The 115,343-nt window shown below is 69.3% G+C and carries 90 protein-coding genes and 1 pseudogene; 56 read left to right on the top strand and 35 right to left on the bottom strand.

The features are described 5' to 3' along the window. Positions 1-246 precede the first annotated feature (246 nt). On the top strand, positions 247-909 hold the full coding sequence (locus AB0L56_RS11320) for a class F sortase (protein WP_361028516.1): 663 nt from the start codon (positions 247-249) through the stop codon (positions 907-909). Positions 910-939: 30 nt separating this feature from the next. Here AB0L56_RS11320 and AB0L56_RS11315 read toward each other — a convergent pair whose 3' ends face one another. Next, positions 940-1,779 carry a polysaccharide deacetylase family protein gene (locus tag AB0L56_RS11315; RefSeq protein WP_365421647.1) on the bottom strand — a complete coding sequence of 280 codons (840 nt, stop codon included), beginning with the start codon at positions 1,777-1,779 and terminating at the stop codon, positions 940-942. Between the two features lie 332 nt (positions 1,780-2,111). Here AB0L56_RS11315 and AB0L56_RS11310 point away from each other — a divergent pair, with 332 nt between their 5' ends. Then, complete coding sequence (locus AB0L56_RS11310; protein WP_365421644.1) at positions 2,112-3,524, top strand: amino acid permease; 1,413 nt, start codon at positions 2,112-2,114, stop codon at positions 3,522-3,524. A 23-nt stretch (positions 3,525-3,547) separates the two neighbouring features. Here AB0L56_RS11310 and AB0L56_RS11305 read toward each other — a convergent pair whose 3' ends face one another. Then, positions 3,548-4,702, bottom strand: coding sequence for a CapA family protein (locus AB0L56_RS11305; RefSeq protein ID WP_365421641.1), 1,155 nt, complete (start codon positions 4,700-4,702; stop codon positions 3,548-3,550). Positions 4,703-4,943: 241 nt separating this feature from the next. Between AB0L56_RS11305 and AB0L56_RS11300 the strand changes: the two genes are divergently transcribed. From AB0L56_RS11300 to AB0L56_RS11290, 3 genes are all read left to right on the top strand, one after another. Then, the gene (locus AB0L56_RS11300; protein WP_361028504.1) at positions 4,944-5,489 is read left to right on the top strand and encodes a sigma-70 family RNA polymerase sigma factor; all 546 of its coding nucleotides are present in this window, start codon (positions 4,944-4,946) and stop codon (positions 5,487-5,489) included. A gap of 140 nt (positions 5,490-5,629) precedes the next feature. Then, complete coding sequence (locus AB0L56_RS11295) at positions 5,630-6,151, top strand: hypothetical protein (RefSeq protein ID WP_361028501.1); 522 nt, start codon at positions 5,630-5,632, stop codon at positions 6,149-6,151. A 151-nt stretch (positions 6,152-6,302) separates the two neighbouring features. Beyond that, positions 6,303-6,956 carry a zf-HC2 domain-containing protein gene (locus AB0L56_RS11290; RefSeq protein WP_361028498.1) on the top strand — a complete coding sequence of 218 codons (654 nt, stop codon included), beginning with the start codon at positions 6,303-6,305 and terminating at the stop codon, positions 6,954-6,956. 18 nt (positions 6,957-6,974) lie between these two features. Here AB0L56_RS11290 and AB0L56_RS11285 read toward each other — a convergent pair whose 3' ends face one another. Further along, a complete protein-coding gene (locus AB0L56_RS11285) occupies positions 6,975-7,838 on the bottom strand; it encodes a DNA-formamidopyrimidine glycosylase family protein (RefSeq protein WP_361028495.1) in 864 nt (287 codons plus the stop codon). A 46-nt stretch (positions 7,839-7,884) separates the two neighbouring features. Next, positions 7,885-9,990 (bottom strand): SpoIIE family protein phosphatase, encoded by a 2,106-nt coding sequence (locus tag AB0L56_RS11280; RefSeq protein WP_365421635.1) that lies wholly within the window; start codon positions 9,988-9,990, stop codon positions 7,885-7,887. Between the two features lie 143 nt (positions 9,991-10,133). Between AB0L56_RS11280 and AB0L56_RS11275 the strand changes: the two genes are divergently transcribed. Next, on the top strand, positions 10,134-11,558 hold the full coding sequence (locus tag AB0L56_RS11275; RefSeq protein WP_365422084.1) for a lipase maturation factor family protein: 1,425 nt from the start codon (positions 10,134-10,136) through the stop codon (positions 11,556-11,558). Positions 11,559-11,635: 77 nt separating this feature from the next. Here AB0L56_RS11275 and AB0L56_RS11270 read toward each other — a convergent pair whose 3' ends face one another. Further along, positions 11,636-14,662, bottom strand: a complete 3,027-nt coding sequence (locus AB0L56_RS11270; protein ID WP_365421632.1) for a glycoside hydrolase family 38 C-terminal domain-containing protein — start codon at positions 14,660-14,662, stop codon at positions 11,636-11,638. A gap of 82 nt (positions 14,663-14,744) precedes the next feature. After that, the gene (locus AB0L56_RS11265; RefSeq protein WP_365421629.1) at positions 14,745-15,176 is read right to left on the bottom strand and encodes a DUF3291 domain-containing protein; all 432 of its coding nucleotides are present in this window, start codon (positions 15,174-15,176) and stop codon (positions 14,745-14,747) included. Positions 15,177-15,263: 87 nt separating this feature from the next. Between AB0L56_RS11265 and AB0L56_RS11260 the strand changes: the two genes are divergently transcribed. Both AB0L56_RS11260 and AB0L56_RS11255 read left to right on the top strand, forming a co-directional pair. Then, the gene (locus AB0L56_RS11260) at positions 15,264-15,899 is read left to right on the top strand and encodes a MerR family transcriptional regulator (RefSeq protein WP_365421626.1); all 636 of its coding nucleotides are present in this window, start codon (positions 15,264-15,266) and stop codon (positions 15,897-15,899) included. Positions 15,900-16,154: 255 nt separating this feature from the next. Beyond that, positions 16,155-16,550, top strand: a complete 396-nt coding sequence (locus AB0L56_RS11255; RefSeq protein ID WP_361028480.1) for a VOC family protein — start codon at positions 16,155-16,157, stop codon at positions 16,548-16,550. A 231-nt stretch (positions 16,551-16,781) separates the two neighbouring features. On the opposite strand, the gene AB0L56_RS11250 is transcribed toward AB0L56_RS11255, so the two are convergent. The 7 genes from AB0L56_RS11250 to AB0L56_RS11220 form a co-directional block, all read right to left on the bottom strand. Next, positions 16,782-17,264, bottom strand: coding sequence for a GNAT family N-acetyltransferase (locus tag AB0L56_RS11250; RefSeq protein ID WP_365421623.1), 483 nt, complete (start codon positions 17,262-17,264; stop codon positions 16,782-16,784). A gap of 47 nt (positions 17,265-17,311) precedes the next feature. Further along, positions 17,312-17,485, bottom strand: coding sequence for a hypothetical protein (locus AB0L56_RS11245; protein ID WP_361028477.1), 174 nt, complete (start codon positions 17,483-17,485; stop codon positions 17,312-17,314). A 391-nt stretch (positions 17,486-17,876) separates the two neighbouring features. After that, positions 17,877-19,370, bottom strand: a complete 1,494-nt coding sequence (locus AB0L56_RS11240) for an SDR family NAD(P)-dependent oxidoreductase (protein ID WP_361028474.1) — start codon at positions 19,368-19,370, stop codon at positions 17,877-17,879. Between the two features lie 104 nt (positions 19,371-19,474). Further along, positions 19,475-20,902: a wax ester/triacylglycerol synthase family O-acyltransferase gene (locus AB0L56_RS11235; RefSeq protein ID WP_361028471.1), complete on the bottom strand. Its 1,428-nt coding sequence runs from the start codon at positions 20,900-20,902 to the stop codon at positions 19,475-19,477. A 265-nt stretch (positions 20,903-21,167) separates the two neighbouring features. Beyond that, positions 21,168-22,388: a glucose-1-phosphate adenylyltransferase gene (gene glgC / locus AB0L56_RS11230; protein ID WP_361028468.1), complete on the bottom strand. Its 1,221-nt coding sequence runs from the start codon at positions 22,386-22,388 to the stop codon at positions 21,168-21,170. Positions 22,389-22,438: 50 nt separating this feature from the next. Next, positions 22,439-23,590: a glycogen synthase gene (gene glgA / locus AB0L56_RS11225; protein WP_365421617.1), complete on the bottom strand. Its 1,152-nt coding sequence runs from the start codon at positions 23,588-23,590 to the stop codon at positions 22,439-22,441. 50 nt (positions 23,591-23,640) lie between these two features. Continuing rightward, positions 23,641-24,372 carry a (2Fe-2S)-binding protein gene (locus tag AB0L56_RS11220; protein ID WP_361028462.1) on the bottom strand — a complete coding sequence of 244 codons (732 nt, stop codon included), beginning with the start codon at positions 24,370-24,372 and terminating at the stop codon, positions 23,641-23,643. A 228-nt stretch (positions 24,373-24,600) separates the two neighbouring features. On the opposite strand from AB0L56_RS11220, the gene AB0L56_RS11215 reads away from it, so the two are divergent. Next, positions 24,601-25,680, top strand: coding sequence for a DMT family transporter (locus tag AB0L56_RS11215; protein ID WP_365421614.1), 1,080 nt, complete (start codon positions 24,601-24,603; stop codon positions 25,678-25,680). On the opposite strand, the gene AB0L56_RS11210 is transcribed toward AB0L56_RS11215, so the two are convergent. Then, positions 25,670-26,902, bottom strand: coding sequence for a transglycosylase family protein (locus tag AB0L56_RS11210; RefSeq protein WP_365421611.1), 1,233 nt, complete (start codon positions 26,900-26,902; stop codon positions 25,670-25,672). The genes AB0L56_RS11215 and AB0L56_RS11210 overlap by 11 nt on opposite strands. Positions 26,903-27,328: 426 nt before the next feature. On the opposite strand from AB0L56_RS11210, the gene gndA reads away from it, so the two are divergent. Continuing rightward, on the top strand, positions 27,329-28,768 hold the full coding sequence (gene gndA / locus AB0L56_RS11205; RefSeq protein ID WP_365421609.1) for an NADP-dependent phosphogluconate dehydrogenase: 1,440 nt from the start codon (positions 27,329-27,331) through the stop codon (positions 28,766-28,768). A 654-nt stretch (positions 28,769-29,422) separates the two neighbouring features. Here the strand turns inward: gndA and AB0L56_RS11200 are convergent. The 3 genes from AB0L56_RS11200 to panD are packed head-to-tail and all read right to left on the bottom strand — an operon-like array spanning position 29,423 to position 30,874. After that, positions 29,423-30,052 carry an aspartate/glutamate racemase family protein gene (locus AB0L56_RS11200; RefSeq protein WP_365421606.1) on the bottom strand — a complete coding sequence of 210 codons (630 nt, stop codon included), beginning with the start codon at positions 30,050-30,052 and terminating at the stop codon, positions 29,423-29,425. A 20-nt stretch (positions 30,053-30,072) separates the two neighbouring features. Then, on the bottom strand, positions 30,073-30,423 hold the full coding sequence (locus AB0L56_RS11195; protein WP_365421603.1) for a GNAT family N-acetyltransferase: 351 nt from the start codon (positions 30,421-30,423) through the stop codon (positions 30,073-30,075). Between the two features lie 28 nt (positions 30,424-30,451). Then, complete coding sequence (panD, locus tag AB0L56_RS11190; RefSeq protein WP_365421600.1) at positions 30,452-30,874, bottom strand: aspartate 1-decarboxylase; 423 nt, start codon at positions 30,872-30,874, stop codon at positions 30,452-30,454. Between the two features lie 666 nt (positions 30,875-31,540). On the opposite strand from panD, the gene AB0L56_RS11185 reads away from it, so the two are divergent. The 7 genes from AB0L56_RS11185 to AB0L56_RS11155 all read left to right on the top strand — a co-directional run bounded on the left by AB0L56_RS11185 (position 31,541) and on the right by AB0L56_RS11155 (position 50,641). Then, positions 31,541-31,711, top strand: a complete 171-nt coding sequence (locus AB0L56_RS11185; RefSeq protein WP_365422081.1) for a helix-turn-helix domain-containing protein — start codon at positions 31,541-31,543, stop codon at positions 31,709-31,711. Positions 31,712-31,943: 232 nt separating this feature from the next. Beyond that, complete coding sequence (locus AB0L56_RS11180; protein ID WP_365421597.1) at positions 31,944-33,119, top strand: serine/threonine-protein kinase; 1,176 nt, start codon at positions 31,944-31,946, stop codon at positions 33,117-33,119. Positions 33,120-33,433: 314 nt separating this feature from the next. Beyond that, complete coding sequence (locus AB0L56_RS11175) at positions 33,434-36,307, top strand: SNF2-related protein (protein WP_365421594.1); 2,874 nt, start codon at positions 33,434-33,436, stop codon at positions 36,305-36,307. After that, the gene (locus tag AB0L56_RS11170) at positions 36,304-40,113 is read left to right on the top strand and encodes a hypothetical protein (protein ID WP_365421591.1); all 3,810 of its coding nucleotides are present in this window, start codon (positions 36,304-36,306) and stop codon (positions 40,111-40,113) included. Before AB0L56_RS11175 ends, AB0L56_RS11170 begins: the two co-directional genes overlap by 4 nt. A gap of 24 nt (positions 40,114-40,137) precedes the next feature. Continuing rightward, entirely contained in the window at positions 40,138-41,586 is a 1,449-nt protein-coding gene (locus AB0L56_RS11165; protein ID WP_365421588.1) for a hypothetical protein, read from the top strand. Further along, on the top strand, positions 41,583-48,320 hold the full coding sequence (locus tag AB0L56_RS11160; protein ID WP_365421585.1) for a DEAD/DEAH box helicase: 6,738 nt from the start codon (positions 41,583-41,585) through the stop codon (positions 48,318-48,320). Before AB0L56_RS11165 ends, AB0L56_RS11160 begins: the two co-directional genes overlap by 4 nt. Continuing rightward, positions 48,317-50,641: a UvrD-helicase domain-containing protein gene (locus AB0L56_RS11155; protein ID WP_365421582.1), complete on the top strand. Its 2,325-nt coding sequence runs from the start codon at positions 48,317-48,319 to the stop codon at positions 50,639-50,641. The genes AB0L56_RS11160 and AB0L56_RS11155 overlap by 4 nt, the downstream gene beginning before the upstream one ends. 57 nt (positions 50,642-50,698) lie before the next feature. Here AB0L56_RS11155 and AB0L56_RS11150 read toward each other — a convergent pair whose 3' ends face one another. The 4 genes from AB0L56_RS11150 to AB0L56_RS11135 all read right to left on the bottom strand — a co-directional run bounded on the left by AB0L56_RS11150 (position 50,699) and on the right by AB0L56_RS11135 (position 59,689). Beyond that, a complete protein-coding gene (locus AB0L56_RS11150) occupies positions 50,699-51,757 on the bottom strand; it encodes a hypothetical protein (protein ID WP_365421579.1) in 1,059 nt (352 codons plus the stop codon). A gap of 63 nt (positions 51,758-51,820) precedes the next feature. Next, a complete protein-coding gene (locus AB0L56_RS11145; protein WP_365421577.1) occupies positions 51,821-56,824 on the bottom strand; it encodes a hypothetical protein in 5,004 nt (1,667 codons plus the stop codon). A gap of 511 nt (positions 56,825-57,335) precedes the next feature. Continuing rightward, positions 57,336-58,262 carry a phosphotransferase gene (locus AB0L56_RS11140; RefSeq protein WP_365421574.1) on the bottom strand — a complete coding sequence of 309 codons (927 nt, stop codon included), beginning with the start codon at positions 58,260-58,262 and terminating at the stop codon, positions 57,336-57,338. 11 nt (positions 58,263-58,273) lie between these two features. Further along, the gene (locus AB0L56_RS11135; RefSeq protein WP_365421572.1) at positions 58,274-59,689 is read right to left on the bottom strand and encodes an XRE family transcriptional regulator; all 1,416 of its coding nucleotides are present in this window, start codon (positions 59,687-59,689) and stop codon (positions 58,274-58,276) included. Positions 59,690-60,009: 320 nt separating this feature from the next. Here AB0L56_RS11135 and AB0L56_RS11130 point away from each other — a divergent pair, with 320 nt between their 5' ends. Further along, entirely contained in the window at positions 60,010-60,516 is a 507-nt protein-coding gene (locus AB0L56_RS11130; RefSeq protein WP_365421569.1) for an ATP-binding protein, read from the top strand. 123 nt (positions 60,517-60,639) lie between these two features. Here AB0L56_RS11130 and AB0L56_RS11125 read toward each other — a convergent pair whose 3' ends face one another. Together AB0L56_RS11125 and AB0L56_RS11120 are read right to left on the bottom strand one after the other, a co-directional pair. Then, on the bottom strand, positions 60,640-61,125 hold the full coding sequence (locus tag AB0L56_RS11125) for an SAM-dependent methyltransferase (protein ID WP_251099169.1): 486 nt from the start codon (positions 61,123-61,125) through the stop codon (positions 60,640-60,642). A gap of 75 nt (positions 61,126-61,200) precedes the next feature. Further along, positions 61,201-62,589 carry a Tat pathway signal protein gene (locus tag AB0L56_RS11120; protein ID WP_365421565.1) on the bottom strand — a complete coding sequence of 463 codons (1,389 nt, stop codon included), beginning with the start codon at positions 62,587-62,589 and terminating at the stop codon, positions 61,201-61,203. Between the two features lie 189 nt (positions 62,590-62,778). On the opposite strand from AB0L56_RS11120, the gene AB0L56_RS11115 reads away from it, so the two are divergent. The 23 genes and pseudogenes from AB0L56_RS11115 (at position 62,779) to AB0L56_RS11005 (ending at position 86,919) form a co-directional block, all read left to right on the top strand. After that, a complete protein-coding gene (locus AB0L56_RS11115; RefSeq protein WP_251099171.1) occupies positions 62,779-63,273 on the top strand; it encodes a DUF6415 family natural product biosynthesis protein in 495 nt (164 codons plus the stop codon). 221 nt (positions 63,274-63,494) lie between these two features. Further along, entirely contained in the window at positions 63,495-65,396 is a 1,902-nt protein-coding gene (locus AB0L56_RS11110) for a glycoside hydrolase family 15 protein (RefSeq protein ID WP_365421561.1), read from the top strand. A gap of 28 nt (positions 65,397-65,424) precedes the next feature. Continuing rightward, a complete protein-coding gene (locus tag AB0L56_RS11105) occupies positions 65,425-66,945 on the top strand; it encodes an ATP-binding protein (protein WP_365421558.1) in 1,521 nt (506 codons plus the stop codon). A gap of 68 nt (positions 66,946-67,013) precedes the next feature. Then, positions 67,014-67,529 carry a roadblock/LC7 domain-containing protein gene (locus AB0L56_RS11100; protein ID WP_030862031.1) on the top strand — a complete coding sequence of 172 codons (516 nt, stop codon included), beginning with the start codon at positions 67,014-67,016 and terminating at the stop codon, positions 67,527-67,529. Further along, entirely contained in the window at positions 67,526-67,933 is a 408-nt protein-coding gene (locus AB0L56_RS11095) for a DUF742 domain-containing protein (protein WP_365421555.1), read from the top strand. Before AB0L56_RS11100 ends, AB0L56_RS11095 begins: the two co-directional genes overlap by 4 nt. 52 nt (positions 67,934-67,985) lie before the next feature. Next, positions 67,986-68,573, top strand: a complete 588-nt coding sequence (locus AB0L56_RS11090; RefSeq protein WP_365421552.1) for an ATP/GTP-binding protein — start codon at positions 67,986-67,988, stop codon at positions 68,571-68,573. Then, positions 68,573-69,211, top strand: coding sequence for a GAF domain-containing protein (locus tag AB0L56_RS11085; RefSeq protein ID WP_365421549.1), 639 nt, complete (start codon positions 68,573-68,575; stop codon positions 69,209-69,211). Before AB0L56_RS11090 ends, AB0L56_RS11085 begins: the two co-directional genes overlap by 1 nt. Positions 69,212-69,294: 83 nt before the next feature. Beyond that, positions 69,295-70,539, top strand: a complete 1,245-nt coding sequence (locus AB0L56_RS11080; RefSeq protein WP_365421546.1) for an acyl-CoA dehydrogenase family protein — start codon at positions 69,295-69,297, stop codon at positions 70,537-70,539. A 130-nt stretch (positions 70,540-70,669) separates the two neighbouring features. Continuing rightward, entirely contained in the window at positions 70,670-71,161 is a 492-nt protein-coding gene (locus AB0L56_RS11075; RefSeq protein WP_365421543.1) for a LuxR C-terminal-related transcriptional regulator, read from the top strand. 17 nt (positions 71,162-71,178) lie between these two features. Then, positions 71,179-71,808, top strand: coding sequence for a hypothetical protein (locus tag AB0L56_RS11070; protein ID WP_365422078.1), 630 nt, complete (start codon positions 71,179-71,181; stop codon positions 71,806-71,808). Beyond that, complete coding sequence (locus AB0L56_RS11065; RefSeq protein WP_365421540.1) at positions 71,805-72,380, top strand: DUF6624 domain-containing protein; 576 nt, start codon at positions 71,805-71,807, stop codon at positions 72,378-72,380. Before AB0L56_RS11070 ends, AB0L56_RS11065 begins: the two co-directional genes overlap by 4 nt. Before the next feature lie 72 nt (positions 72,381-72,452). Beyond that, positions 72,453-72,920 carry a DUF6082 family protein gene (locus AB0L56_RS11060; protein WP_365421537.1) on the top strand — a complete coding sequence of 156 codons (468 nt, stop codon included), beginning with the start codon at positions 72,453-72,455 and terminating at the stop codon, positions 72,918-72,920. A 130-nt stretch (positions 72,921-73,050) separates the two neighbouring features. After that, a complete protein-coding gene (locus AB0L56_RS11055) occupies positions 73,051-73,239 on the top strand; it encodes an FxLD family lanthipeptide (protein ID WP_030862011.1) in 189 nt (62 codons plus the stop codon). A gap of 87 nt (positions 73,240-73,326) precedes the next feature. Further along, positions 73,327-75,366 (top strand): lantibiotic dehydratase family protein, encoded by a 2,040-nt coding sequence (locus tag AB0L56_RS11050; RefSeq protein ID WP_365421534.1) that lies wholly within the window; start codon positions 73,327-73,329, stop codon positions 75,364-75,366. Further along, complete coding sequence (locus tag AB0L56_RS11045) at positions 75,363-76,433, top strand: lanthionine synthetase LanC family protein (RefSeq protein ID WP_365421531.1); 1,071 nt, start codon at positions 75,363-75,365, stop codon at positions 76,431-76,433. Before AB0L56_RS11050 ends, AB0L56_RS11045 begins: the two co-directional genes overlap by 4 nt. 30 nt (positions 76,434-76,463) lie before the next feature. After that, a complete protein-coding gene (gene fxlM / locus AB0L56_RS11040; RefSeq protein ID WP_365421528.1) occupies positions 76,464-78,509 on the top strand; it encodes a methyltransferase, FxLD system in 2,046 nt (681 codons plus the stop codon). A 4-nt stretch (positions 78,510-78,513) separates the two neighbouring features. Beyond that, the gene (locus tag AB0L56_RS11035; protein WP_365421525.1) at positions 78,514-79,626 is read left to right on the top strand and encodes a hypothetical protein; all 1,113 of its coding nucleotides are present in this window, start codon (positions 78,514-78,516) and stop codon (positions 79,624-79,626) included. Positions 79,627-79,860: 234 nt separating this feature from the next. Beyond that, complete coding sequence (locus AB0L56_RS11030) at positions 79,861-81,801, top strand: ABC transporter ATP-binding protein (protein ID WP_365421522.1); 1,941 nt, start codon at positions 79,861-79,863, stop codon at positions 81,799-81,801. Between the two features lie 468 nt (positions 81,802-82,269). Further along, entirely contained in the window at positions 82,270-83,751 is a 1,482-nt protein-coding gene (locus AB0L56_RS11025) for an NUDIX domain-containing protein (protein ID WP_365421519.1), read from the top strand. Then, complete coding sequence (locus AB0L56_RS11020) at positions 83,748-85,013, top strand: M15 family metallopeptidase (protein ID WP_365421516.1); 1,266 nt, start codon at positions 83,748-83,750, stop codon at positions 85,011-85,013. Before AB0L56_RS11025 ends, AB0L56_RS11020 begins: the two co-directional genes overlap by 4 nt. Before the next feature lie 208 nt (positions 85,014-85,221). Then, positions 85,222-85,671 (top strand): ASCH domain-containing protein, encoded by a 450-nt coding sequence (locus AB0L56_RS11015; protein ID WP_365421513.1) that lies wholly within the window; start codon positions 85,222-85,224, stop codon positions 85,669-85,671. A 21-nt stretch (positions 85,672-85,692) separates the two neighbouring features. Next, a pseudogene (locus tag AB0L56_RS11010) lies at positions 85,693-86,049 on the top strand (NUDIX hydrolase); the annotation flags it as partial. Between the two features lie 30 nt (positions 86,050-86,079). After that, positions 86,080-86,919 carry a methyltransferase domain-containing protein gene (locus AB0L56_RS11005; protein ID WP_365421510.1) on the top strand — a complete coding sequence of 280 codons (840 nt, stop codon included), beginning with the start codon at positions 86,080-86,082 and terminating at the stop codon, positions 86,917-86,919. Between the two features lie 60 nt (positions 86,920-86,979). Here AB0L56_RS11005 and AB0L56_RS11000 read toward each other — a convergent pair whose 3' ends face one another. The 4 genes from AB0L56_RS11000 to AB0L56_RS10985 all read right to left on the bottom strand — a co-directional run bounded on the left by AB0L56_RS11000 (position 86,980) and on the right by AB0L56_RS10985 (position 92,600). Further along, entirely contained in the window at positions 86,980-90,462 is a 3,483-nt protein-coding gene (locus AB0L56_RS11000; RefSeq protein ID WP_365421507.1) for a hypothetical protein, read from the bottom strand. Between the two features lie 80 nt (positions 90,463-90,542). Next, positions 90,543-91,001, bottom strand: a complete 459-nt coding sequence (locus AB0L56_RS10995; protein WP_365421504.1) for a hypothetical protein — start codon at positions 90,999-91,001, stop codon at positions 90,543-90,545. Positions 91,002-91,456: 455 nt separating this feature from the next. Continuing rightward, on the bottom strand, positions 91,457-92,026 hold the full coding sequence (locus AB0L56_RS10990) for a hypothetical protein (protein WP_365421501.1): 570 nt from the start codon (positions 92,024-92,026) through the stop codon (positions 91,457-91,459). A gap of 232 nt (positions 92,027-92,258) precedes the next feature. After that, entirely contained in the window at positions 92,259-92,600 is a 342-nt protein-coding gene (locus tag AB0L56_RS10985) for an ATP-binding protein (RefSeq protein ID WP_365421498.1), read from the bottom strand. Positions 92,601-92,936: 336 nt separating this feature from the next. Here AB0L56_RS10985 and AB0L56_RS10980 point away from each other — a divergent pair, with 336 nt between their 5' ends. The 3 genes from AB0L56_RS10980 (at position 92,937) to AB0L56_RS10970 (ending at position 96,242) form a co-directional block, all read left to right on the top strand. After that, entirely contained in the window at positions 92,937-94,121 is a 1,185-nt protein-coding gene (locus AB0L56_RS10980; protein ID WP_365421496.1) for a hypothetical protein, read from the top strand. 154 nt (positions 94,122-94,275) lie between these two features. Beyond that, complete coding sequence (locus tag AB0L56_RS10975) at positions 94,276-94,833, top strand: GNAT family N-acetyltransferase (protein WP_365421493.1); 558 nt, start codon at positions 94,276-94,278, stop codon at positions 94,831-94,833. Positions 94,834-95,228: 395 nt separating this feature from the next. Next, complete coding sequence (locus AB0L56_RS10970; RefSeq protein WP_365421490.1) at positions 95,229-96,242, top strand: NAD(P)H-dependent glycerol-3-phosphate dehydrogenase; 1,014 nt, start codon at positions 95,229-95,231, stop codon at positions 96,240-96,242. 138 nt (positions 96,243-96,380) lie between these two features. On the opposite strand, the gene AB0L56_RS10965 is transcribed toward AB0L56_RS10970, so the two are convergent. The 4 genes from AB0L56_RS10965 to AB0L56_RS10950 all read right to left on the bottom strand — a co-directional run bounded on the left by AB0L56_RS10965 (position 96,381) and on the right by AB0L56_RS10950 (position 99,347). Continuing rightward, positions 96,381-96,974 carry a hypothetical protein gene (locus AB0L56_RS10965; RefSeq protein ID WP_365421488.1) on the bottom strand — a complete coding sequence of 198 codons (594 nt, stop codon included), beginning with the start codon at positions 96,972-96,974 and terminating at the stop codon, positions 96,381-96,383. Then, complete coding sequence (locus AB0L56_RS10960; protein WP_365421485.1) at positions 96,964-98,163, bottom strand: MAB_1171c family putative transporter; 1,200 nt, start codon at positions 98,161-98,163, stop codon at positions 96,964-96,966. Before AB0L56_RS10960 ends, AB0L56_RS10965 begins: the two co-directional genes overlap by 11 nt. Next, positions 98,160-98,714 carry a secondary metabolite protein gene (locus tag AB0L56_RS10955; protein ID WP_365421483.1) on the bottom strand — a complete coding sequence of 185 codons (555 nt, stop codon included), beginning with the start codon at positions 98,712-98,714 and terminating at the stop codon, positions 98,160-98,162. Before AB0L56_RS10955 ends, AB0L56_RS10960 begins: the two co-directional genes overlap by 4 nt. Positions 98,715-98,894: 180 nt before the next feature. Then, positions 98,895-99,347, bottom strand: coding sequence for a helix-turn-helix domain-containing protein (locus tag AB0L56_RS10950; protein WP_365421481.1), 453 nt, complete (start codon positions 99,345-99,347; stop codon positions 98,895-98,897). A 686-nt stretch (positions 99,348-100,033) separates the two neighbouring features. Between AB0L56_RS10950 and AB0L56_RS10945 the strand changes: the two genes are divergently transcribed. The 8 genes from AB0L56_RS10945 to AB0L56_RS10910 all read left to right on the top strand — a co-directional run bounded on the left by AB0L56_RS10945 (position 100,034) and on the right by AB0L56_RS10910 (position 106,985). Then, positions 100,034-100,930: a helix-turn-helix domain-containing protein gene (locus AB0L56_RS10945; RefSeq protein ID WP_365421478.1), complete on the top strand. Its 897-nt coding sequence runs from the start codon at positions 100,034-100,036 to the stop codon at positions 100,928-100,930. Between the two features lie 2 nt (positions 100,931-100,932). After that, positions 100,933-101,646, top strand: a complete 714-nt coding sequence (locus AB0L56_RS10940; RefSeq protein ID WP_365421475.1) for a hypothetical protein — start codon at positions 100,933-100,935, stop codon at positions 101,644-101,646. Positions 101,647-101,806: 160 nt separating this feature from the next. After that, positions 101,807-102,448 carry a WhiB family transcriptional regulator gene (locus tag AB0L56_RS10935; RefSeq protein WP_365421473.1) on the top strand — a complete coding sequence of 214 codons (642 nt, stop codon included), beginning with the start codon at positions 101,807-101,809 and terminating at the stop codon, positions 102,446-102,448. Continuing rightward, positions 102,445-104,085 carry a hypothetical protein gene (locus tag AB0L56_RS10930; protein ID WP_365421470.1) on the top strand — a complete coding sequence of 547 codons (1,641 nt, stop codon included), beginning with the start codon at positions 102,445-102,447 and terminating at the stop codon, positions 104,083-104,085. Before AB0L56_RS10935 ends, AB0L56_RS10930 begins: the two co-directional genes overlap by 4 nt. Further along, positions 104,082-104,273, top strand: a complete 192-nt coding sequence (locus AB0L56_RS10925) for a hypothetical protein (RefSeq protein ID WP_365421467.1) — start codon at positions 104,082-104,084, stop codon at positions 104,271-104,273. Before AB0L56_RS10930 ends, AB0L56_RS10925 begins: the two co-directional genes overlap by 4 nt. Before the next feature lie 86 nt (positions 104,274-104,359). After that, the gene (locus AB0L56_RS10920; protein WP_365421464.1) at positions 104,360-104,596 is read left to right on the top strand and encodes a hypothetical protein; all 237 of its coding nucleotides are present in this window, start codon (positions 104,360-104,362) and stop codon (positions 104,594-104,596) included. Positions 104,597-104,859: 263 nt separating this feature from the next. Then, positions 104,860-105,255, top strand: a complete 396-nt coding sequence (gene mobC / locus AB0L56_RS10915; protein ID WP_078661960.1) for a plasmid mobilization relaxosome protein MobC — start codon at positions 104,860-104,862, stop codon at positions 105,253-105,255. Beyond that, positions 105,252-106,985, top strand: a complete 1,734-nt coding sequence (locus AB0L56_RS10910) for a relaxase/mobilization nuclease domain-containing protein (protein ID WP_365421461.1) — start codon at positions 105,252-105,254, stop codon at positions 106,983-106,985. Before mobC ends, AB0L56_RS10910 begins: the two co-directional genes overlap by 4 nt. Before the next feature lie 26 nt (positions 106,986-107,011). On the opposite strand, the gene AB0L56_RS10905 is transcribed toward AB0L56_RS10910, so the two are convergent. Then, positions 107,012-107,827 (bottom strand): sugar nucleotide-binding protein, encoded by an 816-nt coding sequence (locus tag AB0L56_RS10905; RefSeq protein WP_365422074.1) that lies wholly within the window; start codon positions 107,825-107,827, stop codon positions 107,012-107,014. A 185-nt stretch (positions 107,828-108,012) separates the two neighbouring features. On the opposite strand from AB0L56_RS10905, the gene AB0L56_RS10900 reads away from it, so the two are divergent. The 3 genes from AB0L56_RS10900 to AB0L56_RS10890 all read left to right on the top strand — a co-directional run bounded on the left by AB0L56_RS10900 (position 108,013) and on the right by AB0L56_RS10890 (position 111,082). Beyond that, entirely contained in the window at positions 108,013-108,456 is a 444-nt protein-coding gene (locus AB0L56_RS10900; RefSeq protein ID WP_365421458.1) for a hypothetical protein, read from the top strand. A 79-nt stretch (positions 108,457-108,535) separates the two neighbouring features. Continuing rightward, positions 108,536-109,228, top strand: a complete 693-nt coding sequence (locus AB0L56_RS10895) for a hypothetical protein (protein ID WP_365421455.1) — start codon at positions 108,536-108,538, stop codon at positions 109,226-109,228. A 594-nt stretch (positions 109,229-109,822) separates the two neighbouring features. Beyond that, positions 109,823-111,082 carry a hypothetical protein gene (locus AB0L56_RS10890; RefSeq protein WP_365421453.1) on the top strand — a complete coding sequence of 420 codons (1,260 nt, stop codon included), beginning with the start codon at positions 109,823-109,825 and terminating at the stop codon, positions 111,080-111,082. 361 nt (positions 111,083-111,443) lie between these two features. Here AB0L56_RS10890 and AB0L56_RS10885 read toward each other — a convergent pair whose 3' ends face one another. From AB0L56_RS10885 to AB0L56_RS10875, 3 genes are all read right to left on the bottom strand, one after another. Next, positions 111,444-112,265 (bottom strand): DUF317 domain-containing protein, encoded by an 822-nt coding sequence (locus tag AB0L56_RS10885; RefSeq protein ID WP_365421450.1) that lies wholly within the window; start codon positions 112,263-112,265, stop codon positions 111,444-111,446. Positions 112,266-112,280: 15 nt separating this feature from the next. Next, positions 112,281-112,571 (bottom strand): hypothetical protein, encoded by a 291-nt coding sequence (locus tag AB0L56_RS10880; protein WP_365421448.1) that lies wholly within the window; start codon positions 112,569-112,571, stop codon positions 112,281-112,283. 104 nt (positions 112,572-112,675) lie between these two features. Further along, on the bottom strand, positions 112,676-113,029 hold the full coding sequence (locus AB0L56_RS10875) for a DUF317 domain-containing protein (RefSeq protein ID WP_277312424.1): 354 nt from the start codon (positions 113,027-113,029) through the stop codon (positions 112,676-112,678). Between the two features lie 427 nt (positions 113,030-113,456). Here AB0L56_RS10875 and AB0L56_RS10870 point away from each other — a divergent pair, with 427 nt between their 5' ends. Next, positions 113,457-115,322, top strand: a complete 1,866-nt coding sequence (locus AB0L56_RS10870) for an AAA family ATPase (RefSeq protein ID WP_365421445.1) — start codon at positions 113,457-113,459, stop codon at positions 115,320-115,322. Positions 115,323-115,343: the final 21 nt, after the last annotated feature.

The following is a 115,343-nucleotide window of genomic DNA, read 5'->3' as shown; positions in this document are numbered from 1 at the left end:
CGGCCCCGCATTTCGGGAATGGTCCGTACCGGTGAGGAACGCCCCTCGGGGACCACCGCGCCAGGGACATCGCCGCAGGTCACGGACCGTCAGAAAATCTTCGTCGCCCCGCACCCCGGATGGCGCACCTCACCCCGCCGGCGCCACCCGTTCGCCGCCGCCCCGTCGCCGGTCGCGCTCGCTCCGCCTAGCGTTTTCGTCATGCGCGAGTGGTACGGCGACGGCCGTGTCGAGAGGGGAAGGCGAATGTCTGCTTTCGAGCCGGACGAAGCCGAATGGGAGGCGCGGCGGAAGAGACGCGCCCCGTGGGGCGTGATAGCGCTGGTCCTGCTGACCGGCCTGGCGCTCATCCGCAACGGCTCGGGGGAGTTCGACGTGGGCCCGCCGCAGCCGGCCGGCGCGGCCGCCGCGGACAGCACCCCCGCCATCGTGACCGAGGCGGTGACGGCGCTCCCGCACGCGGTTCCGGACCGGGTGCGGATCCCGGCGATCCAGGTGGACGCGCCGGTCATGCCGGTGGGTCTGGACGTGGAGGGCTGGGTGGACGCGCCTCCGCCCCAGGACCCGAACCTGGCGGGCTGGTTCACCGGTGCCGTCTCTCCGGGTGAGAAGGGCACGGCGGTGGTCGTCGGCCATGTCGACAACGCGCAGGGGCCGGCCGTGTTCTACGGGCTCGGGGCGCTGAAGAAGGGGAGCCAGGTCGAGATCGCGCGGAGGGACGGCAGGACCGCCGTGTTCGAGATCTACGGCATCGAGGTCTTCGCGAAGAACGACTTCCCCGGCGACCGGGTCTACGCCTCCAAGGGGACCGCGGAACTCCGGGTCATCACCTGCGGCGGCGGTTTCTCCCAGCAGAACGGCTACGACGGGAACGTCGTCGTCTTCGCCCGCCTGGCCGAGGTCCGCTGAGCGGCCCCCGTCCGGGCGGGCGGGGAGCGCTCAGAGGTACTGCCGCCGAGGCACGGTGATGTGATAACCGGAGTCCAGCAGTTCGGGCAGATAGTCGCGGAGGGCCCGGACGCTTTGGGAGCGGTCGCCCCCGGCATCGTGTGAGAGCACCACGACGCCGGGGGCGGCGCCGTTCTCGACCCGCTCGATGATGGTGTCGGTGCCCGGGGTGGCCCAGTCGAGGGTGTCGACCGTCCAGGCCATCGGCTCCATGCCCAGTTCGGCGCCGAGTTGGAAGACGGCGCGGTTCCATGCGCCGTAGGGTGCGCGGAACCACTCGGGGCGTTCACCGTAGGCGTTGTCGATGATGTCGCTGGTGCGTTCCATCTCGGAGCGGATCCGGCGGCGGCTGAGGCGGGTGAGCAGGGGGTGGCTCCAGGTGTGGTTGCCGACCACATGCCCCTCGTCGGCCATCCGGGCCAGCAGGTCCCGGTGCGCGGTGGCCATCTCGCCGCACACGAAGAACATCGCGCGCACGTCGTAGCGGGCCAGGGTGTCCAGGATGTCCGGAGTGTAGCGGGGGTCGGGTCCGTCGTCGAAGGTCAGCACCATGGTGCGACCGCGTCCGGACACCCGCAGCAGGGGTTCCCTGCGCACCGGCGTCCTGGCGGGTGTACCGCGCGGCGGGCCATAGCCGGTCAGGGGCCTCAGCCGGTACTCGGAGGGGCTGAGCGGACGGCGGGCGGCCTGGGCGCCGGCGGCGGGCGGCGCGGCAGGTTCGGCCCGGTTTCCAATGCCCGGCGCGAGCGCCGCGGCGACACCTGCCGCGCCCAGGGTGGCGGCGCCGGTGAGCAACGCCCGCCGCCTGGTGAGCAACTGATCCTTCTTCATGACTCATCAGTCGCCCGAAGAAGGGCCGACGCACCTCAGCGACACCGGTGCGGCGGCATGATTTCACCCGTCCGGCGCAGTGCGGGGCGGTGGAACGGCGGGGGCGTCGCGGGCGGCCCGGCTGCGGGCGTCGGCGTACGCCTCCGGTCTGGCGCGGCGTCAGGTGGCGCTGCTCGCCCTCCTGTACGTGCAGCCGGTACCGGCCGGTGAGGGTCGTGCCGTGGTTCCGTAAAGGTGCTGCCGGGGTGACGCGTGGTGGCTTCCGTCGGCGGTGCGGCGGCGGCATCATGATCGGCCGTCAGCCGTTTGCCGATCGTGAAGAGGTGAGGCGCGTGGGCCGACTCCGTATGGGCGAGGGGATTCTTCGCCGCAAGCCCATCGAACACATCGAGGGGACGGAGGTCGGCGAGGGCACGCGGCTGGAGCGCACCCTCGGCCTGTGGCAGCTCACCGCGATCGGTGTGGGCGGCATCATCGGTGCCGGCATCTTCACGCTCGCGGGAACGGTCGCCAACGGCACGGCGGGGCCCGCGGTGCTCCTCTCGTTCCTCATCGCCGGTGTCGCGAGCGCCGCCGCCGCGCTGTCGTACGCCGAGTTCGCGGGCCTGATCCCGAAGGCCGGTTCGGCCTACACCTACGGGTACGCGGTGCTCGGCGAATTCGCCGGCTGGTTCATCGGCTGGGATCTGCTGCTGGAGTACACGGCGATCGTGGCGGTGGTCGCGATCGGCATCTCCGGCTACTTCAGCTTCCTCATCGACGAGCTGGGCGCCAATGTCCCGGCCTGGATGCTCGGCGCGCCCGGTACCGGTGACGGTCATCGCGTCGATCTGTTCGCGCTGCTGCTGTGCCTGCTGATCGCCTTTCTGCTCAACCTCGGCATCAAGAACGCGGCCCGGTTCGAGACGGTGGTCGTGGCGCTGAAGGTGCTGGTCGTGCTGCTGGTGATCGCGGTGGGGGTGTTCCACATCGAGACGGCCAACTACAGCCCGTTCTTCCCGTTCGGCGTGGGCGGGGCGTTCACCGGTGCGGCGACGGTGTTCTTCGCGGTGTTCGGCTACGACGCGATGTCGACGGCGGCCGAGGAGTCCAAGGACGCGCAGCGGCACATGCCGAAGGCCATCATCTACTCGCTGATCATCTCGATGGTCCTGTACGTGGCGGCCTGTCTGGTGCTGACGGGCATGCAGAACTACAAGGACATCGACCCGGAGAGCGGCTTCTCCACCGCCTTCAAGTCGGTGGGTCTGGGCGGGCTGGCGGACCTGATCGCGGTGGGCGCCATCATCGGCATCCTTACGGTGATGTTCACGTTCATGCTGGGTGTCACCCGGGTGTGGTTCGCCATGTCGCGGGACGGTCTGCTGCCCCGCTGGTTCGCCAGGACCCACCCGACCCGCCATGTGCCCACGCGGGTCACCTGGATCGTCGGGGTGGCGTCGGCCGCCATCGCGGGGTTCCTGCCCATCGGCGAGGCGGCCGAACTCACCAACATCGGGATCCTGCTGGCGTTCACGGTGGTGTGCACGGCGGTGATCGTGCTGCGTTACCGGCAGCCGGAGCTGCCGCGCACCTTCCGTACGCCGTGGATGCCGGTGGTCCCGGCGGTGGGCGTGGTCTTCTCCATCTGGCTGATCACCTTCCTGCAGTGGCAGACCTGGGCCCGGTTCGCGGTCTGGTTCCTGCTGGGCCTGGTGATCTACTTCGGCTACTCCTACCGGCGCTCGGAACTGGCGCGGCGGTGACGCGAGCCGGGCGGACCTCGCACCTACTCCCCCATCACCAGGCCGTCCTGCGCCGCGCCCCGGCTCAGCACCACCGTCCGGATCCGGTCGCGTACCGACTGGACCTCGGCACCCCGGGCGAGCGCCTGGCTGAGGTTGATGACCCGTCCGGCGTCCACGTCGAAGAACTGCGGGACGAACTCGGCCCGGGTCACCTCCCAGCGCCCGCCGGGACGCTTGGGCGGGGCGAAGGTGAAGCGGCCCAGGGTGGACTGGTTGCCGCGCGAGTCCTGGATGCCGTCGTGGTTGGTCATCTCGCCGGCGATCTGGTCGCCCATGCCGTAGATCACCCAGGTGCCGTTGACCTTCTCGTAGGCCTGCGGGACATGGGCGTGGGTGCCGAGGATGAGATCGATGTCGGGGCGGCCCTGGGTGTTCGACGCGGTGAGCGAGCGGGCCAGCTCGGTCTGCCGCTGGTCGGGGGCATCCTGCCATTCGGTGCCCCAGTGCAGGGAGACCACGACGACATCGGCTCCGGCCTGCCGGGCGGCCCGCGCGTCGGCGATGATCCGCGCCTCGTCGACGAGGTTGACGGCCCACGGCTGGTCCGGCGGCAGCGGGAGGCCGTTGGTGTCCTGGGTGTAGGCGAGGTGGGCGACGCGCGCGGCACCCGCGCGCAGCACGGTCGCCGTACGGGACTCCTCCTCGCTGCGCGCCGACCCCGCGTGGCGTACGCCGGCCCGGTCGAGGGCGTCCAGGGTGCGGCGGATGCCGGCCGCGCCGTCGTCGAGGGTGTGGTTGGAGGCGGTGGAGCAGCCGTCGTAACCGGTCGCGGCCAGGCCCTGGGCCACTTCGGGAGGGGACTTGAAGAGGGGGTATCCGGTGTAGTCGCCGTCGGCTCCGTAGATGGTCTCCATGTGGCACAGGGCGACGTCCGCGGGGGCGACCACGGAGCGGATACCGGAGAGCATCGGCCGGAAGTCGTATCCGGTGCCGCCGGCGTCGTACTGGGCGCGTTCGATGATCGAGGCGTGGGGCAGCACATCGCCCGAGGCGACCAGGGTGAAACCGGGCTGCGCCGTGGCGGAGGGGGCCGGATGCCCAGGTTCCGGTGGTCGGTGGTCACGTGCCTGGCAGGCGGCGCCCGCGGTGAGGACGACGGTCAGGGCCAGGGCCACCTGCCGGCTGCGTGTGATCATCACTTCACCCCGCGCTGTAGTCGCATGTGCGGTAAGTCGTATTTGTGGATAAACAGGTAAGAAGCCGCATCTGGCCCTGGGCTGTTCCGACACGCTCTTTAGGCCGTCCGGCGTGCGCGAACGGCCTCCTCGACCCTTCCTCGACCGTTCGTCGAACCGTTCGTCGACGCGATCGACCGTCCGTCGCACGCTCCTGTGCACGCCCTGTCCCCCGGGGGACGCCGTGCGCTGCCATACGGCCATGACGGCCGGAATCACACTCACGAACGGGACGACCGCCGAGCACGAGCTCGCCGCACTGCAGCGCGAGCACGGCCGGCCCCTCTTCGCGCTGCTGCTCCGGCTCTGCGACGGGGACCGGCAGCGTGCGGAGGATCTGGTCCAGGAGACGCTGGTACGCGCCTGGCAGCACCCCGAGGCCCTGCGCGCGCAGGACTTCGACTCGGTGCGGCCCTGGCTGCTCACCGTGGCCCGGCGGCTCGCGATCGACGCGCGACGCGCCCGGCAGGCCCGTCCGCCCGAGGTCGGGGACGCCGTACTGGAGAACGCGCGGGTGATCTCCGACCACGCCGAGCGGGCCGCGGCGACGCTCGATGTCCGCGAGGCTGTGAAGACACTCACTCCGGAGCACCGTGACGTCCTGGTGCTGGTGTATTTCCAGGGGGCGAGTGTGGCGGAAGCCGCGGCGGCCCTCGGAATTCCGCCCGGTACCGTGAAGTCCCGCGCGTATTACGCGCTGCGCGCCCTGCGCCGGGTGCTTCCCGGATACGCCTCCGACATGCGGTGAAACCGACCGCCGAGTCAAACCTCCGTAAAGCGCCTTGCCGATGACCCCGGTTGAGTAATCGGCTGTCCTCATCCGTGTTCCGGACCGGGGGCCCGGATTCGGGCGACGTCGCGCATTGCACCGGAGGAAGGCAGGAAGGGATGCTGCACAGAGGTCGAGAGAGCAGGGACGGCGCCGGAGACGGTGAACTGACCGTCCCCATGGCCTGGTTGTACGCCGAGTACATCGCCGACGAGCTGCTGCGCAGCGGCGATCTCATGCCGCCGACGTCCTTCGAGTTCCGGGCCGGCCGGGACGCGCTGGCGCTGACCGTCTTCCTGTCCGACACCGACGGCGAGCTGTCCGGCATCCGGGTGGTCACCCAGCTGGAGACCTGGCTGTCGCTGACCGCCTACGACCAGCCGTGGCAGGAATGGGTGCAGGGGCGGCTGGCCGACCTTGGCGCGAACGCCGCCGCGTCCGGCAGCTCCACGCCGGATCCGGACCTGGAACTGGCCCGGGAGGCCTGGCGCTGGCTGTGCGAGACGGAGCTGCTCGCACCCGATCTCAACGCGGTGCCCGGCGGCGGCGCAGTGGCCGGTGAGGACGAGGGACCCAAGGTGTGGACGCCGGCCTGGCAGCTCGGGCTGCCGCTCGGCCACCTCGCGATCCACCTTTTTTAAGATCCCGGGAAATCCGACCAATCCACGGGCCCGAGGGCTCCGAATCCTTTGGTCACGATTCGGCATGCGACTTGAGTGATTCGGTCACCCGGTCCGTACCGGTGGGAGCAAGGAGTAACCCCACCCGCACCCAACGGCACGAGGATTCGGCATGAGGTCCCTGGAGAGGCATCGCGACGTCGGCGCCTACGCGCTCGGCGTGCTGGACGAGGCGGAGGCGTTCCGCTTCGAGGACCACCTCATGGAGTGCCCCAGCTGCGCTGTCCAGGTGACCGAATTCGGCCCTGCCGCACGCCAGTTGCTGTTGTACCGGAGCGCCACCCCGCGGATGGTGAGCCCGATGGCCAAGCCGGGCCCGAGGATGCTGGACCGGCTGCTGTCCCAGGTCGCGGCCCGCAGGCGCGCGGGGCGCCGCCGGATGCTGCTCGCACTGGCCGCCTCGGTGGTCCTGGCGGTCTCCGGACCGGCGATCGCGGTGATGGCCGAGGACGGCGGTGAGGACGCGGTGAGCATCGAGGCGACCGACGAACGGTCCGGGGTGTGGGCGGAGGTGACCACGGAGGACAAGGCCTGGGGCAGCCTTCTGGAACTGAAGGTCAAGGACGGCGCGGGGCCGCGCGCCTGCCATCTGGTGGTGATCGGCCGGGACGGCTCCGAGGAGATGGTGACCAGCTGGAACGTGCCGCATCACGACGCCCGCCCCAACACGATGCCCGGCGGCTCGGCCATGCACCCCGAGGAGATCGCCCGCTACGAGGTACGGACGTCGGACGGCGAGCACCTGGTCACGCTGAAGCCCCGGTGAGCGTTCCGGCCCGGTGGCTCACTTCAGCAGGCGGGAGAGCCTGCGGTCGGCCAGCGGCTTCCCACCGGTCTGGCAGGTCGGGCAGTACTGCAGCGAGGAGTCGCTGAAGGAGACCTCGCGGATGGTGTCCCCGCACACCGGGCACGCCTCTCCGGTACGCCCATGGACCCGCAGACCGCTCTTCTTCTCGGCCTTCAGCCGTCCGGCCGCGATCCCGCGCGAGCGTTCCACCGCCTCGGTGAGGGTGGTGCGCAGGGCCGCGTACAGGCGGGAGGTCTCCTCCGGCGTGAGGGAGCCGGCCAGTTTGTACGGGGACATGCGGGCCGCGTGCAGGATCTCGTCGCTGTAGGCGTTGCCGACGCCCGCGATCAGGCTCTGGTCCCGCAGCGCGCCCTTGAGCCGGCGGCGTTCCCCGGACAGCAGGTCCGCCAGGCGCCGCTCGTCGAAGTCGTCGGCCAGCGGGTCCGGGCCCAGCCGGGCGATGCCCGGGACCTCCCCGGGGTCCGTCACGACGTACACCGCGAGCCGCTTCTGGGTGCCCGCCTCCGTCAGGTCGAAGCCGGCCCCGGTCTCCAGCGCGACGCGCAGCGCGAGGGGCCCCTTGCCGGGGCGGGGCGGCCCGCTGGGCAGGCTGTCCTTCCAGTGCAGCCAGCCCGCGCGGGCCAGATGGGTGACGAAGTACGGCCCGCCGTCCGTCTCCAGGGCGAGGAACTTGCCGTACCGGTGCACGGCGGTGACCTCGCGGCCCTCGAGGGCCGTGAGCGGAGGGTCGTAGGTCTTCAGGACGCTGATCGCCACGGGCAGCGCCCGGACGATCTCATGACCGGCCAGGTGCTCGGAGAGGAAGTCCTTGAGCGCCTCGACCTCGGGGAGTTCCGGCATACGTCAAGAGTGCCACCGTCGAGAGTGCCACCGGTGGCCGCCGGGATCAGGCGGGATCGGTGCCCTTGCCCACCACGAACTCGCTCCACACGCACTTGCCGCCGCCCCGCGCCTCCACGCCCCAGGCGTCGGCGAGCATCTCGACCAGGAGCAGGCCCCGGCCGGAGACGCCCGACTCCCCCGCCTCGCGGCGCCGCGGCAGGGCGCTGGAGGAGTCCTCGACCTCCACGCGCACCCGCCGGTCGGTGCCGGTGAGGAGCCTGAGGGTGACGACCGCCGTGCCCTCGGTGTGCATCAGGACGTTGGTGATCATCTCGTCGGCGACCAGTTCGATCTCGTCGGCCCGGTCCTGGGCGCCCCATGCGCTCGCCGCCGCGCGGATCATGCGCCGGGTCTCCGAGAGCGCCCTCGGGTCGCCGGGCGGCACATGCTGCTTGATCCGGCCGCCGGAGCGGGGGCTGTCCAGGGGGCGGCGGCGCAGCAGGAGCAGCGCCACGTCGTCCTCGCCGCCGCGTTCGTCGGCGACGTCGATGAGCCGGTCGGCGAGCTCGCGTACGTCGTCGGGACCCACGGTGATCAGGTCGCACAGGGTCCGCATGCCGTCGTCGAGGTCGGCGCCCGGCTCTTCGACGAGGCCGTCGGTGCACAGCAGCAGGGTGTCGCCCACGTCGAGTTCTATCGTGCCGACCGGGTAGTCGAGCCCGCCGAACTCCGCCGACAGGCCGAGCGGCAGCCCGCCGGGGACGGCGACGCGGTGGCAGGAGCCGTCGGTGCGGCGCACCAGTGGGTCGATGTGCCCGGCCCGCACCATCTGGACGACGCCCGTGGACAGGTCGGCCTCGGCGTAGAGGCAGGTCGCGGAGCGGTCGGTGTCGAGCTCGTCGAGGAAGACGGAGGCACGGGCCATCACCGTGCTCGGCGTATGGCCCTCCGCGGCGTAGGCGCGCAGCACGATGCGCAGCTGGCCCATGACGGCCGCGGCGTGCGTGTCGTGGCCCTGGACGTCGCCGATGACGGCGCCGACCTTGCCTCCGGGCAGCGGGATCAGGTCGTACCAGTCGCCCCCGATGTCCCGCCCGAAGCTGCCGCCGACGGAGGCGGCCCGGTAGCGCACGGCGAGGTCGGCGCCCGGCACGCTGGGGATGGTGCGCGGGAGCATGGCCTGCTGCAGGCTCTGCGCGAGGTCCATCTCCTGCTCGTAGAACATCGCGCGTTGCAGGCTCTGCGCGATGCTGCTGCCCAGGGCGACGAGGATGTTGCGCTCCTCGGCGGAGAAGCCGCGCCGGTCGCTGTAGAGCAGGCCCATGGCTCCGATCGGGCGGCCCTGGACGATGAGCGGCAGATAGGCGGCCGAGGTGATGTTCAGACCGGCGAGGCCCTGCCAGAGCTTCGGGTAGCGCTCGGCGAACTCCTCCGGTGACTCGATGAAGCGCGGACCGAGGGTCCGCACCGCCTCGCTCATCGGGTAGGGCTCGTCGATCCCGGTGATCCGGGTGCCCTCGACGAAACTGCCGTCGGGTCCCTCGGCGATGAGCCGGATCCGTCCCGCCTCGACCAACCCCATCACCAGGCTGGTCGCCCCCAGATGGGTGAGTCCGTGGGTGTCCTTGAGGGCGTCGATGACCTCGCGCACGGTACGGGCGTGGGCGAGGGCCGCGGTGGTCAGCTGGACGATGTTGGTCTGCCGGCGGCGGGCGTCCTCCTGCTCGGCCTCGGCGCGCCGGGCCTCCGTGTCGCTGAGCTCCTCGGTGGCGTCCCGGACGATGCCGATGATGCCGATGATGCGGCGGGGCCGGCCCGTATCGTCCCGGCGGATGTAGCCCTGGGTGTGGGCCCAGCGCAGCGTGCCGTCGCGGCGCCGGATGCGGAAGTAGGCGCCGTAGTTCTCGCTCCCGTCCTTCAGCGCCTGCGAGACGACGGCGTCCAGCCGTCGGGCCTCCCCGGGCGGCACCCGCTTCGCCAGGGTCTCGGGATGGTCGTCGTATTCGTCCGGGCGCAGGTCGAAGATCTCGTGCGCCTGGGCGTCCATCTGCATCAGCCCGGAGTCCAGGTCCCAGTCGAAGCTACCCATGCGGTTGAGCACCAGGATCGGATCCGGGTGGGCCGGCCAGTCGTCCGGGAGTGACAGGGGGCTCGCTCCCCGATCAGCCATGGGCCCACCTTTTCAGGATTCGTCCGATTCTTCGACCGCAGAAGGCGTGCCGCCCGCTTCTCTCAGCGTGTTGCTCACGCCGTCCGGTGATATACGGAGAGTCACAGATGTTCGGGGTGACGAAGCGGAAGGGGCGGGCGCCCGTGGACTGGTTCACCGCATCCGAGTACTGGGTCAGCCGGCTGGTCTTCCAGCGGGCGCTGGCCGCGCTGTACCTCGTCGCGTTCCTGACGGCGGCACTGCAGTTCCGGGCGCTCATGGGGGAGCGGGGCATGCTGCCGGTGCCGCGTTTCGTGGCGCAGGTGCCGTTCAAGAAGTCGCCGAGCCTGTTCCATCTGCACTATTCGGACCGGTTCTTCGCGGGGTGCGCCTGGGCGGGGTGCGCGGTGTCGGCGGCGCTGATCGCGGGGGTGGACTCGCTGCTTCCGCTGTGGGGCGGGATGCTGCTGTGGCTGGTGCCGTGGGTGCTGTATCTGTCGATCGTCAATGTCGGCCAGACCTGGTACTCGTTCGGCTGGGAGTCACTGCTGCTGGAGGTCGGGTTCCTGGCCGTGTTCCTCGGCAACGACGAGGTGGCACCGCCCATCGTGGTGCTGTTCCTGCTGCGGTGGATCCTCTTCCGGGTGGAGTTCGGCGCGGGACTGATCAAGCTGCGCGGCGACGAGTGCTGGCGCAAGCTCACCTGTCTGGACTACCACCACGAGACGCAGCCGATGCCAGGTCCGCTGAGCTGGTTCTTCCACCATCTGCCGAAGCCGCTGCACCGGGTCGAGGTGGCGGCGAACCACTTCACCCAGCTGGTGGTGCCCTTCCTGCTGTTCACCCCGCAGCCGATCGCGTCGGCCGCCGCCGCCGTGATGATCGTCACCCAGCTGTGGCTGGTGCTGTCCGGCAACTTCGCGTGGCTGAACTGGATCACGATCGTGCTGGCCCTGCCGGCGATCGAGTTCCCCGCCGATCCGCCCGCGGTGTCCGACCCGCCCCTGTGGTACGTGGTGATCGTCCTCGCGGTGTCCGCGCTGCTGCTCGGCCTCAGCTACCAGCCCGTCCTCAACATGGTCTCCCGCCGTCAGGTGATGAACCGCTCCTTCGACCCGCTGCACCTGGTCAACACCTACGGCGCGTTCGGCAGCGTCACCCGGGTCCGCTACGAGGTGATCGTGGAGGGCACGGCGGACGAGGTGCCCCGGGAGGACTCCGAGTGGCGGGAGTACGAGTTCAAGGGCAAGCCGGGCAACCCACGACGCTGGCCGCGCCAGTACGCGCCGTACCATCTGCGGCTCGACTGGCTGATGTGGTTCGCCGCGCTGTCACCCATGTACGCCGCCCCGTGGTTCGGGGGGCTGGTGGAGCGCCTGCTGACGAACGACCGGGACACGCTGAAGCTGCTGCGCCACTCCCCGTTCCCCGCCGACGCGCCCCCCCGGCACATCCGCGCCCGCCTCTTCCGCTACCGCTTCACGACGTGGCGGGAGCTGCGGGAGACGGGCGCGTGCTGGGACCGGACGTATGTGCGGGAGTTCCTGCCGCCGACCCGGCTGACGGGGCCGGCGGCTGAGCGGACGTAGACACCGGTGGCGGTGGCGTCGGGGCGAACGGTCACGGCCGTTCGCGGGGGCATCGAGCCGGCGCCGGTTTACACCGCTCATGCCGTCCGCTTCAGCCGTAGCGTCATCAGCTCGAAGGGGCGCAGGCGCACGGTGATCCGCTCGCCGTCGAGCGGGGGCGCCGGTGTGCCGGCCAGCGGTCGTTCCAGCAGGTCGGTCACCTCCACGCCGGTGACGGCGAACCCGGTGGTGAGCGTGGCGCGGGCGCGGGCGCCGTGGGCCTCGTGGAAGCGGACGACGACGTCGCCGCTGCCGTCGTCGGCCAGCTTGACCGCCGTGATCACCACCGCGTCCCGGTCGGCCGTCACCAGCGGCGCCACCTCGCCCGCCCCGGTGCGCCGCCGCTCGGGGAGATTGATCCGCCACCCTTCGCGCACGGCGTCGCCGATGGACGCGCCCGGCAGCAGCGCGTGCCGGAAGCGGTGCACCCCCTGGTCGGTCTCGGGATCGGGGAAGCGCGGGGCGCGCAGCAGGGAGACGCGGACCGTCGTGGTGGTGCCGTGGTCGCCGTCGGTGCGGACCGTACGGGTCAGATCGTGGCCGTAGGTCGAGTCGTTGACGACCGCGACACCCCAGTCCGGTTCCTGGAGGTGGACGAAGCGGTGGTTGCACGCCTCGAACTTGGCCGCCTCCCAGGAGGTGTTGGTGTGGGTGGGCCGGAAGAAGTGACCGAACTGCGTCTCGGACGCGTACCGTTCGGCGTGCAGGTCGAGCGGGAAGGCGAGCTTGAGGAACTTCTCCGTCTCGTGCCAGTCGACCTCGGTGTCCACCACCAGCCGCCGCTCCCCCGGAGGCAGCGTCAGCACCTGGCTCACCCGGGAGCCGCCGAAAGAGCGGACGATCCGCACCGAGGCGCCGTCGTCGCCGGCCGTCACCTCGTCGGCGTCGGTCAGGTCGGTGACCGTGTTCCGGTAGAACTCGTCGACGTCCCAGGCGTCCCACATGTTCGGCAGATCCGGGTGGAGTTGGAGGAGGTTGCCGGCGCGTCCTGGGGCGACGGTCTCGCGCTCGGCTTCGATGTCGTAAGCGGAGACCAGCAGGCCGCGGGCGTCGATCCCGATCCGGAGCAGCCCGTTGTCGAGGACGTTCCCGCCGCCGGGGCGCGGTGCGAGGGTCGTACGCCCTTCGCTGTCCGCCGCCGGACGGGCGCCGCCCGCGGGGACGCCGACCCGGGGGTGCGGGGCCGCGTTGAAGACGAGGGGGACCGTCCCCTCACCGGCGAGGGCGCGCTGGGCGGTGTCGATGATGTCGTTCAGCTCCCGGGCGATCCGGGCGTAGGTGGCGCGGGCCTCGCGGTGCACCCAGGCGATGGAGGTGCCGGGCAGGATGTCGTGGAACTGGTGCAGCAACACCGTCTTCCAGATCCGGTCCAGTTCCTCGTAGGGGTAGGGGGCACCGGTCCGTACGGCCGCCGTGGCCGCCCACAGTTCGGCCTCGCGCAGCAGATGTTCGCTGCGGCGGTTGCCCTGTTTGGTGCCGGCCTGGCTGGTGAGGGTGGCGCGGTGCAGTTCCAGGTAGAGCTCGCCGACCCAGACCGGCGGTTCGGCGTACTCGGCCTCCGCCTTGACGAAGAAGGCGGACGGTGTCTCCCAGGTCACGGTCGCGGAGCCCTCCAGGTTCCGCAGCCGGGCCGCCTTGGCCACCATCTCGCGGGTGGTGCCGCCGCCCCCGTCGCCCCATCCGGTGGGTGCGAGGGAGTGGCGGGCGGCGCCCTTGTCCTTGAAGTTGCGGACCGCGTGGGCGATTTCGGCGCCCCGCATGGAGCAGTTGTAGGTGTCGACGGGCGGGAAGTGGGTGAAGACCCGGGTGCCGTCGATGCCCTCCCAGCGGAAGGTGTGGTGCGGGAACTTGTTCGTCCGCGACCAGGAGATCTTCTGCGTCAGCAGGTACTTGGAGCCCGCGGCCTTGATGATCTGGGGCAGTCCGGCGGCGAAGCCGAAGGTGTCCGGCAGCCAGACCTCGTCGTTCTCGATGCCGAACTCCTCGAGGAAGAACCGCTTGCCGTGCACGAACTGCCGGGCCATCGCCTCCGAGCCGGGCATGTTGGTGTCCGACTCCACCCACATGCCGCCGGCCGGCACGAACCCTCCGTCGGCGACGGCCTTCTTCACCCGTGCCCAGACCTCGGGCCGGTGTTCCTTCACCCAGGCCCACTGCTGGGCCTGCGACATGGCGAAGACGAACTCGGGCTCGTCGTCGAGCAGTGCGGTCATGTTGGTGGCCGTACGGGCGACCTTGCGCACGGTCTCGCGCAGCGGCCACAGCCACGCCGAGTCGATATGGGCGTGCCCGACGGCGCTGATGCGGTGCGCGGAGGGGACGGCGGGGGCGGACAGCACCTCGGTGAGGCAGGCACGGGCCCGCTCCGCGGTGCCGTTCACGTCCTGGAGGTCCACGGCGTCCAGGGCCCGCTCCACCGCGCGCAGGATCTCCCACCGGCGGGGCGCGTCGGCCGGCAGCTCGGCCATCAGCTCACCGAGCACTTCGAGGTCGACCACCAGTTGCCACACCGTCTCGTCGAGGACGGCGAGGTCCATGCGGGCCAGCGTGTACTGCGGTGCGCTGCCGGCGGTGTCCTGGTCGCCGAGCGGGGTCGGCATGAAGGGGTGGTAGCCCATGATGACCGGGTTGGAGGCGGCCTCGATGTGCAGGCGCACCTCCTCCCCGCCCTCGACGGGCGCGCCGATGCGCACCCACTGGTTGCGCGGGTTGAGGCCCTTCATGGGGGTGCCGTCGGGCCGGTAGACCAGGCCCTCGCACTGGAAGCCGGGCATGTTCTCGTCGAAGCCGAGGTCCAGGACCGCCTCCACGGTCCTCCCGGACCAGGCCTCGGGGACCGTCCCGGTGACCCGGAACCAGCTGGTGCCCCAGGGCGCGCCCCAGCGGGCGCCCACCTTAACGGGCTCGGGTTCGGCGGCGAGTCCCTCGGCGACGGGGACGGGTTCTCCCGGTGCGTGCCACACCGCGACCTCGAGGGGAACGGACTCGGGATACACCGCGGGGCGGATGCGCTCGTCGAGGACGCGCTTGAGGCGGGCTTCGACCAGGGTGCGGTCGTCATGCATGCGGGGCGCTCCATGGTTGAGGGCGGGCGGTCACCAGGTGTACCACTCCCCCGGTGCGCACCCGCCCGAACCAGGGAGCGGGTCAGCGCCCGCCGCCGTGCCCGTCCGGGGCGCCGCCTTGTGTCCGCGCCTGCTCCTCGATGCGGCGCTTGGCGTGGGCCCAGTCGATCGGCAGCCGGTCGGCGGGCACCTCCCAGAAGGCGAACGTCGAGTCGCGCATCGTGGCGCGCAGGCCGGTCATGACGCTCTTGTGCGGGTCGGTCCGGGCGTAGGTGTACAGCGCGTCCCGGCTCTCCCACGCGGACAGCGTGTAGAAGACCTTGCCGAACGGTTTGGCCTCCAGGGAGGCGCCGAGCGCCCCGGGTGCCTTGCGGACCTGGCCCCAGGCGGACAGCGACTTCCAGAAGAAGCGGGGGACGTCCTTCAGCGACCGGACCTCGAAGCGGGAGGCCATGACCAAGGCCTGGATGCCGGGGCGGGGCGGATTCGGGGTGACCCAGGGAAGAGTAGGCACGATAGTCTCGCCTCCATGGCTGGTGAGTGACACTATCCAGATTAGACAGTGGCGCTACCCAATTGCCGGAGGAGAGCGGAGAAGCACGTGAGAATCTCGGAACTCAGCCGCCGCAGCGGGGTGCCCAACGCGACGATCAAGTACTACCTGCGGGAAGGGCTGCTGCCACCCGGCCGTGCCACCGCGGCGACTCAGGCCGAGTACGACGAGACCCACCTCAGGCGGCTGCGGCTGATCCGCGCACTCGTCGGCGTGCGCGGCCTGTCCGTGGCGTCGGCCAAGCAGGTCCTGGACGCCATGACCGAGCACCGCGGCGACATCCACGAGGTGCTCGGCATCGCCTTCGGCATCCGGCCGCCCGGCGCCGGGGCTCCGGACACGGCCGGGGAGGAGACGAACCCGGAGGCCGCGGCCCTGGTCGACGCGATGGGCTGGTCGGTCTCCGAGTCCAACCCGGCACGGCGGACCATCGACGAGACGCTGCGGGCCCTGCGCTCCCTGGACATCGACTACGACTGGCAGGCCCTGCTCCCCTACGCCGAACTCGCCGAGCGCACGGCCCGGCACGACCTGGACCGGATCGAAACGATCACGGACCCGCTGGAGAAGGCCGAGCAGGCGGTGCTGCTGACCTTCCTGCTGGAACCGGCCCTGATGGCCCTGCGCCGGCTGGCACAGGAGAACGAGTCGACGGCACGTCACGGCGGGGACGGGCACACGTAGTTTTGGGGCCTGTCTTTTGATCTTGCCGTGACCGGCGGGGAGGGCCTAGGGTCGGGTGGGTGACTGCCGGGTCGGCCGTAGGCCATACACGAAGGGCGTTCCCGGCCTCGGTGTGAGGCCGATGCGGGGCGCTCCCCCGCCCGTGCGGGACCGGGCCCAGGCCCGTGGCCCGCCGCTTCTCTCCGCGTTCCGTTCCCTCGCGCGCCCCGGCGCGCGGACCCACCCAGGAAACCGAAACCGGAGACTCATCCCGACATGCCCGAAGCACAGCACATCGAGCTCAACCACACCGCCGTCTACGCGAGCGACCGCCAGGCCTCCGCCGACTTCCTCGCCGGGATACTGGGGCTGGAAGTAGGCGCCCCGTTCGGCCCGTTCCTCCCTGTCGACCTGGGCAACGGCGTGACCCTCGACTACTACGAGATGCGCGGCGAGCCGATCCAATCCCAGCACTACGCCTTCCTGGTACCGGAGGAAGGGTTCGACGCCATGATCGCGCGCCTGGAGGCGGCCGGGGTCACCTACTACGCGGACCCCGGCCACACGGAGCCCGGCCGGGTCAACGGCCTCTTCGGCGGACGCGGCGCCTACTTCGACGACCCCGACGGCCACAACATGGAAATCATGACCCGTCCCTACGCACGACCCTGAGTCCACCCCGGCGCCCGGCTGCCGCCTGCCGCGCCCCGCGGGCAGCCGTGCCGCGCTCCGCTGCCGCCTGCCGCGATCCGCGGGCAGTCGTGCCTCCCCCAGTGCCTTAAGGGCCTGGGAGGTACCCCCAGGGCGATGGGGGTCCCCCCGCTCGAGCGAAGTCGAGAGTGGGGGAGGGTGGGCGCGGCGGCACCCCGCAAGCGCCGGGCTGCGCAACCCAGGCCGGGTCCGTCACAGCGCCCGGTACATGATGTGCAGCCCGACCGTGCCGTGCCGGGGGTGGTCGAACGCCCCGGGCACCGTCCCGAGGATGGTGAAACCGAGTGAAGTCCACAGTGTCACCGCCGGGTTGGTCTCGACGACCGCGTTGAAGACCATGCCCCGGTAGCCCGCGTCCCGCGCCTCGGCCAGGACGTGCTCGGCGAGCAGGCGGCCCACGCCCCGCCCGGCCCGGTCGGGGTCGACCATGAAGCCCGCGTTGGCGATGCGCGCGGCGGGGCCGCCGTAGTTGGGGGTGACATAGGCCGAGGCGACGACGGCTCCGGTGTCGTCCTCCACGACGTACACCTGCTTCCCCGGACCGGTCCACAGGACCCGGGCAGCCTCCTCGGAGGTGCCCGGGTCCCAGGCGTATGTCTCGCCGGCGGCGACGATGCAGTGCCAGAACGGCCAGATGCCTGGCCAGTCCTCGGGGGTCGCTTCCCTGATCAGCATGGGCGCGAGTCCGGCACGCCCCCGGACCGGGCGGCGCGGGACGGGTGTCAGTCGACGCTGGGCAGGATGTGCGGTTCGGCGAGGTCGTCCTCGTAACCCGCCAGGCGGATCGGGGCCGAACGGGCCCACACCTCGAGACTCCCGAGCTCCCCTGGCCTGCGGCCGGTACGTTCCGTGCGTTCCTTGGGGCGCTCTTCGCGTTTCGTCTGCTCCGGTGTCACCGCGCACTCCTTATGTGTCGGTCACCCTAGGGACGTACTGCGTCGGCCCTGTGCCTGGCGCCTGACGTCCGCTCGGGTCTGGTTGAAAGCCGTTCCGACGCGGTGGCGCCTGGTAACTCGGGTGAGAGCAGGCCGTGATGAACCGGCTTGTCCCAGACGGACCGTGGGTGCGGGTAGGACCCTAAGTGCTGTCCGTCCGCATCAGACTAACCAAATGAGCGGCCCCCCGCTCGATGGGGCTCGAAACGGCCGGTAACAATCATGCGACAGGGCGGTTTCCATCAACCGCCATATGCTGCTATTTCGCCATGCATACGGCGTTCCCGTTCACCCATTCGGCGTACAGGGGCGTCGACAGTTTCGACAAGCTCGCATGGACGGGGCGTCCCCGTCACCACCGGCCGGGCGCGTAGTCCTTCAGGAAGACGCCGTACAGGTCCTCGCCCGCCTCGCCGCGCACGATCGGGTCGTAGACCCGGGCCGCGCCGTCCACCAGGTCGAGCGGGGCGTGGAAGCCCTCATCGGCGAGGCGCAGCTTGTCGAAGTGGGGACGCTCGTCGGTGATCCAGCCGGTGTCGACCGAGGTCATCAGAATGCGGTCGGTGTCGAACATCTCCTGCGCACTGGTCCGCGTCACCATGTTCATGGCGGCCTTGGCCGCATTGGTGTTGGGGTGCCCGGCACCCTTGTAACCGCGGGCGAACACGCCTTCCATCGCCGAGACGTTGACTACGTACGCACGCCCGGTGGAGGCACGGCGCGCCGCCTCCGCCATCACCGGACGCAACGCGCTGATCAGGATGAACGGTGCCGTGTAATTGCACAGCTGGGTCTCCAGCAGCTCCACCGGGGAGATCTGCTCGATGGTCTGGACCCAGGTGTTGGACTCGACGACGTCGGGCACCAGGCCGCCCGCGTCGATGGCGGTGCCCTCACGGTGCCGTTCCACGCTGGCGTTGCCCGCGACCAGGGCGAGGTCGGCCACCTTCTGCGCGTCCAGTCCGCCGGCCCCGACGGGCAGCGCGCTCAGTCCGCCGACCGCGCCGGAGTTGAAGGCGCCGATGACGTGGTGGGCGGGCAGCTCACCGGCCGGCAGCGGGGCGCTCTCGCCCTCCACGAGCGCGGCGTACGCCGACGGCAGACGGCGGACCGTCTGGGTGGCGTTGTTGATCAGGATGTCCAACGGGCCCTGCTCCGCGACCTGGTCGGCCAGGGCGACCACCTGGCCGGGGTCGCGCAGGTCGATACCGACGACCTCCAGGCGGTGCATCCAGTCCGCGGAGTCGTCCATGGCCTTGAAACGGCGGATGGCGTCCTTGGGGAACCGCGTGGTGATTGTCGTGTGGGCGCCGTCGCGCAGCAGCCGCAGCGCGATGTACATGCCGATCTTGGCGCGGCCGCCGGTGAGCAGCGCCCGCTTGCCGGTGAGGTCGGTCCGGGCGTCGCGCCGGGCCCGGTTCTCGGCGGCGCACTTCTGGCAGAGCTGGTGGTAGAAGTAGTCGACCTCGACGTAGCGGGTCTTGCAGACGTAGCACGAGCGGGGGCGCTGGAGTATTCCCGCGATCCGGCCGGGCTCGACCCGGGAGGAGGGCAGGATGCCCTCGGTCTCGTCGTCGATGCGCTCGGCGGAGCCGGTGGCGGTGGCCTCGGTGACCGCCTTGTCGTGGGCGGTCTTGGCGGCCCGGCGTTCCTGGCGGCGGCGCTGCTTGACCGTGCGGTAGATGTGCGAGGTGGCCCTGCGGACCAGGATCGCGTCCGGGTGGTCGACGTCGAGCTTGTCCAGTTCCTCGAGCACGCTGAGGCAGACGGCCAGCCGCTCCGGGTCGATGCCGGGCCCGTATGCCGCCGCGTCCGCGGCCTCGGGGCCGTTCTGTGTCACCGTCATCGCCGCTGCCGTTTCCCGCTCTGCCGTCGCGGCGCTCCGTTCGCATCCGCTGTCGAACGGGGGATTTTACGGAGCGCCGGGCGGCAGTACCAAACCGCGGTCCTTCAGTGATCGCAGACGGCGGTCAGCGTCGTCACCTCCTCGGTCAGCGCGTGGGCCAGGCGGTCGAGGTCCACTACGGCCGCGCCGTCGGCGACCAGGCCGTAGTGGACGCGCCCGCGGTAGGTGGAGATCGCGACCGCGAGGGAGTGCCCCGGGGCCAGCGGCGCGAGCGGGAAGACGGCACCGAGCGGGTCGCCGCCGAGCCGCAGGCCGAAGCCGGGCAGCGGCACGCTGGTGACCAGGACGTCGAACCAGAGCCGGGCCGCCTGGCCCAGCAGTGGTCCGCCGAGCCGGTGGCCGAGCGGCGGCACATGGTCGGCGAGCAGGGCGACGGCGCCCGCGCCACGGTGGGGGCCGGCGTCCTTGTTGCGGTCCATGGCGGTACGCACCCGGGTGAGCCGGGTGAGCGGGTCCCGCTCGTCGACGGGGAGCCGTATCAAGTACCCGGAGAGCCGGTTGCCCTGTGGGTGGGCGGTGCGCGGCCGGCGACGGGAGACGGGGATGAGGGCGCGCGGGGCGACGCCCTCGCTGCCGTCGCCGCGCTCGTCGAGCCAGCGGCGCAGGGCGCCGGCGACGACCGCGATCGTGACGTCGTTGACGGTGCCGCCGGCGCTCTTGCGGATCCGGTGCACCTCGTCGAGGTCGACGACCGCTCCGGCGGTGCGGCGGGTGCCGCTGGGCGCGCAGGTCAGCGCGGGCGAGGAGCGCATGTCCAGGGTGGAGCGGGCGACGGCGGCGCCGATGTCCAGGGCCCGGCCCGCCTCGGACAGGGCGTCCCGCACCAGGCCGGGCACCTCGCGCACGTCCGGGAGCAGTCCGCGCGGGGGCTCCGCGGGACGGGGCCGGGGTGCGGGCAGGTCCATGGGGTCCATCAGGGCGGCGGCCAGGGTCAGGGCGCGCAGTCCGTCGGCGAGGGCGTGATGGAACTTGAACAGGACGGCGAAGGAGACCCCGTCCTCCCCCGGCAGCACATGGGCCTCCCAGGGCGGCCGGGTGCGTTCCAGCGGGCGGCCCATGAGCGGTCCGGCCGCCGCGTGGAAGTCGTCGGCCGGGGGGTGCAGCCGGACGTGGTCGAGGGGGTCGAAGCCGGGGTCGGGTTCCCGGCTGGCGCCGCCGAAGGCGAGCGACCCGCGCACCGCCGAGGCGAGCGGCTGCCGCAGCGCGGCCGTGAGGGCGTTGCCGGGGCCCGGCCATGGGGGGCGCAGCGCCGACAGGGACGGCCGCAGGCGGAGCGGCTGCCAGGTGTCGCGGATGCGCATCCGCAGGCCCGGCACGGCGGCGGCACGGGCGGCCAGCAGATCGGCCGCGTGCGCGGCCGCGGAGGGCGAGCCGGCGGAGAAGATTCCGAGCGCGGCGAGATGCATCGGGTGACCGGCGGACTCGATGTTCCAGAACGCCAGGTCGAGAGGGGCGAGCGGGTCTGCGGTCATGGTCGGGCCTCGCGTCGACGACGGGAACGGAACGGAACGGATCAGCAGTCAATCGCTCCCGGCCGATTACGGTCAAGTACGATCTGGCTACACAAAGTTAACAGCATGTGACGTCTGCGTACGCCCTCCGGGTGCGGCCGAAAGGGCGGGGCGTGTGTGCGGCACGGGGCCATTGCGGCGCGTTCACGGTCCCACCGGGTGACGGACGCCACCCGGACGGGCGCGGGCCGCCGGAGGAGGGTGACGGCTGACCGGCCCACACCCCTTACGGCACCAGCTGTCCCTTGCCGAGGGCGATCACGCCGCCCTCGGAGACCGTGTACAGCTCCGCGTCGCGGTCCGGGTTGACGCCGATCGTCGCGCCCGGCGGCACCTCGACGTTCTTGTCGAGCACCGCCCCGCGCACCACCGCGCCCCGCCCGATGTGGACGTTGTCGTGCAGCACCGAGCCCTGCACCACCGCCCCCGGGTCGACCAGCACACCCGGCGACAGCACGGATTGCGTGACCTGCCCCCGGATCAGAGAGCCGGCGCTGATGATCGACTCGCTCGCCATGCCACCGGCGTTGAAGCGGGCCGGGGAGAGCTGGCCGGAGTGGGTGTAGATGGGCCACTGCCGGTTGTAGAGGTTGAACGCGGGGCGCTCGGCGATCAGGTCCATGTGCGACTCGTAGTACGCGTCCAGGGTGCCGACGTCCCGCCAGTACCCCTGGTCCCGGCTGGTCTCGCCGGGCACATGGTTGGAGCTGAAGTCGTACAGGTGTGCCTCGACCCGGTCGGTGAGCTGGGGCAGGATCGAACCGCCCATGTCGTGCACCGAGTTCTCGTCCTCGGCGTCGCGCTGCAGGGCCTCGATGAGCGCCTTGGTGGTGAAGATGTAGTTGCCCATCGAGGCGAATACGCGCTCGGGGTCGTCGGCCAGTCCGGGCGGGTCGGCGGGCTTCTCCAGGAAGCGGTCCACGGTCAGGCCGTCCGAGCCGGGGGTGATCACGCCGAAGGCGGAGGACTGCGAGCGCGGCACCCGGATGGCCGCCACCGTGACCCCCGCGCCGCTCTCGATGTGCTGGGCCAGCATCTGGCGCGGGTCCATGCGGTAGACGTGGTCGGCGCCGAACACCGCCACGTACTCCGGCTGTTCGTCGTAGATCAGGTTCAGCGACTGCAGGATCGCGTCGGCGCTGCCCAGGTACCAGTGCGGGCCGAGACGCTGCTGGGCGGGGACGGGGGTGATGTAGTTGCCGAGCAGGCTCGACATGCGCCAGGTGGTGGTGACGTGCCGGTCCAGCGAGTGCGACTTGTACTGGGTGAGCACGCAGATGCGCAGGATGTCGCCGTTCACGAGGTTGGACAGCACGAAGTCGACCAGTCGGTAGGTGCCGCCGAAGGTGACCGCGGGTTTGGCGCGGTCCGCCGTGAGGGGCATCAGGCGCTTGCCCTCGCCGCCCGCCAGCACGATTCCCAGGACCGAAGGACCACCACGACGCATGGCCGCTCCCCTCACGCCGATTTTCCCAAGACTGCCCCGGACGGACCGGGCTAAGCCTGTTTGAGGATCTCCTCGTAGAGCAGGACCGTGCGCCGGGCCACCGCCTCCCAGCCGAACTCCGTGACCGCGCGTTCCCGTCCCGCCTCGCCCATCCGCCGTGCCATGGCCGGGTCGCCGAGGACGGAGTCGAGGGCCCGCGCGAGGCCCGCCTCGAAGCCGTCGTCCGCCTCCACGAGTACCCCCGTCGAGCCGTCCGCCACCACCTCGGGGATACCGCCGACCCGGGAGGCGACCACCGCGGTGCCGCAGGCCATGGCCTCCAGGTTGACGATGCCGAGCGGCTCGTACACCGAGGGGCACACGAACACGGCGGCGTGGGTGAGCAGCTGGATCACCTCCGGACGCGGCAGCATCTGCGGGATCCAGTGCACCCCCTCGCGGACCCGGCTCAGCTCCTTGTACAGCTCGCGGAACTCCCGGTCGATCTCGGGCGTGTCCGGGGCGCCGGCGCACAGCACGACCTGCGCGGACGGGTCGATGCCGCGCACGGCACGCAGCAGCTGCGGCACGCCCTTCTGCCGGGTGATCCGGCCGACGAACAGCACATAGGGGCGGGACCGGTCCAGGCCGATCCGGTCGAGGGCGTCGGTGCCGGGGTCGGGGCGGTACAGGCGGGTGTCGATGCCGTTGTGCACCACGTGCACCCGGCCGGGGTCGAGGGCCGGGTAGCAGCCGAGGATGTCCTCGCGCATGGCGGCGGACACGGCGATCACGGCGTCGGCGGTCTCGACGGCGGTGCGCTCGGCCCAGCCCGACAGCGCGTAGCCACCACCGAGCTGCTCGGTCTTCCAGGGGCGCAGCGGCTCCAGGGAGTGGGCGGTCATCACGTGCGGGATGCCGTACAGCAGCTTCGCGAGGTGACCGCCGAGGTTGGCGTACCAGGTGTGGGAGTGGACCAGGTGGCGGCCCTCCAGGGCGGCGGCCATGGCGAGATCCACGGAGAAGGTGCGCAGCGCGTCGTTGGCGCCGTCGAGCGTGGACCAGGGCCGATGGCGCAGGACGCCGTCCGCCCTGCCCTCACCCCAGCAGTGCACCTCGAGGTCCACCAGGGGGCGCAGCTCCCGGGCCAGGAACTCGACATGGACTCCCGCGCCGCCATACACGTCCGGGGGGTACTCCCTGCTCAGCAGTCCCACGCGCACCCGCGAACCCCCTGTCCGAGCAGACGTTTGAGCAGACGTTCCCCTCATGGTCACCCAGTTGGGGCGCGTGGGGAAGAGCCGGGCGGCCGTGCGAAGCAGCAGTCGCCGCAGACTCCCCCGCCGGGCACCCGGTAGTACAGACAGCAGCTGCGGCGCCGGAAGGCGGTGCCGGTGAGGGTTCCGGCGCCGGCGAGCAGCGGGTCCGCGAGAAGTGCGCGGGTCAGGGAGGCGGCGCGCGCGGCGACGTCCGTACGGCCGTGGCGGCGCGCCCAATGGTTCAGCTCCCGGGCGGCACCCGCGAGCGCGGAGGCGGCGTTGCCGCGCAGCAGTCCCGGGGCGACGCGGTGGCGGGAGCGCAGGGCCTCGGCCAGGGGTTCGAGGTGGCCGCGCAGCACCAGGTCGGCGAGGATGGGCGCGTCGCCGGGCAGCGGACGTACCTCGGTCAGCCACAGGTCGTCGGGGGCTCCGGCCTCCGGGTCCCAGCGCAGCAGGTGCGGGCCGAGGTCGGGGACGGCGCCGTAGAGCGCGGCGGAGCCCAGGGCGACGGACCACAGGCGGGCGGCGAGTCCCTGGTGGGCCACCGACGCGGCGACCCGCGCCTCGGGCGTACGGAGGGCGGCGGCGACCCGGCGCACCCGCGAGGTCAGGAAGTCGCCGTGAACATCCGGGGGTCCGGGGACGTATGCCTGGGCGAGCGTGGGAAGGGAGCGGACTCCTGTCGTGCGCAGTACGAAGAAGCCACCGAGCCGGTGAAGGGCGGTGAGGCGGGGGTCGAGGTCCACGACGTGCAGTAGTACCAAGTCCCCTAGGGGCAGCAACCAGGGGCCCTCCGTCTTGGGGCGCCCACCCAGGGGATGACGGGGTCGTCGTCGTACTCCATCGGCAGTAGGACTCATTGAGTGCTCAGGGACGACGACGGGAAGAGCCTGACACGGCATCGTGTTGCTCATGAGAGCCGACCGTTCGCCGCGCCGGGCCCGCCGCCCCGGCCTCACGCAGAGGAACAGCCGATGAGCGCCCTCGCGTTGTCCGTGGTGCTGTCGTTCGTGTCCGCCGTGGCGTACGCCGCCGGCGCGATCGTGCAGGAGCAGGTCGCGGTGTCCTCACCCGGCGCGCAGCAGTACGCACCGCTGCGCCGGCCGGGCTGGTGGGCGGCGGTCGCGCTCAACGGTCTGGGCGCGCTGCTCCACGTGGTGGCGCTCGCCTACGGCCCGCTGAGTCTTGTCCAGCCGCTGGGGGCGCTGACCATCGTGTTCGCGCTGCCCATGGCCGCCCTGTTCGTCGGCCGCAAGGCGGGGGCGACCGCATGGCGCGGCGCCATCATGGCGACCGTCGGCCTGGCGGGCCTGCTGTCCCTGGTCGGCGCGGCCGAAGCGCAGTCGCTCAGCAGCGCGCAGCGGGTGGCGGCGGCGCTGGGGACGGCGGGTGCGGTCGTGGCGCTGATGGTCGCGGCCCGGGCCGTGCATCGGCATCCCGCGGTGCGCAGCATCCTGCTGGCCATGGCGTCCGGTGTCGCGTTCGGCATGTCCTCCGTCTTCACCAAGACCGTCGCGGTGGACTGGACCGGCGGGGTGTCGGCCGGCGATCTGCCGTCCATGGCGGTGATCGGCGTCCTGGCCACCGCCGGCATGCTTCTCTCCCAGGCCTCCTACCGGGGTGCCGGCCTGGCGGCCCCGCTGGCCACGCTGACGGTGATGAACCCGGTGGTGGCGGCCGTGGTCGGCATCACGATGTTCGGCGAGACCTTCCGCTACGGCAGCACGGGCACGGCGCTCGCACTGAGCTGTGGGGTGGTGGCGGCCGGCGGGTTGATCCTCCTCACGACGGAGCGGCTGGCCCGTGAGCACCAGGAGGCGCGGGCGGGCGGTGCCAAGAGCGCCGTACCGGCGTCCGTGCCCGCGGCGGACGCCGCCGAGCGGCTGCTGGCCCAGCTGACGCTGCCCGATGACGTGCCGGTGCCGGCGCCGCTCGGGGCTCCGGACGACGCGGATCCCGCGGCGGCGCCGCTGATGGCGTACGCGCCCTTCTGCGGCGGACCGTACGTGCCGGTCGGGGTGGTGGACCGGCACAGGACGCGCATCACATCGTGACGCCGCCCGCCCTCAGATAGGCGACCGGGTCGACGTCCGAGCCAAAACCGGGCCCCGTCCGCACTTCGAAGTGCAGATGCGGGCCCGAGCTGTTGCCGGTCGAACCGGACCGGCCGATGCGCTGCCCCGCGCCGACGGACTGCCCGCTCTTCACGGAGATCGCCGACAGATGGGCGTACTGGCTGTAGCGGCCGTCGGTGTGCCGGACCACCACCTGGTAGCCGAACGACCCCTCCCAGCCGGCGCTCACCACGGTGCCCGCCGCGACCGACTTCACGGACGTGCCGGTGGGGACGGGGAAGTCGATCCCCGTGTGATAGCCCTTCGACCAGGCGGATCCGGCCTTGTGGTAGGGCGTGCCGAGGGCGGCGCTGACGGGGGCGACCAGCTTCCCGCCGGTCGCGGCAGCACGGTCGGCACGGTCCTCGGTGCGCCGGGAAGAAGTCTTCTTTTCTGACTTCTTCTCGGTCTTCTTTTCGGTCTTCTCGGCCTTCTTTTCGGGCTTCCTCCCGTCCGGCTTCGACGGGGTGGTGGAGGGCTTGGCCGTCCCGTCGGGCAGGGCGAGGCGCTGGCCGGGCACGATCAGGTCGGGGTCGGCGCCGATGGTCGAGCGGTTGGCGTCGTACAGCCCTTTCCAGCCGCCGCGGATCCGCTCCTCCGCCGCGATGCCCGAGAGGGTGTCGCCGCGGACCACGGTGTACATCTCGGCACGGCCCGCGCGCGACTGGGGTGTGGTGTGCGGTTTGACGTCCTCGACGGTGGGCCGGCTCTTCTTCTTCGCGTCGGCCTTCGCAGCCTTCCCGCCGGATGTGCCGGCGACGGGCTGGATCCGGGGTGTGTCACCGCCCCGCGTCAGTCCGGCCCGTACCGAGCAGACCGGCCAGGCGCCGGGGCCCTGTCCGTCGAGTACCTTCTCGGCGACGGCGATCTGCTGGTCCTTGGTGGCCAGATCCGCACGGGGCGCGTACCGGGTGCCGCCGAACGCCTCCCAGGTGGACTGGGTGAACTGAAGTCCGCCGTAGTACCCGTTGCCGGTGTTGATGTCCCAGTCGTTGGTCGACTCGCAGGCGGCGACCTTGTCCCAGGTCTCCACGTCGGCGGCCTGGGCGGCGCCCGTACCCATGAGCGGGAGCGCCATTCCGGCCCCGCCCGCGGTGACGGTGAGCGAGGCCCGGTTGATCCTGTTCGGCTGATACCGGCGGTGCCGGCCGCGGACGGCCATGGAATCCCCCTCGACAGTGCGTCAGGAGGGGCAAAAGTAAGCGGGGCGAACTAGCCGTGACAAGGCGGCTATCGGCCGCACGGATGCGCCAAGTGGCCGGGAGTTTTCGCCCGTTGCGCCCCCGTTGATGCCTCGGGGCGCGTGTGCGCGGGCGGGTGTGACCGTCCGCGGGGGCACGCGGGAGCGCGCGCCGGGCGGGCGCACGGGCCGAGGGGGGGTGCGGTGGGCGGGAGTGCCGGGCGCCGGGTGCGGCGGCTGAGTACGTCGGGTGTCTTCGCGCGTATGTGCCTGCGCGGTGTTCGACCACCCGCGCATGCGCACCCAAGTGCGGCACGTCAGGATGGTCGATGGCAGGACTGGCGGGCGTCGACCGGCAGCACCCGGCGCACCGGCAGTACCGATACCAGGTCACTAGGAGCCACCTCAATGAGCAGTTCAGCGCAGATCGGCGTCACCGGGCTCGCGGTCATGGGCCGGAACCTCGCGCGCAACTTCGCCCGCAACGGCTACACGGTCGCCGTGCACAACCGGACCGCGGCGCGCACGCACACGCTGGTGGAGGAGTTCGGACACGAGGGCAGCTTCGTGGCGACCGAGACGGCCAAGGAGTTCGTGGCGGCGCTGGAGCGGCCGCGGCGGCTGATCATCATGGTGAAGGCCGGCGGGCCGACGGACGCGGTCATCGAGGAGTTCGCCCCGCTGCTGGAGCCCGGCGACATGATCATCGACGGTGGCAACGCCCACTTCGCGGACACCCGGCGCCGGGAGCGGGCGCTGCGCGAGCAGGGCATCCACTTCGTGGGCATGGGCGTCTCCGGCGGCGAGGAGGGCGCGCTGCACGGACCGAGCATCATGCCGGGCGGGCCGAAGGAGTCGTACGACTCCCTGGGTCCGATGCTGGAGAAGATCGCCGCCAAGGCGAAGGACGGCTCCCCCTGCGTCACGCATGTCGGCCCGGACGGCGCCGGGCACTTCGTCAAGATGGTGCACAACGGCATCGAGTACGCCGACATGCAGCTGATCGGCGAGGCGTACCAGCTGCTGCGCGATGTCGCCGGGTACGCCCCCGCGCAGATCGCCGAGATCTTCCGCACCTGGAACACCGGGCGTCTGGACTCGTATCTGATCGAGATCACGGCCGAGGTGCTGTCGCACGTGGACGCGGCGACGGGCAAGCCGTTCGTGGACGTGGTGGTGGACCAGGCGGAGCAGAAGGGCACCGGCCGCTGGACCGTGCAGATCGCGCTCGACCTGGGTGTGCCGGTGTCCGGCATCGCCGAAGCGGTGTTCGCGCGCTCCCTCTCCGGCCACGCGGCGCTGCGTGAGGCCTCGCGCGGGCTGGCCGGCCCGAAGCCCACGCCGATGAGCGAGGCGGAGGCGGCGGCGTTCGCGGACCGGGTGGAGCAGGCCCTGTACGCGTCGAAGATCGTGTCGTACACACAGGGCTTCCACGAGATCGCCGCGGGCAGCGAGGAGTACGACTGGGACATCGACCTCGGCGCGGTCGCCGCCATCTGGCGCGGCGGCTGCATCATCCGGGCGGCGTTCCTGGACCGGATCCGCGCCGCCTACGACGCGCGCCCGGACCTGCCGAGCCTGCTGTCCGACAAGACGTTCGCGCAGGAGATCGCCGAGGCGCAGGACGACTGGCGTGAGGTCCTGATCGCGGCGACCCGCCAGGGCGTACCGACCCCCGGTTTCGCGGCGGCCCTCGCCTACTACGACGCCCTGCGCGCGGAGCGTCTGCCGGCCGCGCTGACCCAGGGCCAGCGGGACTACTTCGGTGCGCACACCTATCGGCGTACGGACCGCGAGGGCTCGTTCCACACGCTGTGGGGCGGGGACCGGTCGGAGGTGTCCGCGTAGAGCACCGCGCGGGAGGGCGGCGGACGGCCAGGTGGCGGTCCGCCGCCCTCCCGCGCTCCGTGCTGCCCTTCAGGTCAGCGGCGGTCCGGGTTCCGGGTTCGGTGGCGGCTCGGGGCCCGGCGGGATCGGTGACGGTGACGGCTCGGGCGGACCCGGATGCGGCGGGGGCGGCTGCGGAACCGGACCGGGCGGCTGGGGGACCGGCCCGGGACCGGGTCCCGGCGGCGGGCTGGGCGGTCCCGGGGGCGGTTCGGGGGGCGGGGTGGGGGTCGGTCCGGGCGGCGGTTCGGGGGGCGGAGTTGGGGGTGGTCCCGGCGGCGGGGTGGGGGTTGGTCCCGGGGGAGGTTCGGGGGGCGGGGTGGGGGTGGGTCCCGGCGGCGGTTCGGGGGGCGGCACCGGGGCGGGGTGAGGGTCGGGGGGCGAGGGATCCGGGCCCGGTGGCGGTCCCAGGGTGGGGCCCGGCGGGAAGGGGTCCGCGTGCGTGTTCGTCATGGCGTGTGTCCTCCGCCTGTCGGTCGACATCGGCTCTGGACTACTCCCCGCCTACCCGTGGGCCGCCTCGCCACTCACCCGCCCGCGTGACGGCAGGGGGCCGGTTGGCGCCTCCGGCTCGGCGATGCACCGCGCCCCCATGGCCGCGCCGGGGGTGGTGGTTCAGTGCAGGCGGGCTGCCGCCGCGAGTCCCGGACGGGGGCTGGACAGCACGGGCAGGGACGTCGTGACAAGCGCCTCCGCCGGGGCCATGGAGGCCTGGGCCAGAACGATCGCATCGGCGCCGGTGATCGCGTCGGCGGCCCGCGCGACCCGGTGGACGTACTCCGCCGCATCGCCCGCCTCGAAGCGCTCCCAGGCTCCCGGGACCAGCACGGTCCGCGCCTCGACGGACCGGCCTGCCCGGCGGGCCTCCTCCTCGATCAGGGCGACCGTGGGACCGAGCGTGCTCTCCAGGGCGGCGAGGACGACGACACGCCGCCCCGCGGCCACGGCGGCAGCGGCCATGGGCCGATCGACACGCAGCACCGCGACACCGGCCCCGGCCCCGGCCGCCTCAGCGACGCCACCGATGGTCGAGCAGGTGCACAGCACGGCCCGGGCGCCCTTGCCGACGGCCTCCCGCACCCTCGCCCGTACGTCGTCGGCGACCGCCGCGGGCCCGTCGGCGCGGGCGCGTTCCAGCAGGTCCTCGGCGACGAGGTGCAGCAACTCCAGCCCCGGATGGGCCTGGTCGCGCCGCGCGTCGAAGACGGGGACGTGCACGGGCGAGGTGTGCAGCAGCGCGAGCACGGGCGCCTCCACCGGGGCCGTCAGAACCGCTCGGGGTGCGCCGCCAGCCACGCCTTCGCCGCCCGCATCAGCTCGAGCCCGGCCGCCGGAGCCTGGTCGGGGTGGCGCTCGGCCCACCTGGCGACGTACGGGCAGAGCGGCGCCACGGCGCTGTCCTCACGGGCGGCGATGGCGTAGAGCTCGCGCGCGAGGGAGCCCGCGATGCCCTTCCCCTGGTGGGCGGGCTCCACGACGGTGTGCACCGGGACGAGCGCGCGCTGAGGCGTGTCGAGGACGAAGTGCTCGATACGCCCGACGACCTCACCATCGGCCACGGCTTCGAGCCGGCCCGCCGCCCGGTCGTCGCGGATCTCGATGTCACCCACGGCCATGTCACGCTCCCGCCTTGGTCTGCGCCGCTCAGGCCGTGGCAACGGCCCCCGGGCCGCGCTCCTGGTCCGACCCCGGCACCGGCTCGGACGGGTCGGCGCCCAGGGCCACGATGCGATTGCCGGCGTCCACATGCACCACCCGGGGTTCCATCGCCCGCGCCTCGGCGTCGGTCACCTGAGCGTAACTGATGATGATCACCAGATCACCGGGGTGGACGAGATGGGCGGCGGCCCCGTTGATCCCGATCACCCCGGACCCGCGCTCCCCCTCGATGACGTACGTCTCCAGCCGGGCCCCGTTGGTGATGTCGACGATGTGCACGAGCTCACCGGGCAACAGATCGGCGGCGTCGAGCAGTTCGGCATCGATCGTCACGGATCCCACGTAGTGCAGGTCGGCCTGGGTGACGGTGGCGCGGTGGATCTTGGACTTGAACATTGTACGCAACATCGGGGCACTCCCACAAGTAGGCTCCCTGCCTGCGTTTTTGCAGGTCAAGGGCTGTTTCGACACCCTACAACGAGTCGCATGTTCGGGCAGCTGTCCCCAGGTTTTTCAGGACTCATGCTGACCACTTGCTGACTTTTCTGACGCCTCGTCAGGTAGCAGAGAAGGGCTTCACCCGCTCTCGCAAACCCCACCGTGGCGACGGCCCAAGCCTACGCAGCACCCCCTGGAGGACGTCCGTGACCACCGTCACGCGGACGGTCCGGACGGCAGGCAGGAGCGAAGGCGCTCGACCGGAAGTCGGATCACGCGCCGCCATGGGTCAGCTGGCCCAGCCCCTCGTTTCCCGACTCGAAGAAGGAGGCACCCACAGTTCCATGAATCTGAGTGGCCGAAGCAGCGCGGCAACATAGCGGCAGATCGCCGGTTAGCCAAACCGGCGATTCTCACGACCATGACTGTGGCTCGTCCGGTGACTCTTGGCGGTGGCACAGGGCGGGCGTCAAGGACGTTTGCAATTCGACCAGAGCGGAGCGCGAACCGCTGCCGCGATCAAGCTCAGGCCACCCTCAAGGAGTCATCTTGCCCGTGGGACCGCAGTCGCACCCCGACGAGACCCGCACCGATATCGACTCGTCGCGCAGACGCCGTAGCGTCGAGCCTGTCCTTATGGACACCTTTGAGGTCGCTGCGATGCTCAATATGTCCACGAGCTGGGTCTATAGGGAGGCATCGAAACTGGGCTTGAAGGGCTACAAGCTCGGCCGAGGCAGGAACGCCAAGGTCCTGTACAAGAGGGCCGAGGTCTTCAAGTGGCTGGAGCAGCAGAAGATCCATTAGAAGCGGGCAGTTTCCTGCCGGCCCCGGACTCACAGACACCCAGCAGCCGTCGACACAGCGGCTGCTGGAGATCCCGCTGCCCCGACTTCCTCAGGCCGGTTTCGACTTGCATCGCGTTGCTCGGTGTCCTGATCAGGACGAAAGCACCTCAGGCCGACCTCTTGGCCGATTAGAGTGTGGCAGGCAAGAGCGCCGATCGGGTGAGGCGCGGTGGAAAGGTGAGTCGGTGCGGATGAGCGGGGTGCCCACGCGGATCGGCCGGTACACGGTGGCGCGGGAGCTCGGCTCGGGCGGAATGGGTGAGGTCTATCTCGCTTACACGCCCGCTGGTGATCCGGTCGCGGTGAAGGTGATCCGCAACGACAAGCTCGATCCGCTGACGCGTGCGCGCTTCGAGAAGGAGGCGTTGATCGCCCGCACGGTGATCGGCACGAACCGGGTGGCCCGCTTCCTGGACGCGGATCCTTACGCAGACCGGCCTTGGCTGGCCATGGAGTACGTGGCCGGTCGCACGCTACTGGCCTGCGTGGACAGCGACGGTGTACTTCCGCTGCCGCTGGCGGCCAGCCTCGGGGCGTTGCTCGCCGAAGGCTTGTCGGCAGTCCACGCCGCAGGGTTGCTCCATCGAGACCTGAAGCCGCAGAACGTCATCCTGGGCGATGACGGCCCGATGATCATCGACTTCGGGCTGGGCGCGTTCATGGACGCCTCTCAGGAGACGCTGTCACACAGTGGCATGATCATCGGCACCGTCCGGTGCATGCCTCCGGAGCAGGCCGGCGGCCATCCACAGGTGTCACCCGCGGCAGATGTGTACGCGCTGGGCACGGTCCTGCTGTACGCGGCGGCCGGACACTATCCGTACGACGGATCACGCTGGGAAGCCATCGCGGCACAGGTCACCAATCCCGAGATCACTCCCGATCTCTCTGGTGTACCTGCGCCGCTGGTACCCCTGCTGGAGTCGATGCTCGCCCACACGCCGGAGGAGCGGCCGACTCTGCCAGCGGTCTCCGAAACGTGCGCGAGGGTCCTCTCCGACTCCGGGGTGGCACCGGCGGCTGCCCGGCTCGCGCTGATCGCCCACACCAAGGGCGGCGAGGCTCCGGCGACCCTTGGTGAGCCGCCGACGGTGCCGTTCGAGAAGCTCATCCACGAGCAGGCTGATCTTGTCGAGAACAGTGAACTGGTGAGCCCGCTCGACGACCCGCCGCGGGCTTCACTGGCCGAGGCCGACGAACCGGAGCGGGAGCCGGAAGAGCCTGAGGTTCTCCTGCCCAAGCCGACGCCGGAGTCCGGAAGGCGGAGCGACCCTCCTAAGGCCGACGCGGCCAAGGGACGCCCTCTGGCGTCGAAGCGGATCGCGGACGAGCTGCGCGCGTTGTATGCCGCCGATCCCGTTCTGTGACTCCTGCGCTGACAGTGCTGGGTGAGAGTCTTTGTCGGAATGGCGCTCGGACGGCGTAGTCCGTCGTTTACAGGCGTGTGGGGTGTGTGCGGCCGTCGATGGCCGCTGATGATGGATCGGAGTGGACGTTGAGCGTCGAGGCGGAAGCCGTGGGCGGCCAGGGCGATGAGGTGTGGGACGCCTGGGCGCCGGAGGATGCTCCGGCCTCACGGCGGACCAACGGGTCCTCTGGCTATGCCCCGGGATCCCAGGTATTGATCCGCGACGAGCTGTGGCTCGTCCGGAACTCCAAGGACGTCGGTAAAGACGGGTGGATGGTAGAGGTCACCGGCATCTCGTCCTTCGTGCGCGGTACGGACGCGGTCTTCTACAGCCGACTCGACGCGATCCAGGTACTGGACCCGAGGGAGACGCGGCTCGTCCCGGACGACTCACCCAATCACCGGCGGGGCCGTCTGTTCCTTGAAGCGGTGATGCTCAAGACGTTCCTGCCGCAGACCGAGCATGGGCTCGCGCTGGCCGACGGGTTCCTCATGGACCAGCAGGTGCACCAGTTGCGGCCCGCCGAATTGGCGCTGTCCTTGGAGAAGAACCCGCAACCGCGGATTCTGATCGCCGACGTGGTGGGCCTGGGCAAGACCCTGGAGATCGGGGTACTGCTGGCCGAGCTGATCCGGCGCGGGCGCGGCGAGCGGATCCTGGTCGTGACCCCCCAGCACGTGCTGGAGCAGTTCCAGCGGGAGTTGTGGACCCGCTTCGCCATTCCGCTCGTCCGACTGGACTCCACCGGTATCCAGCGCATCCAGCAGGACATCCCGGCCGGCCGGAACCCGTTCGCGTACTTCAAGCGCGCGATCATCTCCGTGGACACGCTCAAGAGCGACGTCTACGCGCACCACCTCGAGCACACCAACTGGGACGCCGTCGTCATCGACGAGTCCCACAATCTGGTCAACCGGGGCACCAAGAACAACGAACTCGCCCGTTTGCTGGCTCGAAAGACCGACGCGCTGGTGCTGGCGTCGGCCACGCCCCACAACGGTCGTGCCGAGTCGTTCGCCGAGCTGATCAAGATGCTGGACGAGGCGGCCATCGCCAACCCGTCGAAGTACGAAGTGAAGGACCTTGAGCACCTCTACATTCGGCGTACGAAGACGACGGCGGAGGTCCGCGACTCGTTGAAGGGCGCCTGGGCGGACCGTGGACCATCCCAGCCGATCCATGTAACGGCCGGTGAGAAGGAACTCGCCGTCTTCCAGGAGCTCGCCACGCGTTGGATTCCGGCCGATCCCGACCAGCCGTCGGTCAGCCGACACCAGCTGGTGCCCTACCAGCTGCTGAAGTCCTTCCTGTCCTCGCACAAGGCGCTGCTGGAGACCGTGAAGACGCGACTGGCGACGCTGGACAAGCAGTCGGCCTCCGAATCGGCACGAGGCGGGCAGCGGACGGCCCGCCCGGTCGACCCGGCGGCTCGGGAGGCTGCCAGGCAGGCAGAGCGCGCGGCTTTGCTGGATCTCCGGGACGTGGCCGAGCGGATCCAAGACGAGGACTCGGCGAAGCTGGCGGCCCTCTTGAACGAGCTGCGCACCATGGGTGTCGGCCCCGGCTCAGAAACCCGCGTGGTGGTGTTCTCCGAGCGCATCCCTACGCTGAAGTGGCTTGCGGAGGCTGTCCCGGCCGCGCTCGGTTTCCGTCGCGGCGCCGACCCCGACGAGAACAAGCCCTGGCTGGCCTTCGGCGGCGCGGTCCAGGTCATGCACGGCGATGCCACCAGCGACGAGGAGCAGCAGGCCATCGTCGAGAAGTTCGGGCTGCGTGACGACCCCGTACGCATCCTGTTCACCGGCGACGTCGCCTCCGAAGGCGTCAACCTCCACCAGCAGTGCCACCGGCTGATCCACTTCGACCTGCCGTGGTCCCTGATCCGTATCGAGCAGCGCAACGGCCGCATCGACCGCTACGGCCAGCAGCACCGGCCTGAGTTCCGTGCTCTGATTCTCACCAGCGACATCCCCTGGCGGACGGATGAGACAACCGGGGAGGCCCGAACGCTGGACGACCGTCTCGTGGGCGAGAAGCTACTGAAACGCGAGGAGGAAGCGCACAAGATCGAGGGCTCAGTGGAGGCGGTCACCGGCCTATATCGGGCCAAGGAGGAGGAGAACCGCCTCACCCAGGACCTGATCGCCGGCCGGACCGTCGAGGAGTCGATCAAGCAGTCCCAGCAGGGGGGTGCTGCATTCCTCTCAGGACTGCTCGGCCAGGTGGGTGCCGTCCCGGAACATCCCGAGGTGCGGCGGGCGTACGTGCCACGTCTGTTCTCGTCCACCGCTGACTACTTCGACGAGGCATTGCGTCAGGTCTGCCGTCCGAACCCCGAGGACCAGCTCTCTATGCGTCGCGACGACGACGGCACGATCGCCTTCGAACCCCCGCGTGACCTGCTGTACCGGCTGAAGGCACTGCCGAAGTCGTACCTCGACGAACAGCGGATCATGCCTCGGAAAACTGAGCCGGGACGGATGCGCATCACCTTCTCCAAGGACCTCGCGGACCGGCGTCTGAAGGCGGCCCGGGAGTCGTCCAAGTCACAGTGGCCGAACGTCTCCTACGTCACCGACGTCCACCCCGTCCTGGACTGGTTGACCGACAAGGTGCTCGTCGAGGTCGGCCGCCACCAGGCCCCCGTGCTCGCCGCCTCCGTGAACTCTCCGACGTTCCTGGTGCAGGGCATCTGTTCCAATGCGCTGGGTCGGCCCACCATCGTCGAGTGGATGGCCGTCCACGGTGAACCGCACGACCTTCAGGTGACGCCTCTGACCCCGGAGGTTCTGGAGGACTACGGCGTGGGTCCGACGATGCCCGGCCGCGCCGCACCGCGCGACCTCGGCGGCCTGACGGAGCTCGTGCCTGCAGCCATCAACAGGGCCGAACAGCACGTCCGGAACCTTAAAGAGGCTTACGGCGAGGAGATCGAGGCGATCCTGTCCCCGTCCCGCAAACGCGTCGTGCACTGGCAACAGGAAGCCATGTTCTCTTCTGATGGGACGGGAAAGCGCGGAGTGAACCTCAGCGCCAGCAGGCGGCTGAGCCTTCTCAACTCCCTGCAGACTACAGGCGAGCCGATGCTGCGCCTGCTCGCCGTCCTGGAACCGCTCAACGCCGCTGAGGGAGGCACCGACCGATGAGCACCAATTTCGACTCCTTCAGTAACCGCGGCGAATACTTCGCCGCGCACTACTTCGCCGAACAGCTCGGATCCGATCTGAAGAAGGGCCTGTTCGCCACCTGGGCCCTACGCGAAGGCGATGAGTACGACCCGCGGAAGACTCCTCGGGAGCTCCTCCGCTCGCTACGCGGCGCCTACCTCTCCGAAGACCTACGCGGCTACTTCGCCGAGGCCGCTGAGCGCGACGCAGGAGATGAGGTCCGACCGAACACCCACAACAACTCCGAGTGGCGTAAGCGCCTCGCCGAGTGGCATCAGACGATCCTGCAAGCCCTCGGCTTCGAGGCTACTCCTACCGAGGTCACCGTCCACCGCGCCGGACGCGACCACTCCCTGACCGTGGCCTACCACGGCCACGGGATTGTCGCCCTGGACTGCGGCTGGGCCGCCGACAACGACGCCGCTCTGAACGCGACAGGCCCCGGTCGGCTGCTGCACCCGCTGCGTGTCAGCGCAAGCGAGACGTACGAGACCGGCCCGGCCCTGGCATCCTGGCTTTTCCAGAGCGAGCTCGGCGAGGCCGGTGGGCCTCGCTCGCGCTTCGTCCTGCTGTTGTGCGGAGGCGTGCTCGTCCTCGCGGATCGCCAGTCCTGGAACGAGGGCCGCTACCTCGCCGTCAACCTCGACGCAGCCCTCGAACGTAACGACCGCAGCCAGCAGGGCGAACTCGCCACCGTGGCGGCGCTGTTCAGCCTGGACATGCTCCGGCCCGGCGAGAACGACCAGAGCCGGACCATCGACGCCCTGCTGAAGTCCTCCAACGCCAACGCCGCCGGCGTCTCCGGCAAACTGCGCCACGGCATCCAGCGCTCGGTCGAGATCATCGCCAACGAGGTCCTCGCGCGGATGGCTGCGCCGGACAACAACGTCACCCCAGCCGACATCGAGAGCCCCAAGATCCCCTTCGCCCGGGAACTCACTCGCGAATCCCTCCGATACCTCTACCGCATCCTGTTCCTCCTCTACGCCGAGGCCCGCCCCGAACTCGGCATCCTCCCCGCCGACGACGGCAGCTACGCGTCCGGCTACTCGATGGCCCGCCTGCGCGAGCTCGTCGAACGCGACGAGGAACTCGTCGAGGAGGAGGCCCGCAACGGCTTCCACCTGCATGAATCCCTGGACGTCCTCTTCAACAAGGTCAACTTCGGCCACCGCCCGTACGGCACCGAGGCCGACGACGACCAGCCCGGCGACGACGAGGAAACCCGCAGGGCCAAGGCCGCCCGCCGCAGCGAGGACCGTGGCCTGCGCTTCGAGCCCCTGCGGAGCGAGCTCTTCGAGCCCGGTTCGGTACGCCTCATCGGCAGGGGCGTCCTCGACCCTCGCAGCGACGAGGACAGCGACCCGCGTTGGCTCGACCTGCGCCTGCGCAACGCCGCCCTGCACGAAGTACTGCGCCTGCTTACCATGAAGAAAGGCAAGCGCGGTGAGCGGGGCGGTTTCATCTCCTACCGCAACCTCGGCATCAACCAGCTCGGCGCCGTCTACGAGGGCCTGATGTCGTACACCGGCATCGTCGCTGAGGAGGAGCTGTGCGAGGTCGCCAAGGGCGGCGAGCCGGAGAAGGGCTCCTGGCTCATCCCCTTGAAGAAGCAGGACCAGTACTCCGACAAGACCCTCGTCCACTACGACGAGGACGACGCCCGCAAGGGCCTGCGCGGCGTCAAGAAGTACGAGAAGGGCTCCTTCGTCTACCGCCTCGCCGGCCGCGACCGCGAGACCTCCGCCTCGTACTACACCCCGGAGTCGCTGACCCAGGTCACGGTCGAGCTCACTCTCAAGCACCGCCTTGACCAGGAGCACGACGCCGACGGCAACATCATCAAGACCCGGGCGTCGGAACTGCTCAAGTACAAGATCTGCGAGCCGGCCCTCGGGTCCGGCGCCTTCCTCAACGAGGCGATCAACCAGGTCGCCGAGGAATACCTGCGCCGTCGGCAGGACGAGCTGGGCGTCACCATCCCGACCGCGGACGCCCTCACCGAGAAGCAGAAGGCCAAGGCGTACATCGCCCTGCACAACGCGTACGGCGTCGACCTCAACGCCACCGGCGTCGAGCTCGCCGAGGTATCCCTCTGGCTCAACACCATGCACCCGGGCATGCGAGCCCCCTGGTTCGGCCTCCACCTCCGCCGCGGCAACAGCCTCATCGGCGCCCGTCGCGCCGTCTACGCGGCCGACGACATCACCGGCAAGGAATGGCTCAAGACCAAGGGCGCCCTGGCCCCTACCCCTCTGCCCTTCCTCAGGGACGGCGAGCCCCAGTCACTCCCCCAGGACGCGGTACACCAGTTCCTTCTGCCGAGCCCCGGCTGGGCAGCGGTCGCGGGCTCGAAGGAAGCCAAGGAATTTGCGAAGGAAAGCGTCGAACAGCTCGCCACCTGGAGAAAGAGCATCCTCCAGCGCCCCAAGCGCAGCAAGGCCGGGAAGTCAGGGAAGGAGCCGGTGTCCCAGTTCACCCGCCTCCGGGACGCTGCCCGTCGCGTCGAATTCCTTTGGTCGCTCGTGGTCAAGCGCATCGAGCTTTCTGAACAGGCAATCGCCCGCCGGATCGACGTTTGGGGCACTGACCCCATTGACCCGGAGTACGCCTTCCTCCGCCGCCCTGACCAGGCCGTTACAAAGGAACAGGTCCTCGAAGACCTCTTCAACGCCGCTGACACTCCGTACTGGCGCCTCAAGAAGATCATGGATGCCTGGTGCGCCCTGTGGTTCTGGCCCGTCGACAAGGCCGGGCTGCTCGACGGCACCACTGGGGAGTACACGGCGGTGCCCCAAGTAACGGGGGTAGACAGCCTCAGCCGCCTCCTCGACGGCGCGCCGCTGGCGATGGAGTCACTCACTGCCTCGACTGAACCGGAACCGCTGGCTTCTCCTAGGCCCGTGCCCAGGCCGCGGTACGTCGAGGCAACGGCCCTGTTCGCGCTCGGCCCGGAGCAAACCAGCTTCGAGGACCTCGAACTGAGCGCGGACGACGCAGTCGTAGAGTTCAAGCAGGTGACACCGCGAGGCAGGGTCCAAGCAACAGCACCGAAGCCGAAAGCCCCAGAGCGTCGACCGATCGTTCCGCTTAGGGACCTCGATGACTGGCTAGAGTTCTTGGAGGCCATGCTCGGCACTGCCGACGTGCCCGAGGGCACCCTCATCGACAGCTTCAACGACCTCGACGCACTCAAGAGCTTCGAGGAGACGCTGCCCGGCTTCATGGGGATGGATGCCGGCAACCCCGAGGACCGCTTCCCATGGCTCCGGGAGGTGCACGACATCACGGAGGATCAGGGCTTCCTCCATTGGGAGCTGGAGTTCGCCCTCGTCTTCGCTCGGAACGGTGGCTTCGACCTCCAAGTGGGCAACCCCCCCTGGGTGCGCCCCAAGTGGGACGAACCCGCCACCCTCGGGGAGCAAGACCCGTGGTTCGCCCTGGAAGAGAAGCCAAATCAGTCGCAATGGGTCGTCCGCAAGTCTGCATTGTTGAATGATCCCAAGGCTAGAGATTTCATACTGAGTGAACTTGGCAGAAATGCCGGAGTCCTGGAATTTGTGGGATCACCTACAACGTATACTTTGCTGGCTGGAACACAGCCTGACCTGTACCGCGCTTTCATGATCCGCTCCTGGTCGAACAATTCCAGGGATGGGATCATCGGGCTGATCCACCCCGACACCCACCTAGGTGGAGTCAAAGAGGCCAGTCTACGTTCCGCCTCGTACCAGAGGCTCAGATTCCATGCCCATTTCTCCAACCGCAGAAGACTCTTCTCTTAAATCGAGTGGACGCGCCAATATGGTGTGCACATCTACGGAAGCGTCCAAGAAATCGGATTCACGCACGCAAGCTGGATCTTTACACCGGATACATTGCTGGCATCCTTGAAGGACTCCGGCCGTGGAGAGTTGCCAGGGATCCGCGTGAACGGTGAGTGGGACACTCGCCCTCACGCAACACGACTCATCTGGGTGAACAAAGGAGTTCTTGAACTCTGGAATCAGATTATGGATGGCCGCATCGAGGATGCATATTGCGCACCCATCCTTTACCCAGTGACAAGTCATGAGCAGACCGCAATCGCAGCTCTGACGGCTGCCCCACTTCGCGTCGAATCATTCGACTTCCGCGCCAGTTCGGGTTTTCATGAGAAGGGCGCAAAAAATTCCGGACTCATTCGCTGGAACACGGGCACCGCACAGGACCCGACCGACGTCATCATCCAGGGACCCAACTTCGGAATTTCCACGCCCTTTCACAAAGAGCCACGAATTCCCTGCAATAGCGTTCAAGATTGGTACCTAGTCAACCCAGGCGACATCGCGGATGACCACACTCCGAGGACCAATTATGAACGATCGGCATCAAAGCCCGACTTCACATCCGCCCAGGATCGCTGGGACGGGGCGCCCTATTCAGAGTTCTTCCGAACTGCATGGCGCAAGATGATCTCCTTTGATGGGGACCGAAGCCTCTTTGTGGCACTAATCGCTCCAGGCGTCACACACGTGGACGCTGTGCACACGTTGCATCTCGGAAGCAATGAAGCGACGCTCCTACTGACCGGCTTTTGGTCCAGCCTCCCAATGGACTATCTTCTCCGGATCATCGGCCGGCCACATCTGCAGATTGGTGACGTATCCAAGATGCCAGCCCCTCGCATTGACCACCCCCTCGCGAGGGCATTGGCCATTCGTACTCTACGACTAAACTGCATGACGAACGCCTATGCAGATATCTGGTCTGAGCTAACCCCTCACTACTCTGGCGAGAAATGGGCAGCTTCATGGCCAGGCGCGCAACCTCTAACTCCCGAATCTCCGCATGAATGGCGGAGCAATTCCCCGTTGAGAACGGAGTTCGAGCGGCGCGCAGCGCTGGTAGAGATCGACGCGCTGGTATCTGTCTGGCTGGGCATCGACGCTGATAGACTGGCCGCCCTTTATAGATCACGGTATCCGGTCCTATCCGACTACGAGCGGACCACTTGGTTTGACTCGGCCGGGCGCAAGATTGCAGGAAACCCTCGCACCCACGGTCATGGACAGACTCGGGAGCATTACAACCAACTCCTCGCTTACCTAGCAAATCCTGCCGACGTGTCGGAACCGGATGGGTACAGGGCTCCCTTTTATAAGGCCGACCGCGAGAAGGAGATGCGGGCAGCACACGCCGTCTTTAAAAAGCGGCTCGACGAGGCCGTCGCCCGTGGCGAGTGGGATCCGGAGAAGCAGGAGGTGCCGAAGCCGTGAGGCCGACGCTTCAGGCACGCGGGCTCAAGGAAAGCCTGCTGCAGTATCTGTCCACGACCTACGCACTCACCGACGAGGGTGCGCGTGAAGCACTGCACCGGTTCCTCGGGGACGAGACGTCGGGGATGTTCCGGGGTCCATATCTGCGGATCCGGACACCATTTACCGTGGCCGGCCAGGAGTGGCGCACCCATCTGGAGTGGCAGCGGGAGGGCTTCAAGCCGTATGCGCATCAGGCGGCCGCGTTCGCGCGGCTATCCTCAGCGCACGGCCACACCCCGCAACCGACGCTGGTCACCACCGGTACCGGGTCCGGTAAGACGGAGTCGTTCCTCTACCCGGTGCTGGACCACTGCCGTCGGGAGCGGGCCGTCGGCAAGACCGGGGTGAAGGCGGTCTTCCTTTACCCCATGAACGCCCTGGCCACCGACCAGGCGCAGCGCATCAACGATCTACTCACGGAGAACGCCGAGCTCGGGAAGCTGTCGGCCGGCCTCTACATCGGAGAGCGCGCGGCGACGCAGTACGAGAAGGTGCGGACCCGCCGTTCGGACATGCAGTTGTCCCCGCCCGACATCCTGATAACGAACTACAAGATGCTGGACCTCCTCCTCCAGCGTGCGGACGACGCGCCCCTGTGGCGGGAGTCGGATATCCGCTACGTCGTCGTAGACGAGTTCCACACGTACGACGGCGCACAGGGCACAGACGTCGGGATGCTGCTGCGTCGACTCGCCGCCTCCGTCGGGGCAGTCGAGGAAGGCCGTCCGCTGGGGAAGATCTGTCCGGTCGCGACATCGGCGACGCTCGCTTCCGGTACGGACGAGGACGGCACGGCGCAGCTGCTGGAGGTGGCCACCCACGTCTTCGGCACGGAGTTCACTGCGGACTCCATCGTCGGGGAGAACCGGCTCACGGTCGAGGAATTCATCCCGCTCGGTGACGTGACCATGCAGCCGATGCCGACACCCGACGAGTTGCTGGCGCTGCCCGATCCGGCGACCGGCGACGAGGCGTTGCTGGATCTGATCGAGAAGGTGACGGACGTCCGTGACCTCGATCCGTTCCTCCTCGGTGGAAACCTCAAGCGGCATCTGTTCACTCGTGCGGTGATGCAGGCGCTCGGCGGCGAAGTGAAGACCAGTGCCGAAGTGCTGGATGTGATGTGGCGTGCGGGCGCCGCCGGCTGGTCCGAGGCGGTGGCGCGGCAGCCGGAGAAGGCGGCCGAGGCCCTGGCGCGGTTCGTCGCGCTGCTGTCGTACGCCCGCGATCCGGAGTCCTCGCCCGCCGAGCCCCGGCCCTTCGTGCACGTCGAGGTGCATCAGTGGGCGCGTTCGGTGTCTCGGCTGCTGCGCGGGGTGCTGCCGTGGCCGAAGGCGGAGTTCCGCTGGGATGTGGCCGGCACGGCCGATGCCGGCGCGGCCGACAGCGGCCGTATGGCGCCGGTGACGACGGCGACGTCGGGGCAGAGCGCGAACCTGTTCCTGCCGGCGATCTACTGCCGTGATTGCGGGCGGTCGGGGTGGGCGGTGTTCTCGCCGGAGAGCGATGACCACGACGTCCAATTCGACACGTACAAGATCCGGCGGGCGTCGCTGGGCCAGGACAAGGCCCGGGTGCGGAACCTGATCGCCGCGACGGACCGGGAGGCCCGGGAGGGTTCCGGGGCCGCACTGCTCACGGCGGCCGGCGGCAAGGGGGGCTCGGCTGCGTCGCAGGGTGCCGGCGGGGTGCTGATGGTGCTGGACGGCACCCGTAAGCGGCTGCGCTTGCCTGATCCGCTGAACGATTACGACCGGGAGACCAAGGAGCCCCGGCTGACGGCCCGTGACTCGGCGTTCGTGCTCGTGAGCTTCGGGGAGACGGCGAACACCGCGGCCAAGGAGGACTGGTGTCCGGCGTGCGGTGAGCGCAATGCGATCCGCTACCTCGGTACGGGTGCCGCCGCGATGGCGGCCGCGTCCATCACCCAGCTTTTCACCGGTGGGGAGCTCGACAAGAAGCTTCACGAGAAAAAGACGCTGATGTTCAACGACTCGGTGCAGGATGCCGCGCACCGGGCCGGGTTCGTCGCCAACCGCTCGTACACCTTCTCGCTCCGTGCTCTCCTCGCCGACCACCTGCGGCACGACGAGCCGACCGCGCTGAACGACCTGATCGCGAACGTCGTCGACGCCACGACGGACAAGGACACCCTCTCGGCGGTGGTGCCGCCGGACCTGCACGGCTTCAAGGGCGTGAACCGGTTGCTGTCCGGCCAGGGTCGCGGTGGGGACCTGAAGACGTGGCGGCTGATCGGTCAGCGGCTGGCGTTCGAGGCGTTGATGGAGTTCGGCTTCCGGTCCCGGAACGGCCGTACGTTGGAGCTGACCCGCACCGCCGCCGCGCAGGTCCGTATCGGCGACCCGGCGGCAGTGATCGCGCTGGTCAAGCGGCTGCACGAGGAGTGCGTGCGGGACGGCCTGCCCCTGGTGGCGCAGGACGACGCCCGCTATCTGGCGTTCGTGCGCATTTTCCTGGAGCGGCTCCGTACCCGGGGTGCGGTCGCCCATCAGTGGCTGAACAAGTTCATCGACGAGGCAGGCACCAGCCGGTACTACATCTGGGGCAAGCGGGCTCCGGGCATGCGGGCCTTTCCGAAGGGGATCGCCGCCCCGGTGTTCCTGCTCGGGCAACCCAAGAACGGCAGCGAGTTCGACTTCGCGACCGGGCGGCTCTCCTGGTACGAGCGGTGGGCGGGGCGGTGTCTGGAGCTGCCGCGTGAGCTGGCACCCGAGCTGTGGAGCCGGCTGCTGCCCGAACTCGCCTCGATGGGGCTGCTGTCGGTGCGCACCCCGAACGACACCTCGGTGCGGGTGTACGGGCTCAAGCCCGGCAACATCGAGGCCCGGCTGCTGGACGACGAGCAGGTGCGGGTCTCGTACGTGCGGTGCCCGGTGTGCTTCTGGGAGCAGACGGTGCACCCGTCGCTGCTGGACCAGTGGCACGACCAGCCCTGTCCCTCCTACCGGTGCCGACGGGGCCGCCTTGTGGCCGGTGACCGGCCCGAGGGGCTGGGGGTACACCACCGCGACCGCGACTACAGGGACGACTACTACCGGCGGCTCTACCTCGGCGCGGGCACCTATCAGGTGGTCACCGTCGAGCACACGGGCATGCTGACGCGGCACCAGCGCGAGAAGGTCGAGGAGGCGTTCAAGCGCGGCAGCGGGTTCAAGGACCCCAATGTGCTCTCCTGCACGCCGACGCTGGAGATGGGCATCGACATCGGCGACCTGTCCGCCGTCGTGCTGGCCGCGCTGCCGCGCCGCCCCGCCTCCTACGCTCAGCAGGTTGGCCGGGCCGGCCGCCGCACCGGCAATGCCTTCCTGCTGACCATTCCCGACCGGCGGCGCCGTGACCTGTACTTCCTCGAGCGTCCGAAGGACCTGATCGCGGGCACGATTGTGCCGCCCGGGTCCTACCTGTCGGCCGTCGAGATCCTTCGTCGTCAGTACCTGGCGCATCTGCTGGACCTCGCCGCGGCCGGCCGTCTCGTCCGTGCGGACGGCATCGTGCTGCGCGCGCTGCCGCACAAGGCGCCGCGCCTGTTCGGCCCGTCCGGCTATCTGACCGATCTGGTGGAGCTGGCCCTCGACCAGGGCGAGGAGCTGGTCAAGGGGTTCCTGCGGCTGTTCCCGGTCGGCGTCAGCGAGCAGGCCGGGGCCCACCTGGAGGCGTATGCGACGCACGGTCTGCGCAGCGCCGTAGAGCGGGCGGAAGGCGAGTGGCGGCGCGCCGAGGACGCGCTGCGGGCGCGGCTGCGGGAGATCGACGAGGCCCACGGCGAGCTGCACGACAGCGACCCTGACCAGGCCCGCCAGAAGGCGGAGCTGGACGCCGAACGGCGCGGGGTGGGCAGGCAGCTGCTCCACCTGGGCGACACCACGGCGCAGACCGCGCTGTGTGACCTGGGTCTGCTGCCGAACTACGCCCTCATCGACTCGTCGACGACATTGTCGGCGACCCTGTATGGCGAGGACGGCATCGACCCGAAGACTGGCAAGGTGGTGTACACGTCCGAGACGGTCTCCTATGAGCGGCCCCGCCGCTTCGCGATCCAGGAGCTGGCGCCGGGCAACACCTTCTACGTCAACGGCTACCGGCACGAGATCACCGGCCTGGAGCTGGCGACGGGCGGGCGCCAGGAGTGGCGGACCTGGCGGGTGTGCCCAGGGTGCGGGTACGTACGTACCGAGGACGCCACCGACGATCGCTCTCCGTGCCCTCGGTGCCGGACGAGCCAGATCGCTGACGACGGCTCCTGCTTGTTCCAGGTCGTGGAGCCGGCCACCGTGACGTCGCGGGACAAGCGTGAGGACGCACGGATCCGGGACGACAAGGACGACCGTGATCGCCGCTCTTACACCGTTGTGGACGCGGTGGACATCCCCGTCGAGAAGATCGAGCGGGGGAAGTCCTGGCGGCACGACCGCGAGACGTTCGGCGTGGACTTCTGCCGCACGGCAATGATCCGCCGGATCAACGTCGGCCCGGTCCGCTACGACGCTCCTGCCCGAGATGACTTCGCCGGCCACCTGGTCCGGCTGAACCCCTTCCACGTGTGCACCGCTTGCGGGGCCGCGAGCGCGGACGGCCGTCCGGTCTTCGACCACGACACCGACGCCCTGGAATCGGCAGCAGCCCGCGCCCCGCAGCTCAAGCACCACCGCCCGTGGTGCCCGCTGCGCCGTGGCAAGAAGGACGGCGTCACGCAGGAGCAGGTGCTGCTGGCCCACCAGCTGCAGACCGAAGCCCTGCGGATCCTCATCCCGGCCGCGACAGCCGACGTCGACGCGCGGGTGCACTCCTTCCGGGCCGCCCTGCGACTCGGTGTCGACCTGCACTTCGGCGGCGACCCGCAGCACCTGGACACCACGGTGGCCTCCATGCCGGACATGGACAGCGGCGAGCGCCGCTGGTTCCTGGTGCTCTTCGACTCTCTCCCGGGCGGCACCGGATACCTGGACCGGCTCACCGACCGCCGTGCCTTCCGGGACACCCTCGCTCGGGCGTACGAACAGCTCAAGGCATGTCCGTGCGCCGAGGAGCAGCGGCGTGCCTGCCACCGCTGTCTGCACCGCTACACCCCCGAGCAGTTCCAGGACGTCGTCTCGCGCCAGGCGGCGCTCAGCATGCTGGAGTCGCTGTTGTTCAAGGGGGACGGCGAGGACGGCTGGGACATCAGCGATGTGGAACACACCGGGCTGGTCGGGCTGGACGCTCAGGTCGAATCCGACCTGGAGGCCCGCTTCCTGACCGCGCTGCGGGACTGGGTGAAGGTCACCGACGACGCAGCTTTGGACGAGGAGGGCCACGCCAGCGGGCATCTGCGATTCACCGACGGCTCGGACGTGATTCACTGGAGGCTGACGGCCCAGAGGCAGCTCGAAGGCACCCGAACGGACTTCACCTTCACCCGCGTCGGCGGTCCGGTGCAGAGCGTGCACGTCTATCTGGAAGGTTTCCGGTTCCACGCCAGCCGGGAGCACAACCTCATCGCCAAGAACGCGGCCCAGCGCACCCGGCTCCGTGCCGACGGAAAGATCGTCTTCCAGATCACCTGGGCCGACATCGACCTGTTCGAGCGGCGGCCGGGGCGCACCAAACCGGTCTGGCCGCCGTACCGGGGCACCGCCCAGGAGCAGGCCAAGGCCGCCTACGAGCAGTACGGCGGCAACCGTGCCCACTTCGGCGAAGCCGTCTTCGCCAACCCGATCGACACGCTCATCGCCTATCTGCGGGATCCTGACGCCACCCGTTGGGCCCGCCGGGCCCGCGCCCTGGTCACCGGCCTCACCGCTGTTTCCGCCACGACCGCCGTCGCCGCGACCGGCAAGCGCAGCGAGCTTGTCACCGCACTGCGCGAACAGCTCGCCTCCTTCGGAGCCGGCCGACGGCACGGCAAGCCGGTGGTACCCGACGCCGGCAGCCTCGGTCCCGTTCATGTGTTCCGCACCCAGGACGAGCACGGTTTGCCGATCGTGTTCGCGCTGGACGCGGCCGACCCTGACAACCTGCGGTGGACCGCCCTGACGGTCCTCGACGACAGCGACGCTGTCCTCGACACCGACGAGCACAAGCTGCGGTGGCGGTCCTGGCTGTACTGGACCAACATCACCCAGTTCCTGTCACTCGTGGGCGGGGATGGTGTCCAGCTCGCCGTCAGCAGCGCTGCGGACTTCAAGGTAGAGGTTCTCGCCGTGTGCGGTGGCCTGGGTGAACTCGACTCGCTCGCCGCAGCACTCGCCCCCGCGCCCACCGTCGTGCCCGAGCCCGCAGTCCGGCCCGCCGCCTCGGAGCCGAGCACGGACTCGCCGGCGGAAGCCGCCCTTCGGAAGATCATCCGGGACGCCGTCTGGGACGACGACATCCTGGAGATCCTGCGCGAGGACCCCGACGAAACACCTGCCCTGCTCCGCCTCGCCGAGACGCTTGCCGAGCACGGAAAGCAGGCCCCCGTTTTCGGGTTCGAACTCGGAAGCAGCCGCTGGCAGGCGGACTTCGCCTGGCGGACTCCCGACCTCAAGATCGCCGTTGTGGCCACCCACCAGGGCGACGAGGACATCGAGGCCCAACGACGCGACGCCGCCTACGCCGAGGACGGCTGGACGGTCCGGACCGCCGCCGCATGGCTCGACCATCTCGACACCCTGCTCGTACAGCTCCCCAATACGGAAGGCACCACCCGATGACCGCCCGGCTCAGCCTGTACCGCAAGGCCGAACAGGAGCTGTACAAGCTCGACCGCTCGGTCAAGGCCCAGTTCTACGATTTCTGCCACGTCTTCCGGAACAACCCCAACCAGCCGGGCCTGAAGCTGAAGAAGCTCAAAGGCGACTCGCGCATCTGGTCCGCGCGGGTTAACGACTCCTACCGCGCGCTGCTGACCCCGACCGGAGTAGACGCGGACGGCACCGAGAGCTGGCTGGTCATCGCCGTCCGCCACCGCAAGGACGTCTACGAAGAGCTCCAGGTCGCGGTCAACCGTGTCACCGGTGAGATCGAGTTCGTCGACCTCTCGGTCGTCGGCGGCAGCGCACTGCGCCGCGCCGGGATCACCCTGACCCCGGCCGAACCTGACCGGACCGCGCCGTCGGCCGAGCCCGAACCACAACCGCAGCCGCAGCCGCAGCCGACGGTGGAAACCCCTCCCCTGCTCGCCGCGTACAGCGCCGACCAGCTGCGGGAGCTGGGTGTCGCCGACCAGTTGATCGAGCTGGCCCTCGCCGTCACCGACAGCACCGAGCTGGACCAGCTCGTCGAGGGCGCCCCTCTGTTGTCCAAGGACGTCCTCTACGGTCTCGCCGCCGGTATGCCCATCGACGAGGTCCGCAAGGAAATCACCCAGCCCGTCGAGCTCGGTCACGAGCCCGATCTCGGTGACTTCGCCGCGGCCCTGAGCCGTACCAAGGTCACCGCCGTTGACGATGCCGTTCAGGCGGCCATCGACGAAGGGGACTTCCGAGCCTGGAAGGTCTTTCTTCACCCCACGCAGGAACGCATCGTCCACCGCCACTACAACGGACCTGCCCGCGTCTCCGGCGGGCCCGGCACCGGAAAGACCATCGTCGCCCTGCACCGGGTCAAGCACCTGGCTGAGCAACTGCCCCCCGGTAGCAACAAGACGATCCTGCTGACCACGTTCACCAAGAACCTCACCACGGACCTCCGCCTGCGTCTCGCGTCCCTCGTCGAGCCCGAACTCCTCGACCGTGTCGAGATCGCTCACATCGACCAGCTCGCCGCCCGCGTCCTGGGTGAGAACACCGCACCTGGCCGGGGCCGGCAGCGTGTCTACGACCACGTGGCGCTGAATGAGATGCGCCAACTCCTCGCCGAACTCGACGACCGCCGCTGGGAGGCCGAGTTTCTCCTGGAGGAGTGGGAGCAGGTCATTCTCGGCCAGTCCGTCGCCACCCGCTCCGCCTACTTCCAGGCCCGCCGTGCAGGACGGGGCCGTTCCTTGACCCGGCCCGAGCGCAACCACATCTGGAAGCTCGTCGAGCAGTTCACCGCCCGCCTGGACAAGCTCGGCGTGGAAACCTGGGGCCAGGCATCCGAGCGCGCTGCCCGCTTCGAGATCGAGCGTGCCGCGAAGATCAGGGCCCGGCGGGAGTACAAAGAGGAGGTCGGCGGCAAGGACCTCATCCACCGCGACAACAGCTCCGGCATGCGCTACCTGAACTACCGCTACCGGCACATCGTCGTCGACGAGGCCCAGGACCTCAGCCCCGCGCACTGGAAGATGCTCCGGGCCATGGCCGACCCCGACCTGCCCAACGACATGTTCATCGCCGGCGACACCCACCAGCGCATTTACGACCACCAGGTGGCCCTCGGCAGCCTCGGCATCAACATCCGCGGCCGTTCTTCTCGCCTCACCCTCAGCTACCGCACCACCAAGGAGATCCTCACCGAGGCCCTCCGTGTGGTCGACCCCGTGAAGCCCTGGCAGCAGGTGAACTACGACGACCTGGACGACGGCACCGACAACCTCGCCGGATACCGTTCCGTCCTCCACGGCCCCGCCCCGGCCTTCACGCCGTACGAAACTTGGGAGGACGAGCTCGCCGGTCTTGCCACCACCCTGGCCACGTGGCGCGAGGAGCTTTCCACGGACGAGAACGGCTCACCCATAGACCCGAGCGGCCATATCGCCGTCTGCGTCGCCGACCGCGACATGGTCAGCCAGACCATGTACTACCTGGTCACCAAGGCCGGCATCACCTGCGCGGAACTCACCAAGGACGGTCCCAAGGGCGACGGCGAGGTCCACGTGGGCACGATGCATCGCTTCAAGGGTCTCGAGTACCAACGCCTCGCCATCGTGGGTGCCAGTGACGGCATCATCCCCCGCACGCACGTCATCGACCGCTACCGCATCGAGGATCCGCCCCGCTACGAGCGCGAACAGCGCAAGGCCCGTTCCCTGCTCTTCGTGGCGACAACGCGAGCCCGAGACGCGCTGAACATCAGCTGGCACGGCAAGCACAGCCCCTACCTGCCGGTCTGACACGGACGTGGGCCTCCCCGGCCTCAGGGAGGCCCACACTCTCCTCCTCGCTGGGAATCAGAAGTGCGAGAGGGAACTCGCCTCGTAGCGCAGTTGATACGCCCGCACGCCACCGCCGTTCATCCGGTAGATCGTGATCGCGGAAAGGAACTGCTCCTTGACCTCCAGAGCGCGCCGCCGCTCCTTCCCCTCGACGTCACTGATCCAATCCTCCACCTGCTTCGGCAGCTTGAAGGCAAGCTCGTACGCGCCTTCCTCCCCCAGCGGCGACAGCGTCCACTCCGCCGAACCGCCATTGCCACGTCGCCGAATGCGCACCGCATGGTCCGGATGGGTATCCGCGTACGTGGTGAACGCCAGGTGATCGCTGGCGGCCAGCGGCAGGATGAACGGTGCCGACGGGAAACCCAACAGCAACTCGGCACCGCTGTTCTGCTGGAGCGCGGCTGCGAAGCCGGCGATCGCCGCCTCAGCCTCGTCCCGGAATCTGCCGTCCGCCGGCGCCGGGGTCGGCTGCAGCTCCGCAGACGCGGTCCAGGTCCCCAACTCCTTCCGCAGCTCCGTACGCATCCACGTCACCGGGAACGTCCCGGACGCCCCGAGGTGGAACTGCGCCTGCTCCAAAGTCCACGCGGTGGTACCGATCGTCCCGAGCAACCACGCGAACGAGGCGCCCGACAGATCCACCAGCGAGATCTGGTGCGCCAAGGCGTACTTCTGGGCGTCCGACGTGAACCCGCTCGTCGAGAACAGGGCGTACGCGTACTGATACCGCTGCCGCGGCCTTCTACCCGCGTGCATCACGAAGTTCTCGTTCACGTCGTGCAGCACTCCGTGGGCGTTGCGCACGATCTCCAGTCCGCAGCGCTCCTGGTAGAACTTCGCCTCCAGGAACAGCCGCACCGGCATCGAGAACGCCGGTGTGAACGCGAACTCCCCCAGTGCGTCCACCTGATGCAGTGCTCCCCTGCCCCGCACCCGAAGCGTGTTCCCTTCGGTCGCCAGCTCCTCGGGGTCCTGGCTCTCGTGCACCAGCAGGCGGTAGCCGGAGGAGCGCAGAAGCCAGGCAAGCGCCTCCTCCAATAAATACCCCCGCAGTGCGGCACCCTTGATCATGGTCAACCCCCTACACGGGCCGTGCTCTGCGGTCGTGCCCGGGCCAAGCGCGGCAACAGCCTGCTACCGGATGCTTTTCTTGATTTCGGTGACGATGGTCCCAGGCTCGCTTTGTCCCTGTGCCGTGCGGCCGACGCTCTGGCTGAACTCTCTCCAGACACGGGGGTGCTCGGCGGTCACAGGCTGCCGTTCGCCGATCATGCCCTGGACCAGGCAGTGGCCGCTGCGCTCGAGGTGGTGCTCGAGCCACTCTCTGGACGCGAGGAGACTGTAGGCCCTGCCGCTCGGGCGGTCCCATGTCAGGTACTGCACCTGCAGTTGCCCGTCGGTGTCGTACCAGAAAGGGCGGTCCGGGTCGCGCCGCAGCCTGCTGTTTCTCAGGAGTGGGTCACTGAGCAGCGTCACGGAGACGGATGCGTCGAGGGAGCAGTCCAGGCTCTGACCACTCCAGTTGTATGTCTGGTCGGTCGGAATAGCGGTGACGGGTTCCCCAACGGGATCTGTGGCGAACACCATCTGGCCCTGCGGCTGTGCGGCGAGGGTGCGCTCCAGCCAGTCGTCCTCGTCGTCTTCCATCGGACCGTCCGCCCACTGGTCTGCGAGCTCCAGGAGCAGCTCTTCCCGGCGCTTTTCCCTGCGCTCCCGCCAGATGGCGATGGCGACGCTCTCCTCCGAGGCCGGCGGTCTAGGGGTTGGCTCCGGAGTGGAGAGATCGTCGTCCCCTGGGACAGGGGAGTCGTCCTCACCGTGATCGGGTTCGTCGTACTGAAAGGTACTCACATGCCAGGAGTCGGGTTCCGGATCGGTCCAGGGACCGGGGACGGTGGGGAAGTCGGCCAGGAGAAGGCTGTGGCGATCGGCTCCTTCGGGCATCAGCCGGTTTGTGAGCGCACGGCCTTCAAGCCACGTCAGCAGGCTGGTGAGTTGGGGGGCGGGCACGAGCCAGCTGTGGATGCGGTGCCATTGCTCTGCCTGGCCGCGGGTGACGTTCCATCCTCGGCCGTCGTGGTCGTCCATGGCCTGTTCGTAGAGGACGATCCACTGCCTGTCCTGGCTGTCGGTGCGGATGCCCAGTTCGCCGAGGTCGGGCAGGTTGTCCGGACGGCTGATCCATTCGTCGACGCCCTCGTCGTCGGGCAGGTCGGGGACAGGTGGTGCCAGCGGGTGTGCGGGGTCTGCGGTCGGGAAGGTGGCGTGGTCGGCTTCGTCTGGACTGTTGTCGTCGTCGGTGTCGGAGAAGGGGTGTCGGGCCGGGGGGAGGGAGGGGTCGATGTCGAGCAGCGACAGTTGTGCCGCTCCCGGGTATTCGGCGGCGTCGTGCTCGGTCTGCCGGTGGGGGTGCCGGTGGTTCGCCAGGCGTTCCACGAGCTCGTGGAGGGCCATCCACTGGTACTTCTTGCCGATCCGTTCGCCCTTGTGTGACTGGCGGGAGCCAGAGTGGCGGGAACGCATGTTGTCGAATTCGGCGAAGAGTTCAGGTGTCCAGCCCAGGTCGGCGACGCGGGCGAGGATCCAGCGTGCGGCCCACTCGGCGTCGACGTGGGCAGTGGCGAGGCGTTCGTCGTCGGGCGGGGGCACTCGGCATGCTCGCAGCAGCGCGTACTGGTCCGCGTCGAGGACGTCCCTCGCCTTCCTCCCGGTGAGGAGTTGTTCAACGGCAGCCGGTGTGCTCAAGGCGGGCCGGACGGACTCCGGAAGGCTTTGCGTGAAGGCCGGGATACGGGCGGGGTCGACTAGGACAGGATCGTCGGCGCGCTGCCACGCCGGCCGGCGGGGATAGTCGGTCGACAGCGGCAGCAAACTGAAATGGCGCACCGCTGGCCGGACCTGGTAGTCCGCAAAGTCTCCGAGCGGTGCAAGGGACGAGCGGAGCGATCCCCACAGCGACTCCTTCTGTTCCCGCCAAGGGAAGAGGACGTCAAGGTCCTCCTCCGCAGGAGCTTGCCCGATCTGAGGGGAGGCGTGTGGGTGCCTGACCGCGTCTGCTTCCTCGCTGGTGACGGCTCCAGCACCGTGCGCCAGGGTGACAACGCGTGTAGCCGCTTCGCACAGCAGTGCGTTCCGTGAAGCGTGCGCGGGCGAATCAACGGCGCCGTAGGAGTACGTGAGGAGCCGCCGGGCGATTGTCCGGAGGAGGTCGTGCTGGCCGTCGTCCTCGCCGCGACGGGCCAGGACTCCGTAGCTGACCCACGCCAGACGCTCGAAAAGGTAGGGATCGTCGATCTTCTCCGCGTCCTCGTGGAGGAATCTGTCCAGGAGGGAGACGAGAACGTCTCCGTGCCCCAGGAGCAGCTGCACCAGGGCCTTGGTGGCCCGGTCCCGCAGGAACCGGTTGGAGGACGTGAGGGTCCACACCAGTGTCGTGGCGGCCAGCCGGACGACTTCCTCGTGGTCGGCTCCGGCCGTCTGCTCCGGCCGGCGGGTCCGGTCCCCGAGCCGAGGCCGGACCGTGAGGGACGCAGGGTGGAGATGGCGCGGGGTGGGGTACTGCTCGGCCCAGCGCAGCAGCCGGTGCAGTGCCGTGACGTCCCACAACAAGGAGTAGGTCTCGACGCCCCACCACGCGTCGCGCTCGGGCCGCGGCTTTCGCAGCAGCACCCGGTGGAGACGATCGGCGTTCAGCAGATGGCCCGGCTCGGCGGTGACCGCTACCGCGGCCTCCAGCACGTCGGAATTACGTCCGTGCCGTGCAGCGGTCTCGTTGAGAAGTTGGATGGTGCGTTCGTTGACGCTGCGTGTGCTGCGCAGCGGAAGCGTTTCCAGAAAGCTGCGGGCCAGCCGGTAGCCTCGTACGTCCGCGCGACTGCCGAGGCCGGCTGTGGCCTCTGCAGATGTGGGAGAGGCGGCCAGCAGGTCGATGAGCTCCGTCCCTGTTTGCTCGGGCAGGAGAATCGACGCTGCTTCCTGGTAGTTCGGGGCTGCCTGCCCCAGCCAGCCCTGCAGCGCGGAATCGGCGGTCAGTGGGCGTCCCTCGCCCAGCACGTCGATCTCGTCCTGGTGGGCAGCGAAGACCGACCGTACAACGCGGTCGTCACCGAACGCCTGGTAGGGGAAACCGATACCGGTTGCCTGGTCGGCCTTGTAGGTCCGCTCGTTGGACACCAAGCCCTGGGCGAGGAGCTGCCCGAGCATCGTGTCCGGCCACGCCGTGGCCGCCGGAGCGTACGCGTCGACAAGAGCGCGGGCTTCCTCACGCGGCAGCACGGAACGCCGTGCGGCGGCCATGCGCGACGCCAGGGCGTCCACCGCACGGTGCACGGGCCGCTCCAGGGGATCGAGTCCGAGCCGGGAGCAGATGGCCTCCGCACGGTGGTCGACATAGGCATCGAACACCGCGCTCCGGTCACGCGGATGGCCGCCCGAACCGCCACGCTCCAGGCTCTTGCTCAGACTGTCCGCGTACAGCTTTACGAACAAAGGGTTGGTGAAGACCGAGGCCAGCAGGGGAGTGTTGGGAAGAACCGCCGCCACACCCCGCAGGTAGCTCTCCAGCCCCTCCATCTCCCGTCCTGCAAAGCCGGAGTGCACGGAGGCCGGCACATCGAAACGATCAGGCACGACGATCGACTTGAAGGTCGAGCGGCAGGACACCAACAAAGCGATGTGCCGGTACCCGGCCAGACGCACCTGCAGCGCGAGCAGTTCGCTCTTCCAGTTCCCGGCGTCGTCGGAGTCATTGAGCGCATCGATGATCAACAGGAAGCGGCAACCGCTTGCCGCGCCAGCGGCGTCCATCGCCTGCAGGAGGTCCCGCTCGGCAAGCGGCCCCAGGCCACGCTTCTGCGCGATCTCACTCAACGCGCTGTGCCCGGTGAGCTCCTGCCCGAACACCACCAGCGCCGGACGGCCCTCGTCCACGGCCCGTCGCGCGGCGTCGACCAGCAAATGCGTCTTGCCCTGCCCCGCCTCCCCCAGGAGCAGCCAGGTCTTCTTCTCCGCTGCCTGGGCAGCGGGACTCCGCAACCAGCCGTCCAGGCGCTCGCAGGCGTCGAAGGCACGAGCCAGAGCGCGCTCGCACAACCATTGCACGCTCCGCACCGCGGTCACCGGAGCATTTGCGCCCCGTCCGGCCGCAGGTGTGGCGTCGTCGCTTTCACGCTCTTCCTCGGCGAACCGGTCAGCCAGGTCCTTGAACTCACCCAGCCGCTCCAGCATGTCCTCCACCACAGCAGAACTCTGCTCGGCGGGGAAACCGGACGTTGCGGATGCAGCGGACAGGTCGTGGACCAAGGTGTGGGCGCCTTCCCGCAACGCGGGCGTCCACGCGTGCACCCACCGCGACAGCGCCTGATGGTCGGGGCTGCTGGCCGGCGCGGGATAGCTGTCGTACCAGCGTGTCATCTCGGAAAGGAGTGTCACCACAGCAGCCTGCAGATCCCGGGATCGCTGGACGCCCTGCCTCAAGAACTCCTGCGGCAGGGCGCACGCATCCGCCACGTGCGCAAGGGGCAACGTCACATGATGCTCGGGTGTGTACCGTGCCTCGGCCAGACGCTCAGCAAGCGTGACCTGTTCCCTGAACCACTCGCTGCCCAGCGCCCGTCGTTCGAAGAAGAACCACTGACGTCCCTCATTTCCAGGGCGGGTCAGCCGCTCCAGCAGCTCGCCGCCACCGACGTAGCGGATGTCCACGTCGGCAAGGCCGGGCAAGTCCTTCTTCCACTGGGCGACGTTGCTGTTCCACCGCTCCCTCGCACCGGTACGCGCCTTCCCGCGCGGGGTGACAGGGGTGGGGTCGGAGAGGTCGAAGGGAGCGAGGAACTCAAGCCGGACAATCTTCCGGTTCGCGACGTTCTCGCCGACCGTCTTGGCGCTCTTCTTCGCCTGAGGGATGAGATCGTCGATGTTGTGGACGAACTTGACCTGGTATCCGTGCGCAGCACTGCCGTCGGGCGCCTGGTCATACCATTCGACGCCGCCGTCCGGAGCAGCAGTCTTGATCGTCTCCCAGCCTGGAGGCGCCGGCGTCCGGAGCTGGAAGCAGAGCTCCTCGAACGCGCGATGCTGGCTGCCGTCCCACTCACGGATGCTCTGCCAGCTGTGTGCCCTGCTGTCGTTCGATGCCACTGCCGTCCTCTGACCGTCCCGCCGCCCCACTATGCGCGTGTCGGATCCCAGCGTAGACGGCTGCACTGACACACCAAGCCCTCCTGTGCCAATGGACCGGCAGCTCGGTGCAGACCAGGCGCGAAAATTCCGTTGTAGCCGGTGCTGACCTGCGCGCTGCCGGTCATGAAGTGCGTGACGGCATCGACTTGGGAGTCCGACCCGGGACCGGACTGGTCTGAGATCGAACACGCTGGTGCACACGATGCGGTCGGTGACTGTGCGGTTCGTGTGCCTGTGACTCTTTCGGGTGCCTGATTTGCGATCGCACCCGCTCATCCGTCCGTACCGGGATGCGTTTTCCTCCCAGCGCGTCCGGCGACCAGCTCCGCGCATCCCCACCAGATCACTCACGCACGGTCAACGAGTATGAACCCAAAGCGTTTCTGATCAATATCACCGACAGCCGACCTCTTGGCCGCGATCGAGGACCGGGCAGCAAGGAGGCCGCGCCGCAGTTCAGACAGCCCCGTCAGAGGATGTTCCACCGGAACGCCCGATCGCCTTTCCGCAGTGCTTCCACCCGCCTGTGCACCTCAGCAAGGCTCGCTGGCGCGTGGTGAACCTTTCGGGCGTTGGTCGTGATCATGCGTAGTTCGCGCAGTCCAGCAAGTACCGGGTAGCCCGGCCAAGCGGTGACGTCCCAGCCATAGGCGTTGACGAAGCGGCGGTAATGGTGCTGGCCGAAGCCGAAGCGGCGGCAGTGCACCTCGATCGTGACCAGGTCCCATTCGGGCTGGCCGTAGGCGACCGTATCCCAGTCGCACAGGACCGCCCCGCCGTCCGGGGCGTGGAGGGCGTTCCGGTGCTGGGGATCGCCTTGGATCAGCCCTCGGGCCAGGGGGAAACGGATGTCTCGGAGCTCGGCTGTGAGGCGGTCCGTCTGCGCTTCCATGAATTGGATGGCGTCAGGCGTCAGGCATGTTATGGCGGACAGTGAGCGTCGGATGGCCCCGACGTTGTCGTGCTCGGGGAAGCAAAGCGGTGGCAGGGGCAAGCTGTGGAGCTCACGGAGGGGCTGCGCCAGTTGCTGGGCCTCTACGGGCTGCTCGGGCTGGGGCAGGTAGGTCCAGAAGGTGACCGCGTGGCCGTCGACGAGGACGGGCTGGTCGACGGGGTGGAGCGGAACGGTGGGGAAGCCCGCGGCCATGAGCCGCCTGACGAACTCGACCTTGCGGGTCACGTCTTCGACCCGGGAGCCCTTGCGGGCGATCTTCGCGACGACTTGTTCCTTCTCCAGCAGGACAACTGCGTTGGTGTGGCCGCGGAGGAGGCGGGAACCGCGGCTGTCGAGGCCGGCGGCAACGCACGCCCGTTCCAGGATCCGGTGCATCTCGGCCTCGTCGTACCCGCCGGGGGCCGGCGCCATCTCTCTCATGCGTTCCAGGCTCGCGGACACATGGCCGAGTGTCACATCTGGCCGGGAGGAAGTGCGAGAATTTCGCGCAGTTCCCGCGCCACACGGCTGCCTCGAACGCGCGGCGGCAGGACTTCCACGACCTCCCGCGCCCGCTCCTCGACGATAGGGGTCCGATGCGCCGGATCCGTCCGCAGGAACGTGGCGGCCGCCAGTTGGCATGCTTCCTCGGTGCTGTGTTCGTGGGCGAGGCAGAGGGCTGCCTCGAAGTGGAGGAGAGCCGGGTCGATGCCGGTCTTTTCCGGGTACAGAGCGAGCGCGCTCTCCTGGACGCGTCGGGCTTCGGCGGTCCGCCGGAGGGCGGTGCGGGTGCCGCTCATATAGAGGAGGAAGCGCCGCTCAGGGAAAGCGAAGGCGTCGTTGCCCGTGTCCGCTCTGGCGTGGCTTCGCTCGAAGATCTCGGTGGCCTGCCGAAGGGCGGCTTCCGCTCCCTCCGCGTGGCCAAGCTTCGCCAAGGCCCGTGCCTCGGCGGCCGAAGCGAAGGCGGCGGTGGGCGTGGGCCGGTTGCGGCAGAGGATTCTTGCCTCTCTGGACAGGGCGACCGCGGCCTCGATCGGGCCGTAGTGGTAGGGGAGCATGGCGGCCTGTGCGCGGACGCGGGCGCGCAGCTCGGTGTTGCCGCTGTCGTCGCCCGCGTTGCGGGCGGTGGCGTACCAGGACTGCGCCCGGCGGAGGTGCCCGAGTTTCATCAGGGCGTCGGCGATCAGTGTGGCGATCATCGCTGTGAGTTCGGAGAGCCGGACCTGTACAGCGGCCGGCTGACGGTGGGCGGCGATGTCCTCGACCTCGGACAGGTGGCCCAGCAGTATCTCGATCATCGGCGCGGGCGGCGTGTAGACGTACTGTTCGCGCGCCCACAGCAGCTGCTCGTCGAGCAGGTCCAGCTGCGTGGGCGTCACCGTGCCCACCGCAAGAGTGCGGTCGACCGACCGCCGGGCGGCGTCGATCTGCTGCTCGAAGGAGAGGGGAACCGTGTCCGCCGCGCGTCGTGGGGCGACCGCGGGGGTGAGTGCCTGCTGGGATCTCCGTGCCGACGCCCTCTCCTCAGCCAGAGGCTCGTCTGGCGAGGAGGACTGGCTGCTTCCGCGCAGCCCCAGGTCCTGGGCCGTGCTCGCGTAGAACTCGCACAACAGGTCCACGGTGACCGGGCGGGGCTGCCGACCCTTTTCCCAGTGACCCAGTTGATCACCGTCCGCCCGGGGTGCTGCTTCGTACCGCGCTCCGAGAGTGCTGAGCCCGTCAGCGGCCTCCTGCAGGGTCAGCCCCCGCGCCAGGCGATGCGCGCGGAGCAGCGTCACACCGCAGTGGGCGTGGATTCGATGGGCGGTTTCCTGGACCGACTCTCCACGGTCGGCGGCGTCCTCGCGTAACCGCTGCGCACAGGACTGACGGTGCGGCTTGTAGTCCAAGGCCCCCTCCTCCAACTCGCCCTGCTCCTACTCCCGGCAGCGTATCGGTGAGGCACTCCCCCATCTGCGGGATCAGTGACTGATTCGACGGCCTGGCGACCGGATCAGTCACCTGCAAGCAAGAAGTGACTGATCGGCAAGGGGTGACTGTTGTCCGTCGATACCGGTGGGGCGAACCTTGCTGCTCCCAGAAGCCCGACGAACCGCTCGCCGGACGATGGCGTGGAACGCCCGATCGCCGGGCCTGAGTTCGCCGTCGTCTCCCGCCGCACCTTGCGGCGGGAAGGCGCAGCGTTCGTTACCCACAGGGAGGTGGATCGATGACGTCCTCGGCGTACCACACGGTCCTGACGGAGCTGGCCGATGGTCAGGGAATCGAGCGTGCGGCAATCGAGGTCGAGAGCACGCCGGCGTCGGTTCGCGACGCGCGGTCCTTCGTCCGGCAGCAGCTCTTCGGCTGGAGCTTCCCCGAGGCGGGGGACTTCACCGACGGGGTGGTACTGGCTGTCAGCGAGCTGGTCACCAACGCGGTGCTGCACGGCCGGACCCGGCCGGCGGACGACAGCGAGCACGTCGGTATCGCGCTGGCCCTCAAGCCGGGCAGAGCGCTGGGTGTTCTGGTCACTGACAACTCCAACGAGGCGCCCGTGGCGGCCGTTCGGCCTGCCCCGCATGCCACTTGTGGCCGCGGCCTGGAGCTCGTCGACGCGGTGGCCGACTACTGGACGGCAGCGCCGCGAGAAAACGCCCAAGGGGTCACCGGCAAGGACGTGTGGGCCGTCTTCCGTTGCCCGGAGTTCGCTGGGCTCCTCCCCCGATCGGCGTGACAACCCATGTCGTCGAAAAACCTCCGAACCTGCCGACTTCCTGTGACACCAGGAGTCTTCATGCCGTGCGTACTCGACGAGCCGAGTGGCCGCCTGAAGGGTGCCCTGCTGCTCTCCACACGACTACGGGCGCTCGCTGGCGTTGCTCCAGTAGGTCGGGGCGAGCATCTCACCAGGCCAGGCCGGCTGGCGGATCGGCCCTCGCGGGCCCATCTGCTGGAAGTACGGGGCGAGGTCCAGGACGGGGGTGCCGTCGACCGCGTCGAGATCGGTGACGTGAAGGTCCCGGCCGTCGACGTCGAGCAGGCGCGGGAAGCTGATCGCGAGCTGGTTGGGGCGGCGGTGGTTGCGGTGCACGAAGGTGCCGGTCGCCGGCCATCGGGCGTCGCCGCGCGGGCTGCGGGCGTGCAGCTGCACGTCCTCGGGGCGCGCCCGGTGGAAACGCCAAACCACGGTGAGGTGCGAGAACTCCTCGATCCCCTGAAGGGTCTCCAGCGGGTACTCGTCGTTGAACCGGATGATCGAGCGGACGCCGCCCTGGTAGTCGTCCAGAACCTGGGTGTGGCCTCCGACGACCGTGGCGATCGAGCTGACCTCGTAGCTGGGCACCGTTCTTCCCTCTCCATCCCTCTGACTGCCGGCACGGCCGGACGCCCCGCAGCAAGACGCCGACATGATCGGGTGTCAGCTTATGGCTCGCAGCGTCTCCCGGGCGCGGCGGTCGAGCTCCGCGATGTGACGGCCGCCGCGGCCGCGCACGGGAGACAGGTCGCTCCGCATGCGGACGATGACGTCCCGGGCCCGTCCGGACTGCACTCCGGTCATGGCGTCCAGAGCCCGGCTCCAGGTCGCGCACGCCTCGTCGACGTGGCCCTGCTGCACCTGTACGGCGCCGAGGTAGCCGAGGGTCACGCTGTGGGTGCGGGCGTACTGCTGGCGGCGTCGGGTTGCGACGCTGTGCTTGAAATGGATCTCCGCGTCGAGCGGCTGGCCCAGATCGCGCAGGGCACAAGCTGTCTCGTGGGCAAGGGAGGCTTCCTGGAAGAAGCCCATGCGGCCCGGCGCCTCGTTGTTGTCGGCTCGAGCGAGGTCCCGCTCCGCGCGGCTGATGGCCGCGAGGGTTGCGGGGCGGTCACCGTCGGCCGCCAGGGCTCGTGCGTGGACGATCGCGAGCAGGGCTTTCTCTCGAGGGCTCGCCTGGCCGTAGCGGTCGCGGGACATGGAGGCGTCAGCCAGGGCGAGTGCCCTACGCGGATGTCCGAGGTCCACGGCTTGGTGGGCGAGGGCGCGCAGGATGTGGCCACCGAGCGGTCCGTCGCCCGCTTCGGCCGCGATGCGGGCGGCAAGGGTGAGGTAGCGCTGGGCGGTGCGGTGTTCGGAGGCGTCGAAGGCCATCCAGCCGGCGAGGTAGGTCATCTCCGCCACGGCCGAGTACATGTCGCGGCGGAGCTGTTCCGTGCGAAACCTGCTGCCGAGCAGGGGCACCGCTTCGTCGCGAAGGTGGCCGGCCAGGGCCGAGCGGCCGGAGGCTCCGCCGCGCTGCTGGTCTCGCGCGGAGTAGAAAGTCGTCAGGCCCCGGACATCGTCGATGTCCGCCTGAGTCACCGGTCGCGGGGAGACCGCCGGCCGCTTCGCCGCCGCGGCGGGGGCATCTGCCCACCACGAGGCGGTGGGCAAGGCGAGGCCGGCGGCCGAGTACGCGGCGGTCGCCAACAGCTTACGTCGGTGCATATCGAGGTCGTCGCTTCCCAGCTCGGCCAGCACGGTCAGAGGGTCGACGCTCCAGTCGGAACCGCTGTCGGTTTGGCCTATGGCTTCACCTTCCAGCCCGAGGTCGGCCAGGGTGAGGTGGCGGCCGAGCCTACGGGAGAGCGTCTCGCGCAGGATATGAGGTGCCTGGCCGCTCGGTTGTGTGCCCTGCACCCACATGGCGATGTGCGAGCGGGAGATCGCCTCCAGCTCACGCACCCCGCTCTCCGCGGCCACCCGGGCAACCGCTGCGGCTGCTTGTGGCTGGGACCAGCCAGCTTCACGCAGAAGTGCGACGAGGGCTTCGTTTCGCGCACGGGCCATGGACTGTCCCTCGGTTCCGAAATGATCTTTGACGCCTTTGACGGCCCCGGGAGTCGCGCAGGCATACCCCTCGGCGGCGATTCACGGTTCGCTCAACGTAGCCACCAGATCACTCACTTTGCACGACAACCGACGCCGCCGCACGGTGAACCTCAGTCAACTTGGCTTGATTCAAACAGGAGTTGTGACATGCGTCTTTCGCTGGCTCCACGGCAGGCGGACGGTCAGCGCGTCGCGCCCAGCAGGAAGGTTCGCGTCACTGACGAGCCGGTCCGGCGACGCGATCAAGCGGTGGCCACGGCGGAGACGGTGGCGCTCGTGCTGGACGAGGAATCACCGCTGCCGGAGACCGCTGCTGACGTGGAAGACCTCGCGAGGCGTCTGCGGGGTCACATCCACCGACTCGGCGTCATGGTGCCGAAGGAGACACCGGTTCTGCGCCACGCCCAGCAACTCGGATCGGCGGGGGTCCCCGACGGCTATGTGCCCAGCAGGGTGTACCTGGTCCAACTCGCCAAGGCGACCCAGGAGCTCGCCGCAACAGTGGAGACCTGCGGCAGCAGCCGTGCGAAGCAGCAGCAAGGACGGCGTCGGTGGACGCCTCGAATCAACATCCTGCGTGGCGCGGTCTTCGCCCTCGCACTCGCCTGCCTCGTCCTGGCTGCCTCCGTACCGCGGGCATGACCATCACCGGAGCGGTTCTGATCGCCCTGATCCTCGGTCCCACAGCGTGGCTGGTTCTCCGCGGTGACCGCGCCACCAGTCCCCGCAAGTCGGCGAGGAGACCTCATCTGCGCAGATCGAGTCACCGCCCCGGCGATGCCCCGCCTCACCGACAGTTCACCGGCCGCCCCTGACGGCTCTGAAGCCCACCCCGTTCGCGGGGCTCAACGGAGATCTACACGATGAAACGCCTTCCGCGCATCGAGCAGTACGGCCTGATCGGCGACACGCAGACCAGCGCCCACGTCTGCGATGACGGTTCGATCGACTGGCTGTGCCTGCCCCGCTTCGACTCGCCAGCTGTCTTCGCCGGGCTCCTGGGTACGCAGGAGCACGGCTCCTGGCAGATCGCACCGGCCTCGTCCGCAGGCCGGAGCGGCTCAGAGAAGGTCGCTGAGCGCCAGTACCGCGGTGATTCGCTCGTCCTCGAATCGGTGTGGCGCACTCCGGCGGGTTCGGTCCGCGTCCTGGACTTCATGCCGCCGCGCGACGGCACCCCGCAGGTGATCCGGATCGTCGAGGGCCTGAGCGGCGAGGTGGAGATGGTCTCGGCCATGCGTCCTCGGCCGGGGTACGGCAGCGTCAGCCCGTGGATCCACGAGGTCGGTGGGCGCATGGTCGCGGAGGCCGGCGCGGACGCTCTGTGGCTCGACACCTGCGTTCCGCAGGTGGAGAAGGACGGCGTGGTCGTCGGCGCCTTCGTCATTGGGGCCGGGCAGAGCGTGGCGTTCGTGCTCAGCTGGTGCCCGTCCCACGCCGCCGCGCCCGACGTTCTTGATCCGGAGGCCGCGCTCGCCGAGACGCTCGCCTTCTGGCAGGACTGGACACAGGAGTGCACCTACGACGGGCCCTATCGCGAGGCCGTGGTCCGGTCCTTGATCACGTTGAAGGCGATGACGTACGGGGCGAGCGGCGGGATCGTCGCGGCGCCGACCACCTCGCTGCCCGAGGAGATCGGCGGCAACCGGAACTGGGACTACCGCTACACGTGGCTGCGCGACGCCGCCACGACCCTGGCCGCGCTGCTGGGGACCGGATACCGGCGAGAGGCGCAGGCATGGCGGCGCTGGCTGTTGCGTGCGGTGGCCGGCGACCCGGAGAACCTGCAGATTATGTACGGGATCACCGGGGAGCGTGATCTGCGGGAACAGGAGCTTCCCTGGCTTCCCGGGTACGAGGGCTCGGCCCCGGTCCGGGTCGGAAACGGCGCGGCGGATCAGCTGCAGCTGGACGTGTACGGCGAGGTGATCGACACCCTGTATCTCGCGCATCAGAGCGGTGTCGCCCACTGCGCCGACACCGCAGTCCTGCACCAGCGGCTCGTCGAGCACCTGGCGCAGCGCTGGCAGGAGCCCGACGAGGGAATCTGGGAGATCCGCGGGGCCCGCCAGCACTTCGTCCATTCCAAGGTGATGGCCTGGGCGGCCGTCGACCGCACCATCCGCCTGGCCGAAGCCGGCGCGCTCGACATGGACCTGGCCCCCCTGGTCGAACTGCGGGCGACGATCCACCGGGAGGTCTGTGACAAAGGCTTCGACCCGGTGCGCAACACCTTCACCCAGTCCTACGGCTCGAAGGGACTGGACGCCGCCACGCTGCTCATCCCCCGCACCGGCTTCCTGCCGCCCGACGACCCACGCGTCATCGGCACCGTGGACGCCGTACGTCGTGAACTCTCCACGGACGACGGGCTCGTGCATCGGTATCGGACTCGCGGCAAGCGCACTGGGGTGGACGGTTTGAAGGGCAATGAGGGCACCTTCGTCCTGTGCTCCTTCTGGCTCGTCGATGGCCTGGCCCTGACCGGCCGCCTCGATGAAGCCCGTGCCCTGTTCGAGCGTCTCCTGGCATTGTGCAGCGACCTCGGGCTCCTGGCGGAGGAGTACGACCCCGTCCAACAGCGCCAGCTCGGCAACTTCCCGCAGGCGTTCAGCCACATGGGCCTGATCCAGAGCGCCCTGCTCCTTCAGCTCCTGACGACGGGGCCCTCCCGCCAGCACGGCGCGGTGGCGGTTCCGGCACCCCGCTCGACCTCCCGCAGCACGCGCCAAAGCGCCGCAGACCTGACGCCGCAGCACGCTTGACCATCCCCACCCCTTGACGAGGATTCCGATGTCTGACAGCGCCTTCCCGGCACGGCCAGCCGCTACCGGCCACCGCAGACGGCGGCCCCCGGTCGACGCGAACACGCTGCACCTCGCCCGCCGCGCCGTGGCACTGCCCCTGGCGCTCCTTGCCGCGCTGCTGGTCGCCGTCTTCGCTTTCCGATCGGTGTCCGCAGTAGGCCCCGGCTGGGTCCTGGCCGGCCTGGTGTGCGGACTGGCGGGCGTCGCCACGGTGGCGGCACGCGGAGCGCGCACCGTCGCCAGAGCCGTGCAGTCGGCCGTGGAGGAGTCCCAGACTGCGGCACTGAAAGCGGTCGCAGGGGCAGCGGCAGCCGTCGAGAAGTCGGTGCAATGGTCGGCGGACGAACTGTGCCGTGGAAAACGCCCCTCGTTGCCGGACCCACAGACGCCGCAGTCGCCCACTGCGAACGCAGAGATCGACAACGCGCTGAGTGCCCTCCAGGCGCAGGCCATCGCGTCGCTGATCCGCGTGCACGACCAGTCCCAGTCCGTGGTCCTCCTGGAGGTGCTGCGCCGCCTGGCCATGCGGGAGCACTCCCTGGTCAGCAAGGCACTCCAGGCACTGAGTCGGCTGGAGATGCTGACCGACGACCCGGAGCTGCTGGCCGCGATCTTCGAGATTGATCACCTCGTGACGCGGATGCGCCGCCAGGTGGAGAGCACAGCGGTGCTGGGCGGGCAGTCCCTGCGCAGCGTGCGCCGGCCCGTTCCTGTCACGACAGCCCTGCGCGGCGCCGTCTCCGAGGTCGTGCAATATCCGCGGGTCGCTGTCGCGGCCGGGTCCGTGGGCGCCGAGCTGGGTCTGCCCGGCCATGTGGGTCCGGACCTGACGCACCTGCTGGCCGAGCTGATCGAGAACGCCTGCGAGTGCTCCGATCCGGCAACGAAGGTGATGGTGCGGGCGCAGCGGGTGGCGAACGGGCTGGCCATCGAGGTCGAGGACCGGGCCATCCCCATGCATCCGCAGACGCGGGCGCAGATGAACCATCTACTCAAAGCCCCGGACGAGGTCGACGTCAGCGGTCAAGTCCGGGCCGGACAACTCGGCTTGCTGGTCGCCGCGCTGATCGCCCGGTCGCACGGGCTGTCCGTCCTCCTGCAAGAAAACGTGACGGGGGGCACCACCGCCCTGGTCGTCATACCGACACGGCTCCTGGTAGCGATTCCACCGGTCGACGACGCGGGCGCGCTGCCGCCCGAGGAAGTCCGGCCCTCCGGGCGGCAGCCGCAGCAGGTTGCCGCGACTCCTGCCGCCCCGGGGGCGAGGCAGGTCGCACGCCCCGGCATCGCAGGGGCGCCGGAAACCGCAGCGGCTGACGACTCGGCCGACGCGCCCCCTCTTCCCACGCGCACACGCAGGACGGGATCTTTCCGTCCACCACACGAGCGGGAGCAAGCCCCCGTGGCCGCGGCGACGCCAGGGCTCGCAGCCGCCTTCCGCAACGGCCTCCAGGCCGGCGGGACCGCCGGTTCCCCTACAGCCTCGACAGAGCACCCCAAACCCTGACCCTCGTCCTTCCACGTTCCCGGTGGCCAGGTACATCGCTGACCCTTCCCCCTTCTGGAGCAATCCCTATGAGCACCCACCCTGCGATGAGCAACGTGACCGGCGGCACGCCCGCATCCGCGACGACCACAAGCGGACAGCGGGACAGCATGGTCTGGCTGCTGCGTCAGTTCGCCTCCGAGACGCCGGGCGTCACGCACGCCGTCCTGATCTCTCGCGACGGACTGCGGCTGCTGGACAGCGACGTCGACAAGGACTGGGCGGACGAACTGTCGGCCGCCTTCAGCGGGGTGGCCTCCCTCGCGGCGAACATCACCGGCCCCAGCAGGAAGAAGAGGCCGGCCCGGCAGGTCATCATCGAGCGAGACGACTGCCTGTTCTTCGTCCAGAGCGCCGGGCGCAGCGCGGCCTTCGACAACCACCCCGGCAACGAACGCGGTGAGGTGGACACGATCCTCGCCGTCATCGCCGCCAGGGACGCCGACGCGGGCACCGTCGGGTTCGAGATGGGGCGCCTGGTCCAGAAGTTCGCCCCGTACATGCTGATCCCCGTCCGTGTCGGCACGGGCGGAGAGGTCCGGTGACCACGTACGGTCGCGCGGCCGAGGAGTCGGCGTTCGTGCGGACCTACTCCCTGACGCGCGGGCGGACCAAGCCGCGGCATCTGCTCGGTCTGGAAACCGTGCTGGAGGCGGGACCGGGAACGCCCGGCCCGACGCAGGCCGAGGAGTGCGAGGAGATTCTCGCCTTGTGCCGAAAGCGCCGACGGTCGGTGGTCGAGCTGGCGGGCCGCCTTGGCCGGCCTGTCACCGCTGTCAAGGTGCTCGTCTCCGACCTCCTGGACGCCGACGCCCTGGTCGTCCCCCTGACCCAGTCCTATGCCGATACCGGTGCGGGATCCGGTCCGTCTACCCAACTGCTGGCAGCCCTTTCCGCGGGCTTGAAGAGGAAGTGGCCTGATGCCGTCGCCTATCCCCAGGCCGGATGACCCGGCCGCGGTGCTGCGTAGTTCGCCGCTCCCACGGGCCGGTGCTCCGACGGTGCTGAAGATCGTGATCGCCGGGGGCTTCGGCGCGGGCAAGACCACCGCCGTGGGCGCCGTCAGTGAGATCACACCGCTGAGCACGGAGGAGTACCTGACCGAGGCGAGCGCGGACGTGGACAGCCTGGCGGGCATCGAGGCGAAGCAGACCACCACGGTCGCCTTCGACTTCGGCCGCCCGAGCCTGCCCGACGCGCCGACGCCCCTGGAGCTGTTCCTGTTCGGCATGCCCGGCCAGGACCGGTTCGTCGACCTCTGGTACGACCTCTCCCGCGGCGCCGTCGGCGCGGTCGTCCTGGTCGACACCCGCCGTCTGGAGAGCAGCTTCACCCCCGTCAGCTTCTTCGAAGACATCAGCCTGCCCTTCGTCGTCGCCGTCAACCAGTTCAACGGCGCCCACCTCTACCACCCCGAGCAGGTCCGCACCGCCCTCGAACTGCCCGCCTCCGTACCCGTGGTGACCTGCGACGCCCGCGACCCGAACCACGTCGCCGGCGTCCTGCTGACCCTCGCCGACCACGCCGTGAACAACGCCGCCACGTACCGCGCTGGTCACGCCCCTTCCACCACCCTCCAGGACGCCTGATGTCACAGCACCCCACCGACCCCTACCGCACACCGCAGGCCACCTCGCCCGCACGATCCTTGCCGCAACGCGACATGCGGGACGCCACCCGCGCACCGTTCACCCCGCCAAGCGCCGCCCTCACCAACCAGCCGCTCCAACAAGCGGAGCTGGCACAGCGCTACGGGCTGCTCGCACGGCTGGGCGTTCCCACCGTGGCCAACGAGGACTTCGACGACCTGGCCCGCGACATGGCTGAGCGGGCCGGGTTCCTGTACGGGTTCGTCAACCTGTTCCTGGAGGAGCAGACCTTCGTCGGACTGCACCAGCCGCCCGCGGACAGCGGGTACGTCATCGTCGGCCGCACCATGAGCCGCGACCACGGCTGGTGTCCCGAGGTCATGGCCCGTAAGAAGGCGCTTCCGCTGCACGACGTGCACGCGTCCCCACGCTTCAGCGGCAACGCGGTGGTCGACGCCGTCGGGATCCGCTCCTACTTTGGCGCCCCACTGATCCACAACAGCGGCATCGTGCTGGGCACGGTGTGCGTCATCGACCCGGAGAAGCGGCCCCTGGCCGAGGCCCGCCGTCTGCGGGACATCGTCATCAACGCTGGCGCGCAGGTGATGGACCACATCGCCCGCGCACCCGTCCGCTAAGCCGTTCCTCCACCCCTACCCGGGAGCCGTAGGCGATCCCCGGCCGCTCCGCGTTGCGACCTTCACCCAGGGAGAGGGAGACCATGTCCACCACACCGCCACCGGCGCTGCGTCCCTACCTCACCGCCCGCCACGACCTGCTGTGGCAGGAGACGGATGCCTTCGCGGCCGAGCACGTCGCGGCGCGCGCCGCACGGATGGAGGCTGCCCCGGGCAGGGTGGAACGCAAGGTCGCCGACTCGATGGCTGCACGGGGCTGGTTCACCGTCACCGTCCCGGCCGCCTTCGGCGGACTGGGTGCCGGGCACGTGGCCAAGACGATCCTGATCCACCGCATCGCGCGGGTCTCGGCGGCTGCCGCGGCCATCCTCCAGGCCACCCTCATCCCCGTCGGTGCCCTGCTGCACTTCGCCACCTATGAGCAGAAGAGACGCTGGCTGCCCCAGGTCTCGGACGGTTCACTGCTGTTGTCGATCGCCGTGACCGAACCGCGGGCCGGCGGACACATCGGCGGCATCGAAACCGTCGCCGAACGCGTTGGCAGCGAGTGGGTGATCACCGGCAGCAAAAGCCATATCGGCAACAGCCACCTCGCGGGAGGCCACCTCGTCGTTGCCCGCACCGCCGGTGTAGGCGTGAGCACATCCCAGGCGTTGACGGCGTTCATGGTCGAATCAGGCCGCCGCGGGCTCTCGGTCTCCGACCACCGCGCCGGCCTCGGTCTGCACGGCTTCTCCGCCGGCCGCCTCGACCTCGACCACGTCCGCGTCCCCGAAGACAACGTGGTCGGAGAGGTCGGCCAAGGACTGGCCGTGGCCCAGAGCAGCAGCATCCTGTACGGCCGCCCCAACCTGGCCGCCGTCAGCCTCGGCATCCACGAAGCGGCCGTGGATACCACCACCGCCCGTCTCAAGACCCGTCCCCGCTACCGGGGCACCCTGTCCGACCTGCCCGTACTGCGAGACCGCATCGGAGGCATGGAGGCCCGCCTGCGCGCCGGCCGGATACTCACCTACCAGGCCGTGCACCTCCTCGACCAGGGCCTACCCTGCGACGCCGACCTGATCAACGCCAAGTACCTCGGCCACCAGTGGGCCACGCAGTCCGCCCAGGACGCCATGGAACTGCACGGCGCCCACGCCCTCGACCGCGATTACGTCCTCCAGCGCCTGTGGCGCGACGTTCAGCACACCTACCCACCAGCCGGCACCGGCGAAGTCCAGCGCATACGCCTGGCCGACGCCGCCTTCGACGAGGACCACATCCAGTGGTCCGAACGCCTCGCCGCCGAAGCCGCCTGGGCCCGCCCCGACCCGACCGCCGCATGAGCCCCCGTGCGCGGCACCCCGTGAATCCCCGCCGCCGCGCACGGGCCCGTGCCGCCGGCCCCCGTCCCCCCGCGGGGACCGGCGGCACCTCCCCCACCTGACCATCCATCCCAGCCGAGAAAGAGACACCGTGACCCCGCCCGTAACAACCAGCGCACCGATCACACCCCTGACGCCGACCCTGCAGCGCGTCGCCCAGCACCTCGCAACCGGCCTCACGGCCCAAGAGATCGCCACGCAGACCGCCCTGTCACCTGTGACCATCCGCCAGTACATCCGCGACATTCGCGAGAGCCTCCACTGCCCGCCCCGCTGCAAGCCCCCGGTGATCGTGCACCGCCTGTTCGCCGACCAGCAGGTGGCCCCGCCCACGGCCGACAGGCCGGCACCGACGCTCAGCCCGGACGAGCTGCTGCTGCTCCGAGCCGTCGCCGAGCACAGCGACGCCCGCAACATCGCCGTCGCCGCCAAGCTCGCCCCGGCCGATCTGCGCGCCGCACTCGACCAGCTCCTCGCCGACACGGGCGCACAGGACACCACCCACCTGGTAATCCTGGCCCATGGCTGGAACCTGCTGACAGTCGAGCAGGCCCACGCAACGCGGAGCGGAGCGAACCAGTGAACCGGCCTCCGACTCCCCTGGCCCGCGGGGAGCGACCGGCTACGGCGTCGTTCGCCCCGGCACCCCTGGTCGCCGCATACGAGGTCCGCAGGTTACGCACGGACGCCGAACGCGCGGAAGCCGCCGCCCTCGTGCAGGACCGGCAGCGCTGGCTCACCCTGCGTGGTCTTCCGGTACCGGTCCAAGTCGACATCCCAGCACTCTTCCGCAGCCCGCAGACGAAGCCAGCCGGCCTGTTCGAGGACGGGAAACTACTGGCCTGCATGATCCCCGAGCGCGCCCCCAACCTCAGCTGGGGCGAGGGCCCCTGCCTCCACCTGGGCTGCATCCACACCCTGCCCGACCAGCCCGATGACATCACCCGGCTGATCACCCTGTGGGCATCCGACTTCGCCGTCCGACTCGACCTCCCCCTCGTACGGGCTGAGACCCTGGCCCGTCACGGACTCGAAGCCGAGCCCACCGCCGCCCTGCTGCGTCGGCTCACCGACATGGGCTGGGACGTGCAGGGCTCTGGCACTGGACGGGAGGGTGACCGAGTCGCCCGCCTGGAACTGGCTGCCGAGCATCGGTCCGGACTCCATGCGCTGATCGGCTGCCGGGTCTACGAGCCGAAGGCAGCCTCAGACGATCGGGGCAGCGCATGACGACCGCCGAACCACAGCGACCCGACCTTGCTCGCGAGCTGATCGCCCGCGCCCACGTGTCGGCCGCGCACCGGGCCCGCCGACTGCGCAATCAGCTCAACGCCGTCCGCCTCGGCCAAGGCCGGCACGCCGACCACGCCAACACCAAGGTGCTGCGCCGCATTTTGGGCGAACACGAGTGGCCCGGCCACCGCCTCGTCGGCCCTGCTGCTGCCCGCGCCGCCTGGAGCATCGCTCTTCACAGCGATGACGAACCCGACTTCCAACGCGCCGCGGCCATCCTCTTGGAGCGTGCGGTCAAGTCTGGCGATGCACTCATCCAGCACTGGGCGCACCTGCACGACCGCGCTTTGATCAACAACAGGCACCAGCAGGAGTACGGCACCCAGCTCCTCCTTCGAACCGACGGCATCGAACTGTGCCCGCTGCGCGCGCCTGAATCAGTGGACGAGCGAAGGGCCAGCGTCGGGTTACCGCCCATCGCTGTCGCCCTGGAATCGGTCCGTCGCCGGTACACCTCGGATCGTCATGCCGAAGAAGCCCCGGCCGTCGCGCTTGCAAGAGCCGCATGAAGAAGCGGAACCCCGAAAACCTCACAGCCGGACGCTCGTCCACAACTCCACATTCAGAAAGGACCGTTCCCTATGAAGCTCACCACGGCCGTCCTCGCTGCAGGCACCGCCGTCGCCTTCACCACCGCCGTGGTCGGAGCCGCCCGGCTCAAGCAGGACGCACGCCACCAGACCGAGCGCAACGAGGCGGTCCTCGCCCGGAACCAGCTCGACTGGCTGGCCCAGATGTCCACCACCCCCGATCTCACCAAGCTCTGGACGCCCGAGGGCATGGACGTCGAGGAGTACATGCAGCTGTTGAAGGCCAACCAGCTCATCTGCATGCTCAGCCTGCGCGACCGCCTCGGCTTCGTTCGTTCCGGGCACCTGCCGTGGTACGCCGCGCAGCTCATGGAAAGCGACGTCTGCCGACGATACTGGCGCCGGTTCGGCGACCTCCGCGCGCGGGAAGCCGAGGGCGACGAGCGCGCCGAGCATTTCACCCGGGTGCTGGACAAGGCCGCGAAGAACCACCCGCAGGCACGGCCCGCAGCAGCCTGACGGCACCAGACACCGACTCCCAGACGTCCTGGCCCAGGCGGTCTCTTCGCCCGCCACCGTCTGGCACCAAGCTCCGGGCCCCGACCGGGTCCCGGGATCCCGCACCACCCATCGCCACTAGGAGGCAAGCATGACCGCCGTGCAGACGGAGAGGCCGACCGCCCCCGTGCAGTCGGACCTGGCAACCACCACCGAAGCCGACCCGTTCGGGCTCGACATCACCTTCATCGAGGGCACGCCGGCGACCGAGACGGTCCTGATGTGCAGCACGGGCGACACCTGCGGCAGCTCCTGCCCCAGCGCCTGCACCACCTCGTAAGCCGGGAGTCCCCGGCAACGCGGGCCGGACGGGGCTCTCCCTGTCCGGCCCGCCCCGCCCGCCACGCAGAAGATGAGGAGAGCTCGGATGACACGGCATCGGCCCAGCCTGTACGAGGGAGCGGGGCAGACCATGCTGCGCGCCGCGGTGCACACGACCGAGCCCGCCATGCCACCCTGGCCGATGGCCATAGCGTCCGTGGACGAGTGGCGCGCGTGGCTGAGCACGGTGTGGTCCGACACTGACTTCCGTCGGACCGTGTCGCAGGCGAGCCCTGACCTGGCGGCCCAGGTGCAGGCCATCATCAATGGCCGCACACCGAAGGTGCGCCGGATGCGCCGGGCGGCACTGGCCACCGCCCGCTACGCGATCCGCTACGCACGCCGCTCCACGCCTTACGGCCTGTTCGCCGGCGTCGCCCCGCTCGGCTTCGACCAGACCACGTCTGTCCGCATCGGCGACGAGCACCAAGCCGTGGTCCGCGCCGATTCGGTCGGGCTCGATGAGGTACTCAGCGCCTGGGAGAACGACGCGGCGCGCATGGCCGACACCGAGGTCTGCGTCAACACCCTGATCCGACAGCGCGGCCAGCACATCCACGTACCGTCCGAGGGCGATGCCGAGTTCCGCCTCGCCCTCAGCCCGGCACTGCGTCTCGTACTCGACCTGGCCCGATCACCGATCGGGTACCGTCAGTTGTCCGACAAGCTGGCCGCAGAGTTCCCCTCCGTGAGCGGCACCGCGCGCAACCGGCTACTCGGTGAACTGCTGCGGGTGCGGTTGTTGCGCTCCTCGCTGCGCGCGCCCGCCACCGTCGCCGACCCCACCGACGTCTTACCGTCCGCGGCGCGCGCTCGGGCAGTCGGCCTGCGGACCGCGTGCGATCTGCGGCTGGACGCCGATGTGCAGCTGCCCGCGCAGGTGCTGACCGAAGTGGAGACCGCGGCGACCGTGCTGGCTCGCCTGGTCACCCATCCGAACGGGACACCGACCTGGCGGCGGTGGATCAAGCAGTTCTCCGAGCGCTACGGCGAGAACACTGCGGTGCCGGTGGACGTGGCCACGGACCCCGACCGGGGAGTGGGGTTCCCGGCCGGGTTCATCACGGCAAGTGAACCGCCTCGACCGATGTCGCAGCGTGACCGCCTGCTGCTGGAGCTGGCCGGTACCGCCGCCGCCGAAGGCAGCCGCACCGTCGCGGTGACCGGGGCGATGATCGAGGAACTGGAGGCAGCGGCCGGCGACCAGCCCCAGGACCTGGCGCCCCACCTCGAACTGGCCGTGCAGGTCCACGCCACCTCCGTTCCGGCCCTGGACCGGGGCGATTTCCGGTTACGCGTGCTGACGGTTTCCCGCTCGGCCGGTTCGATGACGGGACGGTTCTGGCACCTGTTCCCCGGCACCGAGACGGCGTACGCGAACCTGCCCACCGTCGATCCGCAGGCGGAACTCGCTCAGCTCTCCTTCCACGCCGGGCGGGTGCCGGCCGACCTGCTCACCCGCGCGCCCCAGGCCCTGCCCCGCGTCGTCAGCGTCGGCGAGTTCCGCCGCCCCGCCCCGCACGTCCTCTTCCCCCGCGACCTGTCGGTCACCGTCACGGACGGCCGCCCCCAGCTCGTGGAGTCCGCGACGGGTAAGCCACTGGAGCTGCTGGCTCCCACCGCCATCAACTTCCTGTGGAACAACTACACCCCGCCGATGGCCCGCTTCCTCGCCGAGATCAGCCGGGCCGCCTCCCCTCAGGTGACCTGGTTCGACTGGGGCGCCGCCTGGACCCTGCCCTTCACCCCGGCCCTCACCTACCGGCGTACCATCCTCACCGCCGCCCGGTGGAAAATCCGCAGCCGCACGCTGCCCGCCCGCACCGCACCACTCCAGCAGTGGGCGGACCACCTCCATGCCTGGCGCTCTCGGTCCCGGGTGCCGGAGCGGGTTCTACTCGCCGAGGACGACCAGCAGCTGCCCCTCGACCTCAGCCGCGACGTCGATCTGGACCTCCTGCGCGCGCACCTGGACGCCAGCCCCTTCGGCATCGCCACCCTGCATGAAGCGCCCCCGCCGGACGCCGATGGGTGGATCGGCGGCCGGGCCCACAGCATCGTCGTCCCCCTGGCCAGGCGCTCATGACCACGACGACCGTGTCCCGTACGCAGGACCTGTCCGAGGGTGCCCTGGGGATGGCCCTGCTCGACATCGAGCGCCGGGACCTGGCCGCCGCCCGCCGCCACCTCGCCCAGGCCACCGTTCGGGGGGTGAGTACCGGCAGCAACGCCAGTCTCTTCCACGGCGCACCCGCTCTAGAGTTCGTCCTGGCCCGCGCCCACGCAGCTGGTGACGCCGTCCGCTCGGCCGTCGACCGCGTCGTGGACGCCCGGCTCGCCGCCGCCTACCGCCGTCAGGCGGCCGGCGTGCTGCCCCACCTCGCCGAATGGGACCTCATCCGCGGCCTGACCGGACTCGCCGCACTACTGCTGACCCGCCGCCCGATCGCGCCCCGGCTGCCCGACGTGCTCGCCTGCCTCGTCGTGCTCGCGCACCCCGCCCGCGGTGACGGCCGGATGCTGCCCGGGTGGTGGTCGCCGGTCGGCCCGGACGGAAAGGAAATGGCCGGCGGGCACGGCAACAACGGCATGGCCCACGGCATCGCGGGGCCCCTGGCCGTGCTCTCCCTCGCCCTGCGCGCCGGCGTCAGCGTCCCCGGACAGGAGGAGGCCGTCGGCACGTTCGCGACCTGGCTCGACCGGCACGGCGCCCACTACTGGTCCACCGCAGCACACCTGGACGCCGACCAGCCGCCCAAGGCGGAACCGGCCCGCCAGTCCTGGTGCTACGGCCAGCCCGGCATCGCCCGCGCTCAGCAGCTCGCCGCGCTCGCCCTCGATGACCCCGCCCGCCGTCGGGCGGCCGAGGACACCGTCGCTGCCATCCTGACTAACCCGCTGCACCTAGCCCGCATCACCGACTCGACCCTCTGCCACGGCTGGGCCGGCCTGCTGACCCTCACCCGCGCGGTCGCCGCCGACAGCCCCGCACCCGCACGCTTCACCCCCATCATCCAGGACCTGCACCGACGGCTGGCCGCCGACTGGGAGTGCCTGCCCAAACCCGGGCTCATGGAAGGCCGCGCCGGAGCCCAACTCGCCCTGCGCGCCACCGACACCACCGGCTGGACCCGCGCCCTCCTGTTCACCTGACCCTGCCGCCTCGCAAGGAGATGACTTCTCATGGACTTCGACGACGAGAACCTGCCGATCCCTCCGGCCACGTCCTGGTGGCACGCCTCCGTGGCCTTTCCCGCCCCGCACGCGGGCGCCGCCCGGGCCGTGGCGACCGCGTTGTCCGGTCGCCGCTTCCACTTCCTGCGCAAGGACGCCGGCGTGCGCCTACGCACCGAACAGCCCGTGCCTGACCTGCTGGACCAGCTCGTCGCCGACCGCGTGATCACCGGTTGGACGGGCGGGATGTACGAGCCGGAGACCCATGCCTTCGGCGGTCCCGAAGCCATGGCCGTCGCGCACGACGTGTTCTGCGCCGACAGCCCGGCCGCGCTCGCCGAGACCGGAACCCCCGGCGCCCGCGAGCGCAGCGTGATGCTGCTGTCCGCCATGATCCGCGAGGCCGGGCTGGACCCGTTCGAAGCCGGAGACGTGTACGCCCAGTGGGCCGCCCTGCGTCCCCCCGTCACCCCGCCCCAGGGCCTCGCCCTCGAACAAGCCGTTTCCGCGATGCGGCGGCTGATGAACGCGGCCGCCGCCCTGCGCCCCGACGCGGAGGCCGGCTGGGCCGAGCGCGTCGCCGCGTTCGAGGACGCCGGCCGCCGCCTGCGCCGGCTCGCCGCCGACGGCCGACTGATACGCGGAATCCGGGGTGTCATCGCCCATCACGCGATCTTCGCGTTCAACCGTGCGGGCGTGCCTGCCGACGCGCAGGCCGCCACCGCGTGGCTCGGTCGTCACGTCGCCTTCTCCACCGGAGAAGGAGCTGACGTGTCTACCCGCAAGTCCGCCTCAGCGGACCCTAGCCTCCCTCGAATGGAGACCACCATGACACCCGTAACCGACCCCAACCAGCTGCGCGAAGCCCTCGCCCAACGACTCGCCGAAAGCGGCCATTTGCGCAGCCAGGCGGCCATCGACGCCTTCCGCAGCACCGACCGGCACGCCTTCCTGCCGGGCGTCGACCTGGAGAGCGCGTACAGGGAGGACGCGGTCCCGATCAAGCACGACGAGGACGGGGAGATGATCTCCTGCATTTCCGCGCCGTCCATCGTCGCCACCCAGCTCGAACAGCTCGGCGCCCAGCCGGGTCACAAGGTCCTGGAAGCCGGAGCGGCCACCGGTTACAACGCCGCCCTTCTCGGCAAGATCGTCTCCCCCGGCGGGCAGGTGTGGACGCTCGACGTCGACCAGGACCTCGTCGCCGGCGCGAGCAAGCACCTTGCCGAGGCGGGCGTCGACAACGCCACCGCGGTGATGGCCGACGGCGCGGCCGGCCTGCCCGAGCACGCCCCCTATGACCGGATCATCTTCACCGTCGGCGCCGGCGACGTCCCCGTGAAGATCCTCGACCAGCTCGCCCCCGGCGGGCGGCTGGTTCTGCCGATGCGCATCCGCGGCAGCATCTCCCGCTCCTTCGCCTTCGAACGCGACGGGGAGACGTGGAAGACCGTCTCCTGCGAGATGGCCACCTTCATCCCGCTGCGCAAGGGCGTCTGCGACGACGTCTACACCCTCGTGCCGATGGCCGGCGAGGGCAACGTGCGTCTGGAGACGTTCAGCGAGCAGGACGTCGATCGCGACGCCCTGCGTACCGTCCTCAACCAGCAGCAGACCAAGCTCTACACCGGGGTGAAGTTCCGCCAGGGCTCGGCGTGGGAGTGGCTGTACCTGTATCTGGCCTGCGTGCTGCCCAACGGCCTCTCCCGCCTGCCGGGCCAGCGCCCCGGGTTCACCCCGCACTTCGGGTGGGGCTCCATGGCAGCCCTCGACGGCGGATCGCTCGCGTACCTGACCATCCGCGAGGGCGAGGACGAGCAGGGCCAGTACTGGGAGGTCGGTGTGATCGGCCACGGCAAAAACGGCGCTGGCCTCGCCGAGCGTGTGGTGAGCGAGATCTGCGCCTGGGACGCCAGCGGTGGCAACGACGCCCCCGAACCGGGCTTCCGGATGGTCGTCGCGGACTCACGTGACCGGCTGACGGCTGACGACGCCCGCTTCGTCGTCGACAAGCCCTACAGCCGACTGGTCGTCGACTGGGTGCGCAAGGGCTGAGCCGGTGATCCCCGCGATAGCCAGCCGCATCCCCCTGGTCCGCCGCACCAAGGCGCCCGCGCTCCCCTTGAAGGAGCGCATCAACCACCTCACCGGGCTGACCGTCGCGCCCGCAGGTGCGAGCCACCACGACCTGGTGGCCCGCGCCTGCGGGGTCCTCAACTACGCGGCGCTCATCGCCTCCGACGTCGGACTGCCCCGCTTGGCCGAGGATCTGTGCTGGCGCCAGCACCAGGTCTTCGTCAACGCCGGACGCCTCAGCGGACGGGTCGCCGTCATGTCGCTGATGCCGCTCGTCAACCTCGCCCGGCTGGAGACCCGCGCAGGCCACGGCGAACTCGCCTACAGCTTGTTGCACTGCCTCAACGACGCCGCCCGGCACCGGAACAAGACCGACATCGACGGTCGCACCGTCGACCTCTCGACCCTGACCGGCACGGACGAGGACCACCGTGCGGTATGCCAGGAGCTGTACGTCACCCTGCTCGTGGACGGCGCCCGCGCCCTCGCCCAGATCGGGCGGTGGACCGAGGCCGCCGATGCCATGGCCCAGCACCGCGGCATCGGCAACCGGCTCCTTGACGGCCGACAGATCAAGATCATGGCCCTGATGGAGCAGGGCCTGGACCAGCAGGCCCGCGACCTGATCGACACCACCCAGCCCGCCGAGCCCTGGGAAGACGCCGTCGCCCTCCTCCTGCACGCCCACTGCCGGACCGCAGACGCCCCCGTCCCCGAAGCCGATCTCGACCGCACCCTGAATGCAGCCGCCCAGCTCCTTGCCCACCCCGATCCGCCGACCGCCGCTTTCCAGACCCGGACGGCCCTGTCAGCCCTGGAGCTGGACCGTGCTGGACGCCATACCGCCCAGATACTCGACGCCCTCCTCAGCGTCGCCCGACTCGACGCCTACGCAGCACGAGACGCTCTGCATCACCCCATCGCCCGGTCAGCCTTGGGCGACCAGGCGACAAACGCGCTGACCGCGGTGATCGCCGCGGCCGGACTGGGAGCCGGCGCCCTGTCCGCACACGACCACGAAGCCCTGACAAGCGCGGTCGGCAACGCCGAGAGGGAACTGGAAGGGCTGCTGCAGGCCGATCCGGATCCCGGATAGGAGGGGCCAACCCGTGGTGCCCCGGCTTACCGCCCACACGGTTTGGCAGTGTCGGCGTTTCGGCCATTTCCTGCCCGCAGCCACTCCAAGCCAGACCAGGGATCGGGCGCCTGCGAGGTCCGCAGACGCAGGGAATAGCAGGCTTCACAGCACGACCGAATGACGTGTGTTCGATATCGCAGCCGCGTCGTTAGACCTCACGACTCAGCCGCAGCGACCGTCCTAGGGGGAACGATGACCTCGGCCGTTACGCAGGACCAGCCGCCGCAACCACCCAAAGGAACCGTGCCGGACGACGAAACGCAACAGGCCAGTGTTCGAGAGGAGGAGTACCTCTACCGCGACGAGTCAAGGCTTCAGGCCGGCTCGCAGCTGACCTCCCGCAACATGGCACGGCGCCTGCCCTCGCTCGTGCGGTGCTCGGTGCAGATGGCCTGGCGCGTGGACCGCGGTGCGACCGTCGGCCTGCTGGTGTGCCAGATCGGAACCGGCGTCCTCGCGGCCCTGGGCCTCCTGGCCGTCACGGGCACGATCACCGCCCTGATCTCCGCAGGTGACATCACGGAGCGGCTGTGGGACGCCGCCCCACAGCTGGCCGTCATCGCCGCCTCCACGGGCCTGCGCGCGCTGCTGGGCATCACCGTCGTCTGGCTGACCGGACGGCTGCGCCCGGTCCTCGGCCGGGCCGCGGAACTAACGATGATCGAGGCCGCGCTCGGTGCGGAACTGGCCGCCAACAACAAGCCCGGCTACAACGACGCCTACGACATCGCCGACCGCGGAGCCCAGGTCACCCCCGACCTCGTCGAAGAAGCCCAAGATGTCCTCGCGGCGACCGCCACGCTCGCGGCCGGCGCCACCGTCCTGACCGTCCTGCACCCCCTGCTCCTCCCCCTTCTCTTCCTGGCGTGCCTGCCGCAGGCCGCCGCCTACGTCCGCTCCGCCCGCGTGCTCTACCTCGCCGGGCTGGAGACCTCCGGGCGGCGCCGCATGCTGGGCAAGCTGCGCTGGCACATGGCCTATCAGGAGTCCAGCGAGGAGATGCGCGCCTGCCTGGCCGGTCCCTTCCTGATCGGGCGGTACCGGCGGCTGGCCGCCTCGGTCAACGCCGCCGAGCGCAAGGCCGCGAACACCGGCGCCTGGATGGGTCTGGCCGGAGCCGTGGCCGGCGGCATCGCCTCGACCGCGGTGTGGGCGGCGCTGTTGTGGCTCCTGGCCTCTGGGCGGATGAGCCTGGCGGCCGGCGGCGGCGCCGTCTTCGCCCTGCAGACCGCCACGGGCTCGGTGCGCGGCATCATCAACGGCGGGGCCCGCCTGGTTCGCACCGGCTGGTACGTGCAGGACTGGCAGAACTTCCTCGACAACGCCCACGGCCAGGCCATGACCGACTCCCGCGGCACCGCCCTCGTGGCCGCGGCCCCGGAGCGCTTCGAGGTCCGCGACGTCACTTACCGCTACGACGGCGCCCCCAAGGACAGCCTGAGCAACGTCTCCCTGCACGTGCGGCGCGGGGAGATCGTGGCGCTGGTCGGGGAGAACGGCTCCGGCAAGACGACCCTCTCGCGCCTGCTATGCGGACTGCTGCTGCCCACCGAGGGCGACGTGGCCTGGGACCACGCCTCCACCGCGGACCTGGACCCGTGGCGGTCGTGGGAGCATGTCGCGCTGGTACCACAGAAGTTCACCTACCTGCCGCTGACGATGCGCGACAACATCACCTTCGGCCAGGGCGACACCAGCGACGCGGCCCTGCTCGCCGCCTGCCAGGCGTCCGGCGCAGCAGAGATGCTGCCGGGCCTGCGCTCCGGCCTGAACACGCTACTGACCAGCGAGTGGTTCGGTGGTCAGCAGCTCTCCGGCGGGCAGTGGCAGCGTCTGGTCCTCACCCGTGCGTTCCACCGGCAGGCGGCGCTGCTGGTGATGGACGAGCCCACGGCCGCCCTCGACGCCCGCGCCGAGCACCGGATCTTCGCCGGATTGCGCGAACTGGCCAAGGACCGAGCCATCTTGCTGATCACTCATCGCCTGAGCAACGTGGCCGTTGCCGACCGGATCATCGTCCTGGACGAGGGCCGGATCGTCCAGGAAGGCACCTACGCCCAGCTCACCCAGCAGCCAGGGCTCTTCCGGTCCCTGTGGGAGCTGCAACGCCGGATGAGCGGCGACACCTCCTGATCACCCCGTCCGCGCGAGGCCGCCGTCTGCCAGTCAGAGACACCAGCCCGCTCCCCATGCTCCCTTTGCCGCATGTCCGAACCCGCCGCACCAACCCCGAAGGACTGTCGTGACGACTCCACCGGCTACCGAGGTCAGCCGGGTCCTGCTGGTGCATCCCACCTACCGCGAGGACGACTCATGACTGCTGCCCGGAAGCGTCGTCGAACCTGGCAAACACCCGCACGTCACCTGCCGAACCCGCCTGCTCGCCATACCCGCCCAGGCAGCCGCCCTGCTGGGTTGGGGCCCACCCGGCGCACGGCAAGCCCAGCTCGCGGTAGACACCGCACGAGAGCGGTGGGGCCTGCCCGCCGCGCGCGCCGCCACCATCGAGGAGATCCCGGCGGAGGGGATGCTGCTGAGCTGACCCGACCCCTGCCCCGCCCCGACTCGTCCCGCTCCACGCCCTCTGAGGTAGGTAGCCCCATGCCGTTGTCGCACGACCACATCCGCACCACCGTCGAGACCTATCTCGCGCGCCACCCTCACGAGCGCGAGCAGCTCGGCGTCCTTTTGGATGCCCTTGAACGTCCCACCGACATCGCCAGCCGCACTACCTTCACCGGACATGTCACCTGCGGCGCGATCGTCCTCGACCCGCTCGGCCGCGTCCTGCACGTGCTCCACCTGGCAAGCGGGAAGGTTCTCGCCCCCGGCGGACACGCCGAGCCCTCTGATGAGTCCCTGGCCAGGACTGCGCTACGGGAGCTGCACGAGGAGACCGGAATCCCGCCCCAGGCGGTCACGCCGTGGCCCGGCTACGAGACGGTGCCGTTCGACATCGACATCCACGACATCGACGCAAACCCGGGCAAAGGCGAACCCGGCCACCGGCACTTCGACCTCCGGTTCCTCTTCCGCCTGCACACCACGAACGAGGTGGAGGTGAGGCTGCAGGAAGAGGAGGTCGGCGGCATCGAGTGGCGGCCTGTGGACCGAGCGGCCTCCCCTTCCCTGCGCGAGAAACTCCGCAAGCTCCCGCTCCAGGTTGAATCGGAGACGGCCAACGCCTCCGCCCTGATTTACAACGACCGCGGCGAGTACCTGCTCCACCTGCGCGACTACTTCCCCGGCGAAATCTGGGAGCCGGGCATGTGGTCCCTGCTGGGCGGCGGCCGAGAGCCCCAGGACGCCACCCTGGAACACACGGTGCGACGTGAGCTGGACGAGGAAGCCGGCCTCAGCATCGCCGGCCTAACCCCGTTCGGCACCGAGTACGCCTCGGACGACGCCGGCAGGACCGTGCCCATCGCCATCTATGCCGGGCGCTGGAACGGCGACCCTCGTGACCTCCACCTGACGGAAGGGGTGATGCTGGCCTGGTTCGCTCCCGACGACCTCGACCGCCTGCGTATCGCACCCACCACCCGCGACCTCGTACGGCGCCACGCCGCCGGCCTCCCCACCAGCACCGCGCCGCAGAGCGGGCTCGCACCGCAGGAGGAGCACCGGGCTTCGCCGCACGGCGCGGTCCTCAACGTCATCGGCGTCCACCTCTATCTGGAGCGGCCTGACGGGACGGTGCTGCTCGGGCTGCGCCACCCCGACTCCGCGTTCGCGCCGTCCACCTGGCACGTCCTGGCCGGCCATTGCGAGCAGGAGAGCGCCGTCGCCTGCCTGATCAGGGAGGCACAGGAGGAAGCCGGCCTGCACATCGAGCGCCAGGACGTCGAACTCGTCCACGTCGTCCACCACATCGACAAGGCCGGGGACCAACCCCGGATGGGCCTGTTCTTCCGCGCCCGCGCCTGGAGCGGCGAGCCAGAACTGCGTGAGCCGGACAAGTGCACCCAGTGGAGATTCTGGGACCCCGCCACTCTCCCCGACAACCTCGTCCCCTACACCCGGGTGGCCATCGGAAAGATCCAGAACGGGGAGCTGTACAGCGAGACGGGATGGCCCGCATGACCGGCACCCCCAACGGCACACACCGCCGTGCGCCCACTGCGACTGCGGTCGGCCGTGCGGACACCCGTCTGGTGGTGATCCGCGGCAACTCGGCGTCAGGCAAGTCGAGTGTGGCCCAGGGTCTGCGAGATCACTACGGCCGCGGACTCGCGATCGTCGGCCAGGACGTGATCCGCCGGAGCGTGCTCCGGGAACACGACACCGCGCACGGCGCCAACATCGCCCTGCTGGGCAGCATCGCACGCGAAGCGCTGAACGCCGGCTTTCACGTAGTGCTCGAAGGGATCCTGTACGCCGACCGCTACGGCCACATGATCACGTCGCTCGTCCGGGACCACCGCGGCGTCTCCCACTGCTACTACCTCAACGTGCCGCTGGAAGCGACGTTGGTCCGGCACGCGTCAAAGGCGGATGCCGCATACCTGGAGCAGGTCACCGACAGCCACCTCGCCTCCTGGTACCGCGAGCTGGATCTGCTGCCCGACGGTCTGGGGACCGTGATCCCGGCCGACAGCACGCTGCAGGACACCGTCGCGCGCATCCTGCGCGAGACCGAGCTGGCCCCCGCCTCCCCCATCCCGCCGCCGTACAAGCCGTCGCAGGGAGACGCGATGAACCCTCTGGTGTTGATGTCCGATCCGCGCGTCGCCGCGATCCCGGTGCGCGAGTGCGGGGAACCCCTCGTCGACGTGCGAGACCACGGCTTCCGCGTCGACCCCCGCAAGCACGACCCTCTGGGTGCGTTCGCCCACGTCCGCGAGGGCGTCCTGGCCCGGCTGGAGCATGCCCGCTCGCTCCTGCCCGCCGGCACCGACCTGCTGTTCATCGAGGGCTACCGGCCGCTCGCGCTCCAGCAGCGCTACTTCACCGAGTACCGCGACGAGCTGGCCGCCGCCCACCCTGACTGGACACCTGAGCAGCTGCACCAGGGCGCCAGCCGGTACGTGTCGCCGCCAGAGATCGCGCCCCACTGCGCGGGCGCGGCCGTGGACGTGACCCTCGTCGACCAGGACGGCCACGAACTCGATCTCGGCACCCGTGTCAATGCCTCCCCGGAGGAAAGCCACGGGGCCTGCTTCACGCACGCCCCGAACCTCAGCGATCTCGCGCGCCACCATCGCACGCTGCTGCTCACCGCCATGGAGGGCGCAGGTTTCACGAACTACGGAACCGAGTTCTGGCACTTCTCGGTGGCAGACCGGTACGACGCGTTGACGAAGCAGGAGCCGCCCGCGCGCTACGGACCGACCGAACTGCCCTAGCACGACAGCGGACTCGTCCACTTCCTCGCCACGCATCCGCTTTCAGCCAGGCAGGCAGGAACGCGGCCACCGCTCCGTGGACGGTCGCGACTCCACGACCGCGACGGACGGAAAACATCGAACGGAGACACGAATGTCGGACGACACCGAGCAGGCGATTTCAGGCGTCCCAAGCCCAGCGGGCGCAGACGAACCACAAGAGCACCACATGCACCTGCTCGGGCGGTACTACCGGCAGGTGGAAGCAGGGCGCAAGACGATCGAAGTGAGGGTGGCCACCCCGAACAAGCTCGCCGTCGCCGTGGGCGACACGGTCGTCTTCCACGACCGGGACACCGGCCGGGAACTCGACGTCATCGTGGAGCGGATCACCCCGTACCCCTCCTTCGAGGACCTGCTCCGCCCCGAGGACACCGCGCGGATCGACCCGGACGCGCCGCCCGGCGAGCTGCTCGCCGGCCTCCGCGGCATCTACCCGCCGGCCAAGGAGGCCCTCGGCGTGCTCGCCCTCGCGTTCGGCCACCGCCCGGCCCGGCCCGACCGCCCCATGCCGATGACAGCCGAGGAGTACGCGCGGACCGTCCCCCACCACACGGTGTACGGCTGCCTCTACATCCGCGACGAGCACGACCGGCCCATCCAGCTCCGCTCGGTCTAGGGCTCGCGACTCTGGCAGTTCCCGGGCGGCAACCTGGACGCCCCGGGCGAGGACCCGCTGCGGACCGCCCGGCGCGAGGCGGTCGAGGAGACGGGCCTCGAACTCGGCCTGAGCACACCGCCGCTGCTCCTGACGCACTTCCTGCACGCCGGGCCCCGCCTGCCCCTGAACAAGGTGGGGTTCATCTTCGACGGAGGCCGGCTGACCGCCGACCAGCTCGGCCGGATCCGCCTCGACCCTGCCGAGCACGACGTGTGGGCCGTCCACGACCTCGCCACCTGGCAGGAGCTGATGGCGCCGCGCGCCTTCGCCCGCCTCGACGCCGTCGAACGCGCCCGGCGCGGCGAGGGCCCCGCCTACCTGATCACGCACACCTGACCCCCAACACCCCCGCCCCAGGAGGCAACCGTGCCCGCCGAGGACACCAACACCCGGGCCTGGCAGATCTACGGCCGGCGCCAACTGGCCCGCGCCTACGTCCCGCCCGTCCCCGACCGGCTCGACTGGACGCCCTGGGCAGGAGTCGGACCGGGAGCAGAAGTCTTCGGTGACCTCACCGGCCGCCGCGTCCTGGACATCGGCTCCGGGGCCGGTCACCACGCCGTCCATCTCGCCCAGGCTCACGGAGCCCATGTCACCGGCATCGAACTGTCCCCGACCCAGCACGAGCGCGCCGTCTGCGCCCACGCGGGCGTGGACGGCGTTGAATTCGTGCACGCGGACGTGACCGAGTACCTGGCCGGAGCCGAGCCATTCGACGCCGCGTACGCGATCGGGACGCTCGCCTTCATCGACCCGCACCGCTCGCTGTCGGCACTGCGCGACGGCCTGCGTCCCGGCGCCCCCTTGATCCTCTCGCTCTTGCACACCGACCTGCACGGCCGCGGTCCGTCCACGGAAGTGGCGCCGCGCGAGCAGATGATCCTGCTGCGCGACGACCCGCCCCTGCCGACGCAGATGTGGGTCCTGGCACCGCAACTGTGGGAGAACCTGCTCACCGAGTACGGCTTCCGCGTCGATGCCATCGACCTGTTCCCGCACCCCGACGAGAGCGCCTCGGTCGTCCAGCAGCTCATCCGCGCCCGGCGCCTGCCCGACCGGCCGGCGCACGTCTCCAGCCGCCTCCGCAGCACCCGAGCCCCGGCCGCCCACGCGGCCGTCGGCGTCGGAGCGATCCTGCTCGGCCAGCAGGGCATCCTGCTGGGCCGGCACCGCCGCGGCACCCTCGAACTGCCCGGCGTTCATTAGGCAAGTCGGTTGTCGGAAAACAATGTGTCGGGCTGGGCATGGGCCGCTACTGGACAAGATTCATGTGCTGTTCTTGGCCAACTCCGACGGCGGCCAGCGTTCGTCCCGGACCATGACATCCTCAAGTGGCTGAAGGTCTTCCGACAGCTCGGCCCACATCCGGGACCAGAAATCGTCCCAGGGATCACTAGGATCGCTCACTTTAGCCAGCGCAGCCGCGAGTTGCAGGGCCGTGTCTGTGGGCTGTGCCGTGATCGTCATGCCGACGACCGCGTTCCTCCAGAAGGGCGCGATCCCGGGCTCGCGGCCGTGACGGAATGCATGATCGCATGCCTCCCCAATCCATCCGGAGCTCAGGAGTAGTCGGACTGTCTCGTAGTGGACGCCGTCGTCGCTGGTACGGGCCCCGACGTCCAAGATTTCCGTTCGGGCGGCGAGGGGATCGCTATCGCCTAGCCGTTCAACGATGGTTCGGATCGCCGAGGAATCGTTGACGTGGTCCGCCGCTCGTGTGCGAAAGCGTGTCGCTTCCGCGTTCATCTCCAAGGCGTCGGCCAGCAGAGCCGCCTGCCACCACGCTCCGTCCGATTGGTCTATGTCAGTGGGGAGCTTGACGAGCAGTGCCTGGGCGGCATCACGGTCGTCGGTGGAACAAGCGCCAACGACCCGGGCAGCCCGCAACCGGTTGCCCGCCGAGGTTCTCTGGGCGTCGCGGACGAGCCTGAGGCGGGAAACGGCGGCTTCCCGGTCGGGCCCCCTCTTCACCATCCCCTCGGCAATCCAGACAATGTGGCTGGTTTCCTGGGCCGGATCGTCGATCGTGTTCCGCAGGAACCGGCGACCTTCTTCCGCCAGATCATCAAAGGTGGTGCGCTCCGAATCGCAGGACTCGACGAGGAACCAGGCTGCGAAGACCCGGGCGTCGAGCCGTGCGTCGGAATTTCTCACCAGGCGCTGTGCCACTTGGCGGGCGAAGAGTGGCTCACCAGACTCTGCAAGATCCTCGGCAAGGTCGGCGATCAGGTTGTGCGTGGCGAGATCCGATGGCGGCCGGCCGCTGAGCCACCTCTTCCAGAGTCTCACCGCGTCCTCCAAATGACCGGCCTTCCTCAGACGAAGACCTGCCTGGTGGATCCATCCGGCTGGCAGGTCGGCATGGCGCAACACTGTCTTGAGCAATGTCAGCCCGCGGTCTGTTGCGCCTGCGTCGATAAGGGCGTCGGCGGCGCATAGGGCTGCGAACGCGCTGCTTCGGCGACCGAGGGCTTCGATCCGGTCCACCGCGCTGTTGTCGTCGCAGTGCCGCGCCAGCAGAGCAAGTGCTGCGGCGCGTCGGGCAGGGTGCACGACGGGCTCTTCAGCCAGTGCTCTCACCTCAGCTGCCACATCCGGGTGATGCATGAGCTGACCGAGAACGCCGATCGTGTCGTCCCAGATCGGTCCGTATTGGCGCTCCGTCAGCATCCGCAGCCCAAGCTGTCTGATCAGACGGCTTGCCACATCCGGGACGCACTGCCTCGTCTCGACCGCGACACGCCCCGCGAGCAGGGCCTGCCAGGCATTGTCTTCTTTCAACCGGCGCCAGAGCAGTTCTGACTGATGTCCTGGTGCAGACGCCCACGACGCGAGGGTGAGAACGAGGCGTTCGTAATCGGCGTGATCGCTTCGAAGGAAGCGTGCAGCGTCGTCCAACCGTGAAAGGTCAGGCTCCAGTTTGCGCGCCAGCATGGGGGCTGCAAGGAATTCGGCCAATGACCGGTGGGTGAATCGCGGCCGTCCATGAGCGGTGGCCGTGATCAGACCGGTTGAGGTAAGCAGCGTGGGCAGGACGTGCTCACTCAACGGTATGCCATCGGAAACGGCCGGAGCGTGGGTCCGGGTCCAGGCGTCGGCTGCGGCAGTCAGGTCCGCGTCGTCGTGCGAGAGGTACTCAGCAGCGATGTGCGCCAGGAACGGGCGCCGGTTGCTGTAGAGCCAGTCCGCAAGAACTTCCGCTTCCTTACCGTAGGGGGCCAGGGCGGTGACGAGCCGGTGTCGGGACTGAACGGCCGCCGGTCGGACGTACAGCAGGTACCGGATGAACTGGGCGAACAGGCCCGTTCGAGTCATCGGTAGTCGCGCCTCGGAGTTGTTCTCGTGGACCACGGCGGCGATAGTGGCGAGCAGTGGCACACGTGCCAGGTCATCACGGAAGGGAGAGCTCCTGATCTCGGCCAGGAACTCCGGGGTCAGCTCGGGGCGGCCCCGGGCGATGAACCACCGTTCAGCGAAGGACGCCAGCTGATCGTTGTCGAACGGCAGAAGGTCGCAGTCGGCGGCGCCGCTTTCGTACAACGGGCGAACATCGGACAGGAACAGTGGCCGGGAGGTAATCAGGAACCGGTGGACCCCCCGGCCCGCCAGCCGCCAGCTCAAGGCATGAACTACCTTACGGCGTAGGCCGACGTCGAGGATCTCGTCCAGTCCGTCCACACACACCAGCCACTCGGCACCCGGTGCGGGGCGTTCAGTGAAGGTCGCGGGATCGAGGACGAAGTCGACTCTCCCGCCCAGTTGGCGGGAGAGCGCTGCCGCAAGAAGGGTAGGAAAAGTTCCCTCTCCGGTGAGGTCCGCAGCAGCAATACGCAAGGGCACTAGCCACGGCGTACCGGGATGCCGCGGGACGTGGCTGTCACCGGACAGCCACACGCCCGACCAGTGTTGCACTAGCCTCTGCACCATGCTCGTCTTCCCCGAGCCGGGGGCACCCAAGACGACCGCGAGTGGCCTTCTCATGACGAGGTCGCTTGCAGGCACGACCATCGGCGGGCCGGGCCTACTGGATCCTGTCCGCGCATCTGGGCCGTCCGCGCGTACCCGCTCTCGGATATAGACATCGCCCAATGGCGGGGCATCGGCTCCGAAGAGCTCGTACGGCAAGTCGGAGCACATGTCCTGTTGTACGGCGAGGAGCTGCGCAACGTGAGCTGGCAGCACAGGTGCCCCGCCGCCGCCCGGTCCGGCAGGCTCAGTGAGCGAGAGTTCCGCGCGGCGGGAAACGGCGCGGGCGCGGTAGTTGTCTTCCTCGCCCTGCGTCCGGCTCGCCTGCGCCAGCAGCACATCCACCTTCTGTTCGAGCCGGATCTCGTGAGGCGCCCGACTACGGTCGACCAAGTCCTGGAAAGCGCGGGCGAAGCCGTCGGCGTGCGTATCCACGAAGCCGTGATCGAGATGCCCGAACTCTCCCGTCTCGCGGTTGCGTTCGACGGCGTCCAGCAGCTCCTTGCGTAGCCGCTCCCAGCCGTCAGCCCTGTCAAACGAACGGCGGAAGGCAGCCAGGACGTACTGGTCGCGGAACACGGCGAGGACAGACTCGGGCCGGTTCGCGCAGTACTCGACAAGGGTGTACGCGTACAAGCTGTCGAAGTCCTGTGGCGGCACATGGGGGTCGAGATGCAAAGTCTTCAGGGCCTGGATCACGCGCTCCCGGCGCAGCGCGCTGTCCGCTGCTGGTTTGGCCACCAGTTTGCCAACAACCCCCAACGCCGACGCCACGATGTCCACCAGTTGTCTCCCCCGAACTCCACCACACTGCAACGTGGTTAATCGACGATACCGCTACCGCGCCGTCCTCTACTGCACCCTCAGCGGGAACGGCAACGCCTCCGCATGCCGACTTTCCCCCCAGTCGGCTTGATCAGCCGCCGTGGCCGGGACACGGTCAGGCCATGGCGGAAAGGACCTGCGATATTGCCCCGATCAGGCCCCAAGCCGGGCTGGCGGCGCCGGACGGGCAAGCTCGCGATCTGCACAGGCCCGCTCCCCTCGCGTACGGCATGCAGCTCCAGGTCGAGCTCCGCAACGATCTTCCTCAGCTCCGTGGTCGTTGCCCGCTCGGAGGCCAGAGCTGCCGCCGCGTCGGCAAGTTTGGCCTTCAATTCGGCCACTTGCTCTGCCAGAGCCTGGGCAACCGTCGACCATATGGTCCTGGGGGCCTGGAAGGCCTCAATCAGGTCCTTGTGGTCGCCATAGTCGACGTCGCGGCGGACCCCTGCTTCACGCAGCAGTTCCGAAACAGTCAGCCGTCCGGTCTCGGAATGCATTGGAGTACCGTTCAATAGTCGGCTGGCGGCCGCGTTGAGGACCCTGCGCTCGGCCTTCCGGTCCCGTGGCCTGCGACTCATCCCACTTCTCCCTTCGTACCCCTGGCGTGGCGGCGGATGAGAGCTCTGATCCGGTCGGCCTGCGCGGCAGCGCGGTCGCGCAGTGGCCGCGGGGCGAGCTGATCGGTGGCGGCCTGCTCCAGCCGGTGGAGACCTTGCCTCAGTTCCGTGATGTTGCGGTCGGTGTAGGCAAGGTTGGTGCAGCTGGAGCGGCACTCGCTCTAATCGGGTCCTGCCGGCTCGGGCAGGCCCTGGGCGATGAGGGCGAGGCGGCACGCCGCCGTTTCGGGGCGCCACACGCAGGTCATACCCGCACCGTGATGGATGTGTGGATCGATGCTGGCCAAGAGCCGTTCGGCGTTTCGTTCGGCGATGACCACCCGGCCGGGGAAACTTCAGTGCGCGAGCCGAACCACTTCCTCACTCGCGTCGTGCCGCAGCTGGTGGGCGAGAACGCGTTGAGCGGTGCCGAGTGCGACGACGCGGACCGCCTCGCGCAGTGTGTCCGAGCCGACGGTGTCCTTGACGGGCGTGAGGCTGCTGTGGTGCACGCCGAGGTGCCGGATGGCGGCACAGGCACCGACCCACCAGGCCGAGGCAGCGGCGACCACTCGCACGGCGCCGCGCAGCGCGTCGTCGGTGACGCCGGGCAGAAGCAGGGCGTGAACGTCCTCGGCGACGCTGGCCAAAGGGCTGACTGCAGCATCGGACCGGCCGTGCTCGGCGGGCAGATCTACCCAGGCACTCAAGCCAGCCGCGTCGATCAGCGCCAGGGCCTGTGCGGTGGGCACCTCGGCAGGACGGGCGACCAAGGCAGCAACCGTGATGCCGGTCCTCACCGTCTGCACGGTGAGCTGCTCGCGCAACTGCGGCAGGTGCAGGGCGAGGCGCTGGACGTGAAGGCCGTCAGCGAGTACCTCCCACGACTCGTAGAGCGTAGGCGGGGGCAGCGGGGAGGGCGGCACGAGGTCTCCTTCGAACGGCACAGGTGCGGGGCGCACAGGCATCATGGCCACGGGCCGAGGCAGGTTATCGGCCTCGCAGGGCTGTTCCGGGTCGGCGGCACGATCGTGCTGAGCCTGTTCGGCGCCAGGGGCCTGCAGGCAGGCCCATGTCACCGAGCCGCAGCGATCGGCATCGGGCCGGCGGCCCCAGCGCAGGCACAGAGCCTCGACGATCTCCAGGCCGCGGCCGTCCTCAGCGTCCAGGCCCGGCCGCGCGGCTACCAGCTCGCCGTACGGCTGCGGGGTCGAAGACCTCCACATGCAGCAGCGCGTGCTGGCGGCACAGGCGTAGACGAATCCGCTCGGCCTGTGCGTGCTGCACGGCGTTGGTGAACAGCTCTGAGACGACCACCTCGGCCGTCTCGACGACGTCCGCCTCCACGGACCAGGCCGTCGCGGTGCGCCGCAGGAACCGACGGGCACATCCGGCCATCTTCGCGGTGCCTTCCAGCGTCGTCTCACGGGAAGTCACCGGCTGTGCCGGCCGCGGGTGAGCATCGGTCGGCTCGGGGCATCGGGCCACGGTGACGCTCATCTCGGCGCCTTCGGGCGCAGGATCACGGACACGGGCATGTGGGGGTCCTTCGTCGGCATGGGGGCGACCGCGACGGTGCGCGGCCGGTGCTTCAAGGACACCGCCACGCTGAACCGGTGCCCAGGTCTTCCAACGGCCCCTCGCCGTCCGGGAACCGGCCCTTGATCGGCCTTTTAGCGGCCTTCTCACCGGCCATCGGCCTTTTGACCAGGCCGACAGCTCCCATCGGATGCAGGCCGCCACTACGGTGGGTGAACACACGTGAGGATTCCCGCCGGGGGACGTATGAGCGAGGCAGCACGCGGTAACCGCCATCTCAAGCGGGAGCGCCGACGCATGCACCTGACACAGGAGCAGAACGCCGAGAAGCTCACCAAGCTCGCCGCGGTGATGTACAAGACGGGCGAACTGACGAAGCGTACGTCCGTCAGCCCTCGGCAGTTCCGCCGCTGGGAGAGCGATGCTCCTCCGTGGCCACACCCCGACCACCGCAAACTTTTAGAACGCTTCTACGACAGACCGATCCACGAGCTCGGCTTCAGCCCGACTGGAGACACCGCCCCGAGCACTCTCGCCGTCACCGAGCCGGTCCCGTCTGTCATCCGCACGGAATTCGAGACCCACGATCCAGTGAACCGCCGCCAACTCTTCGCCACCGGAGCCGCCGCGCTCGGCTCCGCAGCCGGCGCCGGCCTGCCCTGGCTCTCCCCCACCGCCTCGGCAGCACCAGGCGATGACGAGCTGCGGGTCAGCCACGACGACGTGGAAAACCTCCGCTCCGCCGCACACGACCTCGACGCCCTCGACCAGCAGTTCGGCAGCGACCGGCTGTGGCGCGGCGCCCGCAACCAGCTCCTGTGGCTCCACCACCTCATTGACCACGGCACCTACAGCGAACCCGTCGGCCAGGAACTCCATGCGATCGCCGGCCAGTTGACGACATCGCTCGGGTGGTTCTGTTACGACGCCGACCGGCAGACAGAGGCCCGCGTCTTCTTCTCCGAAGCCCTCAACACCGCGATGCTCGACGGCGACGACGCCCTGGCCACCCGCACCCTGTCCAACATGGCCCGCCAGTCCGTCGACCTCGGCAAAGCCCGCGAAGCGATCCGCTTCTCCCGCATCGCCCAGGCCCACGCCACCGAGTGGTCCGCGCCGCCCCGCGTCGCGGCACTGCTGGCCATCCGAGAGGCCCAGGGGCACGCTCGCCTCGGCGACGAGATCTCCGCGGGCAACGCCATCAAGCGGCCTGGAACCACTTCGAACACGGCACCAGCCAGCGCGATCCCGACTGGACCGGCTTCCTCAACGAGGCCGAACTCACCTGTCTGGAAGGCATGTGCCGCCTCGACCTCGGACAGTACCGGCAGTCCGTCAAACTCCTGGACCGCTCAGCGCAACTCCAGGACATCGCACGCTCCCGCAACCGCGGCATGTGCCTGGCCCGCCTCGCTTACGCCGCCCTCCAAGGCCACGACCTCGACCACAGCGTCCACGCGGTCGACGAGTCCCTGCAGCTGATCGCAGGCGGTATGACCTCCACCCGCAACATCAAGCAGCTCACCCTCGTCCGCAACGGCCTGAGCCTGCACAAGGCCCACCAGCCCGCCCGCGAGATGGCCGAGCGGCTCACCGCATACACCGCGTAAGTACCCGACGAAGGGAACCCAACACCGTGGCGGATATCGACCTCGCTCTCCAGCACTACGACGGGGACGCGGCCAAGGCGATCGCCGACGAACTAATCGACACGTACGCCGAAATCTACAACGTTCCGCCATACGCGGACGATCCGTTCTTCTCAGTCGCCTCCTACACGGACCGGCTGCATGCCGCGTTCACCATGACGGGCTTCGAAACCGCCACGGCACGCCTCAACGGGCAGCTGATCGGCTATGTCCACGGCGTGACCCTGCCCGCCGACAAGCCCTGGTGGACCTCCCTCGGCGACGCTCGGCCAGCCGACGCACAAGCCGCCGCCAAGGCCGAAAAGATCTTCTGGCTCCGTGAACTCATGGTCCGCCCCGCCCACACCAACCACGGGGTTGGCCGCCGCCTCCACGACGCCGTCATCGCCGGCCGCCGCGACCAGCCCTGGACCGCCCTCACCTGCATCGTCGACAACGAGCCGGCGCACGGTGCGTATCTCCGCTGGGGCTACCAGATCATGGGACGCATCAAGCATGCCCCCGAATCCCCCGTGTACGACGCGATGCTCCTCCGCCCCGCCTGATCGCCGGAACACCTGCCGCCTGCGTACAGCCGCAGGCGGCAGCACCGCCATGCCCGCCGCCCATAGCGCTTGAGCGGTATCTCTACAGTGCGACTTCACAGAATCGGTCTCGGTGGCGCCGAGCAGGATTTCAGCGATCGGCGTCCAGGTGCAGCAGCGGCGGTCGAGGTTCTGGTGCACGTGGACAGCTACGAGACGGCTGATGGTGATCTCGACGCGCTTTGGCCATCCTCGGGGAGGCACACGAAATGCTGCCGCCCTCTCCGACCGCCGGGCTGTCCTGCTCACTCAGCGCCGCCCCACTGCGATCCCGGAGACATCGGGTCCAATCGATAGGGTGGCCGGACCCGACCGCTGCCCCGGCGGCAGGCCACCCCTCTTGGAAGGACCCCGCAGTGAGCCAGCACCGTCCCGCCCGCGCGGCGGTGTTCTCTGCCGGATCCTGGGGCACCGCCGTTGCCAAGATCATGACTGACGCGGGCACCGACGTGATCGCGTACGCCCGTCGTGGCGAGATCGCCGACGCGATCAACCGCGAGCACCGCAACCCCGGCTACTTCCCAGACGTGGACCTGCCCCCGACGCTGACGGCCACGACCGCCCCGGCCACCGCCCTGGACGGTGCGGATTTCCTCGTACTGTCCATCCCTGCGCAGTCCCTTCGGGAAAGCCTCGCATCGTGGGCGCCGCACATCGGACGCGACACCGTGATCGTGTCGCTGATGAAGGGCATCGAGCGCGACACCGACCTGCGGGCGAGCGAGGTCATCACCGAGGTGACCGACATCCCCGCCGAGCGGGTGGCCGTGTTGTCGGGGCCGAACCTCGCCCGCGAGATCATGGCCGGCCGGCCCGCCGCCGCGACCGTCGCCTGCCCCGACGAGGCCACCGCCATCCGCCTCCAGCGGGCGTGCCACACCAGCTACTTCAGGCCCTACACCAGCACCGACGTGACCGGCTGCGAGCTCGGCGGCGCGGTGAAGAACGTCATCGCGCTCGCCGTCGGCATCGCCTCCGGTATGGGCCTGGGCCACAACGCGCAGGCCATGCTGATCACCCGCGGCCTCGCAGAGACCACCCGGCTGGCCGTGGCGATGGGCGCGCACCCCGCCACCCTCGCCGGACTGGCCGGCCTCGGCGACCTCATCGCCACCTGCTCATCTCCGCTCTCCCGCAACCGCACCTTCGGCACTCACCTCGGCAAAGGGCTGAGCGTCGAAGAAGCGACCGCCGCCACCCGGCAGACCACCGAAGGCGTCAAGAGCGCCGAGGCGATCCTCGGCCTGGCCCAGACCCACGGCGTCGACATGCCGATCACCGACGTCGTCACGGCCCTGCTGAACGGCAAAGTCACACTGGAGCAGGCCACGGCCGCGCTGATGCAGCGCCCGCCCAAGCCCGAGCGCTGACCCGACGGCACCGCGACCACGGGCCGCATCCCATCATTCACCTCCCCACCACGGAGGCTTCTGTCATGCCCGCGTCCGTACTGTCCGCCGCTGAGATCACTGTCCCGGCAGCTCCCTCGGTTACGCCCCGAAGTCGGATCAGCGCGCCAGGTGGAAGACGGCCGCCGCGACGATGGTGCCGAGGATGGTGCCTGCGATCACCTGGTTGCGTGTGTGGTCGCGCAATTCAACGCGGGACCATCCGACGACGATGACCAGGAGGAAGCCGAGGGCCATCCACGGGCCATAGGTCTGCACGAGCATCGCGCAGGCGCCTGCGGACACGGCTTGGTGAACGGAGATCTTCCAGACGAAGGTGATTGCGGTGAGAATCGCGAGCGTCACCAGCATCGAGACGATGAGGCCAACCATGGTGCGTGGCGCCCCCGCAACGAGCATCAGGACGATGCCGGTGGCTACTGAGAGCAGTATGACGGCCATCACGACAAGCCGAGCTGGCTTCTCCCCGACATGTCTGTCGCCCCAGTGGCCCTTGCGAATGCCGGACTTGATGAAGGTGATCGGAACGACTGCGGCAAAAAGGGCACCGACCACTCCCCAGGCAACACCTGTCCATTGCGCGGTGTGCCAACCCACCAACAGGGTGACAGCGATGATCCAGTTCTTCGGCTCGAGCCAGTCCGTAATGCGGCGCGCCAGCCGCGACTCGCTGGGGCGGACATCAGTTGTCATGTGAGGAGATCCTTTCCGAATCGCCCTGCCCGTGGGAAACGGTCGACTGCTCTTGCCGGACGAATTCCGAAACGATTGGAGAGGAGAGGTACGCACGGGCAACGGTGCGCAACCATGACAGTTCACTGACTCTGTCCCGCCCAGTGACGCCAAGGGGTGGATACTCAACTCCCCGCAATCGCTCCCCGTTTCGGGCGCTCTGGACGGCTGCACGCAACCAGCAGGCTTCCGCGACTGCGTCAGAGCGTTGCACGTCGACCCCTTTCTGGCGGACAAACTTTCGGGCCTTTGCGTGCATGTCGGCTGACACGTACTCGCGAAGCGCTAGGCAGGCATCCTCGATCTCAATGACGCACCGCTCCAGCCGGAAGGGGACGCGCCTTCTACTCACGGAGGTCGCCAGCACCACGTACGGGGCCGCTTCCGTGAGCTGTGCCCACAGGGGCCGTAGCCTGCGCAGGGTGCTCCACGCCGCGACGTACTCAACAGCGACGGAGAGAGGAGGCAAACAAACGCCGAGCGCGACCGACAGGACCGTGGCCTGCTTGAGTGTCGTGGAGAGAAGGTTCTCCAAGCCTGGGTAGTTGGTGCCCGAGGCGAGCTGAACCGTCACAAAGACGATGCGTTGGAGGGCGTACAGACTTCCGAGCAGGGTTCCCAAGCCCAGAAATCCGAGGCCGGCCTTCCCGAGGAGAGTTCGGCTGTGGCGTACGCCGCCGAGGAACAGCCATGTCGCTACGACCATGGCGATGCCGATGTAGAGCGTGAAGACCGCCATGTAGAGGACAGGGAAAAGGGCACCACGGCCCTCTCCGAGCCTGACAGGCCCTCCCGGCGTCCAGTTGGCCAAGGCGTAGAAGGCGAGCATGAGGGGCAGCGTCACGCCGGCTGCCACCAGCCGGGTGCGACGCGCCAGGCCCTGCGGTCGAACAACTGCGATGACGAAGTCGAGCAGGTACGCCGCCGAGGTAACGCCGAGCATGTGTTTCAGCAGCGGCGACAGCCTGGCGTCTGTACCGACGGCGGCATCGACTGCCTCTTTGACCTGCGGAACCTCGAACGTCATGGCAACCGCGAGAGTCGCCAGGGTCAGCGCCAGGCTTCGCTGCTTGTGGGAGTGCCGGATTGACGGCAGTCGCCACAGAGCCACCAGCCAGAGGACGCCGGCGACGATGGTGGATGTACTCATGAGCGGCGGTTCCTCCGGGGGTGGACCAGAGCGTCGTCGAGCCGCGACACCACGCCGGACCGGCCTCGTTCCCGGATCGAGTGGGCGAGATCCTGAAACAGCTCCCCCAGGCAAGAGGCAGCCATCTCGGCGTCGTACTCGGTTTCACTGTCGTAGCTCGTCCGACCGAAAGCGGAGAGCACGGCGGAGGGATCGACTCCGTCGGGGAGGATCGCCAGCAGGGAGTTGACGACGCTCTCGTTATTTCCGGCATGCCCGAGTAGCAGGTGCGCCAGCTCGTGGCGCACGATCTGCGCGCGATGCCGTTCGCTGGTAGCCGCGACGTGGAAGATGTGGTCCTCATGGTCGAAAGAGAGGACCATTCCACAGGGAGTGTTGGCCCCTCCGGTTTCAGGCAATTCGTGGAGGTGCAGAGGGCGGCCACGCTTGATGGCGAGCTGCCGGCATATTTCGTCCACCGCGTAGGGATCAGGTATCTCGATCCCCCGCAGCTGCTCCTCGCACAGTCGCCTCAGCTGCGCCTCTCTGCGCGCAAATTGCCGATTGAACATGGACGAGATCCTTGCTGTAGCCCCCGAATGAGCGCTGACACGGCCTGCGCTAACCGGAATCCGCCACTCCGCGTGGCTCCAGCAGAGCTTTGCACACGCATAGACGGTTACCCAAGACGATCTTGAAGGACCGGGTGCGGCATACCAGTCATATCCACCCAGCCGGTGAGAGCAGTCACATCACTGCTTGGGCTTGTCGAGCCCTTCCCATCGGCGCGCCTGATTGATCACGTCGGTGATCATTTTCAAGCTCTCCGCCGAGAGGCCGTTGGCTCGAAGCGCAAGGCCGCGCACGTCACTGTCGGCCACGGCCTCGATCAGCTCCATGGAGGCGCGCACCTTCTCGGCCTCCTCGGGGTCGTAGTCCGAGAAGAAGTACTGCTCTTTGACGTGGAAGTGGCCAGCAAGACGTTCCACCGTCGTGTAGGTGGGGTTGGGCTTAGCACCGGTCCGCAACTGCGAGATCGCGCTCTCGGACACGGAGATCACCCGGGCGACCTCGGCGTTGGTGTAGCGCTTACCGGTCTCCGGGTTCGTCACGGTCTGGAACAGGTGGTTGAGCTTGTCGGCGAATGAGCGCCGAGCGCCGGCGGCGTCACCGGGCGCCTGCGCCGGTCCGCTGGGCTCCACCATCACCGACTCCTCCCATCTAGACGTTGAAGCCTGGACTGTACTGCAGTGTAGTTCCTAAGGCCAAAGCCTGAGGAGCTTCACTTCAGTGTTGACAGACAGGGATCACTTTGGCGTAGGTTCTCGATCACAGCTTCACTGAAGTGTTGCGACGTCGACAAGGCGCGGTAAGCGCTCCTTGCCCGGCCTTCGCGGCATACGTACGCGCTAGGACTCGCCCATGCTCGCTCCACCCTCGTCGCAGCAGCTCACGCGACTTCTACAGGGTTTAAGAACCAACTCTCGACCTTGACGCGGAGCCGTGCGTATGTTCGTCGTCCCCCGCCGGGCAGACCGCCCGCATGGACGAGCACAGGAGCAATGACGTGCACAACCTCCGGGCCTCATAGGTCCCTGGATACAGCGACGGCGCCCGAGAGCTGCAACTCCCGGACGCCGGACGCTTAACGGCTGTACCGCCCCGGCAAGGGCGGAGATCGCCACCATCACCACGCTGATCCCTTCCACGGGGCGTCTCAGCGTGGCAACACCAAAGGAGATTCTTACATGCGCTCCGCCCTGCGCAAAAGGCCCTTCCGTCCGGCCTGCGCGGCAGCTAGCTCCGCCTCGGCGCCTCAGCGCCCCGAGTCGGACCGCACCACCCTGACCCCGGCGAGCCGACGCTCCCGCCCGCTTGCCGGGAGCGGCCGATGAGCAGCGAAGCCCGCGAGTGGGTGTGGGAGCACAGCTCCAGCCGAGGGGCCGCGCGTCTGGTCCTGCTGTCGATCGCCGACCGGGTGGCCGACGATCAGTGCGTCTCCTGGGCCTCGCTGTCCGGCCTGGCCAAGCGCACGCACGCCTCGGTCTCCACGGTACGCGAAGCCATCGAGCGTCTGCTCCTGGCCGGCGAGCTGGAACAGCTCGACGACCTGGTGGGCCCGCAGCGCAGCACGGTCTATCGCCTGCCTCTCGCTGCCGAAGCGGTCGCCCAGGCGCTTCGAGAGCAGCGGGAGGAAACGGGCGACACGGCAGTGTCGGACGAGCCCGCCAGCCCTGCGAAGCTCCGGCTGTCGGCCCTGCGGCGGTACGGAATCCGCCCGCGTGAGGTGCCGGAATCCCCCGCGAGGATCCGGAATCCGGCAGTACCGGAAACCGGCAGGTCGCGACGGAAACCGGCACAGCGGCGTACCGGCTGCCGGTACAGCGATGTACCGGCCACCGGCACACAGAACCGTAGTGAACCTGATGTGAACCGGAGGTACAGCAGTGGTGGTGCTGCGGTCACCTCGGCTGCCGAGTGGCAGGTCGACCCCGCCACCCACACCTGGGCCCGCCAGCAGGGACACCTCGACCGCCTTGGCAAGCAGGGCCTGCAGGCCGCCGACGCGAAGTGGCGTGCCCACCGGGCGGCCCACGCCCCGAGGCCGGCGGAAGCCTGGGCTGCCGACTGGCGCTCCTGGATCACCCGGGAGCACGCCCCCAGCCGCCCGAACCTCTACGCCGTGCCCGGCCAGAACACTGCCGCGCCCGGTGGCATGACGCGGGCCGAGAAGCACACCGCCGCCCTTCTCGCCGCCCTGGACGAGCCGACCGGAACGGAGGGCTGATCGTGGACCGCCGTGAAATCGCCGCCCTGCTGGCCTACATCGGCCGACTCGACCCCCGCAGCATCCGCACCGACGAGGGCGAGGCCCGCGATCAGCTCGCGCAGTGGCAGGAGCTGCTCGGTGACGTACCGATGGCCACCCCGCATGGCTGGGACGCCCTCGCCGCCGCCCGCCAGCACTACCGCACCTCGCCGTACCAGATCCAGCCCGCGGACGTGGTCCGCCCCTGGGAGAGCTACCGGCGCAACCGCCTGGCCCTCCACTCCGACCCCACACCGTCCGCGGACCCGGACGACCAGGCCGCCTGGACCGCAGAGCTGGTCGGCACCCGCCGCGCTGTCGCCGCCGGCATAGCGCAGCCCTCGCAGGCCCGGGCCATCACCAGCAGCCAGGAGGGGGTCAACCCCAGGCTGCAGGCTCGGCTGGACCAGATCGGCTCCTGCATACCGCCCGCCGCCCGAGCTGTTCTCGTACCGTTCCGGCCCGCCCGGGCAGCACGCGAAGCCGCTGTCGCGCAGGGGCTGCCTGATGGCCTGAGCGTGCGATGCGAGTGGTGCCTGGCCCCGGTCGGCGAGCCGTGTCGCCGCCGCCGGATCGGCCCTAACGACGGGGTACGCGCCATCACGCCGCGCGCCACCCCGCACCCCGGCCGCCTCGACCTCGCCGCCCAGCAGGCCCAGCACACCGAACAGGACCAGCAACCCGCCCTGGCCTGACCGGCGCCTCCGGCGCGTGCATCCCGTCCACTGCACCGCCGCAACATCACCGTCCCGCACCGGCTGCGGCGCACGCCCACGCGCCGCAGCCGGCACCCGACGCCGCACCCACCGAGCACCGCGCTAGCCGGCCGGTGCGGCAGCACATCGGAGACTCGCCTTGCGCCACATCACCACCCTCGACGCGCCGACCACCGGCCTGCGCGGCATCGGAGACACCAGCTGGCACACCCGCGGAGCGTGCCACGGCATGGACGTCGAGGACGCCGACGCCGTGTTCTTCCCCGGGCCCCGCGATCACGAGGAGATCGCGGAGGCGAAGGAGCTGTGCGGCTGGTGCCCCGTCCGCTGCGCGTGCCTGGACTTCGCCCTGGAGAACGTCCTCAAGGAGGGCGTCTGGGGCGGGCTCACCGAAGCCGAGCGGCGCCCGCTGCACGACAACCTGCACCGGCGCCTGGACTACCGGCGTGTGACCGCCTTCTTCCATGGACGCGACGTGCACCTGACGGAAGCCGAGCGGCAGGTGGTCATCGACCACGCCTACGTCCGGGGCTGGCAGCCCGACCGGCTCGCCGCCGCCCTGCAGATCAGCCACAAGCACGCCCGCGACCTGCTCCGGCAAGCGGCCAACAAGGTCTTCGACCGCGACCGCAATTACGGCGTGCCCCGCTCCAAGAAGAAGCGGAAGAAGACCTCCAAGGCCAAGGGCACCCCCGCGCCCGCAGTTCCCGGTGCTCAGCAGCCGACAGGCCGCCCGGCAGCGTCGAACCCGGCGCCCGCCCCTCTCGGAAAGGCAGCATGACCCACCCCGTCCTCGCCTTCGGTGCTACTTCGGACCTCCCTCTCCTCCTCGCCGCCGTCGTGCCCGCCGCCCTCGCGTTCATGCTGACCGCCTGGGCGATCCGGCGCCGGGGAACCCGCCCGCAGAAACGTCTCGGCGGCCCTGCGGTCAAGGTCGCCGCCGTCGCCGCCCTGGGCTGCACCGCCTACAGCGCCGACACAAGCTGGCGCTTCGCCGCCGACTACCTGGACATGGCCGGTACCGCCGAGCGCGCCGGCATGTTCGCCGCCGCCGAACTCGCCTTGTTCGCCACCGCGCTGATGGCACGGCAGAACCTCGCCGTCCAGGGCGCTCCCGGCCTGCCGGGCACGCTGGTCTGGGTGATCACCACGGTGCAAGTGATCCCCGCCTACGCCGAGAGCGGCCCTGTCGGCGGCACGGTCCGCGCCTTCGTCGGACCGGTCATGGCGGCGATGCTGTGGCACCTGGCCATGGGCATCGAACTGCGCCTGCGCACCCCGGGTGCAGCCTCGCACGGACTGATCGCCGTCCTGGGCCGGGAGGCACGCGAGCGGCTGCTGTCCCGCCTGGGCATCGCCGCGCGAGACCGCGACGCCGCGCAGATCACCCGGGACCGGGCCACCGCCCGTGCGGTCGCCCTCGCCGCCCGCCTCGCCGAACACACACCCGAGCAGCAGCAGAGCCGTCGCGGCCGACGGCTGACGCGACGCCTGTCGAAGGCGGTCGGCAGGGCTTCGGTCGGCACCGATCCCCTCCAGCGGGCGCAGCTGCTCGACCAGCTCGCCGCTCGGCGACACGCGCTCGCGCTCGCCACGGTCCCGCTCCCTTCTCCCTGGTCCCCGACGCACAGCAGCGCATCGGCGGCCACGGTCCCCGCACAGCCGACATCGAATGTGCCGGTCCCCGTCCCCGGTCCCGACGGTTCCGACGAGCCGGTCCGGGACCGAGGACCGAGGACTCCTCGGGGACCGGTCCCCGAGGAGGCGGACCCTGAAGCCAAGGTCGGCGCGGGGACCAAGGCCGGCGCAACGGGAACGGCCGCGGGAACCAAGCTCTCTGAAGACGGTGCGGTCCCGGGGACCGAACTCGCCGGTCCGGAAGCCGCAGCGCGGGACGCAGCGGCCATGAGGACCGACCACAACACGCAAGAAGTAGCAGCTCAGGGCCCGTATTCTCATCGGGGGCCGGGCATCGCACAGTCGGGGACCGAGACCACCCAGGACCGAGGACCGGCCACCCCACAGTCCGGGACCGAGACCACCCAGGACCGAGGACCGGCCACCCCACAGTCCGGGACCGAGACCACCCAGGACCGAGGACACAAGGTCCCGCTTCGCCGGAAGCCAGCCAGGACGTCCCGGGCAAAGAACAAGGACAAGCCTGCCCGGTCCCGCTCTCCGCAGACGGAGCGCCAGGCACGCGAGCTGGGTGAGTCCGAGCGCCAGCTTGTCCGTGAGGTGCGTCCCCATGTTCCCGCCCTGCTCGAACGGGACGGCAATGGCGCGATCACTCGGGTGCAGCTGCGCGAAATCATCCGCCGCCAGGGCCTGACGGGTGTCGGTAACGACCGACTCGGCCTCGTCCTTCAGGAGCTGCGGAACGGGGACATCACAACGACGAGGAGCACCGCCCGATGAAGACCTGCCACCAGTTCAAGATCGTCCGTGCGGAGTACGAGCGAGAGATCGGATTCATGCTCGCTCACTCCGAGCGGCATGCGGGCAGGCCGGCGGCGAAGTCCAGTGCGAAGCAAGCTGCCTCGGCGAAACAGCGGATGGCTCGCGCGCTCAACAGCCACGTCAGGCGCTGCCCCGAGTGCGGCTGAGCTGGCAAAACCCCTGCGCAAAGCCTGTACCCGTAAAGGTGGCCCGGTTCCACGCCGGGCCACCGCCCCTCTTAAGGAGGTACGCCGTGACTCCGCGTCTCCCTCGCTCTTCCCAGCCCACCACCGCCGAGGCCAATGCCTGGGCGGACGTCCTGGTCCGCCGGCAACTCCTCCACGCCGTCGTCCTCACGCCGACCGGGCAGTGGCTCGTCCAGGACCGTCCCAGCAGACCGGTCCGCGTCCTTGCCAGCCCAGCCGATGTCCTCGCGCTGGCCGCAACCATCCAGCACCGCACCCGCTCTACGAGGCCCGAATCCCGATGACGAACGCACGCAAGAACAGCACCACCCCGGAACCTGATCCCGGCTCCAACTCGGTCTCGGGGCGAGCAAGTTATCGCAAGAGCATTGCTCCCGTCGGGAGCAATGCTCTTGCGTCCCCCGCTCCTGAAGCGGCGGGAGCGGACCGGCACCGGGGGGCGCCGACCCGTGAGGATGCGACCGAGGGCGGCTCGCATCCTGGGAAGCAGGACCAACACACCTGCCACAGTGCGCACTGCACGCACACCGCCCCTTCCAAGCCGCATGTGCAGCAGCGTGAACGCCTGCGCGACGAGAACAAACGCATACGCCAGCCCAGCTGCCGCATGAACGACGACGAGTACCAACTCCTCACCCGAGCAGCCGCCGTATGCAACATGAGCGTCGCCAGTTTCCTCGCCCACGCCGCTCTCAATGCCGCCCGCGACCTCGACCGCACAGCAGCGGAAATCGCCACCCAACGAGAAGTCCACAGCGAACTCTTCGCTGTGCGCCGGCACCTCGGCCACATCGGTAACAACCTCAACCAGGTAGCCAAAGCCATCAACTCTGGTGCCGACGTCCCGTACGCCGAAGCCGTACTCGGCGCCGTCCAGCGCGTCACCCAGCGCGTGGACTCCTTCATCCAGCACTACCTCGACACCGAAACGCGAACCGGATGATCCCGCGCGTCCACAAGCGCGGCTCGACCACGTTCGGTCTGCTCAACTACCTCTACGGCAAAGGGACCCACGAGGAGCATGTCGACCCGCATCTCGTGGCGGCCTGGGACAGCTTCGCTCCCGACCCCGGGCGCGATCCGCACGCTACGAAGAGACAGCTGCAGCAGCTCCTGGACCAGCCCGTCCAGGCGCTCGCGGAGTCGCGACGCCCGGCGAAGCACGTCTGGCACCTTTCGGTCCGGGCCGCACCGGATGACCCGGTTCTCTCCGACGAGCAATGGGGCGAGATCGCCCGACGCATGGTCGCCGCGACCGGCATCGCGCCGGCCGCCGACGAGGCGGGGTGCCGCTGGGCGGCCGTGCGCCACGCCGACGACCACGTCCACATCATTGCCACGCTCGTCCGCGAGGACGGCCGGCGCCCCCGGCTCAACAACGACGCCAAGCGATCTCAGGCCGAAGCCCGCCTGATCGAAGCCGAGTACGGGCTCAAGCAGCTCAGCACCGGGGATGGGACCGCAGCGCAGCGCCCGACCAGCGCCGAGCGCCACAAGGCCCAGCGCCAGGGCCGCGAGCGCACCGCGCGCGAAGAACTGCGCGAGAGCGTACGTCGAGCGGTGGCCGGCGCCAGAAGCGAAGAGGAGTTCTTCGACCGCCTCGCCGCCGCCGGCCTGCTGATCCGCAAGCGCGAGGCGCCATCCGGCGACCTGCTCGGCTACAAGGTGGCCCTGCCGGATGACCGCAACAAAGACGGTGAGCCCGTGTTCTACCCCGGCGCGCGCCTCGCCCCGGATCTGTCCCTGCCGCGCATCCGGGAGCGATGGTCCGCCGACTTCGACAAGACGGCGTCGCCAGATTCCCCTGGCAATGCCTCGCCCAACAGCCCTTCTGCAGCGCGTCGCCGGACGGCCACGGTTGCGTGGGGGGCAATCGGGGCTGTCGAGTACGGTGACGACGCAGTTGCTGCCGCGTACATCTCCGCGACCGGCGAGGTCCTGGACGCCCTCGCGAAAACGTCCGCCGCCCACACCCGCAGCGAACTACGCGACGCGGCCTTTGCGTTCGAGCGGGCCTCGCGTTCCCACGTACGCGCTGCGCAGGGACACGACCGGGCCTTGCGGCAGGCAGCCCGCGACCTCGTCCACGGAGGTCCGGCCCTCGGCCGGGGCGAGGACGGTGCCGCCACCGCTATGGCGATCGACATGCTGTTCTTCCTCGTCACTGCCGCCGCCCACTGGCATGCGAGGAAGGGCCACGCCCAGCAGGCCGAAGCCGCGACCCGGGCCGCCGAGCACCTGCGCAACGCCTACCGGCCCGCCGCCGCTCAGCCGCTCGGTCTGCTCTACCAGCGCGGCCGACGCCTGAGCCAGCCTGCGCTCCAGCGACAGACAGCACTTCTGCGGGAAACGCTGCCGAGTCTGGCCGAGCGGATCCTCGCCGAGCCTGGCTGGTACGCCCTGGCCGCGACCATCGCGGAAGCCTACGCCGCCGGCCACGACCCGGCCGCACTCCTGTCCGACGCTGTGGAGAGCCGTGAACTCGGCACCGCGGACTCGGTCAGTGATGTCCTGGTGTGGCGTTTGCGGCGGCGCGCAGATCTGCCGGCTGACGCTCCTGGGACACCGAAGAACCGCACGGCAAAAAATTCGGCGACCACGCGCCCGCCGGCGCCCAGAACCACCACATCTGGCCACCGTTTCGGTGACGAGGCGCCCGGCAACACGCGATGATCCTCTGCCGCCGGTGCGGCTGCGTCTCAGAGGAATTCGTGGACACCACGCATTCTCGTACGCAGCTTCGCCTGGGTGGCCCGGCTGTCGAGGCGGACATCGAGCGCACCGGAAAGCGAGGTGCCGGCGCGGAGGCCCTTCGGCAGCCGGGAAGCATCGAGCCCGTCCCGCTGAGCGATCAGCACACCCAGGCCGTGGCGACTCACGGCATCCCCACCCGCAAGGTGGTGTACGCCGCACGCGTCAGTGAAGGCCAACTCCAGCAGGGCAGCGGCGAGGTCCCTGACATGCACGGGACAACGGACGTCGTCGGTGAACAGCGCACCGGTTCGGGAGCCGGTCGCGAGGTCGTGCACGAGGCGGACATGTTCGGACTGGATGCCGCCGATGATCAGAGAGGTACGGACGATGACGGCGGCCGGCGCCAGTAGCCGGACGCCAGTCTCCGCCGCTGCCTTCGCTGCCCCGTACGGGGTGACAGGATCGGGGAGACATGACTCGTCGTAGTGGACTCGGCTGCCGGAGAACACGGCGTCGCTGCTGACGTGAACGAGGCGGCAGTCGTACTTCACCGCGGTCATCGCCAGGCGGACGGAGCCTTCGGCCGTGACGGCCCAGTTGGCGCTGCCGCTGCTCGCGTTGATGACCACGCAGGGGGCGAGCGAGGCAACGACCTCTTTGACACGGCCGTCGTCGCGCAGGTCCACCTCGTGCCACATGGCCTTCGGACCATCGCACGGCCTGGTCGCGAAGGTCGCGGCGACGCGATGCCCAGCGGCAGATGCCTGGCGGACCAGCTCGGTGCCCAGAAACCCGCTGCCTCCGACAATAAGGGCAGTCATGGCATGCCACGGTAGACGACCCCCACCTCGCTCGGAGTGCTTCATCCCGAGCGGCCCTGTCCTGAGGATGCAAGGAGATGTCCTATGACCTGCCGAAAGTCACTGTGGACTTTGTTAATTGAAACCGCCCAAGGCGTGGGGCACGATCATGAAGCGAGTAGGACGAGGCAAGGGAGGACGCCAGGGTGTTTCACCGAATACGCCGCAGGACCAAGGGGCCCAGCGAGGAGCAGCGCCAGTTCGCCGAGGTGTATGCGCGGATGCAGCACCAGGTCCCGCCGGGCATCGGGATGCCGCGCACTACGCTGGAGTACAACGAGCCGGTCGCCGTCGTCGACGACTTCCTCCCGCCCGAACTGAGGGTGCCGAGCCACGACCAGGTCGAAGGCAAGATGATGCCGTGGAAGCCGCCTCTCGTCCTCGACGGTGAGATGGCCGCCTGCATCAAGTGCGGCGCGTACCGGGACTGGCTCATCCTCTCCACCCGCGGTGAGATCTGGCTGCGGTGCCGGGCCGGACACCAGCAGCTGGAGACCCGCATCGACACCGCCTGGTACAACCGGCACTCGGGACCGGCGGACGCGACGCACGCCACGTTCGAGGACTGCCTGCGCCACCTCGGGCACTGACCACCACTCCTACAACCCCACCGGGCCCTGGGGCCCGCACTGACCACCCGCCGCCTAGCACCAAGGGGTCAGTTCCGTCATGCGCGTTCGCGTCGCCACCACCGCACTCGGCATCACCGCCGCCCTCCTCGCCGTGCCCGCCTGCTCCACCGACACCACCGGGTCCAAGCACCAGACCCCCTCCTCCCGTACGGGAAAGCCGACCGAGGCCGCCCAGGAGTCGGCCGCGCTCTCCTCGGCCGCGCTCGAGTCCCGCCTGCTCGATGAGAGGGACCTCGGCAGCGGCTACCTTCCCAAGCCGGAACGTCCGGCCCAGCACGACGACGTCACCGTCATCGGCTGCCCGACCCTGAGCGAACTGGGCGGCGACGCGGCGACTGGCGGCACGCTCGCCTTCCCGCACAAGGCGGAGGCGGACTTCACCTACGGCGGCAGCTCCTCGGAAATCTCCGAGGAGCTGTACAGCGACAGCGTGAAGAAGCTCTCCGACGGCATCGGCCGGATCTTCGATGCCATGACCGACTGCCCGACCTATCAGGTCGTCGCGGGCGGCACCCCGGTCGACGTGACCTCGCAGAAGCTGCCCGCGCCCCACGCCGGCGGTGACGAGCAGTGGAGCCAGCTCCTGACGTTCATCGCCGGAGGACGGAGCACCGTGGTCAAGCAGACCGCGATCCGCGACGGCAACCTGCTGCTGGTCGTCTCCGGCTCCCCGGCCCTCGTCGATCGCCACCTCGACAAGGCCCTCACCAAAGCCACGGCACCGAGCTGACCTGCGTGCACGTCACGCTGCTGCCTCCGGCCACCACAGGTCGGGGGGTAGCGGTGTTCTGTGGCCATACGCAGTGTTGCCTCATGTCATGTTGCGGCTGAGAGGGTCAAGTGGCTTACGAGTGACGACTGTTCTGGGTCGGTGACGGAGGTGCTCCCGTTAGATGTCGACCCGTCCCCGGCTGGGAGCCACAGCATGGCCGCTCCGTGGAGAACCGGCTGATCCGCATCCGCCGCCACACCTGATCCGTGTCCGAGTCCAGCGGCGGTGTCGGCTCGATCACAGCCGCCACCGACGCGGCGAGCTAGCCCTGTGGCAGCACCGCCCCGATCAGCTCCAGCAACGCCTCCAACGTGGCCACCTTCGGCGCGGTAACCTCCCCGGTGAAGGTGGCCACCCGCTCGGCGGTCTCCCTCAGCACCACCTGCAACGCTGGCAAGGCCGTTGCCGCCGGCCGGTCAAGTTCGTACGCAATACGGCACGGTCACGCACATCAAGGATGAGGCGGTGCTCGCTGTGGTCATCAACCTCGTTGGCAGCGGCTTTCATCGAAAGAGCTTGGCCGCCCTGGTTCGGGGCGTCTAGCTTGGCATCGTGATCTCCCGCTATTACCTCAAGTGCCCGGGATGTGCAGAGGCGTTCGACGCCCGCCTAGGTGTGGAACCGACCCGCGGAACGCGCTTCTACCTGCCGTGCCCGCATTGCGGACTATCGATCCGAGGCTCGATGTCGGGCACTGAGCTCGAAAATCACCGTATCGCCATCGAGTGCGAGGTGCTGAGCGACTCCGCGCCAGAGTCTCCTGATAGACGCGTCGTGACCATCAATCCGTTCGTGCCGTCGCGCTACGACGCCGATACGTTCACGCCGATGGGGTCTTTCCCGACGATGACGCTCCTCCAGGCCCTCGGCGACGACGCCTTTGCGAAGTTCCAGTCCGAACGACATGCGGCGCTCGAAGCGGGCCGCAATCAATGGCCCACGGTCCGCATGCTGTTCCAGTACTACCTCCAGGGCAATACTGGGATGTTCGTTCGCATCGCACAGCAGCAGCTCGGCCTCGCATGGGAACCGAGCACAAGTCATGAGCGGACGGCCGTCGCTTACCAGGCTATGGGCGCAGTGACGACGGTCATCACAGGGACCACGGGGACCACCAGCGCGAACGTGGGCGGCCGTTTTTCGCGCAAGCACTTCGCAGCGATGAAACGAAACAAGGATCACCTCGCGACCTTCCGGCGTCGAGGACAGTCCTCGGCGGCTCTGGAGCGAGATGTCTTCACCGAGCTCAACCGTTTCGTGGAACATCACGAGTCCTGGGAGATGGGGCTCCTGGGGAGGTTCTTCGGGCCGGGCGCCAAGGATGCCTTCGACGACCTTGTCCTCTACCGCGACGAGTTCTCGATGGTGAGGGACCTTTACCAGCACGGATTCGAGCTCGCTTGCAAGTGCCTGTGGCCGCTTGTTGCAGCACAGAACACGGTGAAGCGCGGAAGCCCGGACGACTTCGGAGCCGTCCACCCCGACCGCGTACCCGAGAAGAAGCGCCCCAGGAACCTCGACAAGTTCGACAAGCTGCCGAATGCCTTCAAGATCGCATATGTGGCACAGGTGCCAGGTTGGGAGCCATTCGAGAGCTTGCTCAACAACCGTCGCCGGAACACGATCGGGCACGCGACAGCACATCACGACCTTCAGACAGGCCGCGTTGTCAGCGATGAGAGCCCCTCCGGGATGACGTATCTCGAGTTCCTCGGCGAGGTCCTCGGTGTCTTCGAAGCGCTCTCGACCCTTGGCCAGGTACTCAGGGCCAGTCGTGTTGCCTCCTCGCCGGACTTCGGTCCCTTCGAATGACAACGCCGAGGTACAGGGACACGTGCCACAGCGGGCCGGGCGCCGTCTCACCACCCTCCCTGGAGGTGTACTGGGTCGGGACCGTGCGGCGGGGGCATCCTGGTCCGGGCCAGATGAACGTCGGCCCGCTCCTGGCAGGTGCGCCCGAGCTTGGAGGCGTACCGGTACGTTACTGGCTGACGCATTGAGCGGCGCGAGCGGCTTGCCCTGAGTACCCGGGCTCGGACCTGGCCGAGCTGGACATAGAGCACGGTGAGCATCAAAGACTGAACGGCCCCTTCCCCTGAGAAGCAAGAAAGTCCGGCACCCCCCGACTGGGGAGGGTGCCGGACTGCGATCATCGAGTGCGGTGCGCGGGCCGTTAGAAGGCCGGCGCGCGCAGGAGGCGCTCCTGGGTGGCCTCGGGCAGTACCCGCCGCAGGACCGGTGCGGTCGAGCTGAGGGAAGCGGCGAAGGCGGCGACGAGATCGTGCGGGACGCTGGCAGCGAACGATGCCGCCCACAGACACGGCGCGCCGAGCGCAGGCTCGGCCCACGCCTGCCATCCGGCCAGTCCCGTCTCGTCGTCCTCGGCGGACAGGGCCCGCGGGTCGGCGTCCTGGATGAGGGGCGGGACCTCGCCGAGGCTGATGTGCGAGGTGAACGTCGGGTCCGTCGCTGCCGCCTGGGGTTGGTCGATGTCGCGAAACCATCCGTGGGCGGCGACAGCGTCAAGGACCAGTTCGGATCCGGCGAGCGGCACGGCAGGCTGGTCGCTTGCGTCGAGCGCGACAAGGAAGTCGACCACCGCCTCGCCGGGGACGTCACGGGTGAAGTAGGCCGACCACTGGGCGAGCGAGCTGCTCGCCTCGGCTCGGGCGGAGATCTGCCAGGCGATCGGCAGCTCGTCCAGGTGGAACGGCTCGTCCGCCAGGCCCCACTGGGCCCAGCGCAAGGCATCGGGGCTGATGTGCAAGACGGTGCTGCGCAGGACCTGGCGGTCCTCCGGTGCCTCGTCCACCTCGTGCCGTCCGCGGACGATCGTCAGGCTCGTCCAGCCCAGGCCGGCGAGCGCGTCGGCGACGACGTCGTAGAGGCGTCCGTCGTCACCGGCCAAGTGCCGGGGGCCGACCCAGAACGCTGGCTGGCTGCCGCGCGGGGTGGACGAGTCGGGCGGGAAATCGGGGTACAGGGGCGCCTCCAAGGGCTTGGTGCGGGTCTAGTTGTCGCCGGCACGGCGGCGGGGACGGCGCGGGGGCGCCTGGACGGGGCCCTGCCACGTCAGGGCGATGGCAACCTCCGGCGGAAGGTGGCCAAGCTGTGCGTCTGGGTCCGGTCCTTCGGCGAGGTAGACGACGGTCTGGCCGGTCTCGTCGACCGACTGCAGGACCTGCGCCAAGCGGTGCGCCATCGGGACGAAGGGGTTCATGGCCTGGCGGACCGGAGCACTCCGGTCGCAGCCGGACAACAGGTCGATGAGATCGCCGACGGTCATCTCCGGGGACGTCACGGGCAGCCTTCTGGGGTTCGGGGGAAACGGGGGCAGTGGAACGGGCCGACCTTCGGTACGGCCAGCGCTCACAGGGCGGGCACTACGTGTCAGTGTCCGCGCTGTCAGAGGCGGCGTGAGGTCTCCAGCACGCTCGCTACGGTGGCGGCAACGATGTCGGCCGGCGTCTCGGTGTCGAACGACAGGTGGTAGCCGCGGACCTTAGCGGTTCCGGTGACAGCAATCTTCCATCCCTCGCCGTCCGTGCCGGGGCGGCCGAGCGGAAACCATCCGAGGTAGAACCGGCCGTCCTTGGAGCTGACGTGCACGTCAGCGCGATCGTCGACGATCAGGTGGAAGTCCTCGGCGGAGAACTGGTCCATGACCAGGGTCGGCTGACCGGGGCCGAGCTGCCACTCCCGCGGTCGCAGGGCTTCGACGGTGGTGGAGAAACCGGGGCCCGCAGGGGCTACGGTCACGGGCAATCACCTCTCTGACCTGGGGTTTCTTGCAAGTTCGTCTACGTTGACATGTCCTCGCGCCCGTTGGCCAGTCTTTCCGGGATCTTTCCTGTCTGCCGCCGGCGAACTGCCATCCGTCGGCAGTGTGGGATCTCAGACCCTGTGGCCGAATCTCACGTCAGCTGGCCATTCAATGGCCGTTTGGCCACGAATCCGAGACCGGCTGCTCAGCCTGCGTTCGCTCTACGGAGCGAGTCGACGCGAGATCAGGATCCGGTAGGGGGCAGCCGCACCCCCAGCACGGCTCTCGTCAGCTGCGAGTCCTGGTGTCGCCCCAGCCAGAACCGGAGCCGACTTTGATCGATGCGGCACCGAGATCATACGGTTTCGATACCGTCATGTGTGCAGTCACCGTTCATGACGTTGTTGTTCCGGAAAGTGACGAATGTTCATCGAAAAGCTCGTGCTGGAGAACTTCAAGTGCTTCGGGCCGGGGCGCACTTCCCTCCGCCTGGACCGGGGCATGACTGTCTTCATAGGCACCAACGGTTCGGGCAAAACTGCGGCCTGCGAGGCGCTACTGCGGTTGTTCGGGATATCCGGGCAGGAGCGGTCCGTACGTGTAGACGACTTTCACGTGCCCGTCGGCGAGACCGACCTGCCCACCCGCCGCGAGCTCACGATCGAGGCAGTGCTCGCCTTCCCCGAACTCGACGGCAGCGGGGAGAACGACGAAATCGGAGAAGACGACGATGGTGATGTGGCGGTGAATGCAGAACGCCAGCAACAGGCCAGCGCATCCCGAGCGATACCGGAGTTCTTCCGTCGCATGGCCGCTACGGAGGACGGCGACCTGAAGGTCCGGGTGGCGCTCCGGGCCGAATGGGTCGATGACGGCACGATGGAGGGGGCGATCACCGAGTCACGCGTGATCGTCAGCACCCTTGCCGACGAGTACGACGAGGACGACTACGTGCAGCTGACTGCTGCGGAGCGCAGTCGTATCCAGATGGTCTACATCCCGGCGTCCCGTGACGGCGTGCGTCAGGTGACGGCCTTTCTCCGCAGCCGACTGTGGCGCGCTGCGCAGTGGTCAGCTGGTCTGCGTGACCTCGTCAACGGCCACGCGGCTGAAGTCGCCGAGAAGTTCACCGAAGAGCCCGTGGTCCAGGCGGTCGAAGGCGCACTGACGGCCCGGTGGCAGGAACTGCACGACGCGGGGATGCACTCGGATCCGAAGCTGCGACTCCTCGACGGCGACTTCAACCAGCTGGTCCGCGCTTCTGAAGTCGTCTTCGAGCCCGACCACAACAGTAGGCCCAGGCCAGCCCGCATGCTGAGTGACGGGCAGCGGTCGCTTCTGCACCTCGCCCTAGTGGCGGCAGCTATCGACGTCGAGGCCGCAGTCTGTGCTGGCCAGCACATCGATGACTTCACACTGCAAGCCGCTCACCTGCCGCACCTGACCCTGATCGCGGTCGAGGAACCCGAGAACAGCCTTTCGCCGTTCTATCTGTCCCGGATCGTCAGCCAGTTGCAAGACCTGAGCGGCACCACGGCGACACAGACGATCCTCTCCAGCCACTCCGCCAGCGTCATGCCCCGCATCCGGCCCGAAGATGTCCGGTACTTCCGCACTGAGCCAGCCACCGCGACCGCATCGGTCCGCGAGATTACCCTCCCCGGCGACACCACCAAGGCAGGCAAGTACGTACGCGAAGCAGTGCGCGCCCACCCGGAACTGTACTTCGCCAAGTTCGTGGTGCTCGGCGAAGGCGACACCGAGCAGCTCGTCATCCCCCGGATCGCCCAGGCTCACGGTGTCCAACTGGATCCGTCGTTCATCGCGATGGTGCCGCTCGATGGCCGACACACCAACCACATGTGGAGGCTGCTCAATGATCTGGACATCCCCCATGCCACCCTGCTGGACCTCGACTATGGCAGAGTCGGCGCGGGCCCTGCCCGGCTACGTGATGCCTGCAACCGCCTCATGGACAACGGGTTCGACCCACTGGAAGGTCTCACCGACTATGACGAGGTCGACGACATCCACGACGGCCTGCGTCTCAAGCACATCAAACCGATCCTGAAACACCTGCGCGCATTCGCCGTCTTCTACTCCGAGCCGCTCGACCTCGACTACGCCATGTTGTGCGCGTTTGAGAACGCCTACAGACACCTTGAAGCCAACCAGCGCGGACCGGATTCCAGTGATCCGACCACCACGGTCCTAGCCTCGCGCTTTCACGAGGTGGCCTGTCCAGTGGTTGATCAGAAACGCAGAAGTGCCTCTGACCAGCAAGAATGAGGATTGTCGAGGTCCTTGTTC

It is taken from the genome of Streptomyces sp. NPDC052079 (genome assembly GCF_040680275.1).
GTDB lineage: Bacteria > Actinomycetota > Actinomycetes > Streptomycetales > Streptomycetaceae > Streptomyces.
This window is presented reverse-complemented; position numbering and strand designations above follow the sequence as displayed.

Coding starts and splice junctions, on each gene's coding strand:
- AB0L56_RS10960 (WP_365421485.1), bottom strand. CDS start 98,163: ATGAGTACATCCACCATCGTCGCCGGCGTCCTCTGGCTGGTGGCTCTG.
- AB0L56_RS10930 (WP_365421470.1), top strand. CDS start 102,445: ATGACCCACCCCGTCCTCGCCTTCGGTGCTACTTCGGACCTCCCTCTC.
- AB0L56_RS11045 (WP_365421531.1), top strand. CDS start 75,363: ATGACCACGACGACCGTGTCCCGTACGCAGGACCTGTCCGAGGGTGCC.
- AB0L56_RS11150 (WP_365421579.1), bottom strand. CDS start 51,757: ATGATCAAGGGTGCCGCACTGCGGGGGTATTTATTGGAGGAGGCGCTT.
- AB0L56_RS11320 (WP_361028516.1), top strand. CDS start 247: ATGTCTGCTTTCGAGCCGGACGAAGCCGAATGGGAGGCGCGGCGGAAG.
- AB0L56_RS11175 (WP_365421594.1), top strand. CDS start 33,434: ATGGTAGAGGTCACCGGCATCTCGTCCTTCGTGCGCGGTACGGACGCG.
- AB0L56_RS11255 (WP_361028480.1), top strand. CDS start 16,155: ATGCCCGAAGCACAGCACATCGAGCTCAACCACACCGCCGTCTACGCG.
- AB0L56_RS11080 (WP_365421546.1), top strand. CDS start 69,295: ATGTCCACCACACCGCCACCGGCGCTGCGTCCCTACCTCACCGCCCGC.
- AB0L56_RS11185 (WP_365422081.1), top strand. CDS start 31,541: ATGGACACCTTTGAGGTCGCTGCGATGCTCAATATGTCCACGAGCTGG.
- AB0L56_RS11065 (WP_365421540.1), top strand. CDS start 71,805: ATGACGACCGCCGAACCACAGCGACCCGACCTTGCTCGCGAGCTGATC.
- AB0L56_RS10950 (WP_365421481.1), bottom strand. CDS start 99,347: ATGGTGGAGCCCAGCGGACCGGCGCAGGCGCCCGGTGACGCCGCCGGC.
- AB0L56_RS11170 (WP_365421591.1), top strand. CDS start 36,304: ATGAGCACCAATTTCGACTCCTTCAGTAACCGCGGCGAATACTTCGCC.
- AB0L56_RS11130 (WP_365421569.1), top strand. CDS start 60,010: ATGACGTCCTCGGCGTACCACACGGTCCTGACGGAGCTGGCCGATGGT.
- gndA (WP_365421609.1), top strand. CDS start 27,329: ATGAGCAGTTCAGCGCAGATCGGCGTCACCGGGCTCGCGGTCATGGGC.
- AB0L56_RS10955 (WP_365421483.1), bottom strand. CDS start 98,714: ATGTTCAATCGGCAATTTGCGCGCAGAGAGGCGCAGCTGAGGCGACTG.
- AB0L56_RS11250 (WP_365421623.1), bottom strand. CDS start 17,264: ATGCTGATCAGGGAAGCGACCCCCGAGGACTGGCCAGGCATCTGGCCG.
- AB0L56_RS11025 (WP_365421519.1), top strand. CDS start 82,270: ATGCCGTTGTCGCACGACCACATCCGCACCACCGTCGAGACCTATCTC.
- AB0L56_RS10905 (WP_365422074.1), bottom strand. CDS start 107,827: ATGACTGCCCTTATTGTCGGAGGCAGCGGGTTTCTGGGCACCGAGCTG.
- AB0L56_RS11270 (WP_365421632.1), bottom strand. CDS start 14,662: ATGCATGACGACCGCACCCTGGTCGAAGCCCGCCTCAAGCGCGTCCTC.
- AB0L56_RS11020 (WP_365421516.1), top strand. CDS start 83,748: ATGACCGGCACCCCCAACGGCACACACCGCCGTGCGCCCACTGCGACT.
- AB0L56_RS10965 (WP_365421488.1), bottom strand. CDS start 96,974: ATGACAACTGATGTCCGCCCCAGCGAGTCGCGGCTGGCGCGCCGCATT.
- AB0L56_RS11030 (WP_365421522.1), top strand. CDS start 79,861: ATGACCTCGGCCGTTACGCAGGACCAGCCGCCGCAACCACCCAAAGGA.
- AB0L56_RS10945 (WP_365421478.1), top strand. CDS start 100,034: ATGAGCAGCGAAGCCCGCGAGTGGGTGTGGGAGCACAGCTCCAGCCGA.
- AB0L56_RS11285 (WP_361028495.1), bottom strand. CDS start 7,838: ATGCCGGAACTCCCCGAGGTCGAGGCGCTCAAGGACTTCCTCTCCGAG.
- glgC (WP_361028468.1), bottom strand. CDS start 22,388: ATGCGTCGTGGTGGTCCTTCGGTCCTGGGAATCGTGCTGGCGGGCGGC.
- AB0L56_RS10980 (WP_365421496.1), top strand. CDS start 92,937: ATGCACCTGACACAGGAGCAGAACGCCGAGAAGCTCACCAAGCTCGCC.
- AB0L56_RS11055 (WP_030862011.1), top strand. CDS start 73,051: ATGACCGCCGTGCAGACGGAGAGGCCGACCGCCCCCGTGCAGTCGGAC.
- AB0L56_RS11155 (WP_365421582.1), top strand. CDS start 48,317: ATGACCGCCCGGCTCAGCCTGTACCGCAAGGCCGAACAGGAGCTGTAC.
- panD (WP_365421600.1), bottom strand. CDS start 30,874: ATGTTGCGTACAATGTTCAAGTCCAAGATCCACCGCGCCACCGTCACC.
- AB0L56_RS11050 (WP_365421534.1), top strand. CDS start 73,327: ATGACACGGCATCGGCCCAGCCTGTACGAGGGAGCGGGGCAGACCATG.
- AB0L56_RS11115 (WP_251099171.1), top strand. CDS start 62,779: ATGCGTCTTTCGCTGGCTCCACGGCAGGCGGACGGTCAGCGCGTCGCG.
- AB0L56_RS11300 (WP_361028504.1), top strand. CDS start 4,944: ATGACGGCCGGAATCACACTCACGAACGGGACGACCGCCGAGCACGAG.
- AB0L56_RS10925 (WP_365421467.1), top strand. CDS start 104,082: ATGAAGACCTGCCACCAGTTCAAGATCGTCCGTGCGGAGTACGAGCGA.
- AB0L56_RS11315 (WP_365421647.1), bottom strand. CDS start 1,779: ATGAAGAAGGATCAGTTGCTCACCAGGCGGCGGGCGTTGCTCACCGGC.
- AB0L56_RS11120 (WP_365421565.1), bottom strand. CDS start 62,589: ATGGCCCGTGCGCGAAACGAAGCCCTCGTCGCACTTCTGCGTGAAGCT.
- AB0L56_RS10870 (WP_365421445.1), top strand. CDS start 113,457: ATGTTCATCGAAAAGCTCGTGCTGGAGAACTTCAAGTGCTTCGGGCCG.
- AB0L56_RS11060 (WP_365421537.1), top strand. CDS start 72,453: ATGAAGCTCACCACGGCCGTCCTCGCTGCAGGCACCGCCGTCGCCTTC.
- AB0L56_RS11180 (WP_365421597.1), top strand. CDS start 31,944: ATGAGCGGGGTGCCCACGCGGATCGGCCGGTACACGGTGGCGCGGGAG.
- AB0L56_RS11110 (WP_365421561.1), top strand. CDS start 63,495: ATGAAACGCCTTCCGCGCATCGAGCAGTACGGCCTGATCGGCGACACG.
- AB0L56_RS10985 (WP_365421498.1), bottom strand. CDS start 92,600: ATGAGCGTCACCGTGGCCCGATGCCCCGAGCCGACCGATGCTCACCCG.
- AB0L56_RS10895 (WP_365421455.1), top strand. CDS start 108,536: ATGCGCGTTCGCGTCGCCACCACCGCACTCGGCATCACCGCCGCCCTC.
- AB0L56_RS11235 (WP_361028471.1), bottom strand. CDS start 20,902: ATGACCGCAGACCCGCTCGCCCCTCTCGACCTGGCGTTCTGGAACATC.
- AB0L56_RS10910 (WP_365421461.1), top strand. CDS start 105,252: ATGATCCCGCGCGTCCACAAGCGCGGCTCGACCACGTTCGGTCTGCTC.
- AB0L56_RS11210 (WP_365421611.1), bottom strand. CDS start 26,902: ATGGCCGTCCGCGGCCGGCACCGCCGGTATCAGCCGAACAGGATCAAC.
- AB0L56_RS11240 (WP_361028474.1), bottom strand. CDS start 19,370: ATGACGGTGACACAGAACGGCCCCGAGGCCGCGGACGCGGCGGCATAC.
- AB0L56_RS11015 (WP_365421513.1), top strand. CDS start 85,222: ATGCACCTGCTCGGGCGGTACTACCGGCAGGTGGAAGCAGGGCGCAAG.
- AB0L56_RS10995 (WP_365421504.1), bottom strand. CDS start 91,001: ATGCATTCCGAGACCGGACGGCTGACTGTTTCGGAACTGCTGCGTGAA.
- fxlM (WP_365421528.1), top strand. CDS start 76,464: ATGGACTTCGACGACGAGAACCTGCCGATCCCTCCGGCCACGTCCTGG.
- AB0L56_RS11215 (WP_365421614.1), top strand. CDS start 24,601: ATGAGCGCCCTCGCGTTGTCCGTGGTGCTGTCGTTCGTGTCCGCCGTG.
- AB0L56_RS11290 (WP_361028498.1), top strand. CDS start 6,303: ATGAGGTCCCTGGAGAGGCATCGCGACGTCGGCGCCTACGCGCTCGGC.
- AB0L56_RS11280 (WP_365421635.1), bottom strand. CDS start 9,990: ATGGCTGATCGGGGAGCGAGCCCCCTGTCACTCCCGGACGACTGGCCG.
- AB0L56_RS11085 (WP_365421549.1), top strand. CDS start 68,573: ATGTCACAGCACCCCACCGACCCCTACCGCACACCGCAGGCCACCTCG.
- AB0L56_RS11305 (WP_365421641.1), bottom strand. CDS start 4,702: ATGATCACACGCAGCCGGCAGGTGGCCCTGGCCCTGACCGTCGTCCTC.
- AB0L56_RS11295 (WP_361028501.1), top strand. CDS start 5,630: ATGCTGCACAGAGGTCGAGAGAGCAGGGACGGCGCCGGAGACGGTGAA.
- AB0L56_RS11100 (WP_030862031.1), top strand. CDS start 67,014: ATGAGCACCCACCCTGCGATGAGCAACGTGACCGGCGGCACGCCCGCA.
- AB0L56_RS11105 (WP_365421558.1), top strand. CDS start 65,425: ATGTCTGACAGCGCCTTCCCGGCACGGCCAGCCGCTACCGGCCACCGC.
- AB0L56_RS11195 (WP_365421603.1), bottom strand. CDS start 30,423: ATGGCCGTGGGTGACATCGAGATCCGCGACGACCGGGCGGCGGGCCGG.